This window comes from Geomonas sp. RF6, from assembly GCF_021044625.1.
Classification (GTDB): domain Bacteria; phylum Desulfobacterota; class Desulfuromonadia; order Geobacterales; family Geobacteraceae; genus RF6.
Genome location: NZ_CP087999.1, coordinates 265,001 through 380,343, shown reverse-complemented (window position 1 = coordinate 380,343; position 115,343 = coordinate 265,001). Strand labels below are relative to the sequence as shown.

The window sequence follows — 115,343 nt, the reverse complement described above, 5'->3', positions numbered from 1 at the left end:
CCGCAAAAACTTCACGATCTTCCCGCTCTCTTTGTGCTATAGTCACGGCGCCCGGCGTCACTGGCGGCGGTTCAGCGCGAAGTTCGGAGGTTTATTTTTGGCAACCGGAAAGAAATCAGGCAGGAAAGGGAAACCGTCAGGCGGAGGTCGCCCTCCGTATCTCGCCCTCGCTGTTGTTGTAGCAATCATCGTTGTCGCCATCCTCCTCCTGGAACGGACGAGGAGCACGCGCCCTGTCCAGGAGCCGCGACCACACCCCCCCGTCGCATCGACAGAAGCTCCGGCTCCGCCCCCTGCCGAGCCGGCCGCCCCGGCTGCCCCGGCCGTCGTGGCTCCTTCCAAGACTCCCATGCCCCGTCACGCCGCTCCGCTGAAGGGGCACGGCTCCCTTGCCATCATCGTGGACGACATGGGGGCCAATATGCAGGAAGCAATGGAGCTCCTCTCCATCGATCTTCCCATCACCTTCTCCGTCATCCCGAGTCTCGCCAAGGCTGCCGCCGTGGCCGAGGCGGCTCATGGCGCGGGAGAAGAGGTGATGGTGCACATGCCGATGGAGCCGCAGGGGTATCCGAAACAGCGCCTGGAGAAGATAGGGCTGCTGGTCTCCATGGATGAGGAGGAGATCGAGAGGCGGGTCAATGGCTACTTCGCCTTCGTCCCCCATGCGGTCGGCGCCAACAACCACATGGGGTCGCGTTTCACCGAGAGGCTGGACAAGATGGCGCCGGTACTAAAGGTGCTGAAGGAGCACGGCGTCTTTTTCGTCGACAGCCTCACCTCCCCCGCCTCGGTGGGGTACAAGACCGCGCGGGCCGCGGGGCTGAAGTGCGGGATGCGGCAGGTCTTTCTGGACAACGTGCAGGACGTGGGGGCGATCAGGAAGCAGCTCGCGCAGGCAGCCGCAGTGGCCACCAAGCGCGGCGCCGCCATTGCCATCTGCCATCCGCACCCGGCGACGATAAAGGCGCTGAAGGAGATGATGCCGGAACTGAAGGAAGGCGGAATACAGCTGGTGCATGCTTCGGATCTGGTGAGTTGAGAAGGAGAGAAGTGAGCTGCAGCGTGGAGGAATAAGGAAGAAAAGCCTTCGGCAGGCCCCTGAAAGGAACCTGCCGAAGGTTTGAAAGCATTTAATGGCTAGATCTGTGCCGCGATCTTCTTTCTAAGCTTCAGCATCTCGCGGTAGCTGTCCTCCACGAGGATGCCGGCGGGGTTCTCTCCGTTCACCGGGTGTACCATCAGGAAGGCTTCGCGCAGCTCGCCGTTGTAGCCGCCGAGCGTCCCCTGGACGAGGGTGGTGAAGCGGTCCTCTCCCCCCTGCTGCGCCAGCGGGTATTCCCGCTTCAGCAGGTGGCCGCCGGCGAGGGAGAAGCGGTGGAAGGTGACGCTCCTCTTCTCCGTATCCTCTTTCGGATCGAAGATAAAGACCGACTCCCGGGCCGCCTCGTCGATCATGACGCGGGTCGGGTCGTCCGCCGGGAGGTTCTGGTCGATGCGGTAGACGGCGGACATGAGGAAGCGCGCGAAGCAGTCGGCCTCCACGAAGCCGCTGACCGCGCCGTCGGATGACTCGCAGTAATGCGCGAGCTTCGCCCCTTCTTCCAGCGTCGCATTGCACAGGAGGCATTCCGATTTGAGCCCGGTGAGGCGGCCGAAGTACGCTTCCTTCTTCCGCGCGTCCTCTTCGCTTTGCCACCTGTCGAAGAGGAGCGCCCGCGGCTCCTTCGTTTGGTGGTATTCCTGCAGCGCGATCTGGCCGAGCTGGATGAACTGGCCGAAGACATCGGTGCCGCGCCCGTGGGTGAAGATCGGGTAGATCCTTCCGTCCGGGTTGGTGTTCAGGCTCTCGACCTTCGGACTCTTGGAGATGTAGGTATCGACGCAGCGGTAGCCGCGGTTGATGGCAAACGCCTTCAGAAGCGTCTTCTGATCCTTGAAAAGTCCGTCGAACTTGATCCTCTCGTCGATCAGGCAGGGGACGAGCGACAGGCTCTTCCGGTCCAGCCCCCTCCTGTCGAAGAGCTCGAAGATGTTCCGGCAGTTGTCCATGCTCGCCATGTCCTTGATCGGCACGAAGACGCGGTCGGCGGCGTAGAGCGCATTCTGCGTCAGCACGTCCAGGTCCGGGCGGGTGTCCACTATGAGGATGCCGGGGATCTCCGACGCGGCAAGTATGCGCGCCAGCATCATCGGCCCCTTTATCGACCCGCGCAGCTCGGGGAGCGTGTTGGAGGAGGGGATGTAGTTCACGCCGTACTGCCCGGTGTGCAGAAGCTGGTGGCCGGGTGTCTCCAGGAGGAGGTCGGCGACGCTGCCACGCAGCGGCTGCCCCTTGATGGAGAACATCTTGTCGATGGTGAAGTGGTTGTCGAATGAGAAGATGGAGACCGGCACATTCTCGTCGAGGGCCTTCAGGAAGATGGCGAGATTGGTGGCCAGAGTCGTCTTGCCCACCCCTCCTTTTTCGGAGGAGACAGTAATCACATAGGGGTATTTTTTCATGGCGCGGGATTCTAGCATCGAAGCTCGGCGGCGGTCAACCGGTTTGACACGCCGGGAGCCGTCGTGCTAGAAACGGCGACCGCTTTCCGTGCAGGAGATCTCCGCAGCGACGGAATGCCCTGAAATCGGGTGATTCGCAAGGATCATGACAGCGCCGGTAACGTCCCCTCCCCCCTTGGGGGGAGGGACAGGGTGGGGGGGAAGGTGCCGCCATTTTAGCGGCTCGCAGCGTCACCCACCCCCTGTCCCCCTCCCGTCGAGGGAGGGGGGACGAGCAAGATCATGTAGGCCGGAATAAGCCACAGCGTTTCCGGCGGTCCACTTTTCAGGTGGGAGAATAAAATAATGCGTCTCTACAACGAAAGACGGATCCTCACCGTAACCCAATTCACCGCCCTGGTGCGCGGGGTGCTCGAGGAGAATTTCGAACACGTCTGGGTGGAGGGGGAGATCTCCAACCTCTCCCAGCCGCAGTCGGGCTACCTGTACTTCACCCTGAAGGATGCCGGAGCTCAGCTGCGCACCGTCATGTTCCGCACCGCAGTGCGCAGCCTGAAATTCACCCCCCAAAACGGCATGCGCGTCCTCTGCCGGGGGCGCGTCACGGTGTACGAGGCGCGCGGCGACTACCAGCTCATCATCGAGTACATCGAGCCCCAGGGGCTGGGGGCGTTGCAGCTTGCTTTCATACAGCTGAAGGAGCGCCTGGCGAAGGAGGGGCTCTTCTCCGAGACGCGCAAGAAGCCGATCCCTGCTCTCCCCCAGAGGATTGGTGTGGTGACCTCTCCGACCGGGGCCGCCATCCGCGACATCCTTACCGTGCTGTCGCGCCGCTTCTCCAACGTGGAGCTTCTCATCGTCCCGGTGCGGGTGCAGGGGGACGGGGCGGCGCAGGAGATTGCGACCGCCATCGATGACCTGAACCGCCACGGAAAGATCGACGTCATGATCGTCGGGCGCGGGGGTGGATCGCTGGAGGACCTGTGGGCCTTCAACGAAGAGGTGGTGGCGCGTGCCATCGCCCGCAGCGCCATTCCGGTCATCTCCGCGGTGGGGCACGAGACCGACTTCAGCATCGCCGACTTCGTGGCCGACCTGCGTGCCGCGACCCCGTCCGCCGCGGCGGAAGTTGTGGTGCGCAGCAAGGCTGCCTTGACCGCCGAGGTCTCCTCCCTGTCGCACCGGATGATGATGGCGATGGAGCGCACGCTCGAGGGGCACCGGGGGCGGGTGCAGAGCCTCTCCCGGGCAGTGCAGGATCCCTCGCGCGTCCTCGGACGGCTCTCCCAACGCGTGGACGACCTGAGCGAGCGCATGGAGCGCCAGGTGAGGCATCGCCTCGGCCGTGAAAGCTCCCGGACCGAATCCCTTTCCTGTCGGCTCGAGGTACAGAATCCGGCGATGCAGCTAAAGAAGGTGCAGGCCCACGTGGAGAGCCTCACCTCCCGGGCGCAGTTCGCCATGGAGCGGCGGCTGATCACGGCCCGCGACTCCCTCAAGTTTGCCGGAGCCACCCTCCATGCGGTCTCCCCCCTCGCCACCCTGTCGCGCGGCTACTCCATTGCCCGAAAGCTCCCGCGCCTCGAGGTCGTGCGCGACAGCAGGCAGATCGCGCCTGGCGACAGGGTGGAACTGACCTTTGCAAAAGGAAGCGCCCTGTGCTCCGTGGAGGAGTCGGACGGGGCAGGCAAACCTTGACTGGCCACAGGCAATCTGTATAATGAGCTCATTTTTTGCCCGGGGTGCCCGATGGCGGTAGAAAAGTTTGAAAGTGCGCTGAAAAAGCTCGAGGACGTGGTAAAGAAGCTGGAAAGCGGGGAGCTCTCCCTCGATGAGTCGCTGAAGGCCTTCGAGGAAGGTGTGAAGCATTCCGCCTTCTGCAGCAAGAAGCTCGACGAAGCAGAGCGGCGTGTTGAGCTCCTCCTGAAGCAGAGGGACGGAAGCTTCCACAAAAAGCCGTTCGAAGAGGAAGAGCAGGAATTCTGAAGCATCGATCGCGGCGAAAGTCCCGTCACCCATATTGAAAGAGAGATGAAACCATGGATCTGAAGGATTATTTGAAGAAAAGGTGCCAGATGGTGGACGAAGCGCTGGAACATGTGCTTCCCCATGCGGACGAACTCCCGAAGTCACTGCACAGCTCCATGCGATACTCCGTCTTTGCCGGCGGAAAACGTGTGCGCCCGGTCCTCGTCCTCGCCGCCTGTGACGCGGTAGGGGGGGACACCGCACAGGCGATGCCCGCTGCCTGCGCGCTGGAGATGATCCATACCTACTCGCTCATCCACGACGACCTTCCCGCCATGGACGACGACGATTTCAGGCGCGGCAACCCCACCAACCACAAGGTGTACGGCGAGGCGACCGCCATTCTTGCCGGCGACGCGCTCCTCACCGAGGCCTTCATCCTTCTCTCCCGCCCTGACAAGGGGGCGGATCCTGCGGCGCGCCTGCGGGTGATCCACGAGATCGCGGTAGCCTCCGGTTCCCACGGCATGGTCGGTGGGCAGGTTGTGGACATGGAGAGCGAAGGGGGGGACGTCGAGATCGACCTCGCACTTCTTTCCTACATTCACACCCACAAGACCGGAGCGCTCATCCGGGCGTCCGTGCGTGCCGGCGCCATCCTCGGCGGAGCCAGCGACGACGCCCTGAAGGCCCTTACCCGCTACGGCGACGCCATCGGCCTCGCCTTCCAGATCGCCGATGACATCCTCGACATGGAAGGGACCACCGAGGAACTCGGCAAGGACGCAGGGAGCGACGAGGCCCGCGGCAAGGCCACCTACCCGCGCCTCGTGGGGCTCGACGCCTCCAAGCAGCGCGCTCGCGAGCTGGTCGACATCGCGCTCGAATCCCTCTCCGCCTTTGATGAGCGTGCGGAGCCGCTGCGCGCCATCGCCAGCTACATCGTGCAACGGAAATCGTAAATGCCCTCTCCCATACTTGATCGAATAACGGAGCCGCGCCAGTTGCGGGGGCTGTCCCTGAAGGAGCTGGAGCTCCTGGCGGCCGAGCTGCGCGAGAAGATCATCGCGACCTGCTCGGCAAACGGCGGCCATCTCGCGCCGAGCCTCGGCGTCGTCGAGCTCACCATCGCGCTGCACCGCGTCTTCGAGTCCCCGAAGGACAAGATCGTCTGGGACGTCGGTCACCAGGCGTACGCCCACAAGCTTCTCACCGGCAGGAGCGACTCCTTCGGGACGCTGCGCACCTTCGGGGGGATCAGCGGCTTTCCGAAACGCAGCGAGTCGGCGCACGACTCCTTCGACGTCGGGCACTCCTCCACCTCCATCTCCGCGGCCCTCGGCCTCTCCGTGGCGCGCGACCTGAAGGGGCGTCGCAACAAGGTGCTGGCGGTCATCGGGGACGGTTCGATGACCGGCGGTATGGCGTACGAGGCGCTGAATCATGCAGGGGACCTGAACAAGGACCTGGTGGTGATCCTGAACGACAACGAGATGTCCATCTCGGAAAACGTCGGCGCCCTCTCGAACCTCCTTTCCCGTACCATCACCAGCGACTTCGTGCACAAGATCAGGAAGGACGTCGGCGCCTTCCTCGAAAGTCTGCCCCGCGTCGGGAGCAGTGCGCTCCAGATCGCCAGAAAGGCGGAGGAGTCCCTCAAGGGGCTCTTCACCCCGAGCATGCTCTTCCAGGCCTTCGGGTTCGAGTACATAGGGCCTATCGACGGTCACAACATCCCGCTCCTTTTGGAGACCCTCGAGAACGTGAAGCGCTTCGACGACGCCGTTCTCATTCATGTGCTCACCAAGAAGGGGAAAGGGTACACCCCCGCAGAGTTCAACCCCGCACTCTTTCACGGCGTCGGCCCCTTCGACATCCCCACCGGCAAGGTGCTGAAGGGAAAGGGGGGAGGCGCCTCGTACACGGGCATCTTCGGTGAGGCGCTGAAAAAGGTCGCAGCCGAAAACGAAAAGATCGTCGCGGTGACAGCGGCGATGCCGGACGGCACCGGCCTCACCCCCTTCGGGAAGGAATACCCGGAGCGTTTCTTCGATGTGGGGATAGCCGAGCAGCATGCCGTGACGTTCGCAGCCGGACTCGCAGCGGACGGTTTCACCCCCGTTGTCGCACTCTACTCATCGTTCCTGCAGCGCGCCTACGACCAGCTCTGCCACGACGTGTGCCTGCAGGAGCTGCCTGTCGTGCTGGCGATCGACCGCGCCGGCGTCGTCGGAAACGACGGTCCGACCCATCACGGCGTCTTCGACCTGTCGTACCTGCGGCACCTCCCCGGCCTCACCGTCATGGCCCCGAAGGACGAGAACGAGCTCCAGCACATGCTCTTTACCGCGACGCAGCTGAAGGCCCCTGCGGCACTGCGCTACCCGCGCGGCAACGGGCTTGGCGTCCCCATCGACCAGATCCTCCATGAGATCCCGGTAGGGAAGGGGGAGTTGCTGCGCGACGGAGCTGACGGCGCCCTCATAGCGGTCGGCACCATGGTCGCCCCCGCCCTCCAGGCGGCGCAGGCGCTGGCGGCGGAAGGTATCGATGTTGCCGTCATGAACGCCCGCTTCGTGAAGCCCCTCGATCGCGAGCTGATCCTCTCCCTCGCAGCGCGCGGCCCCGTCTTCACCATCGAGGAGAACGTGGTGCAGGGGGGCTTCGGGACTGCGGTGCTGGAACTCCTGGAAGAGGAAGAGGTGTACGGGGTGCGGTTGACGCGCCTCGGCTTCCCCGACTCCTTTGTCGAGCAGGGGGAGCAGGGGGAACTGCGCGCCAACTACGGCCTCGACGCCGCAGGCATCGCCGACAGCGTGCGCAAGGTCCTTGGAGAGATGCAAGGGGCGCAGGTGGAGGCTGAAGAGGAGCTGGGGTAGCTGCCGAGGCTCCGGCGCGCTGGCACCTCGTGGCACATGTAGGCCGGAATAAGCGGTAGCGTTTCCGGCATTTACTCCTGAAGGGCTGCGTCTGTGGTGGACCGCCGGGAACGCTTGCGCTTATCCCGGCCTACATTGGCTCGAGCCGCCACAAGATCCGCTGACGCCACCTTTACCCTCCCGACACCTTCACCCGCTTCGAGGCCTGCTATGCGCACGACAGCTCTCCTTCTGGCGCTTCTCCTGCTTCTCTTCGCGACGTCCCTCCCCGGGGCGGTCGCTGCTGCTCCCCTTTCTTCCTCTTCCAGGCTGCAGGATCTCGTCAATCGCGGCGAATACGATCAGGCTCTCTCCGAGACCAGAAAAACCCACGAACTCTTCCCCTACAACGAGACCGCCCGCGCGAACCTCGCCGCCCTCTATGCGCTGATAGCGCAGCGCGAGATGAAGCAGAACCGCTACCGGGAGGCGTGCGGGTACCTGGAGGAGGCGCGCTCGCTGGAGCCCCAAAACCTCTCCTGGCTCCTCATGCGGGGCGTTGCCCTCTACCTTGCAAAAGATTATGATGCGGCCCGGTCGGAGCTGGAGCAGGCCCCGGAGAACGTGACCGCTCTCACCTACCTTGGGAAGATCAGCTACGATACCGGCGACCTCGCCACCGCCCTCGCGCGCTGGCAGAGCGCGCTCGCCCTGGAGCCGAAGAACGCGGCGATAAAGGAGCTCGCCGAGAAGGCGACGCGCGAGGCTGCGGTGGAGTCGCGCATGGACAAGGGGTACAGCTCCATGTTCGACATCACCTTCGACGCGGAACTGCCGCAGGCGCTCTCCGCCGAAGTCATGGACGCGCTCGAGAGCGCCTACGCAACGGTCGGCGCCGATTTCGAGCTCTTCCCGCAGTCACGCGTTCCGGTCATCCTCTACACCCGCAGCGACTATCGCAGTGTCACCGAAGGGCCGGACTGGTCCGGCGGCCTCTACGACGGGAAAATCAGGCTGCCGCTCGGGGGGACGAACCACCTCACGCCGCAGCTGCGCGCCGTCATCTTCCATGAGTACACCCACGTGCTGGTGCATGAGCTCACCCGCGGCCGCGCCCCCACCTGGCTAAACGAAGGGCTTGCGGAGGTGGAAGGGCGCCGGGAATTTGCGCCGCCGCTCCACGCACTGGCGGAGGCGCGCCGCAGCAACGCGCTCCTGGGGAAAGCATCGCTAAGCGCCCCCTTTACCTCTCTCTCCGGCAACAAGGTGCTCCTTGCCTACCAGCAGAGCTACTCGCTGGTGCAGTTCATGGTGGAACGCTACGGGTGGTACGCCGTGCGCCAGATCCTGAAGAGCCTCGGGGAGAGGGTGCCGGTGGAGAAGGCTGTGGCGCGGGGGCTCCAGGACTGGTCCCTCGATCTCCCCGGAGTGATGCAGGAGTGGCAGGCGGCTCTTTCGGAGTAGGATGGGAAGTTGTGAGGCCGGCGGGGACGTTCCGGCAGGTGACGTTGGTTACTGAATAATGCAATGTGCCGTACATGCAGCGCGGCATCACCAGGGGTGGCATGAAGTTCAACTTGAAGTTCAGGAACAATTTCGTAGTCAACATCGTCGTCGCCAGTGCGGCGATCATCGTCGTAACCCTCCTCTTTCTCGCCTACCTTCGCTCCGAGGCGATTCGCGACGCCAACCTCGCCCAGGAGGTCCGCATAAGGACCCTCATGGCCCTCCTCATGGAAAAAGGGGACGACTTCCACATCGAGGACGGCGTCCTCAAGGTCGGGAAGTACCCGCTGGACGGCAACACCGAGATGGTGGACCGCATCCAGGCGATCTTCGGGGGAACAGCCACGATCTTCAAGGGGGACATCAGGGTTGCCACCAGCGTGCTCCTCCCTGACGGCCGGCGCGCCGTCGGCACCCGCCTCACCGGCCCTGCATACGACGCCATCTTCAAGAAAGAGGGAGGGTACCGCGGCGAGACCCTGGTTCTCGGCGAGGAGTACTTCACCGCCTACGACCCGCTGCGCGACCGTTCCGGCCGCATCATCGGCGCCATATACGTCGGGGAGCGCAAGGACGAATTCTTCTCCCTCTACAATGGGATCAAGCTGAAGGTCGTCCTCACCGCGCTCGTGCTCATCCTCGGATTCTCCGGATTCTCCTTGCTCCTGGTGCGGGAGCGGAAGGGATGGGCCATCGCGGTCCAGTCCCGCGAAAAGAAGATGCTGGCCATCCTCAACAACATCCCGGACAGCGCCTGGCTAAAGGACGAGGAGAGCCGCTTCATCGCCGTGAACGAGCCGTTTGCGAAGGCGGTGGGGCTTCCCCACGAGGAGATCGTGGGGAAGACCGACTACGATCTCTGGCCGCTGGAGCGTGCCGAGGCGAACCTCGCCGAAGACCAGCAGGTACTGGCGACCGCCCGGAGAAAGGAGCTGGAAGAGCGCGTCACCGATCCCAGCGGTGAGGAGAGGTGGCTGGAGACGGTGAAGACGCCGATCTTCGACCGCAACGGCGAAGTGGCAGGGACCACCGGGATCTCGCGCGACATCACGGCGAGACGGCGCGCGGAGGAGGAGCTGCGCTTCACCCGCTTCACGGTCGACAGGGCCGCGGACGCCATCTGCTGGGTCGAGGAAGACGGCCAGATCAGCTACGCCAACTGCGCCGCCGGCCGCTATCTCGGCGCCTCGCGCAGCAACCTCCTCGCCATGTCCGTCTTTGAGGTGGTCCCGGAGTACACCAGGGAGTCGTGGGCGGACCAGTGGGAAGTGCTGCGCCGCACCGGCTCCATGACCTTCGAGACGAGCATCCGGGCGACCGGCGGCGCACTCATCCCGGTGGAGGTGAGCGCCAACTACCTCACCTACAACGACCGCGCCCGCAACTGCCTCATAATCCGGGACATCTCGGAGAGACGGCGTTTCGAGCAGAAAAACCGGGAGACCCTCTCCATCCTCAGCGCAACGCTCGAGTCGACCGCCGACGGTATCCTCGTCGTCGATCTCAACAAGCACGTGGTCATGCGCAACCGCAAGTTCGAGCAGATCTTCAACCTGACCCCCCAGATGCGTGCTTCCTCCGATTACCGCGCGTTTCTGAAGCACCTTCAGGGGCAGCTCAAGGACCCGGACCCCTTCATCGCGCAATTCGAGGAGGAGAGCGCGCATCCGGAGCGTGAAAGCTCGGCGGTCGCGGAGTTTCGCGACGGCAGGATCGTGGAGATCTTTTCCTCACCGCACCGGATCGAGGAGCGGGTGGTGGGCCAGGTGCTGAGCTTCAGGGACGTCACCCTGCAGCGCAAGATGGAGAACCGCCTGCGCTCGTCGCAAAAGGTGGAGGCGCTCGGCACCCTCACCGGCGGCATCGCCCACGACTTCAACAACATCATGACCGCCATTATCGGGTACGGCTCCATGGCGCTGGAAAATGTGGAGACGAGGTCGGAGGCGCGGGAGCATCTGGAGCTTCTCCTTTCCTCCGCGGAGCGCGCCTCCCAGCTCACCCAGGGGCTCCTGGCGTACAGCCGCAAGCAGAGCCTCGCCCCCGCCGTCTTCGATCTCAACGAGCTGGTGCTCGGCGTGGAGCGTTTCGTGCCGCAGATGACGCTGCCGGGGATCGAGCTTTCCGTGCAGCTCTCCCGCGAGACGCCGCACGTCCTCGCCGACCGCGCCCAGATCGAGCAGGTGCTCCTGAACCTGATTGCCAATGCACGCGACGCCATGGCCGGCCCGGGAAAGATAGTCATCGCCACCGGTACGGCACACCTCGACGACGCCTTTATCGCGGCGCAGGGGTACGGCAAGAGCGGCGAGTACGCCATCCTCTCCGTCTCGGACACCGGCTCCGGGATGGACGCTCGGACCCTGGAGCGCATCTTCGAGCCGTTCTTCACCACGAAGGAAGTCGGGAAGGGTACCGGTCTTGGGCTCTCCATCGCCTTCGGTACCGTAAAACAGCACGGCGGCTTCATCAACGCCTTCAGCGAGCGGGGGCAGGGGAGCACCTTCTGGATCTATCTCCCCCTCTCCGCCGAAAGGGTGGCGGCTGACAGCTGCGGGGAAGCGCCTGCGAAAGGGAAGGGGGAGACGATCCTTCTCATAGAGGACAACCGCGAGGTCAGGTCCCTCTTTCGCGAGGTGCTCGCCCGCAACGGGTACGAGGTGATTGAGGCGATCAACGGGGCGGACGGTGTGGCGAAGTTCCGGGAGCGGGGTGCCGATGTGCAGCTTCTGGTCATAGATGTGGTGATGCCGCTGAAAAACGGGAAGGAGGCATACCAGGAGATCTGCAAGATGCGCGGCGACGTGAAGGCGATCTTCACCAGTGGCTATACCGACGACCTCATCGACAGGAAAGGGCTGATGGAGCAGGGGCTGCGTTTCATCCCCAAGCCTGTTTCACCTGCCCGGCTCCTGGCGGAATTGCGCCAGATGCTCGATTGACCGGAAGAGGGGCGGACGCTATACTCTCGCGCTACTGGAACCGTTCCACGGCAACCGGTGCGGGAGCGCACCCCGGCCCGGGCCGTGTGGAGATAAGTAAAGCCGCAGCAGAGGAATCAGCAGGGAGTTCAGCTTGATATTCGGCACTGGTGTTGACATCGTTGAGATCGCTCGCTTCGAGCGCTTTGTGAAAGAAGGGAACGATCCGCTCTTCCAGCGGCTCTTTACCGCCGGCGAACTCGCCTACTGCTCCGGAAAGAAGCACTCGGCCCAGCACTACGCCCTGCGCTTCGCCGCCAAGGAGGCGTTTTTGAAGGCGCTGGGGACAGGGCTCAGGGCGGGGCTTTCCTGGCAGGACATGGAGGTCGTGCACGACTCCATGGGGAAGCCATCTCTTTCGTTGCGGGGACGGGCACTGGAACTCTTCCGGGAGGCGGGGGGCGTCTCCTGTTTCCTCTCACTCTCCCACGATGCCGGGTGCGCCGTGGCCATGGTGATACTGGAGCGCTAGATGAAGGTGGTGACGGGCGAGACGATGCAGGGGATCGACCGCAAGGCGATCCACGAGGTGGGGATCCCGGGCAGTACCCTCATGGAGGGCGCCGGCAGCGCCTGCGCCGACGCCATCATGCAGCACTACGGCCGCGGGAGCCGCAAGAGGGTGCTCATCGTCGCCGGGAAGGGGAACAACGGCGGCGACGGCTATGTGGTTGCGCGCCTCCTCCGGAAGGGGGGGTGGGAGGCGCAGGTCCTCGTTCTTGCCACCGCTGAAGCGATTACCGGCGATGCCGCGGCAAACCTCGCTCTCCTGGAAGGGCGCGACGTCATCTTTGCTCCCGAAGGCGCCGGTTCTTATCGGGGACTCTTCGACCGCGCCACACTCCTCGTCGATGCGCTCCTCGGAACCGGAGTCAAAAGCGAGGTAGCCGGCGTCTACGCCGAAGCGATCGCCATGATGAACGAGGCGAAGGTCCCGGTGGTCTCCGTGGACATACCTTCCGGGGTCGACGCCGCCACCGGAAGGATTCTCGGCACCGCGGTCCGCGCCGACCTTACCGTCACCTTCGCCCTGCCAAAGCTCGGAAACATCCTGCACCCCGGGGCTGAACTGTGCGGTGCGCTGCATGTCGCGGATATCGGGATTCCGGAAGAGCTTCTGGAAGAGGCGCCGGGGGTGGAACTGGTCGACTTCGACTCTGCCGCGCGTCTCGTGCGGCCGCGCACGCCGCTCGCCCACAAGGGGAGCTGCGGGCACGTCCTCATCATCGCCGGATCCACCGGAAAGACGGGAGCCGCGGCCATGGCGGCAAATGCCGCCGTGAGGACCGGCTCCGGCCTGGTCACGCTGGCGATCCCGGCCTCGCTGAATCCGGTTCTGGAGGCAAAGACGACGGAGGCGATGACGGTGCCGGTAGATGACCGCGGCCGCGGCTTTCTGCCGGCCGGTGCACTTCCCACTCTCCTCCGGTTTGCGGAGGGGAGGGATGCGGTGGCAGTCGGTCCCGGGATCGGAGCGGCACGTTCCACCTTCTACCTGGTGCATACCCTCGTCGAGGCTCTCCCCCTTCCGCTCGTTCTCGATGCCGACGCCCTCAATGCACTGGCCCTTGCCCCTGAGCTTCTTTTGAAGAGACGGGGGGCAGTCACGGTCCTTACCCCTCATCCGGGAGAGATGGCGCGCCTGATCCGCGGCACCATCGCAGACGTGGAGCGGGACCGCCTTGGCGTGGCCCGGGACTTTGCCGTCCGCTACGGCGTGCACCTCGTCCTTAAGGGGTCGGGGAGCGTCGTCGCCGCCCCCGACGGCTCCGTGTCGATAAACGGCAGCGGCAATGCGGGGATGGCCTCGGGGGGGATGGGTGATGTCCTCACCGGCCTCCTCGTTTCTTTGCTCGGCCAGGGATATCCCCCCTTCCAGGCTTGCCAGCTCGGGGTCTTCCTGCACGGCTATGCGGCAGACCTCATCGCGCGTGAGAGGGGGATGGCGGGGATGAAGGCGACGGAGGTGCAGGAGTCTCTCCCCGCGGCGCTCGGGCATCTGGCACAGGCGGGAGCGTTAAAGCTCTCGAAGTAGTATCATGAAGAAGGAGCTGCGCCTGTGCGGACATCCGGCGGGCGCGGCCTGACATTGCCGCGGCTTCGAGCCGCGGCATTAGAAACGGAGAGGACCTATGCTGAAAGCAAAGGATGTTATGACCAGGGACGTCGTCACCGTGACGCAGCAGACCTCGGTGCGGGAGCTGGCTGCTCTTCTCGACGAGCGCCGCATCGGCGCTGCCCCCGTCGTCGATGAAGCCGGCAATCTGATTGGCATCGTCTCGGAATCCGATCTGGTGGAGCAGGACAAGAGCCTGCACATTCCCACCGTGGTCTCCATTTTCGACTGGGTCATCTACCTCGAGAGCGGCAAGCGCTTCGAAAAGGAGCTGCAGAAGATGACCGGTGGGACTGTCGGCGACATCTTCACCCCCGAGGTGCATACCGTCGGCCCGGAGACCCCCCTTAGCCAGGTGGCCGATCTCATGACTGACGAGCGGGTGCATCTCGTTCCGGTCGTGGAGGGGGCTCAGCTCTTAGGCGTCATTGCACGCATCGACCTCATCAGGACGATGCGCTCGTGAGGGATGCGGTAACGATAGCGACGCGGGCACCTCTGGAGACGGAGCAACTCGGGCGGAGGGTCGGTCGCCTCCTCGCCCCCGGGGATTTCCTTGCCCTTACCGGCGAGCTGGGGGCGGGGAAGACCCGCTTTGCCAAGGGGGTCGCGGAGGGGCTCGGCGTTGCCGAGGACACTCCCGTCACCAGTCCCACCTATACCATCCTCAATATCTACGAAGGGCGCATTCCCCTTTATCACTTTGACCTGTACCGTTTGCGCGGCGCTGAGGAAGTGGAGGAGCTCGGCTTCGAGGAGTACTTCTACGGCAGGGGAGTGAGCCTCGTCGAGTGGGCGGAGCGTCTGGAGGGGGAGCTTCCGGCGGATCTTCTCACCGTGACCTGCCGCCATCTTGGCGACGAGGAGCGCGAATTCACCTTTGCTGCCTCGGGCGTTCGCTCAGGCTCCCTTCTGGCCGAACTTGAAGCAGCACTGCAGGAGATATAGCCGCTACCTCGTTTGCTGAGGCCTCCGTGTCCTTGTAGGCCGGAATAAGCGCAGCGTTTCCGGCAGCCGTTTCAACCTGAGACTGCTGTGTGCCGGGAACGCCTTCGGCTTATCCCGGCCTACATTTTAGTGCAAAGGGTGTCCCGCGCAGACTGTATTTAGGCGGGAATCACGCAAGCCCTTAAGGGTGCTATTCCTATCTCGTGTTTAAAGCCATGAAACTGCTGTTTACCCGGAACCCCTTCGGCCGACTAGTGACCTACATGTTATTGATGTGAATGAGATCTCGCGGTTGAAAAAAGTGCTTTACCCATTGGATTAATCTTGGTAATAACAGTGTTCCGCGCGCGGCGGCTTCGGCTGCCGTTCGATATTCAGGACAAGGAGGACGGACATGGCCTTAGTGGTCCAAAAATACGGCGGTACCTCGATGGGGTCCGTCGAGAGGATACGCAACGTCGCCAGGAGGGTCGCAAAGACCTATGACGCCGGAAACGATATGGTGGTAGTGGTTTCCGCCATGTCCGGCGAGACGAACAAGCTGGTGGCGCTGGCAAACGAGATGAGCGAGTTCCCGGACAGCCGCGAGTACGACGTGCTGGTGGCGGCGGGGGAACAGGTCTCCATCTCTCTCCTCGCCATGTGCCTGAAATCGATGGGTTACGACGCAAAATCGTACCTGGGGTTCCAGGTGCCGATCGTCACCGACAACTCCTACAGCAAGGCGCGCATCGAGGAGATCCCCGACACGAAGATGCGGCAGGACCTGGACAAGGGGACGATCCTCATCGTCGCCGGATTCCAGGGGGTCGACGACAGTGGCAACATCACCACCCTCGGGCGCGGCGGTTCCGATACCTCGGCGGTGGCGCTCGCTGCTGCGCTGAAGGCGGATGTATGCGAGATCTACACGGACGTGGACGGGGTCTACACCACCGACCCGAACATGGTGAAGGACGCCAGGAAGATCGAGCGTATCACCTACGAGGAGATGCTGGAGCTCGCCAGCGTCGGCGCGAAGGTGTTGCAGATCCGTTCCGTCGAATTCGCCATGAAATACAACGTGGACGTGCATGTGCGTTCGAGCTTCAACGACAATTTGGGAACCATGGTTACCAAGGAGGATAAAGATATGGAAGCAGTGCTCGTCTCGGGCATCGCCTATGCCAAGGATGAAGTAAAGATTGCGGTCATGCAGGTGCCGGACAAGCCCGGGATCGCGGCTCAGATTCTCACCCCCCTCTCCGAAGCGAACATTTCCGTGGACATGATCGTGCAGAACGTGAGCGAGGCGGGTTCCACCGACTTTACCTTCACGGTCACCAAGGGGGACTTCAAGAAGGCTCTCGCCATCACGAAGGAGACGGCGCAGGCGATCCAGGCGAAGGAAGTCCTCACCGACGAGAACGTCGCCAAGATCTCCATCGTCGGCCTCGGCATGAGGAGCCACGCAGGGGTGGCCTCCACCATGTTCAAGACCCTCGCCGCCGAGGGGATCAACATCCAGATGATCTCCACCTCCGAGATCAAGATCTCCGTCGTTATCGACGAAAAGTACACCGAGCTCGCCGTGCGCGTACTGCACGACGTCTTCGGGCTGGCGGGGAAAGAGTAACGTCCTTTCGCCCACCTCGTGGGAGCGTGCTGCTCCGGCCCAAGGGGTGAGGAAGGAAGTGCTGTAAAGACGCCGTTTAAAGGTGGGTAAGATGAGCCTTGTAAAACTGTACGATACGACGCTCCGCGACGGAACTCAGGCGGAGGACATCTCCTTTCTGGTGGAGGACAAGATTCGCATCGCCCACAAGCTGGACGACTGCGGTATCCACTACATCGAGGGGGGGTGGCCCGGGAGCAACCCGAAGGATGTGACCTTCTTCAAGGAGATCAAGAAGGAGCGGCTCTCCCAGGCGAAGATTGCCGCCTTCGGCTCGACGAGGCGGGCGAAGATCACTCCGGACAAGGACCAGAACATCCGCACCCTGGTGCAGTCCGAGGCGGACGTGGTGACGATCTTTGGCAAGACCTGGGATTTCCATGTCCACGAGGCGCTGCGCATCTCCCTGGAGGAGAACCTCGAGCTGATTTACGACTCCCTCGTCTATCTGAAGGAGCGGATGCCGGAGGTCTTCTACGACGCCGAGCACTTCTTCGACGGTTACAAGGCAAATCCCGCGTACGCCATCAAGACGCTGGAGGCTGCAGCGCAGGCGGGCGCCGACTGCATCGTTCTTTGCGACACCAACGGGGGGACCCTCCCCTTCGAGGTCGCCCGCATCGTTTCGGAAGTGCGCCAGATCATCACCACTCCTCTCGGGATCCACGCCCACAACGACAGCGAGTGCGCCGTGGCGAACAGTATCGTGGCGGTGGAAAACGGCATCGTACAGGTTCAGGGGACAGCCAACGGCTTCGGGGAGCGCTGCGGCAACGCCAATCTCTGCTCCATCATTCCGGCGCTAAAGGTGAAGATGGGGAGAGACTGTCTCTCGGATCAGAACATGCGACGCCTGCGGGAGCTTTCCCGCTACGTCTACGAGCTCGCCAACCTCGCCCCCAACAAGCACCAGCCGTATGTCGGGGACTCCGCCTTCGCCCACAAGGGGGGAGTCCACGTATCGGCGATCCAGCGCCACGCTGAGACGTACGAGCACATGCGCCCCAATCTGGTAGGGAACACCACCCGCGTCCTCGTCTCCGATCTCTCCGGGAGGGCGAACATCCTTGCCAAGGCGAGCGAGTTCTCCATCAACCTGGACAGCAAGGACCCGGTGACACTGGAGATCCTGGAGAATATCAAGGAAATGGAGAATCGCGGCTACCAGTTCGAGGGGGCTGAAGCGACCTTCGAGCTCCTGATGCGCCGCGCCCTCGGCACGCACCGCAAGTTCTTCTCCGTGATCGGCTTCCGCGTCATCGACGAGAAGAGACACGAGGATGACCAGCCGACCTCCGAGGCGACGATCATGGTGAAAGTCGGCGGGAAGGTGGAGCACACCGCAGCGGAGGGGACCGGCCCGGTGAACGCGCTGGACAACGCCCTCAGGAAGGCGCTGGAGAAGTTCTACCCGAAGCTCAAGGAGGTAAAGCTCCTGGACTACAAGGTCCGCGTCCTCCCGGCAGGGCAGGGGACCGCCTCGGCCATCCGGGTCCTCATCGAGTCCGGTGACAAGGAAAGCCGCTGGGGGACGGTCGGTGTCTCCGCAAACGTCATCGAGGCTTCCTACCAGGCGCTGATCGACTCCGTGGAGTACAAGCTGCACAAGGAAGAGGAGGGAGGGGGAATTCGCTGATGCCCCGCGCCGGACGCCTCACAGTCTGCGTCCTCGCCCTCGTCGTCTCGCTTCCTGTCTTCTTCAAAGGCCGCGCTACCCGGACCCCTTCCGGAGGCGCGGCCTTTTTGCGTGCGGATCCACACCATGTGCTGGTGCGGCTCGCCGGAGATTTCCCGCACCCCGGGGTGTATAATTATCCTGTGGGTGTGACGGTGACGACCGTCACCAAAATGACGCTTACTCCCCCCTTCCCGTCTACCGCGAACGGGGTAAATGGTGAAAAGGTACTAACAAGCGGTGATATTTTGACGCTTTCCCGTCCTGCTGCGCAAGTAGGTGTCCTATCGTTGGAAAAGATGGCGGCAGCGGAGCGGATCCTCTTCGGCATCCCCCTCGATCCCGACGATATGGCCGCTTCCGACTGGGAAGCCCTGCCTGGGATCGGCCCCGCCCTCGCGCACCGCATCGTGCAGGACCGTCACAAAAATGGCGCTTTTCGCTCTCTGGAGGGGGTATCGCGCGTTCCTGGCATCGGAGAGGGGACGCTGTCGAAGATCAGGAGGTATTTCTAACGAGAGCCAACTTCGCATGGTGTCAAGCTTTACACCTCGCTTTCCACCCCCTTTCCAAATCATTTTTGCTGAAGCATTCCTTATTGGCACGCAACATGTAAACACTCCCTAGCAGACACGATCAATTCCTATCAATGCGGAGGTTGCTATTATGAATTGCCCTAAATGCAAAGGGAGAATGTTCTCGGAAAAATATTACGACTTCGTGCGGTCTTTCGACGCCTGGAAGTGCACCTGCTGCGGCGAGGTGCTGGATCCGACGATCCTGGCGAACAGGGCGAGGAACAACAATAACCTCCTCGGCTGAGCCCTTCTGGTAAGAGCGGACCGTGCGGTAGGCGTTCCGACTATAGATGCAAAAAAAGGATTCCCTCAGTGGAATCCTTTTTTTGTGTCCGCAGAGAATTGCGGGAAGCTCTGCCTATTACTCCTCACCAGATCAAAAGACCTCTCTTTCGTTCAGGCACCCCGCGAAGCCTCCGGCACATTCGCCGGCATTACCAACTCACTATCATCGCTTCAAATCCGAAAATGCGAAGCCTGACCCCGGGTATAGCGCCCTGTCCCTGCACCATCCCCCTCCTTCCCTATCTGAGCCAGGACTTCCTGTCTCTTTCCTGCAATTTCGCAATGAGCTTCTTTTACTGCACATCTCGAGATGGGTGTCGGCTGCCGGAAATGCTGAGTCTGAGTTTATGAAGCTAATCTAGCAGCGGTTGCGGCGCCATCGAGAGCTTTTTCCTTTTTCAGTTGACAGGGGGAAGGGGGTGGGTTATAAGAGGATAAAAATGATCCGAAAGGTTCTTTATGATGGAGTTGACCCGAAAGGGAGAATACGCAATCCGCGGCATCATTTACCTGGCGCAGCAGCCCCCCGGCCAGGTTTCGCTGATAAGCGAGATCGCTGCCGCAGCCGAGGTGCCGCAGAGTTTTCTGGCGAAGATCTTCCAGAGCTTCGCAAAGATCGGGCTGGTGACCTCGTCGCGGGGGACCGGGGGCGGCTTCGTCCTCGCCCGCCCTGCATCGCAGATCACGCTGCGGGAGGTCGTGGAAGCGGTGGAGGGGCCGATTGTACCGAATCGCTGCCTCCTCGGCAACCCCTGTGATAGAAACGGGCCATGCCAGGTACATATGATCTGGAAAACGGTCCAGACCGAGGTCGTGCAGATCCTTGACGGGGTCACCATCGAGACTTTGGCTGCCGTCAGCACCGAATAGCTCAGAAACCCGCCCTTGCCGATACAAAGCGCTGCCCGAGAAGGGCAGCGCTGCGGAGGGGAGCGGGAAATTTTTTGATCTGATAAGGGATAAAAAAGATCCTTTTTAAGCTGTAAACTAACCGAAAGGGGGAGACCCCTGCAAGGAGGGAATCGATGGACGTGTTGACCCTGAGCCGACTGCAATTTGCCGTCACCAGTATGTTCCACTTCATATTCGTACCACTTACCCTGGGACTATCTGTCCTGCTCGCCTTCATGGAGACGCGCTACGTGCGAACCGGAGACGAGCAGTACCTGCGCATGGTGCGCTTCTGGGGGAAGCTTTTCCTGATCAATTTCGCCCTCGGCGTGGTGACCGGGATTACCCTTGAGTTCCAGTTCGGCATGAACTGGGCGCAGTATTCCCGCTATGTCGGCGACATATTTGGTGCCCCGCTGGCCATCGAGGCGACGGTCGCCTTCTTTCTCGAGTCCGTTTTTATCGGGGTGTGGGCCTTCGGCTGGAACAAGGTGTCGAAAAAGGTGCATCTCCTCTCGATCTGGCTGGTCGCCATCGGCACGAACCTCTCGGCCCTCTGGATCCTCCTCGCAAACGCCTGGATGCAGCACCCGGTCGGATACGTGCTGCGCAACGGCCGCGCCGAGATGGTCGATTTCCTGGCGCTCTTCACGAACCCCTTCGGGATCCTCAAGTACACCCACCAACTCGCCTCCGCCTACACCGTGGCCGGCTTCTTCGTCATGGGAATATCCGCCTGGCACCTGCTGCGCGGCTCCAACCGCTCCTTCTTCCGCGCTTCCTTCTCCCTTGCCGCCGGCTTCGCTCTCCTCTCCTCCGTCATGGTCGCGGTCATCGGCGATGCCCATGCCTTCGACGTGGCGAAGACGCAGCCGGCGAAATTCGCCGCCATGGAGTCGATCTGGCAGACGAGCTGTAACGTCCCGATGCACCTCTTCTCCTTCCCGGATGAGAAGAACGCCTGCAACCTCGTGGAGGCGCTCCCGGTGCCCGGCCTCCTGAGCCTCCTGGCACGCCACGACGCGGGAGGTGAGATCAAGGGGCTGAACTCCTTCCCCCCCGACCAGCGTCCCCCCGTCCTCCCGGTCTTCGCCAGTTTCCGCACCATGGTCGGGCTTGGCACCTACTTCATCCTCGCCTCGGCCCTTGCCTTCTTCCTCGTGCGCAGGGGGATGCTAGAGCGCTACCCGCTCTTTCTGAGGGTGATGGTGTACTCCATCCCCCTCCCGTACCTCGCCAACCAGCTCGGCTGGATCGTGTCCGAGGTCGGGCGCCAGCCGTGGATCGTCTACGGGATGATGAAAACCTCGGACGCCGTCTCCACCGCCATCACGGCGAGCCAGGTCGTCGGCTCTCTCATCGGCTTCACCCTCCTGTACGGGCTGCTGGGCTTTGTGGACATCTACCTGATCGCGAAGTTTGCCCGCAAGGGGCCTGAGGGGACAACCGTCCCGGTTGAGACCGCAGAGCCCGCAGCAGAACCGTTAACCGCCATCGGCGCAGCCGCGAAATAGGAGGGGTCGTATCATGGAATTGAACGTCATCTGGTTTGTACTGTGGGGAGTTCTGTGGGGAGCCTACTTCATGCTCGACGGCTTCGTCTTTGGCGCCGGGATGCTTCTGCCTGTTCTGGGAAAGAGTGACAGCGAGCGCCGGGTCGTCATAAATACCTTCGGCCCTGTGTGGGACGGCAACGAGGTGTGGCTGATCACCGCCGGGGGGGCGACTTTCGCTGCCTTCCCCGGGACCTACGCCGCCATGTTCAGCTACCTGTACACGCCGCTCCTTCTCCTTCTCTTCGGGCTCATCGTGCGCGGGGTGTCCTTCGAGTTTCGCAGCAAGGAAGAGGGGACCGTGTGGCGTCGGGTGTGGGACAGCGCCATCGTCCTCTCCAGCTTTGTTCCGGCCCTTCTCTTCGGAGTAGCCTTCGGGAACATATTTGCGGGGCTTCCGATGGACGCCGCCGGCTATCACGGCTCGCTGCTCGCCCTCCTCAATCCGTACGGGATCGTCTCCGGCCTCCTCTTTCTCCTTCTTTTCCTGGAGCACGGGGCGCTCTACGTGGCGGTGAAGACGGAAGGGGAGGTGAGCCGCCGCGCGCTCGCCGCCGCCCGCAAGGTTTGGATCCCCCTTGTACTCGTGGCGGTCACCTTCCTCGGTCACAGCTACTTCGCCACGAAGCTCTACGACAACTTCATCTCGACCCCGCTTCTTGCAGTGGTGCCGGTCATTGCGGTACTCTCTTTGCTAGGGGCTGGGATCCTCCTCATGCGGGAGGCGCCGCTCGCGGCGTTTGCCCTATCGTGCCTGACGATCCTCGGGGTCGTCTTCACCGGAGTGATCGGGCTCTTCCCGAACCTGATCCCCTCCAGCATCGATCCCGCGGCGAGCCTCACGATCTTCAACAGCGCATCCTCCCCCTACACGCTGCGGATCATGACGGGGGTCGCCTTCATCTTCGTCCCGATCGTCATCGTCTACAAGATCTGGGCATACCGGGTCTTCCGCGGCAAGGTACGAGGCGCCGATCTTCTGGATGGGAGCGAGGCGTACTGAGGATGGTTAGAGGGGCGCTTCCGCATCGGAAAGCGGGGAAGCGGAAGCGCCCGATGGCTCCGTAGCGGCACCCGAGAGGGGTGCCGGACCCGCCTGGAGCAGAGTCAATTCTATGTTGACAACTTCCCTTCCCCTTTGTTATTTTACCGCTTTAATGCGTTCCGCCTGTGGTTGTCCCGGACGTTCTGCCGGTTTCCCAGCGCTGACCAGGATGCCTGTCCGTCCACCGTTTCCCAGAAATCCTTCAATGGTCCCACCTTCCAAAAACCAGCAGAAGCATTGCGGCAGTGAGCCTGCCATATAAAGCGCATACAAAGAGAGGGTACATAATGCAGATCAAAGTAGAAACGCTCAGCAGCATCAAGAAGAAGATCAACTTTGAGATTCCGGCGGAGCGCGTTTCCGATGAGATCACCAAGGCTTACACCGAGATCCGCAAGCACGCGGCGATAAAGGGATTCCGCAAGGGGAAGGTCCCCATGGAGCTCATCGAGAAAACCTACAGCGAGAAGATGGCCGAGGACGTGCTGAAGACGCTGGTGAACGATACCTACTTCCAGGCAGTGAACGACGAGGGGATCTCCCCCGTCTCCTTCCCCCTCATCGAGAGCGATACCCTCACCCCGGGTCAGCCTTTCAAGTACAGCGCCACCGTCGAGGTGTACCCGGCCGTCGAGCTGAAGGAGTACCAGGGGCTCGAGGTGAAGAAGGAAAAACTCGTCGTCGACGAGGCGGTCATCGATGCGCGCCTGAAGGAGATGCAAAACAGCCTCGCGCAGCTCGTGCCGGCAGCGGAAGGGCACAAGGCAGCGACCGGCGATTTCGTCGTCTTCGACTTCAAGGGGTTCATGGACGGCGTACCGTTCGAGGGTGGCGAGGCGGAGGACTTTCAGCTGGAGCTCGGCTCCGGGCGCTTCATCCCGGGCTTTGAGGAGCAGATGGTAGGCCTTGCCGCCGGCGACACCGCGGACCTTACCGTGAACTTCCCGGAGAACTACGGCGCGAGCCACCTGGCCGGTAAGCCGGCGACCTTCTCCATCACGGTGAAGGAGATCAAGGTGAAGGAGCTCCCGGAGCTCAACGACGAGTTTGCCAAAGGGTTTGGCGAGGAGTTCGAGACCCTCGACCAGCTGAAGGAGCGCCTGAAGGAGGTCCACGAGACCCAGGAGCGCCAGCGCGTCGAGAACGAGCTGAAGGACCGCGTGGTGCAGTCCCTCATCGAGAAGAATGACCTCGAGGTCCCGGAGGCGATGGTGGATCGCCACGTCGCCAACATGCTGGAGAACACGAAGAAGCGTCTCGCCTCCCAGCACATGTCGCTGGAGCAGGTAGGGCTCACCGAGGAAAGCTACAAGTCCCAGTTCAGGGAAAGCGCCAGGACCCAGGTGAAGGGCTCCCTTCTCCTTGAGGCCGTGGCGGAAAAGGAGGGTGTGCAGGTAACCGAGGCGGACATCGAAGCGAAGGCGGAGGAGATCGCCGGGCACACGAAGAAGGAAGCCGCATACTTCAAGAACCTCTACCTTACCAACCCCCGCGCCAAGGAAAACCTCATCGCGCAGATGAGGGAGGAGAAGGCGCTGGAGCTCCTCCTCGAAAAGGCAAAGGTCGAGGAAGTAGCGAAGGAAGAAATCTAAAGGAGCATATACCATGCTTGTACCGATAGTAGTGGAGCAGACCGGCAGGGGCGAGAGATCGTACGACATCTACTCCCGTCTTTTGAAGGACAGGATCATCTTCCTGGGAGGCGCCATCGACGACAACGTCTCCAATCTGGTGATCGCGCAGCTCCTTTTCCTGGAGGCGGAAGATCCGGACAAGGACATCCACCTGTACATCAACTCCCCGGGCGGGGTGGTGACGGCAGGGATGGCGATCTACGACACCATGCGCTACATAAAGGCGCCCGTCTCCACCATCTGCATCGGACAGGCAGCCTCCATGGGCGCGTTCCTTCTCTCCGGGGGGGAGCGCGGCAAGCGCTTCGCCCTCTCCAACGCCCGTATCATGATCCACCAGCCGATCGGGGGGTTCCAGGGGCAGGCAACCGACATCCACATCCATGCGAAGGAGATCCTGCGCATGAAGGAGAGCCTGAACAAGCTCCTCGCGGAGCACACCGGGCAGAGCGTGCAGAAGGTGGAGACCGATACCGAGCGCGACTACTTCATGTCTCCTGATGAAGCGAAGACGTATGGTATCATTGATGCCATAGTCACGAGGAACTTCGTGACGGGAGGTGCCAGGTGAGCAGAAGAGATGATCGCTCCGACACCCTGATTTGTTCCTTTTGCGGGAAGAGTCAGGAGGAGGTAAAGAAGCTCATCGCCGGGCCGACGGTTTACATTTGCGACGAGTGCATCGAACTTTGCAACGACATCATCGCTGAAGAGTCGAAGCTCGAGGAAGCCGCGGGCCCCGATGTAAAGAAGCTCCCCAAACCCCAGGAGATCAAGGAAGTCCTGGACGAGTACGTAATCGGGCAGAACAGGGCGAAGAAGGTGCTCGCCGTTGCGGTATATAACCACTACAAGCGCGTCGAGGCTGTCGTGAAGCCCGGGGACGTGGAGATGCAGAAGTCGAACATCCTTCTCCTCGGCCCGACCGGCTCCGGAAAGACGCTCCTTGCCCAGACCCTGGCGCGCATCCTGAAAGTCCCCTTCGCCATGGCCGACGCCACCAACCTCACCGAGGCGGGGTACGTGGGGGAGGACGTGGAGAACATCATCCTCACCCTCCTGCAGGCGGCGGACTACGACGTCGAGAAGGCGCAGAAGGGGATCATCTACATAGACGAGATCGACAAGATCGCGCGCAAATCCGACTCCCCCTCCATCACCCGCGACGTCTCCGGCGAGGGTGTGCAGCAGGCCCTCCTGAAGATCATCGAGGGGACGATCGCGAGCGTCCCGCCGAAAGGGGGGAGGAAGCACCCGCAGCAGGAGTTTTTGAAGGTGGATACTACGAATATCCTCTTCATCTGCGGCGGCGCCTTCCCGGGGCTCGATAACATCATCCAGCAAAGAATAGGTATAAAGACTCTCGGCTTCGGTGCCGATGTGAAGAAGAAAGTGGAGAAGAAGGCGGGCGAGCTCCTCGCGGGGGTGACCCCGGAGGATCTCCTGAAGTTCGGCTTCATCCCCGAGTTCGTCGGGCGTCTCCCGATGCTCGCGTCGCTGACCGAGCTCGACGAGGAGGCGATGGTGCAGATCCTCAAGGAGCCGAAGAACGCACTGATCAAGCAGTACCAGAAGCTCTTCGAGATGGAGCACGTGAAGCTCAAGTTCACCGACGGCTCCCTCATCGCCATCGCCCGCGAGGCGCTGAAGAGAAAGACGGGGGCCCGCGGGCTTCGCTCCATCCTTGAGAACGCCATGCTGGACATCATGTACGAGGTACCTTCCCAGGCGATGGTGAAGGAAGTGGTGATCAGCGAAGAGGTGATCTACAACAAGGAAAAACCGATCGTCGTGTACGAGAGCGTGGCGGAATCCGCCTGAAAGCACAGGTAATAATGACCGAAGCGAAAACAACGAAGGCAAGAAGGAGGAGGGGGAATCCGGAAAGGTTCCCTCTCTTTCCGTTAAGAGACATCGTAATTTTCCCCCACATGGTGATCCCCCTCTTCGTAGGGCGCGAGAAGTCGGTGGCAGCGCTGGAGGCGGCGATGGCGGAGAGCGGAAAGCTCATCCTGCTGGCCACCCAGAAAAACGCCAAGACCGAGGATCCGTCCCCCGCCGACATCTACCCGGTCGGTTGCCTCTGCCAGATCATCCAGCTCCTGAAGCTCCCGGACGGGACCGTGAAGGTCCTCGTGGAAGGTAAGCGTCGCGGCGAGATCGTCTCCTTCACCGAGGAGAGCTCCTACTTCGAGGTGGAGGTGCACTCCCTTCAAGAGCCCGCAGGGAAGGGGAGCGAGACGGAGGCGCTGAAGCGCGGCGTGCTCGCTTCCTTCGAGAACTACGTAAGTCTCACCAATGCGGTCCCTGCGGAGGTCGTGCAGTCCGTCTCCGGGCTCTCCGACCCCTCCCGCCTCGCCGATACCATCGCACCGCACCTCAATCTGAAGGTCCTGGAAAAGCAGGAGCTTCTCGCTCTCGTTTCGCCCGCAAAGAGGATGGAACGGCTTCTGGCCCTCATGGAGGCGGAGATCGAGATCCTGCAGATCGAGAAGAAGATCCATGCCCGCGTCAAGAAGCAGATGGAGAAGACGCAGAAGGACTACTATCTCAACGAGCAGATCAGGGCGATCCAGAAAGAGCTCGGGGCGAAGGACGAGTCGAAGCAGGAGCTGCGAGCCCTCGAGCAGAAGGTCGCGAAGCTGAAGCTCTCGGAGGAGGCGCGGGAGAAGGCCCTCTCCGAGATAAAGAAACTGAAGTTCATGTCCCCCATGTCGGCGGAGGCCGCGGTGGTGCGAAACTACCTCGACTGGCTGCTGGCGCTCCCCTGGGGGGTGTGCACCGAGGAGAGCCACGACCTCGCCGCGGCGCAGGCCCGCCTCGACGCGGACCATTACGGGCTCGAGAAGGTGAAGGAGAGGGTGCTGGAGTACCTGTGCATCAACTCCCTCGCCGAGGGGCTGAAAGGGCCGATCCTTTGTCTCGTAGGGCCCCCGGGGGTGGGGAAGACCTCGCTTGCCCGTTCCGTCGCGGAGGCGACGGGGAGGACCTTCGTGAAGGTCTCTCTCGGAGGGGTGCGCGACGAGGCCGAGATCCGCGGCCACCGGCGCACCTACGTCGGCGCCATGCCCGGAAAGATCATCCAGTCGCTGAAGAAGTGCGGCAGCTCCAACCCCGTCTTCCTTCTCGACGAGATCGACAAGATGACCACCGATTTCCGTGGCGACCCCGCCTCGGCTCTCCTGGAGGTCCTCGACCCGGAGCAGAACACCTCCTTTAACGACCATTTCCTCGACCTGGATTACGACCTTTCGAAGGTCATGTTCATCACCACGGCGAACTCGGTGCACACGATCCCCCGTCCGCTCCTTGACCGCATGGAGCTCGTCCGTCTCGAGGGGTACACGGAACTCGAGAAGCTGGCGATCGCCCGGCAGTACCTGGTGCCGAAACAGCTGAAGCAAAACGGGATGGCGGGGAAGGGGATCTCCTTTTCGGAGCCGTCCCTTCTGGAGATCATCCGGCACTACACGAAGGAGGCGGGGGTGCGCTCCCTGGAGCGGGAGATCGGTGCCGTCTGCCGCAAGGTAGCCTTCGCCGCCGCGAAGGGTGGGAAGCTGAAGCGCAGCGTGACGCCGAAGCAGGTGCACGACCACCTCGGCGCTCCCCGCTACCGTTTCGGGACCGCGCAGGAGAAGGATTCTGTGGGGCTGGTGACCGGGCTCGCCTGGACCGAGGTGGGAGGGGAGCTCCTGAACATCGAGGTCGTGGCCGTGCCGGGGAAGGGGAAGCTCACCGTCACAGGGAAGCTCGGCGAGGTCATGCAGGAGTCGGCGCAGGCGGCACTCACCTACGTGCGCAGCCGCGCCGAGATCCTCGGATTTTCCCGCGACTTCTACCAGCAGCTCGATATCCACATCCACGTCCCGGAAGGGGCGATACCGAAGGATGGTCCCTCTGCAGGGATCGCCATGGCGTGCGCCCTCACCTCTGCACTCGCCAGAAGGCCGGTGCGGCGCGACATCGCCATGACAGGCGAGGTGACGCTGCGCGGCAGCGTACTTCCGATCGGAGGGCTGAAGGAGAAACTTCTCGCCGCCGCCCGCGGGGGGATCACCACCGTTCTCCTGCCGCCCGACAACGAGCGGGATCTGGCGGAGGTGCCGCAGGAGATCGTGGCGGGGCTCACGGTGCACCTTGTCGGGCACATGGACGAAGTCCTCTCCCTCGCGCTCCTTGCGGAGGTCCCTGTGCACACCCAGGGGGTGTACGGAGAGGGGGCGTCCCTTGCCGGAGATAATTCGCGGGCGACCCACTAAAAATGATTGACACCGTCGCGAGGCTTCTGCTATAAGATGGCTTCACTTTGCGATGCAGTGCTAGGAGGCGCTAGATGAACAAGTCTGAGCTGATAAACGCCATTGCCGAAGGCGCAGATATAACGAAGGCAGAAGCGGACAAGTGTCTCAAAGGCATCGTCGATGCACTCACCGAGTGCCTCGCCAAGGGGGACAAGCTTACCCTCGTCGGCTTCGGCACCTTCAGCGTCGCGGAGCGCGGCGCACGCACCGGGAAGAATCCGCAGACCGGTGAGAAGATTGATATTCCTGCCTCGGTCACCCCGAGGTTTAAGCCCGGTAACACCCTGAAGGCTCTCCTCAACGAGTAGTCTCCCGGAATAAACGCTACAAGGGGTTGTAGCTCAGTCGGTTAGAGTGCCAGCCTGTCACGCTGGAAGTCGCGGGTTCGAGCCCCGTCAACCCCGCCATTATTTCTTCAGGGCGAATAGCTCAGCTGGGAGAGCGCCAGCCTTACAAGCTGGATGTCGGGGGTTCGATCCCCTCTTCGCCCACCATTTTACGGAAGTACCAGGCGCCGACGCGCCGTTGCAGTACTAATAGCAGGGGGTTGTAGCTCAGTCGGTTAGAGTGCCAGCCTGTCACGCTGGAAGTCGCGGGTTCGAGCCCCGTCAACCCCGCCATTACAAGAAAGACCGTCCGAAAGGATGGTCTTTTTTTGTGCCCGCGCTCCCCCTTTGACTTGACTTGTTCCAGGCGAATCGTTTATGCTCCTCGCGTCCCGGGGGAGCGCGGCTCCCGCCGGGTGGTCATCCCCTTCGAAGCGCCGAAAGAGAGTACCGTATCCTGTGAAACCTGTCGTAGTAATCCCCACCTATAACGAGCGCGACAACCTCGAGCGGCTCGCCAGACAGATCCTGGCGCTGGACGAGCGCGTCCATCTTCTCATCGTAGACGACAACTCCCCCGACGGCACCGGAGAGCTCGCGGACGCCCTGGCGCGCGAGTCCGCGCGGGTGCGCGTCCTGCACCGCAGCGGGAAACTCGGGCTCGGCTCCGCCTACCGGGAGGGGTTCCGGGTGGCTCTCGACTGGGGGGCCGATGTCGTGGTGGAGATGGATGCTGACTTCTCCCACGACCCGGCGGTCCTCCCCCTCTTTTTCGAAAAGATGGCGGAGTACGACCTGGTGATCGGATCACGCTACCTGAACGGCGTCAGCGTGGTGAACTGGCCGCTGCGCCGCCTCATGCTGAGCTACTTCGCCTCCGTCTATACCCGGGCGATCACCGGGCTCTCCATCTCCGACTGCACGAGCGGCTTCAAGTGCTTCAGTCGGAAGGTCCTGGAGTCGATCGACCTCTCCCGGGTGCGCTCCGACGGCTACTCCTTCCAGATCGAGATGAACTACCGCTGCGTGGAGCGCGGCTTCAAGGTCGGGGAGGTGCCGATCATCTTCATCGACCGGCACGCCGGTACCTCGAAGATGTCGAAGCGGATCGTGCGCGAGGCGGTGCTCATGGTATGGAAGCTGAAGCTCGGGACGGTCTGCAGGAGACTGTGCCCGGCGGGGGGGGGCTGATGGGCGGAGTCTGGAAAATCGTCTGCATCGCAGGGGTATGGGGGTGGATCGCCGCCACCATCGGCCTCATTCTGAAGGGGTTCCCCGCGCGCGGGGTCTTCGCAGGGCGCGCGGCACTCCCCTGGGGGGTTGCCATGATCGTCTCCTTCGCCCTCTGGCTCCTCGGCATGGCCAACGCCTGAGGAGGGCGACCGAAGCACTCCCCCCACCCGCAGCGCCGCGACAGGCGCGAAATTCCTTCCCCTTTTGTATTTTCTTTCCCCACCTTTTGTGGTAATGATTAGAACTTATGTCTGTCTTCAACTGCAAAATAGGGAGCGCCGACGGCAAGATCATCGAACGCGAGTTCGATGCGGCGAATGCGACACTGCTCAGGCAGAGCCTGGAGGAGCAGGGGTTCGTCGTGTTCGAGGTGCGCCGCAAGCCCCTGCAGTTTCTCCTGGAGAGCGCGACGGTGCGCAAGAAGGTCAGCAACAAGGACCTCCTCATGTTCAACCAGGAGCTCCTGGTCCTCCTGAAGGCGGGGCTGCCGATCATCCAGGCGCTCGACACGATCCTTGAGAGCGGCGGAAAGGGGCGCCTGTACGAGGTCCTGGCCATCATCCGGGAGGACGTGAAGGGGGGGATGGCCTTCTCCAGCGCCTTCGAGCGCCACCCGAGGGTCTTTCCCCACCTGTACATCGCCTCCATCCAGGCGGGGGAGAGGACCGGCGACCTGCCGCAAACCCTCAGGCGCTACGTCGCCTTCCTGAAAAGGACAGAAGGGTTCAAGGGGAAGGTTATTTCCGCCCTCATCTACCCGGCGATCCTCGTCACCGTCGCCGTCCTCGCGGTGGGGATGCTCCTTGTGTACGTCGTGCCGACCTTCAGCCAGATCTACGCGGACTCGGGGAACGCGCTCCCCCTCCCGACGCAGATGCTGATAAACTTCACCGGCGTCCTCAGGCGCTATCTCCCGATCTTCATCGCCTGTGCCGTCGTCGGTTACATCTTCTTCAAGCGCTGGAGCCGCACGGAGGCGGGGCGCTTCGCCGTCGACCGCTTCAAGATCAGTACCCCCTTCCTGGGGACGATCTTTCTGCGCTATTCCGTTGCGGGGTTCACCCGCACCCTTGCGACCGTTCTCGGGAGCGGCATCCCGATCGTGGAGTCGTTGCGCATGTCGGTCGGCACCCTGAACAACCGGGTCCTGGAGCGAAACCTCCTGGAGGCCGTCGTGCGGGTCGAGGAGGGGAGCCGCCTCTCCGCCGCCATCGAGGGTGCGCGCATCATGCCGCCGCTGGCCCTGCGCATGCTTACAGTCGGCGAGACCACGGGGGCCCTGGAGCAGATGCTCTCCGACATATCGGATTACTTCGAGGAGGAGATCGACCGCAACCTCCACATCCTCACCACCGCCGTTGAGCCGGCCATCATGATCGTCATGGGGGGCGTCATCGGCGCCATCATCATCACCATGTATTTACCGATCTTCAAGATCGCCGGGAACGTGGGGTAGCAGATGCTTAAACCGTTTCGCAAAAGAAAACTCGGCGAAATCCTCATGGAGATGGAAGCGCTCACTCCGGACCAGCTCGCGTACGCACTGGACCGCCAGCGCGCCACCGGGGAGAGGCTGGGGGCGATCTGCCTGAGCGACGGGCTGATCAGCGACATCGTCCTCGCCCGCGCCCTCGCCGAGCAGTTCGGACTCGAGTTCGCCGACCTGAAGGGGTTCCGCCCGGACGAGGAGGTGTTCAACTCGGTCCCTCCCGATTCGATGTACCGCTTCCACTTCGTGCCGCTGGAACTGGACGGCGAGACGATGGTGGTGGCGATCCCCGATCCTACCGACGTCCTCACCCTGGACGAGATGTCCCTTCTCCTGGAGCGCCCCCTGCGCCTGAAGGTCGCCGCGGAAGGGGAGATCACCTACCACCTGAAGCGCGGGGAGGGGACGAGTCGCGTGCTGAAGGAAGTCTCCGAAGACTTCATGCTTCAGCTGGTGACGGAGACGGAGAAGGGGGAGGAGATCCTCTCGGTGGAGACGGTCTCCGCCGATACGAGCCCCATCATCAAGCTCGTGAACTCCACCGTGCTGGACGCCCTCACCAGGCGCGCCAGCGACATCCATATCGAGACCGCCTCGGAAGGGGTGATCATAAAGTACAGGATCGACGGCGTCCTCTACCAGGCGACCGATCCGATCGACAGCCACTTCCAGGGCCCCCTCATCTCCCGCCTGAAGGTCATGAGCGAGCTCGACATCTCCGAGCGCCGCATCCCGCAGGACGGCCGCTTCAAGGTCCGCATCAGCGGCAAGTCCATCGACTTCCGCGTCTCCATCATGCCGAGCGCCTTCGGCGAGGACGCGGTCATCCGTATCCTCGACAAGGAGAGTATCGCCACCGACCTGAAGGGTCTCACCCTGGAGACGCTCGGGATGGAGGCGGCGGAGGTGAAGCGCTTCCGCAAGATGATAAAGGAACCGTACGGCATGGTCCTCGTCACCGGCCCGACCGGCTCCGGAAAGACCACGACGCTGTACGGCGCGCTCACCGAGATCCACACCGGGCAGGAGAAGATCATCACCATCGAGGATCCGGTGGAGTACGTGCTCTCCGGCGTCACCCAGATCCCGGTGAACGAGAAGAAGGGGCTCACCTTCGCCCGCGGCCTGCGCTCCATCCTGCGCCACGACCCGGACAAGATCATGGTGGGGGAGATAAGGGACTCGGAGACCGCCCAGATCGCGGTGCAGTCCGCCCTTACCGGCCACCTCGTCTTCACCACGGTGCACGCGAACAACGTCTTCGACGTCATCGGGCGATTCACCCACATGGGGATAGACCCGTACAACTTCGTGGCCTCCCTTAACTGCGTCATGGCCCAGCGCCTGGTGCGCCGCATCTGCCCTGCCTGCAAGAGGGCGACCCGGGTTTCCGACGAGGCACTCCTGGAGAGCGCCATCGATCCGGAACGGACGCGCGGCGTGACGCTCTACGAGGCGGTCGGCTGCGACGAGTGCAACGGGAACGGGTACCGCGGGCGTTCCGCCATCGTGGAGCTCCTCGATCTGAACGACGAGATCAGGGAGCTCATCATCACCAAGGCCCCGATCGCGGCGCTAAAGAAGGCGGCGCGCGAGGCGGGGACGAGTTTCCTGCGGGAGAGCGCCGTGCGCAAGGTTCTCGCCGGGGAGACCACCATCAGGGAAATCAACCGAGTCACCTTCGTGGAGTAGGGGATAGCGATGCTTTTTGCCAAGAGAGGAGTGGGGCTGGAGCTTGCCCCGGACGGCCTGAAGCTTGCCCTTGCGGGGGGAAGCGCCCGTGCGCTGAAGGTGGAGGGGTACCAGACGGCTCCCTTCCCGGAAGGGACGCTGCGCCTCTCGCGCCGGGAGCCGAATGTGCTGAACCCGCAAGCCTTCGTCTCCGCCGTGCGGGAGGGGTACCTGAAGCTTCTGGCCAGGGGGAAGTCCGTCTCGGTCTCCCTCCCGGACGCGGTGGGGCGCGTCCTCCTGCTCGATCTGGAAGCGCGCTTCAAGAGCCGGGAGGAGGGGCTGGACATCATCCGCTGGAAGCTCAAGAAGAACTTCCCGATGGAGATAAGCTCCATGCACCTCGACTACCAGACGCTGCACCAGACGGAGTCCGGCGCGGTGTCGCTCCTTGTCTCCCTCATCAGCAGGGATATCATCACCCAGTACGAGGAACTTCTCCTTCTGGCCGGCGTGGAGCCGCGCTTCATCGATTTCACCTCGTTCAACCTGTACCGGCTCTTTGCGCACCGGCTGGAGATGGCGGAGAACCTCGCCTTCGTGACCTTCTACGGCGGGTCGCTGAGCATGCTCATCTTCTATGCCGGCGAGCTCTGTTTCTACCGCAACAAGGAACTCGCCAGCGATGCCGCCTCGCTGTACCGCGAGGTTAACAGCTCCTTCCTCGTGTACAAGGACAAGTTCCCGGGGCGCCCGGTGAACGACGTCTTCTGCATGGCAGGTCCCGCGGAGGCGGAGGCATTTCGCGTCCTCGTCTCCGAGGCGAGCGGGATCGAGCCGGTCCTTCTCGACGTGGAGCGCCTGACGAGCTCCGGCAGCGGCTTCTCCGCGGAGCGCGCGACGCTGCACACCCTGTGCGGTGCGCTCGGCGCGGCGGCAAGGAGCCTGTCATGAGAGTAAAGATAAACCTCGCCACCAGGCGCTACGTGAACACGAGGGGGGTGAACGGGGCGATTGCCGCGGCGATCCTCATTCTCCTTGCAGCCCTCCTTTTCCAGATCCAGGATGCCGCCTTCCGCGCCGGCGAGATAAAGCGGCTGAAGGGGGCGACCGAGGCCGCGGCGGCGAAATCGGGGCGGACACCGCAGGTAAGCGAGCAGCAGTATCGCGCCCTCACGACCCAGATCGATGCCGCGAACAAGATCCTGTCGCTCAAGTCGGTGCAGTGGATTCCCCTCCTGGACCAGCTGGAGGCGGTCGTCCCCGAGGGGGTCGCGCTGAGTTCGGTCGAGCCCGAGGTGAAGTCGAACACGGTGAAGGTCGGCGGGGTCAGCCGCTCCTTCTCGCAGTTGCGCACCCTCCTGGAGAATCTCGAGCGTTCCAGCTATTTTTCGGAGGTGTACCTCTTGACCCAACAGCAGACCAAGGTAGGGTTGACGCAGCGCGGGGTGACCTTCACCCTGACCGCGAAGGTGAAGCAGCCATGAACCCGGAGCTCCTACGTGAAATGGTGCGCGGCAGCCGCTACTTCCTGATCGCCCTCCTGGTGGTGGCGCTCCTGGACGCCGCCCTCTACGGCTACCGCACCCTCTCCCAGGAACCGGAGCTGGAGAAGATGCAGGCGGCCTACTTCTCCACCAGGGCCGCCGGGGGGGACCGCGCCTCCGACCGGACGGTAGCCTACCAGAGCTCGCAGCGCGATCTCGCCATATTCCAGGAGCGGCTGATCCCGAAGAGGGACTTCGCGCGCTTCCTGGAGGACCTCTTCGCCCTCGCGGAGAAGCGCTCCCTTCAGCTCAAGACCATCGGCTACCGGCCGGGAACGGACAAGGGGCCGATAGTCTCCTACGGGATCGCGCTCACCGTGACCGGGACGTACCCGGCGCTGAAGGGGCTGATCGGGGACCTCTCCCGCTACCCGCAGATGGTGACGCTCAATACCGTCTCCCTCAGAAGCACCAGCAATACCGAGAAGGTGGTGGACCTCCAGATCCAGATGACTGCTTTCCTGAAGACGGAGGGGGCATGAACCGCAAGAAGCAGATCCTGGCGATCCTCCTCGTCGTATTCGCCGGCGCCATCATCTACAGCGTCGTGCGCTTCCCGAAACAGCAACGAATCGGCAGCGTGCCCCCGCGCCCCGCCCCCCAGCCGGCACGCAGACCCGCTCCGGCCGCAGCACCGGCCCGCCCCGCCCCTGCGGGACGAGGGGAGCGCCTGCACCTGGAGGTCCTGAACCGCGAGGGGGGTAGTACCACGGTGCGCCGCGACCTCTTTGCCCCCATCTTCAGGGACGAGGTGAAGTCCGCGCCATTCAAGCCGCTGCCCCCTCCGCCGAAGCCGCTTCCCCTGCCGCCGAAGTCTCAGCTGCCGGAGCAGCCGCAGGCCCAGCCGCAGCAGGCGCCCCCTCCGGGGCCTCCTCCGCCCCCTCCCATGCCGAACTTCACCTTCCTCGGCTTCCTGAAGAAGGGTGGGGAGCAGCGGGTTTTCATCTCCAGTGAAAAGGAGATATACGTCGTTAAGAAGGGATCGATCATAGCGGGGAATTACGAGGTAACCAATCTCACTGACGACGCCATCACCATCGCCTCCCGCAGCGGGGCGGGTGAAGTCGTGATCCCGCTCGTGGAGCACCGGGGGCTGACCCCGCGAGGCGGGAGAAGGGCACCGTAAGGAGTAACTGTCATGCATCATATGAAATCGATTACCCTGGGGCTCCTGGCCGCGCTCGCGCTGTCCGGGTGCGCAGGAGGGAAGTCCGCTTTTAGCAAGGCGGAAAAGCTGGAAAAGGACGGGAATCTGGATGAGGCGGTGGTGAAGTACGCCGAGGTCGCCTCGCAGCATCCGGAGGTCGGCGAGTACCGTGTCCGGTTCCTGCACGCGAGCGAGAAGGCGGCCGAGGCGCACTTCAAGAAGGGTGAGGCGCTCTTCGCGGCGAAGAACTACGAGGGGGCGCTGCGCGAGTACCAGACCGCCGGCGCCATCGACCCCTCCTTCGGACAGGCGCGCCAGCAGGCGGACCGCGCCCTCAAGCTGAGGAACGCGCAGACGTACTTCAACGAAGGGGTGGAGTTCGAGAAGAACCGCAAGCCGCGCGAGGCGCTGAACTCCTACCGGCACGCCCTGGAGTTCGACCCGGCGGGGAAAGAGATCAAGGAGGCGCTCGAACGTCTCGTGCAGACGAAGCGCCCGAAGCTGGACGGTTTCGACCTGAACCTGAAGTCGACGAAGCCGATCACCCTGAAGTTCAAGGATGCGAAGCTCAAGGAGATCTTCTCCATCCTGACGCAGCTCTCGGGGATCAACTTCATCTTTGACGACACCGTAAAGGACGTAAACGTCTCCCTCTTCCTGGAGAACGCGACCTTCCAGCAGGCGATGGAGATCATCTGCGGGGTGAACAAGCTCGGGAAGAAGGTCCTGAACGAGAGCACCATCATCGTCTACCCGAAGACCCCGGACAAGAACAAGCAGTACGAGGAGCTGGTGGTCCAGACCTTCTACCTGAACAAGCTCGACGCAAAAAAGGCGGTGAACCTGATCCGCACCATGCTGACGGTGAAGAAGATCTACGTGAACGAGGAGATGAACGCGCTGGTGATCCGCGACACCCCGGACGTCATAGACGTGGCGCGCAGGATAATAGAGGCGAATGACGTCCCCGACGCCGAGGTGCTCCTCGAGGTTGAGGTGTTCGAGATCGCGAAGAAGAACGAGGAGGCTTTCGGTCTCGCCCTCTCCCGCTACGCCGTCTCCGCGGTCGCCACGAACCCGAACGGCCAGGTCATGGTGGACAGCCTGAGCTCGTCGTCGAGTTCCACCTCCAACGGGGGTACGTCCTCCACGGTCGGTCCGCAGAACCTGCTGAACTTCTTCTCCTACCAGGGGTACAACGGCTACCTGACCGTGCCGAACGCGACCTTCAACTTCGGGAAGACCCTTGCCAACGGGGAAACCCTTTCCAATCCGAAGATCCGGGTGAAGAACCGCGAGAAGGCGAAGTTCAACGTCGGCACCAGGGTCCCGATCACCACCACCTCCTCCCCGTCCGGCGGCGGGGTGAGCGTGAACGTGCAGTACGTCGACGTCGGCGTGAAGGTGAATGCCGAGCCGACGATCCAGCTCAACAACGAGGTTTCCATCAAGCTCGGGCTTGAGGTAAGCTCCATACTGCAGAGGGATACTGTCGGCACCGACCAGGCGACCACCGTCGTCACCATCGGCACGAGGAACCTGGACACGGTCCTCTCCCTGAAGGACGGGGAGACGAGCATCATCGGGGGGCTGATCCAGAACATCAAGAACGACAGCAAGGACAAGATATCCTTCCTGGGGGACATCCCGCTCATCGGGTCGCTCCTTACCAACACCAACAAGTCGAACGACAAGACCGAGCTCATGCTGGCGATCACCCCGCGCATCGTGCGCGCCGTGACCGTGCCGGAGGGTGACGTGGCCTCCTTCTGGTCCGGCCGCGAGGACGATCCCTCCTCCAACAAGCCGTACGCCTCCTTCGTCCAGGAACCTGAGCTCCCTGCCGCACCGGAGGCTGCTGAGACTGCGGCGGCGCCGGCGAAGCGGCCGGCGGCGAGGGGGGGCCAGGCGGCGCCGGCACCGGCAGCAGCAGCTGCGCCCCAGGGCGCTCCTGCAGCGGCTCCGGCACCCCCTGCTCCGGCACCCGGGCAGCCGGTCCAGCCGGTCCAGCCGGTCCAGGCGGCCCAGCAGCCAGCGATCCAGCAGCCGGCGATCCAGCAGCCTCCCGCCGCGCCGCCCGTCGCTCCGCAGCCGGCAGCTCCCGCTACTGCGCAGCCCGCCGTGGCGGCGCAGGCCCCGGCATCTGCACCGGGAGCCGCGGGGCAGGGAGCAGGGAAGATTTTCTTGAACCTGCAGGCTCCGGCGTCGGTGCGGGCAAAGGAGAACTTTACAGTGCAGGTCTCTGAGACCGGTGCGAAGAATCTGGCGAACGTAGTCTTCACCGTGGTATATGATCCGAAGCTCCTCGAAGTAGTAGAACAACGGGAGGGGACGCTTCTGAAGAGCGGCGGCGCCACCAACTTCCAGGCATACCCCGACAAGAAGAGGGGGGAAGTGTGGGTCTCGCTGTCGCGCGCCGGGGCGGGCCCCGGGGTCGAGGGTGCCGGGCAGATTGCCTCCTTCACCTTCAAGGCCCTTGCCAAGGGCGGAGCCAGCATCGGGCTGGCGAACGCCAATTTCACCACGCCGACAGGGGACCGCATAGAGGTCGTCCCTTTCAATTCGGTGGTCGAGGTGCAGTAGCCTCGCGGCCGGTATAGAGGACATGAGGAAACTGATAACGAATAACCGTGGTTTGAGCCTCATCGAGTTGGTGGTGACCTTGGTCATCCTTTCCATCCTCGCCTCGGTGATCATACCCTCCGCGCAGATGACGAACCGCAGGGGGAAGGAAATAGAGCTCCGGGCGAACCTCAGGCTTATCCGGACCGCGCTCGATGACTTCAAGAAGGACTACGACAGGGCGCAGCTAAGCGGCAGCACCCTGAAGGATTTCGGGGCCGGCGGGATCAAGAGCGGCTACCCCGAGACGCTTGAGGTGCTCGTCGAAGGGTACGACTTCGGCGGCGTCCTCCCCTACAAGAAGAAGTATCTGCGCAGGATCCCGCGCGACCCCTTCCACGTGGTGACGGACCCGAAGGAGGAGAAGTGGGGGATGCGCTCCTACACGGACAATCCCGATAGCACTCAGTGGGGAAAGGAGGACGTCTACGACGTCTATTCCCTGAGCGACGAGACCGCCATCGACGGAACCAAATACAAGGACTGGTGACGGCATGTTTAAGAGGTTGTGGAAAGCACAGCGGGGCTTCACCCTCATCGAGCTGATGATCGTGGTGACCATCATCGGTATCCTCGCGGCTATTGCCGCCCCGAGCTACCAGTGGGGGATCATCCGCGCCCGCGAGGCCGTACTGAGAGAGGACCTGTACTCGCTGCGCACGACCCTGGACCAGTACTTCGCCGACCAGGGGAAATATCCCGACTCCCTGGAGGAGCTGAAGGAAAAGAAGTACCTGCGCGAGATACCGAAGGACCCATTCACCAGGCAGAGCGACTGGAAGACCATAAGCCCGCAGGAAGCGGGCGCCCCCGAGGACGTGAAGGGGAGCGTCGGGGACGTGAAGAGCAACAGCGACCTCGTGGACAGAAACGGGACGCCGTACAAGGATTACTGACACGCAGCGCCCCCTTCCCTGCATGAACACTTTTGCCCCCCCCCCGGGGCTGCCATTTTCATTGACGAGGCTGTTCACGATGATTCAGCTGCACAACGTGTATCTCACCTACCAGTCGGAGACGGCTGCCCTGCACGATATCAACCTCAAGATCCCCAAAGGGGATTTTGTTTTTTTCACAGGCCCCTCCGGAGCGGGCAAGTCCTCCCTTCTGAAGCTCCTCTACGCCGCACTCCCCCCCACCAAAGGGCAGGTGCTGATCGACGGGCAGAATCTCGCCATGCTGCGCCGCTCCCAGGTGCCGCACCTGAGACGCTCCATCGGGGTCGTCTTCCAGGATTACAAGCTCCTGCCGCAGCGTACCGTGCTGGAGAACGTGGCGATCACCCTCGAGGTCCTCGGCTGGAGCAAGAGGGACATCGGGAAGAAGGTGTACCACGTCCTGAAGCAGATGGGGCTGGAGCAGAAGGTGAACGTCTCTCCCTTGCGCCTCTCCGGCGGCGAGCAGCAGCGGGTCGCGCTGGCTCGCGCCCTGGTGAACGATCCGAAACTCCTCATCGCAGATGAGCCGACCGGAAACCTGGACGACGAGAACAAGGAGCAGATCCTCTCCTTTTTCAAGGAGGCGAACAATCGCGGCACGACCGTCGTGGTGGCGACACACGATCGCCGCGTGATCGAGAATTCGCACCGCCGGGTGATCCGGCTGGAGAGCGGCCGGGTTACGGAGGGTGCAGATGTCGAAGGGTAAGAAACAGCCGCGCCCGGCGCTGGCGCAGGAAGGGGTTGTCGGGCGTTTCTCCTACTTCTTTACGCGGGCGCTCGCCAACCTGAAGCAGAACGTCTTTGTCAGCGTCGTCACCGTGGCGACCATCACCCTCGCGCTCCTCATCGCGGCCCTCTTTCTCCTCGTGTACGTGAACCTCGTCGGTGCGGCGACGAAGTGGAGCGACAAGGTGCAGATCGTCGCGTATTTCGATCAGGAGCCTGTGCCTCTGGCCGTCGCCGCCCTGAAGAGCAGGGTGAAGGCGATCCCCGGCACGGGAAAGGTGGTCTTCGTCAGCAAGGAGGAGGCGGAGCAGCGCTTCCGCAAGCAGCTGAAAGGGCAGGAAGCTCTTCTGGAGGGGGTGACCCCGGATGTGCTCCCGGCCTCCCTGGAGATCTCCCTCGACCGCGAGCACCGCGACACGGAGGGGGTGGAGCGGTACGTGGCGCAGCTAAAGAAGGTGGCGGGGATCGGCGAAGTGCAGTACGGAGAGGAGTGGGTGAAACGGTTCAACTCCTTCATGAACGTCATGCGGCTGGTCGGTGCGCTCCTCGGGAGCTTCCTCACCATTGCGGTCCTTTTCATCGTCTCCAACACCATAAAGCTCACCGTGTATGCCCGGAAGGAGGAGCTTGAGCTCCTGGGCCTCGTGGGGGCGACCCGCTTCTTCATCAAGGCGCCCTTCCTCATCGAAGGGGTGCTGCAGGGGGCGCTCGGGGCGGTCCTGTCACTGGTCCTTCTTTTCGCCGCCTACTTAGCCTTCCTGGACAATGCCGGCAACTTCCTCTCCTTCGGCTCGACCGCGGGGCTCGCCTTCCTACCGCCGACCTACATAGCGGGGGTGATAGGCGCCGGAACCGTTCTTGGCTTCATCGGCAGCATCACGTCTCTTCGACGGTTCATCCAGATCTGATGAAGCGCACAGTCATCGCACTACTTCTGGCAGTACCCCTTCTCGGCGCGCCACCGTGCAGTGCCGGGGTGAAGGAAGACCTGCAGGGAATCCGCAAGGAGCTCAACGAGAAGAACAAGCTTCTCGACAAGACGCGCAAGACGGAGACGAAGGTGTCGGGGGAACTGGAAAAGATCCAGCGCGCCCTGCACGAGAAGGAGACGAGCCTCAATCTCCTCGGGAAGCAACTCGGCGCTGTGGAGAGCGGCATCGACAAGACCCACGGCGAGATTGACCACGTCTCCTCCGATACGGAAAAGAAGAGGGCGCAGATCAACAAGAGGCTCGCCGCGCTGTACAAGTCCGGGGATGCCGGAAGCCTCAGGGTCTTCTTCTCCTCCGAATCGTTCCCGCAGATGACGGAAAACATGCGCTACATGCGCGGCGTGCTGGAAAACGACAAGAAGCTTTTCCAGCAATACAACGAGAACCTGGACCGGCTGCGCCAGCTGAAGTCCTCCCTAGAGAAGGACGCGGCAAAAAAAGAAAGCCTGAAGCGCACCATGGAGGCGCGCAAGCGGGAGGTCGAGCAGGAGAAGGCGCGCAAGGCGAGCTACCTCGTGAAGGTGCGCCAGGACAAGCAGAGCTACCTTGCTTCCATAAAGGAGCTGCAGGCGAACGCCCAGAGACTGCAGATCATGTTCCAGCGCATCGAGGCGAGGAACCGGAAACTCGCGCAAGAACGCAAGGTTGTGGAAGAACGCCACAGAAAGTCGCTTGAAGGAAAAAATAGAAAAGGGTATAGTGCTACAGCACCTGGCACCGCGCAGGGCAAGAAAGGCACCCCCGGCAGCGCACCCCGCGAAGATATCGTGGCATCTCCCGTTCCGGACAAGGGGCTGGGAGGGCAGAAGGGCAGGCTCTCTCTCCCGGTGAGCGGAAAGGTCACGGCGCAGTTCGGCAGACACAAGCACCCCGAGTTCAACTCTTTCACCGTCAGCAACGGCATTTCCATCGCCGCGAGCCCCGGCACGCCGATCCGCTCCATCTACGACGGTGAGGTGATCTACGCTGACTACTTCAAAGGGTATGGTAATATGGTCATCGTCGACCACGGCGGGGGGTTCTTTAGCCTGTACGCCCACGCCGCCTCCATCGCCAAGAGGGTGGGGGCAAAGGTGTCAAAAAACGACGTCGTGGCGAGTGTGGGGGACACCGACTCGGCACAGGGGTCGCAGCTGTACTTCGAGATACGCTACCAGGGAAAACCAGTTGATCCTTCACCGTGGTTCAGGTGATATCCATAGCGAGCAACACAGGGAGGCTTAATGTTAAAGGGGAGTAAGTACAGGAAGGGGACGTTCTTGGTAGTCGGCATTTCCCTGCTGACACTGGCGATCGCCTTCGGGGTGCAGCGCAGGTGCGCGGCCCAGGGTAATGACTACGAGTCGATCGAACTCTTCACCGACGTCCTTTCCATAGTAAAGAAGAGCTATGTGGAGGAGGTGGACACGAAGAAGCTCATATACGGTGCGATCAACGGGATGCTTTCCTCCCTCGACCCGCACAGCTCTTTCATGCCCCCCGAGACGTACAAGGAGATGAAGATCGACACGAAGGGGACCTTCGGCGGTCTCGGTATCGAGATCACCATCAAGGACGGCATCCTGACGGTCATCTCCCCGATCGAGGATACCCCCGCCTTCAAGGCAGGTATCAAGGCCGGGGACCAGATCCTGAAAATCGACGACAAGTACACGAAGGACCTCACCATCACCGAGGCGGTGAAGAGGATGCGCGGGGTGAAGGGGTCGAAGGTCACCATCACCATCATGCGCGAAGGGTTCGAGAAGACAAAAGACTTCGTCCTGGAGCGCGACATCATCCAGGTGAAGAGCGTGAAGTACAAGACGCTCGACGACGGCTTCGGCTACGTGAGGATCTCCCAGTTCCAGGAGAAAACCGACGACGACTTGGAGAAGGCGCTGCACACCCTGCACAACGAGAATTCGCCGCTGAAGGGTCTCGTGCTCGACCTGCGCAACGATCCGGGCGGGCTGCTGGACCAGGCGGTGCGGGTCTCCGAGCACTTCGTGCCTGAAGGGAAACTGATCGTGTACACCGAGGGGCGCGAGAAGGATTCCAAGATGCGCTTCATCTCCCGCAAGGGGGCGAAGGAAGGTGACTACCCGATCGTGGTGCTGATCAACAGCGGGTCGGCCTCCGCCTCCGAGATCGTCGCGGGCGCCCTGCAGGACCACAAGCGTGCGGTCGTCATGGGCACACAGAGCTTCGGGAAGGGGTCCGTGCAGACGATCATTCCCCTTACCGACAACTCCGGCTTGAGGCTCACCACCGCGCGGTACTTCACTCCGAGCGGCCGCTCCATCCAGGCGAGGGGGATTACCCCCGACATCCAGGCAGAGCGGATGGAGATGACGGCCTCCGCCGACAAGAAGGACGGGATGCACATCAGGGAGAAGGATCTCGACAACCACTTCGAGACGAAGGAGGAGAAGGCTCCCGAGGAGAAGAAGGTGAAGCCTGCTCCGTACAAGACTGACGAGCAGATCAAGAGCGACTCCCAGATCTTGAGGGCTCTCGACCTCCTCAAGGGGTGGGACATCCTGAAAGCGACAGGGAAGATCTAGCAGTACCGGCAGACGAGACGGAAGGGGAAAACCCCTTCCGTCTCTTTTTTAGTAGCGCTATATAAGTAGCTCTACATTGCTTGCCGCTAAGACGATCTTGGAGGAATTCATGCAGTTGGGATCAGTTGTCCGGGCGCTCCTTCTGGGCGCCCTCGTTCTTACTCCTGCCGCCGTATTCGCTGCAGGGAAGGTCTTTGTAGCCCCCGCCGGAGACGGGACCATCGCGCTGCAGGCCTCCGGTCTTGAAAACGTCGGCGGCATCCAGGTCGACGTCGTGTACGACACGAAGCTTCTGACTTCGCCGACGTGGACCCCCGGGAATCTCGGCGGGTATGCAATAGCCAATACCGGCACGAACCTCCCCCCCGGCACGGTCAGAGTGATAGTAGCCTCCCCGACACCGGTGGCGCGGCAGGGCGTGGTCGGTACACTCAGATTCACCCGTACCGGCGACAGTGTGGGTACCATTGATTTGAAAAACTCGACCGCCTTGGACAACGCATCGAAGCGTGTAGCTGTTGATTTCACCGGGTACACAGAGCCGTCCAACAACGACAACGGCAACGGGACCGGCAACGGGACCGGCAACGGCAGCGGCAGCGGGAACGGCAGCGGGAACGGCAGCGGGAACGGCAGCGGGAACGGCAGCGGGAACGGCAGCGGCAGCGGCAGCGGCAGCGGCAGCGGGAACAACGGTAGTAATAACAACGATAACGATTCAGGTACCGGCACGAACGGTACTATTTACGGCAGCGCTACTTCGGGGACTATAACCCTCCCCGGGGACGTATTTGCGAGCGAGGGTGGAGAACAGAAGAGGGTAACTGCGCAGGAGCAGGTGGTGGAGCAGCCAAATCAAGAGCAGTCAGCGGTGACGCAGGCTGAGGAAACGCCCGAGCAGCAGGCTGCGCAGCCGACGGCGGAAGCAAAGGGCGCCCCGCAGGAAAAGACTCGCACCGAGGCGTCGGCCACAGTCCTCGAGCGTTTCCGTCTGTACCAGGGGGAGCGCACGGTGCAGAAGCTGATCGCCCTCTTTGACAAGAGCGCGGTCGCAGGCATGACGCAGGAGCCAGCGATCTTTGTTGCGGACGGCGAGGGGACCCTTAGTGTGAAGGTTTCCGGTGTGACGGGAGACAGGGCTCCCAACTTTGCCTTCCAGGGCGCACGCTACGTCTCCATGAAGCAATCCGGAGAGGGCGTGTGGCAGGTGCAGGCAAGGCCGACGAAGGATGCCCTGATCGCAACCATCTCCATGTTTGCCGACGGTGAGCTGCACGAATATCCTCTGACCGTCGCACCGAAGGTGCGGGTCGATCTCGTAAAGCCCGGATCGGTGACCCAGGCCGACTTCGAGCTCTTCCTGAAGGAGCGCGGCACGGCAGAAGCTCCGAAATACGACCTCAATGGCGACGGCAAGCGTGACTATCAGGACGACTACATCTTCACGGCGAATTACCTCGCGGCTCAGAAGACGAAGACGGGCCAGGCGCCTAATGGGCCCGAGAAGACCGCGCCCGAGCCGAAAAAGGCGCCCGAGCCGAAAAAGGTGCCGGATCAGAAAAAGGCCCCTGAGCAGAAGCAGGCGGCGGCTGCAAAATAAAGAGAGGTAGATGCCGGGGTGACCTCACCTTGGCAAAGCCTCGCATCGACGGAAGCAACAATAAAGGGGGGGTACCTATGAGAGGGGCCCCCCTTCTTCGTGGAGTACAGAAAAAACTGCCGGCCCGAGTTGTTCGGCGGCCATGAGACCGTCCGCCGGCATCGCGCTGGAGCGTAGGCACCTCTCTGCGATGGCGGCGCAGCCGCCACAGATGCGGCGGCTGGCGCCGCCGGTACAGGCTGGAAGCCTGTGCTCCAGCGCGGGCTGCTCCTTTTCGTGGAAGTAGCGACTGTCAACTAGGGGGCAGCCTAACCCACCCATCAGCCGGACCGTGGAGACGACATCCTGCACCGCGCTGGAGCGTAGGCATCTTGCCTGCGATGGCGGCGCAGCCGCCACAGATGCGACGGCTGGCGCCGCCGGTACAGGCTGGAAGCCTGTGCTCCAGCGTGGGTTGCTCCTTTCCGTGGAAGTAGCGACTGTCATACTAGGGGCAGCCTAACCCACCCATCAGCCGAACCTTGGAGACGACATCCGGCACCGCGCTGGAGCGTAGGCATCTTGCCTGCGATGGCGGCGCAGCCGCCACAGACGGTGGCGGGGTGACGCCTGAGCGACCGCTGCTCTGTTCCTGCCCACACTCCGCCTCACCGAAGGAACCTTCTCCTCATCCCGCCGCACGGCGACGTCATTTTCATCGGTTGACAAAGTAGAAGTAACTGTATACTGTATGCAATAATAAAGTCATCGCGGCCCTTGCGCCATACGTGATAAGCTTTCGGATTTTAAAGACATGTAGAGGAGGAATGGCACCATGATTGATGCATATCTCAAGCACCAAGCGGAACGTAAATCGCTCGGTATTCCTGCGAGACCACTCGATCCGGAGCAGACTTTAGCGCTGTGCGAACTCCTTCAGTCGCCGCCGGCAGGGCAGGAAGAGATGCTTCTCCATCTTCTCAGGGAGAGAGTCGCGCCGGGGGTCGATCCTGCAGCAGAGGTCAAGGCGGCCTTCCTTGCCGATATCGTCTCCGGTGCCCGCAAGTCTCCGCTGCTGAGCAGAAATGACGCCGTCGATATCCTCGGCACGATGCTCGGCGGCTACAACGTCGCCCCGCTCGTGGCTGCAATGAAAGACCCCGAGCTCGCCGAGGCGGCTGCACAGGCGCTTTCCGGGATCACCCTCGTCTATGACGCCTTCGACGACGTTGCATCCCTCGCGAAGGACAATCCCTTTGCCAAAAGGGTCCTCGAGTCGTGGGCCGCGGCCGAATGGTTCACCTCCCGTCCCGGTCTGCCGGAGACGGTCACGGTGAAGGTCTACAAGGTGGAAGGGGAGATCAACACCGACGACTTCTCGCCGGCCAGCGACGCCTGGAGCCGTCCCGACATTCCGCTGCACGCGCTGGTGATGGGGAAGAGCCGCTTTCCCGACGGCGTAGAGACGATTGCCCGCTTTCGCAGCGAAGGGTACCAGGTCGCCTTCGTCGGTGACGTGGTGGGGACCGGTTCCTCCCGCAAATCGGCGTGCAACAGCGTACTGTGGCACATCGGCAAGGACATCTCTGCTGTCCCGAACAAGAGGCGCGACGGCATCATCATTGGCGGCGTCATCGCCCCGATCTTCTTCAATACCGCGCAGGACTCTGGGGCTCTTCCGATCAGGACGGATGTGACCGGGTTGAAGACCGGTGACATCGTCGTGATCGACACCGTTGCCGGAGAGATCCGCAGCGAGAGCGGAGAAGTCCTTTCCCGCTTCAGCATCGCACCGGCAACGCTCGGCGATGAGTTCCGCGCCGGCGGCCGCATCCCCCTGATCATTGGCCGCGCCCTCACGGAAAGGGCGCGGAAGGCGCTGGGGCTCCCCCCTTCCGACGTCTTCGTGCACTCCGTGAACCCGACCCCGAAGGCGGGGCAGGGGTACACCCTGGCGCAAAAGATGGTCGGCCGCGCCTGCGGCGTCGCAGGTGTCCTCCCCGGAACAGCCTGCGAGCCGGCGATGACCACTGTCGGCTCCCAGGACACGACCGGCCCCATGACCGCAGACGAGTTGAAGGAGCTTGCCTGCCTCAAGTTCCAGGCACCGATGGTGATGCAGTCCTTCTGCCACACCGCCGCCTACCCGAAGGCCGCGGACATAAAGATGCACAAGACCCTTCCCGAGTTCATCAGGGAGAGAGGAGGGGTTCCGCTGAAGCCGGGGGACGGCGTCATCCACTCCTGGCTCAACCGCCTGCTGGTCCCCGACACTGTAGGGACAGGGGGGGACTCCCATACCCGCTTCCCGATCGGCATCTCTTTCCCGGCGGGCTCCGGGCTGGTAGCCTTTGCCGGAGCACTCGGCTTCATGCCGCTCGACATGCCCGAATCGGTGCTCGTTCGCTTCAAGGGGAGCTTCAACCCCGGGATCACCCTGCGCGACGCGGTGAACGCGATCCCGTACTGGGCGATCAAGCAGGGGCTCCTTACGGTGCCGAAGAAGAACAAGATCAACGTTTTCAACGGCCGCATCCTGGAGATGGAGGGACTTCCCGATCTTTCGGTGGAGCAGGCATTTGAGCTCACCGACGCCGCCGCGGAGCGAAGCGCCGCAGCAGGGTGCATCAAGCTCTCCGAGGCATCTGTCGCCGCTTATCTTCGCTCCAACGTGGCGCTCATGCGCAAGATGATCGCAGACGGCTATCAGGATGCAAACACGCTGCAGCGGCGCATCGATGCGGTGGAGGAGTGGCTGAAGAACCCGCAGCTCCTTTCCGCCGACGCGAACGCCGAATACGCGGCGGTCATAGAAATCGACCTCTCCGAGATCACGGAGCCGATCCTCTGCTGCCCGAATGACCCGGACGACGTGAAGCCTCTCTCGGAGGTGGCGGGGACAGAGATCCAGGACGTCTTCCTCGGTTCCTGCATGACCAACATCGGCCACTTCCGCGCAGCGGGAGAGATCTGGAAAGGGAGCGCTTTTAATCCATCGGTCCGCACCTGGATCTGCCCGCCGACCCGCATGGATGACGAGCAGCTGAGGGCCGAAGCGTACTTCTCCGTCTATAGCACCGTAGGTGCCCGCATAGAGATGGCGGGGTGCTCGCTGTGCATGGGGAACCAGGCGCGGGTTCCGGATGGAGTCAATGTCTTCTCCACCTCCACGCGCAACTTCGACGACAGGATGGGGAAAGGGGCGAAGGTCTTTTTGGGCTCCGCAGAGCTCGGCGCCGTCACAGCGAAGCTAGGCAAACTCCCCACCCCGGCCGAGTACCTTGTCCAGTATCAGGAACGGATCGCTCCGAAGGAGAGCGAGGTATACCGCTACCTGCAGTTTGATGAGCTTGAGGAGTATCGGTAACAAGATGAGCAGTTGAAAGAAAAGGGCCCGCCGGTGACGACGGGCCCTTTTTCATTAGGTAGTGAAGCTTCCAGTAGTGCACACCTCGCATGCTCGTTCCCAAGGTCCACCTTGGGAACGCACTTGCGTGCAAAGCTCCAGCTTTGCATCTGCGTCAGCGGTACGGGTAACGGCGGCGTTGGGGAGGCTGGAGCCTCCCGGGCAAGTCCGTTCCCAAGCCGGAGCTTGGGAACGAGCAAAGGCCGGAGCTTAAGAACGAGCAAAGTCCGGAGCTTCGGAACGAGCAAAGGGGCAGATTTACCCTCTCCTACAGCTTGAACTTGCTCACCGTCCGGTGCATCTCTGTCGCGAGTACGGAGAGCCTGGAGGCTGTGTCCGCGCTCTCCTGCGAACCCCTGGCTGTTTCGTTCACCACTTCCGTCATATGCTGGATGCTGTTGGTGATGGAGCACGTCGTTGCGGTCTGCTCCTCTGCAGCTACCGCAATCTGATTAACCTGGCTGGTGAGAGACTCCACCTGGGCAAGCGTTTCCCGAAGCGCATCCTCCAGCCCTGCCGCCTCCTCGACTCCTCTGGCGCTCCCTTTCACCCCTTCCTCCATGGAGGCGATCGCCTGCTTCGTCTCCTGTTGAATGGTGCGGATCATCGTGCTTATCTCTTTCGTGGCGCCCGTCGTCCTCTCCGCGAGGGCACGCACCTCATCGGCAACTACCGCAAAGCCGCGCCCCTGGTCCCCTGCACGCGCGGCCTCGATGGCCGCATTGAGCGCCAAAAGGTTCGTCTGGTCTGCGATCTCCTCGATAGTCGCCACGATCGCCCCTATCTGCTCGGAGCGCTCCCCAAGAGAGGAAATTGCCTCGGCATGGCGCTTCGTCTCCTCGCCCCGCTTCCGTATCCCGTCCACTGTGCTCTTTACCATGCGGAACCCTTCCTCTGTCGTCTCGGCGGCGCGGGCGGCGTTGTCTGCAGCGTGGTGGCAGTTGCGCGCGATGTCTGCAGCGGTGCACGACATCTGCTCGCTGGCCGTCGCCACCGTCACGGTCTGGGACGCTACCTGTTCCGTCCCGAGGGAAATACCCTCCGCAGTGGACTTGAGCCCTGTAGCGTCGCTCGTTATGGTCCGGGAGGCGTCCGCGATCTGCACGATGATGCCGCGCACGCTTTCCAGGAAGAGGTTCAGCTTTTGCGCAAGCTGCCCGATCTCGTCCTTGCGCCCCCCTACCTCCAGCCGCTTCGTCAGGTCCCCCTCGCCGTCCGCCACCTCTGCAACGCGCAGGTACAGCTCACGAAGGGGCTTCAGAAGCCTGTTCACAAAGAGGACCAGCACGAGGAGTCCGGCGGCGAGGCAGGTGGCCCCGATCAGCGTGAGGGTTACCAGCTGCTTTCTCACCGGAGCGAGGACCTCGTCCTCATCGACGGTGGTGCAAAGATACCAGCCGGTAGAGGGAACGCGCGCATAGGTGAGAAACTTCTTCTTCCCCCCGGCCCGATACGTCATCGTGCCGGTTGCGGCAGCGGCGAAGTTCTTGTCGCTTTTGGCGAGGTCAGGGGAGAGATCCTTGATGTTCTTCTTTAGAGTGAGGCTCTGATCCGGATGCACCAGGATCTTCCCGCCGGCATCGGTCACGAATGCGTGCCCTGATTTACCGACCTTTACGCTCAAGACCTGTTCCACTACATGATCGAGGGTGACGTCGGCGCCAAAGATGCCGGCAAATTTTCCGTCTGCCCCGTTTATCGGTGCCATGAAGGTCATGATCAGCTTTCCGGTGGAGGCGGCGACGTACGGCTCCGTGAGACCCGTCTTCAGCTCCTTCTTCCCCTGCCTGTACCAGGGGCGCTCGCGCGGGTCATACCCGGCGGGGGGCGCCCAGTCGTCGGAGTAGACGACGCTGCCGTCCTCGTACCCGGGATGGATCTTCGTAAAGGAGCCGGCAGCGGCCAGCGTTTTTATGGTTCTTTTCAGCACCTCGGGGGACGGGGAGCGGGACAGGTCCTTTGCACCGGCCTCCACGACCTGGAGCTTGCGCTGGATCCAGTCGTTGAGGTTAGCTGCGTTGTCACTGGCGATAGAGATCTGGCTCGTCTGGATGACGCTGCTCAAGATGCTCTTTGAGCTGAAGAATGCCACTGAGACCAGGATAGTGACAGTAGCGGCAAAGATTGCCATAACGGTGAGGTTAACTTTTGCGGTCAGCTGCATTGTCCGTTCTCTCTTTCTGTGTATACGTAGTACTGCTGTTCTCAGCAGTACGTGATCGTATCGGTGTATTCAGAAGTAGCTTGAGAGTGGGATGCATTATTTACAGCCAATGGATGAGTGAGCGAAGTGATGGGTGAGCGAAATGGGGAAGGAGGGAGTGGGATGTGGAAGGGGCGCGGCATGCCGCGCCCCTTCACTGTCACTTCACAAGGTCGGAGAGTACCAGTACCGTCCAGTATGGGGAAACCATGAGGACTACGATTGAGACGATGTAGGAAGGGAAATAGTACAGGGAGCTTTTGAAAACGGTGCCGAGAGGGATGCCCGACATGCCGGAGACGACGTAGCAGCAGATTCCGATCGGGGGCATGATGGAGCCCATGGTGGTGACGATGGTGATGACCTGGCCGAACCACACCGGATCGTAACCTAGCTGCGTGACCAGCGGGTAGAATATCGGCAGCGACACCAGGAGAAAGGCCAGGGCGTCCATGATGCACCCGCCGATGATGTAGCAAAGAAGGATCACCCACAGCACCATCCAGCGCGGCAGCTGCAGTGCGCTTATCCATTCCGCCGTCTCGTACGGAAGGCGCGTGATGGTGAGGAACTTGGCGAAGATGACGGCCCCCGCCACGATCATGAAGACCATGCAGGAGATGCGTAGCGTATCGACGAAGGCGCCGGCGACCTTTTTCCAGGTGAGTTTCCTGCGCACCGTGCAGATGATCAGCGCGAGGAAGCAGCTGACGGCGGCGGCCTCGGTTGCGGTCACCACTCCGGTGAAGAGTGCGTACATGATGATCCCGAAGAGAAGGAGGATGTCCAGCGCCTCCGGCAGCGCGGCGAAGCGCTCGTTCCAGGTGCTCTTCGGGCCGGCGGGGCCCCAGTCGGGGTGGCGTCGGCAGATCCACACCACGGTGAGGAGGATAAGGGTGGTGAGGATCGCGCTCGGGATCACGTTGCCGAAGAAGAGTTTCCCGATCGACTGCCCTGTGTACAGCCCGTACACCACGAGGACGATGCTCGGAGGGATCAGCACCCCGAGCGTTGCGCCTGCAGCGACCGAACCGGCATTCAGGAGCGGGTGGTACTTGTACTCCTTCATGGCGGGGATGGCCACCGCACTCATGGTCGCGGCGGTGGCGGTGTTGGAGCCGCTGATGGCGGAGAATGCCGCGCTCGCCATGATGGTGGTCATGGCCAGTCCCCCGCGCTTGTGCCCGAACCAGCGGTACGAGGCGTAGTAGAGACTGTTGTTGTACCCGGCATAGTGCACGATCTCCCCCACGAGGATGAAGAGGGGAATGACGGTGAGGCCGTAGTTGGAAAAGATGTTCCACAGCTCCGAGCCGGTCATGGCGAAGGCTGCATCGAGCGAGGTGGCGGTGGCGATCCCGGCAAAGCCGACCAGCAGCATGGTAAAGGCTGCCGGAATGCGCAGCACGAAGAGGATGAAGAACATCGCGAGGATGCCGTAGACGCCGAGCATCGGACCGTTCATTGGTGCACCTCCGGGTGTTCCGGGTGCGCCAGCGACTTCAGGAAGTCCACGAAGAGGACGACGGCGAGGAGACCAAAGCCGACGGAGACGCCGTACACGAAGGGGTAGTAATCGATCTTCAGCGTCTCGGAGAGCTCTCCTCCGGTCCTGATCTTGTCACCCCATACCCACACCTGCCAGGAGATGACCGCGAAGAGGGCGCAGGTGACGGCGTAGTTCACCGCATCGAGGACGCGCTTTACCACCGGAGGGAACTTCTCGGAGAGGATGTCCACCACGATGTGGTCCTTGCGGCGCTGGGTGTGCGCAAGGGCGCCGGCGGTCACCAGCGCCCCCAGGAAGGAAACGAGCTCATACGTCCCGGCATACGGTGCGTGGAAAAATCGCATCGTCACGTTCCCGGTGGCGAGGAGCACCAGCACGAAGAGTGCCGCCCCCCCGACGGCCATAAATGACTTCGACAAAATCCCGATGAAACGGTCCATGTGCTTCTTTTACCCCTTACTTTCCAGAGTGACTAGGAGCCTGCTTGAGGAACCCATCCCTTGACGGTAGGGGGCAGGGGGGTGGTGAAGCTGCCATCTGCCTCTCTGGCGGCACCTTCCCCCCCACCCTGTCCCTCCCCCGCAAGGGGGGAGGGGACGTTCCCGCCGACTCTCTCCTTAAAATTCTGATGAACCTTCTTCTCGGTCGCCCAAGGAATCCGGGGACCTATTTCTTCTTCCCCGGCTTCCCTGCAGGCGCTTCGTACTTCTTCTTGAGAGCGAGGACGTCGGCGACGATCTGCTTGCCGTTCACCCCCTGCGCGCTCACCTTCCTGACATAGTCGTCCACCATCGGCTGCAGCAGCTGTGCGACCTTCTTCTGGTCCGCCGGGGGTAGGGTGAAAACCTGGTGATTGTAGTTCTTCTTCGCCGCTGCGAGCGCTTCCTGCACGTGGGTGTCGGCATAGCTGCCGGTCCAGGCAGCCTGCTCGCGGGAGAGGGAGTCGATCGCCTGCTTCACGTTTGCCGGCAGGGCGTCCCATTTTCCCTTGTTCATGACGACCGCGAACGATACGACGGGGAGATTGGCGATGGTGGCGTAGGGGGTGTAACTCGCGAACTTCAGGTCGAGAAGGATCTCGAGGGATGAGACCATCCCCTTCACAATCCCCTTCTGGATCGCTTCCGGCGTCTCGGACTGGGGCATGGCTATGGGCACCGCGCCAAGGCGTTTGGCGATCTCTGTGCCGGTTCCGGCGACGCGCAGTTCCATCCCCTTCAGGTCCGCCAGGGTACGAACCGGCTTGCTGGTCATGAAGTTCGTGGGGGGGCAGGTAAAGACGGTGATGATCTTTACCTTCTCGAACTCCTTCGGCTTGTACTTGTCGATGAGGTCGTACAGCACGAGGCTTGCTGTCTTCGCGCTGGTGAAGCCGTAGGGGAGATCGATGGCCTCCGAGACCGGGAAACGGCCGGGCTGGTAGCTCATGGCGAAGTTGCCGATGTCGGCGACGCCGGAGGTGACACCCTCCAGCATGTTCTTTGCGTTCAGGAGCGTCCCCCCCGGGAAGGTACGCACCTTCACCTGCCCTGCGGTCTTCTTCTCCACTTCCTTCGCCCAGCGCTCCATCTGGACGCACGGGAATGTGGCGGCGGGGGGGAAGTTTGCATAGGTGAGGGTGACGGTGGCCGCCGCGGCGCCCGTCGCACTCGAGAAAATGGCGGCGGCGAGCAGGAGCCCGACCTGTCTGAACATTTTCGTCGGCTTCATAAGATCCTCCTATAGTTGCAATGCATATAGATTTTGGCCTGTCGTTTATAATGAATTTTTCTGCCCGACACAAGCAGCGATTGGCGACATTCTTCGCTTTTTGACGGGACGGAACATATGGTAATACAAAGCAAAATCTTTGGCGTGGAGAGAGGGGGAATTGTTTCGCGGGAGGCTCTTATTCCTCATGAGAAGAGCCTGGGGCCGCCCGTTTCTCCGCTCCTCATGGCGTGGGGCATCCACCCCGGCAGGAGACCACGAACCATGCAGTGCCCGTCGTCTGAGGAAAAATTTAAGGAAACGTCGCCTTTCCCCGATAAGGGACCCACTGAAACGTTTTGTCGGCAACGAAAGGAGCAAGGAAAATGCTGCAGAACCTTAAGATACGCCACAAATTGATGCTGATTCTCCTCCCACCCGTCGCAGGACTGCTGGTCTTTTGCATGCGGGAGGTCGTCACCGACTACCGGCTCTACGAGGAGCTGCGCGGGACGCAGGCCCTTGCAAGGCTCGAAGTCCAGATCGGAGCGCTTTGTCACGAACTCCAGAAAGAGCGCGGCTACTCATCCGGGTATCTCAATGCAAGGGGAGAGAAATTCGGCAGCGAACTCCAGGCGCAGCGTGCGCGCGTGGACGCGGTCTCCGAGCAGGTGAGAATATACCTCTCGGAGCATCCTGCGGCCGCGGCTGCAGTAAAAGAGCCTCTCGCAGCAGCGGAAAGTGCCCTGACCCGCCTCAAAGAAACCCGCGCCGGCATCAGCGCCCTCGCCGTTGCCGGTCCGGACTCCTACGCCTTTTACACTGGCATCATCAGCTCCTATCTCGACGTCGCTGCCGCCGTGGCCACGAGCAGCGGAAAAGGCGAGGTCATGCGCGATGCCACCGCCTTCTATGCCTTCATAAAGGCGAAGGAGGAGACGGGGAAGGAGCGCGCTACGCTGAACGCGGTGCTCAGCGAGGGGAAGTTCGACTCAGAGCGGTTCCAGCGCTCCTTCTCGAACCTCGCGGGACAGCGCACCTACCTGGATATCTTCCGGAAGTACGGCAGTCCCGAGGTCCTTGCTCTGTACAAGGAGAAGGAGGCCTCCCCCGCTTTCGCAAAAGTCGAGGAGGTGCGAAACGCCGTGCTGGCGAAGGGAACCGCCGGGGGATTCGGTACCACTGCGGAAGAGTGGTTTTCCACCAGTACCGCAAAGATCGACAGCATGAAGGAGGTGGAAGACTTCCAGTCGCGCCACATCCTGCAGCTTGCGGAGCACATGGCGGCGAAGGCAAGGGGTGCTCTCCTTGTAGGTCTATGCCTTGCCGTTGTCCTCACCTGTGTCGCCCTCGGAAGCGGCTTTGCCGTCATGATGAGCATCACGACTCCGCTTCGCCGCTTGCTGCATGTCCTGCATGACATAGCGGAAGGGGAGGGGGACCTGACGCGTCGCCTCGATGTGGGGCGCAGGGATGAGCTGGGGGAGGTGAGTCTCTGGTTCAACCGCTTCGTCGACAGCGTCCACGGCATTGCCACCCAGGTCAGCGGCACCGCTGCCCGGGTATCCGCGTCGGTGCACGAGATGAACGCCACCGCCGAGCATATCTCGGCAAGCGTGGAACATGTCGCGGTGCAATCGTCGACACTTGCCACGGCAGGGGAGGAGATGTCGGCGACCTCCACCGATATTTCCCGCAACTGCCTCTCGGCAGCAGCAGCATCGAGCCGCGCCGGAGAAACCGCGCAGGGAGGGGCTATCGTCGTTCAGGAGACGCTGACGGGGATGGAAAAGATCGCGGCAACGGTGCAGGATTCGGCCCGCACCATCGCCAGCCTCGGGGAGCGTTCCGACCAGATCGGGGAAATCGTGGAGACGATCGAGGAGATAGCCGATCAGACGAACCTTCTGGCGCTTAATGCTGCAATAGAGGCGGCCCGGGCCGGGGAGCAGGGGCGCGGCTTCGCGGTGGTGGCAGACGAGGTGCGGGCGCTCGCGGAGCGTACCACACGGGCGACGAAGGAAATCGGCGCCATGATAAAGGCGATACAGGGAGAGACCGCCGGCGCGGTGGCCAGTATGGAAACCGGGATCGGAGAAGTCGCCTTGGGAATGGAGAGTTCCAGGAAGTCCGGGGCTGCTCTTCAGGACATCCTGGCGGTGATAGGCGAGGTGAACATGCAGGTGCATGAGATCGCCACCGCCGCCGAGGAGCAGAGCGCGGTCAGTGCTGAGATGTCCATGGGAATCCACCGGATAAACGAAGTCGTGTGCGAGACATCGGAAGGGGCCTCGCGCACCGCGCACGCCGCGGCGGAGCTGGAGGCGCTGGCCGCCGATCTGCAGCGTATGGTGGGGAGATTCAGGCTTGCGTGAGAGAAGGGCGGGAAGGCCACACGAGGCCTCGCGTTCCCCCCTTCGCGAAGGTTCTTCCGGGAATTCTGGGGAAGCCGTAGTATGTTCCAATGAACGGTCGCACGATGCCTCGCGTCCCCCCCTTTGCGAAGGGGGGACAGGGGGGATTTGACTTGGCCACGACCGGCCTGCAAAGAGCGCAACTGCTGTGGTCTCAAGCAATGCTTTGATTCCATTTTGCAAAAACTGGTGAGGCCTATGTCGTTGATCTTTGGACTGCCGCAGCACTGCGGTCCGACGACGAGATGTAGTGACAACGGCTGCGGCTCTGGAGGCATGTCGAAGATCAAATCCCCCCTGCCCCCCCTTCGCAAAGGGGGGAACGTTACGCCTTGTGCAGTGCTTCGTGGCAATGTACCCACGCTCCCCCGGAATTCTCGGATGAGCAAAAAGAGGGGCCCGACAGCTGACGCTGCGGGCCCTTTTCTTCTTGGAGACGTGAGATTTGAAGCGGGATCGGCCCCGCTGCGACTACATTATCGCCTTCAGCTCCTCGATAAGATTCCTCAGCAGGTCGTAGCCGTTCTGCCAGAAGCCTGCGTTGGAGAGGTCGATCCCGGCGGGAGCGAGGGTGTCGGCGGGAGTCTTCGAGCCGCCGTCGGCAAGGATGTCGCGGTAGATCGGGATGAACCTCTCCCGCTCCTTCAGGTACATCTGGTACAGCGAGAGAACCAGGAGCTCTGCGAAGGTGTAGCTGTAGCAGTAGAACCGCGCGTGGATGAAGTGGGAGATGTAGCTCCACCCCCACCGGTACGGCTCAATCATCTGCACCGCGTCGCCGTACAGCTTCGCATTCTCGTTCCACCAGAGATCGCACAGCTCCGGCGAGGTGAGAAGCCCTTCCGTTCTCTGCAGATGCATCCTCTCCTCAAAACGCGTCAGGACGTTCTGCCTGAAGGTCGTGGCGATGATGTCCTCGATCTTTGCGCACAGGAGCGATTTCTTGACCGACAGATCGGTCTCACCTGAAAGAAGGTGGCGGGTGAGAAGCATCTCGCCGAAGACCGACGCGGTCTCGGCAAGGGGGAGCGGCGGATGGTAGTTCAGCATCGTCTGGCGCTGTGCCAGGAGATAGTGGATGCCGTGCCCCACCTCGTGCGCGATGGTGGAAACGTCGCGCAGGTTCCCGGTGAAGTTCAGGAGGAGATAGGGGGGGAGCGACGGGGTCATCCCCATGCAGAAGGCGCCGCCGCTCTTCCCGGGGCGCGGGAAGATGTCGACACGCCTCTCCTGGAAAAAGCCGTCCGCCATCTGACGCAGCTCGTCGGAGAAGCCGCCGTAGGCATCCACCACCAGTTTGCGCGCCTCCTCCAGCGTGTAGCTCTTCCCGCTGTCGGGGAGGGGGGCGTAGACGTCGCTGTTTTTGAGCTTTTCCATCCCCAGAAGCCGCGCCTTGATGCGGAAGTATTCCTGTGCCAGCGGGTAGTTATTCTCCGAGACCTGCATGAGGGATTCGACGACCTCGTCGGGGATCTCGTTTCCGAGATTCGTCGGCTCCATCGGGTGGCTGTAGCCGCGCAGCTCCAGGTCCTGGGAGTGGTCGAGCGCCGCGTTGTTGAAGACCGCCGAAAAGACGATCTCCTGCTCCTCGTGGCGCTGCAGAAAAGTGCCGAAGGCGCGCTCACGCACGGAGGCGTCGGGGTGGTGCAGGAGGGAGAGCATCTCCTCGCCGGTCATCTCCCGCTCCTCGCCGTCCACTTCGAGCTTGTAGCGCATGGCGGCGCAGACCTCGTCGAAGAGGCGGGAAAAGGCGCCGCTGCCGGTGAGCCCTTTCTGCATCAGGAGGCTCTCCTCCCGCTCCGGGAGGGTGTGCTTGTGAAACTTCCTGAGTCCGAGGAGGAAGTGCCGGTAGGAGGCGAGCCCGCCGTCGGTCACGAGCGGCTGGAAGCGGTCCTCCTCCATCTGGATTATTTCCAGCCCGAAAAAGAGGAGCTCCCGCCCCATGAGGTTGCCGAATTCGGAGGCCTTCTGGGAGAGCCGCTTGTGCTCCTGGTTCTCGCTGTCCGCCGCGAAGAGAAGGTGGGCGTAGAGCTGGGGCTTTGCCAGCATTTCTTCCAGACCTTCGTATTCCTTCAGCGCCTTTAGCATCTCCCCCGGGGAGAGTTCTGCGACCTTGCCGCGGTAGCGGTCCCTGAAGGCGGTGACGACGCCGTGAGCGGAGTCGAAGGCTTCATTCAGTTCCGGCGATTGAGGTGACGGGTAGAGACGGGATGTGTCCCACTGGTGGGGGTCGTTCATGTCATGCATCTCCTTTTTGTATAAGACGGCGCCTCACTACCATTGCGCGATGCCGGCAATGGATAGTAAAGCACCCCTCCGGGGCTGTCAAGGAAGCCAGGGCCGTACTTTGATCTGGCACAGGGTCATTTCTTTTGGTATCACTTTCATCGACAGTAGCACTCTATGTCTTTACTACACCTCGTTGTGCCACGAAAGATTCTGCATTCCAGACTGCTTGTAACAGAACTGAAAAAATACGTTGTGCAAAGGGAGCCCTTGGCACCTCCTTCACCTTTTCCGCTGCCGGGGTTTTTGCGTTTTCCTTTGCGTCCTTCGCGTCTTTGCGGTTCAATGGCTCTACAATCTGTTCACCCAGCCGGAGGTGCGCGCCACCTCCACGGAGAGCACGCCATGCGAAGTACCGTTCCGCGACTGCTTAGGCAGTTCCTTATAATTTTATTACTGACTGTTGCTTCCAGCCAGTCCTGTCTGGGCGCAACCCTCTTTGACCACTCTCTTTCCCTTTTCCAAGCGAAGGCGCAGAAGGTTTCCCCGGCGGACTACACCTTCGTGGTGCTGGGGGACAGCAGGGACAACGAGCCCGTCTTCAGGAAGGCCCTCGCCGTCGCCGCCTCCTACGATCCTCTCTTCATCGTGCACGGCGGCGACTACTCCTCCCGAGGGGGGAGCGCCGAAACGGAAGATTTTCTGAGCCTGCTGCGCGAGACTGTTCCGGATCTCCCTGTCTTCGTGGTGCCGGGGAATCATGAGACGAGGAGCGTCTTCACCCAGAAGGTCGGCCCTTTGCGCTTCACTCTCGACAGCGAGCGGCTCGGGCTCACCTTCGTCGCGGTGGACAACTCCGACTATGTCCTGAGGAAAGGGGAGGTGGAGTATCTCCGCGCGGCGGTGAACGCGGCAAGGGGGTCAGCGTATGTCATGATGCACGTTCCGCCGAAGACGGAACGCTGGAACTGGCACACCTTCAGCGACGGAGCGGACGATCTGAAAAAAATACTGGCGCTCGGCAAGGTGCAGGCCGCCTTCTTCTCCCATGTGCACCTCTACGACCGTCACTCCTACGGCGGCGTCCCCTCCTACATCACGGGGGGCGGGGGGGCTCCCCTCGTCCTCTTCGGCTTCCCGGGAGACCCGGTCTTCCACATACTTGTGGTGCGGGTGCAGGGAGGGAAGGGGACGGTCACAAAGGTGGAGCTTCCCGATGCGGAGCAGACCGAGCCCCCTCCACGGAAACAGGCGAAATAATAAGAAATAGATGAAGCAGCTCCGTTGTCTGGGGAGGCCGTTATGATAAGATTCTTCTCATCTTATCGGGGGCCGGCAACCGGGTGTGGTCGGGGAGGGCGCATGGAAAAGCTGCTCATCGTGGAAGAATCGGAGAAGGTGCGCTGCCAGTTGAAGGGGGGGCTCGGGGGGGAATACCTCGTGGTGGAGAGCGCGAGCTACACGCAGGGGAAGGAGGAATTCTTCAGGCACACCCCGAAGCTCGTGGTGCTCGACCTCGAGATTCCGCAGAGCTGCGCCGGATCCCACGGCTTTCTCCTTCTGGAGGAGATGCTGACAAGGCACCCTTCGACGAAGGTGGTGCTCCTTACCGGCTACGGCCAGCGCGCCCCCGCCTACCGGGCGATCAGTTGCGGCGCCTACGATTACTGCCTGAAGCCGGTGCAGCTCGACGACCTGAGGGCGATACTGAGGCGGGCGATGCAGCTTCTCGTGGTGGAGGGTGAGAGGTCACGGCTGCAGAAGGTGCTCCTGCGCATGATGGCGGAGGCGCCCTGGTCGGGGGATCTGGAATCGATGAACGGCGACGGTCTCACCGGGAAGGACCCCCTGCCGCTCCTGACGCTGCGCGAGGCGCGCGACATGGTGGAGCGAGGCGCCATCATGGCTGCGGTGGACAACAGCCGCGGCAACCTGGTGAAGGCCTCGGAGATTCTGGGGGTATGCCGCCCCACACTGTACGACCTCATGAAAAAGCACGGGCTGCACAAGTCGACGAGGCACGTGTGGAGAGGGGAGCAGGACCCTGCCGCGCACGGCGCGGAGCGCCAGCTAGAGTCGGACGGTCATGCTCCCGTCGCGGGGGATGAGTTCGCTAAAGTAGCTTATGGTGGTGAAACGCTCTGAGGTCGCCACAGGCGCCGCCGAGCTGAAGCGCCCGACGTGGATCAGATACCTGATCCCGAAGAGCTCTGCAGTCCCGAGGTTCGTCTCGCTGTCTTCCCCAAGTACCGTTCTTTCCGGCACGAACGGAATCTTTTCCTGCAGCTTCCCCCAGAACGCGGGCTCCTCTTTCGGGAGCCCGACATCGTGTGCCGAGACAATTCCCGTGAAATAGGGGCCGATGCGCGTCTTCCTGAGCTTCAGGTCGAGGGTCTTGCTGTGCGCGTTGGTGACGAGGTAGATCCCCTTGCGGTGCTGGCTCAAAAAGAGGAGAAACTCGATGACGAAGGGGTGGACCGCGATCAGGTGGTCCACCTCTTCTTTCAGGAGTGGTATGTCGAGCCCGAGCTGGCGCGACCAGTAGTCGAGGTCGGTCCAGTTGAGGGTGTTTTCCTGCGAGCGGAAAAGGGCGTAGAGGAACTCCTTTGCGCGCGGCAGGGGGAGGTGCTTTGCCGCTGCGTAGCGCAGCGGCACATGCTCCAGCCAGAAATGGTCGTCGAAGTGCCGGTCGAGCAGCGTCCCGTCCATGTCCAGAAGGACGGTATCGACCTCGTCCCAGTTTATGGTCAGCGGGACGTGCTCGGCGACGGCACCGGTCATCAGACGCTCCCCGCCTTCTCCATGAGGAAGCGCTTCACACCCTCCTGGTCGGGGTCCATGACCTCGCAGCGGGTCGGCAGGCTCTCAAGAGCAGCGAGCTCCGGGGGCAGCGGCGGCGGGAACCCGATGCCGCGCTCCACCGCCTCACCGAACTTCGCGGGGTGGGCGGTGGCAAGGCACACGGCGGCGGAGCCGTCGGTGACCTGCGTCTGCGCCGCGCGCACCCCGACGGCTGTGTGCGGGTCGAGGAGGTAGCCGGTCTTCTTGTAGAACTCGGCGATGGTGTCGATTGTCTCCTGCTCACCGACCGAGGCGGTGGAGAATTCCTCCTGAACACGCGCCAGCTCCTCGTCGGTGAAGACGATGCGACCGTCCTTCTCCAGGGCGCAGAAGGCGTCGCGCACCCGCCCGCTCTCCTCGTCGTAGAGGAAGTAAAGGTAGCGCTCGAAGTTGGAGGCGAGCTGGATGTCCATGGAGGGGGAGACCGTCTGCACGACGGTGCCGAGGGAGTAGTCCCCCTCTTTCACGAAGCGGCTGAGGATATTGTTCTCGTTTGTGGCCAGGAGAAGCTTCTGCACCGGGAGCCCCATCCTCTTCGCCACGTACCCCGCGAAGATGTCCCCGAAGTTCCCGGTCGGCACCGCGAAGGTGACCTCCCTGTCCTGCGGCAGGCGCCCCCAGGCGTAGAAGTAGTAGACGACCTGGGCAAGGACACGGGCCCAGTTGATGGAGTTCACAGCACCGAGGGAGTACTCCTTCTTGAACTCCAGGTCGTTGAAGAGGGACTTCACGATCCCCTGGCAGTCGTCGAAGGTCCCCTTCACCGCGATGTTGTGCACGTTCGCGTCGAGCACCGTCGTCATCTGGCGCGCCTGGATCGGCGAGGTCTTCAGGTGCGGGTGCAGGATGAAGATATTGATGTTCTCCTTGCCGCGCACCCCGGCAATCGCCGCGCTCCCGGTGTCGCCGGAGGTGGCGCCGAGGATGTTCAGGCGCTCCCCGCGCTCCTTCAGGAGGTACTCGAAGAGGTTCCCCAGAAGCTGCAGTGCCACGTCCTTGAAGGCGAGGGTCGGGCCGTGGAAGAGCTCCAGGATGTACACCCCGTCCTTCTGCACAAGGGGGGTCGTCTCCGGGTGGCGGAAGGTGGCGTAGGAGCGCTCGATCAGCTCCCTCAGCACAGCCGGCGGGATGTCGTCGGCATAGAGCGAGATGATCTCGAAGGCGAGGTCGCAGTAGGAGAGGTTGCGCCATGCCGCGAGCGTCTTCTGGTCGATGGCGGGGATCTCTTCGGGGAGGATGAGCCCTCCGTCGGTGGCGAGCCCCATCATGACTGCGTCCTTGAAGCCGATCGGCTCGATCTTTCCCCTGGTGCTAAGGTATTTCATGTCTTCTCCTGGGAGTGGATTGGATTAGATTGATCTAAAGCTGAAAGAGGGGATGATGCCCGCTCCTTTTACACTGTGAACAGGTCGGGGGAAAGAGGTCCTTTCCATGGAGCTCCCTTCCCTGATATCATGACACTGGTACTTCTTCGACAAAATCACGTCCCGATCTGATCGCCGATGGATGCATTGCGAGGTCTACAGGGGGGGATGACGCCTGCAGCAAGGTGACGATGAAAAGAGTCAGAATAGGCCGAGTACCGGACAGGCACGAACCGTTCAGTCGCGGCGCAGCCGGAGCCCCATTTATAACAGTTAAAGGAAGAAAAGTGAAGCAATTGCGTGAGACTCGCTCCTTCTTTGTGAAGGGGAGCGGCGCACTACCTGCGCACCCCTTCACCACGCCTCCCACACATTGGCAATTGCAGGAATTCTCTAAAAAAAGCTCTTGCATCCACACTCTTTCCATGCTAAATATGGGTGACAAGTTAATGTTCACTCAAAAGTGAGCTCCTCAGGCTCACTTTTTTTTATGGGAATTGGCAAAAATGGCAAAAGTTGACGTTGCGACAAGGCTCGGTGAGATTGCCGAACGACTCCTCTCCTCGCTCGGTATGGAGATGGTGGACCTGGAGTACAAGCGCGAAGGAAGGGATATGGTCGCGCGCCTTTTCATCGACAAGGAAGGGGGGGTCAGCCTCGACGACTGCGCTGCGGTCAGCAGGGAGCTCTCCGATATCCTCGACGCCGAGGACTTCATTTCCGACAACTACACCCTCGAAGTCTCCTCCCCGGGGGTTTGCCGCCCGCTGAAAAAGGTGGCGGACTACGAGCGGTACGTCGGGCGGCTGGTGAAGGTAAAGACGTACGAGCTCCTTCCCGACGAAGACGGCAACAAGCGGAAGACCTTCCTCGGTGAACTGAAGGGGATCTCGGAAGGGGTAATAAGTATCGCGCTGAAGGAAGGGCAGCACGCCTCGATCCCGCTGGATAAGGTGGCTAAGGCCAATCTGGAATTTGAATTCTAGCGCATTACAACCATATATAATCAGCGAGTCGAAGGAGACAGTGACGTGGAAACGAGCTTTAACCTCAAGCACACCATAGATCAGATTGTCAAAGAGAAGGGGATAGATAAGGCCGTGGTCGTAGAGGCGCTGGAACAGGCGGTGCTTACTGCCGCCAACAAGAAGTTCCGCAACACCCGTGACCTTGAGGCCCACTACAACCCGGAGATAGGCGAGGTTGAGCTCTTCGAATTCGTGACCGTGGTGGATGAGGTGCAAGACTCGTACAGGGAGATCGAGCTCGACGAGGCGCGCGAGGAGGACCCGGAGGTGGAAGTGGGGGACTCCATCGGCATGAAGATGGACGCCAGCGGCTTCTCCCGCATCGCGGCGCAGACTGCGAAGCAGGTCATCATCCAGAGGGTGCGCGAGGCAGAGCGCGAGACGATCTACAACGAGTTCCAGGAGCGTATCTCGGAAATCGTGAACGGCGTCGTGCGCCGCTTCGAGAAGGGTGACCTCATCGTCGACCTCGGGCGCGCCGAGGCGCTTCTCCCGCACAAGGAGCAGGCCCCCCGCGAGGTGTACCGCCAGGGTGACCGCGTGAAGGCGATCATCACCGAGATCCGCATGACCACGAAGGGGCCCCAGATCATGCTCTCCCGCACCGCGCCGGGGATGCTCGCGAAGCTTTTCGAGGCGGAGGTGCCGGAGATCGCCGAGGGGATCGTGGAGATCAAGGGGGTCGTGCGCGAGCCGGGCGGGCGCGCGAAGATCGCCGTCTACTCCCACGATGCGGATGTGGACCCGGTCGGCGCCTGCGTCGGTATGCGCGGCAGCCGCGTGCAGAACGTGGTGAGCGAGCTCAGGGGTGAGAAGATCGACATCATCCCCTGGTCCGACGACATCGCCCGCTTTGCCTGCAACGCACTGGCACCTGCTGTCGTCTCCAAGGTGTATGTGGACGACGAGGACTACGCCATGGAGGTCATCGTGGCGGACGACCAGCTTTCCCTCGCCATCGGCAAGCGCGGCCAGAACGTGCGCCTGGCGGCGAAGCTCACCGGCTGGAAGATCGACATAAAGAGCGAGACGCGCATGGCAGAGGCCGAGCTGCAGCAGTTCGCCTCCTATGACGGCACCGCCGAAGAGGAAGGGGAGGCCGAAGAGGTCTCCGGCAACGTCGCCGAGCCCGCCGAGAGCGCGCCGGCCGCCGAGGCGGAAGAATAAGGGGCTCCATGCCGAAGGCCGATCCCCAGAGAAGCTGTCTTGCCTGCCGCACCGTGCAGGACAAGGGAGAGCTCCTGCGCTTCGTGCTCGCACCGGACGGCAGCGTGGTTTTCGACCTCCTGCAGAAGCTTCCCGGGCGAGGCGTGTACACCTGCATACGCTCGTCGTGCCTGCAAGCGGCCGCCCAGAAGAGGCAATTCTCCCGCGGCTTCAAGCAGGAGGTGCACGGTGCGCAGCCGGATGCGCTCCACTCCCAGGTAAAGGAGAGGCTGGAGCAGCGGGTCGCCTCCTACATCTCCCTCGCCAACAAGGGGGGGAAGGTCGTCTCGGGCTCGGACCAGGTGCTCGATCATCTGAAGAAAGGGGGAAGCGGCATCCTCTTTGTGGCCGAGGACACCTCCCCCGACATTGCGGAAAAGTTCAGGGGGATCGCCCGGGCGCACAACGTCCGGTGCGCGACGCTGTTTGACAAGGAGCGCCTCGGGGCGCTTATAGGTAAAGAGCTGAGAAGCGTTCTGGTCGTCCTGAACAGCGGCTTCATCGGGTCGATAGGGGTAGAGTTGGAGAAGTACAGGAACTTCCTTCAGGAGGAGCGTGAGTAGATGAGCAAAACCCGCGTATACGAGCTGGCACAGCAGCTGGGGATCGATAATAAGGAGGTTATGGCACGGCTGGCCGAAAGAGGCGTAACCGTCAAAAATCATATGGCTGTCATTGAAGATGCCGATGTCAAGGCGCTGTCCGCTCCTGCCCCCTCCGGCCACAAAGAGGCCGCCGCCCAGGAGGAAGTCCGGGTGAAGCCCACTCTGATCCGCCGTCGCAAGGTGGCGGAAGCTCCTGTCGAGGCGGCTGCCGCCGAGCCCGTCGAGGCTCCTGCGGTGGAAACTCCGGAACCCCCGGTCGCCGCAGCTCCGGCCGCTCCGGCCGAGCCCGAAAGGCCCGCCCCGCCGAAAGCGCCTTCCGCAAGGATTATAGAGCCCGCGCCGCGTGCCCGGATCATTGAGCGCCCTGCGCCGCCGGTCGAGGCGGTGAAGCCGGCGCCCCCCGCAGCGGAGCCGGAGAAGCCGGTCGAGCCGGTTGAGGCGGCGAAGCCCGCGCAGGCCGCGCCCGTCGCGGAAGAGGCTCCGGTACAGGCGAAGCCCGCAACTGTCGTTGTTCCCGAGCCGGTAGCGGCGGCGGAGCCGGTGCAGCCGGCCGAGCCGGTCCAGGCGCCGAAAGCGGCGGAGAGCGCCCCTGTGCAAGGCGCCGCCCCGCAAGGTGCCGTCCCCTCCGAGGGCGCCCCGGCGCAACCGGCCGCAGCCGCTGCGAAGCCGGGAGAGCCGGAGAAGGCAACCCCTACCCGCGCCCGCATCCTCGGCCGTGTGGAGATCCCGATCCCCGCACAGCGCACCCCCAGCGAGCGCCGCGAGTACCAGCGCCCGGCAGGGGAGCGCCCCCGCGGAGTGGAGCGTCCCGGCACCGAGCGTCCGGCACGCCCCGGCGCGGGACGTCCGGGAGAGAGGCCGGCACCGGGTCGCCCCGGCGAGCGCCCCGCTCCCCGTCCTGATCGCCCCGCTCCCCTTGCCCCGGTAGATCCGAACGCCCTGGCGGACGATCGCAGGAAGGGGGGGAGGAAGGCAGCTCCTCCCGCCACGGACTACAAGAACGGCAAGAAGGGTCCTGCCGCGAAGAAGAAGGATTTCGAGAAACCGGATCTCTTCGACAAGCGCGAGAGGGTCTTCGAGCCCGGGCCGCGCACCGGCAAGGGTAAGAGGAAGGTCGAGAAGGTGCAGATCGGGAAGAAGACCGAGATCACCGTACCGAAGGCCATCAAGAGGATCATCAAGATCGGCGAGTCGATCTCCGTCGGCGAGCTCGCCAAGAGGATGGGGATCAAGGCGACCGATCTCATCAGGGCTCTCATGAAGATGGGGGTCATGGCCACCATCAACCATCCGCTGGACTTCGACACCGCGACGATCCTCGCCACCGATTTCGGCTACGAGATCGAGAGCGTGGCGCTCGACGTGGACGAGATCCTCGAGGCGGCGCCGGACGCGCCGGAATCGCTGCAGAAGAGGCCGCCGGTCGTCACCATCATGGGTCACGTCGACCACGGCAAAACGAGCCTTCTGGACGCCATCCGCGAGGCGAACGTCATCGCCGGCGAGGCCGGCGGGATCACCCAGCACATCGGTGCCTACGACGTGGAGCTCGACGGGCGCAAGATCACCTTCCTCGACACCCCGGGTCACGAGGCGTTCACCGCGATGCGCGCCAGGGGGGCGAAGGTCACCGACATCGTCATCCTCGTGGTGGCGGCCGATGACGGCGTCATGCCCCAGACCCGCGAGGCGGTGAACCACTCCAAAGCCGCCGGCGTCCCGATCATCGTGGCGATCAACAAGATCGACAAGCCGGATGCCAACCCGGCGAAGGTGAAGCAGGAGCTCATGGAGTTTGGTCTTGTGAGCGAGGAGTGGGGTGGCGACACGATCTTCGTGGAAGTCTCCGCGAAGAAGAAGATGAACCTCCCCGCACTTCTGGAGATGGTCCTTCTGCAGGCGGACGTCCTGGAGCTGAAGGCGAACCCGGACAAGCCGGCACGCGGCACGATCGTGGAGGCGAAGCTCGACAAGGGTCGCGGCCCGGTGGCCACGGTGCTTGTCCAGGAAGGTACCCTGAAAAACGGCGACTACTACGTCGCCGGGGTGCACTACGGCAGGGTGCGCGCCATGCAGAACGACCGCGGGGAGAAGGTCCTTGCCGCGGGTCCCGCGATGCCGGTCGAGGTCATCGGCTTCACCGGGGTGCCGGACGCGGGTGACATCTTTGTCGCCATGGCGGACGAGAAGCAGGCGAAAGAGATCGCGAACCACCGCCAGATGAAGCTCAGGGAGGCGGAACTCGCCAAGCACAGCAAGCTCTCGCTGGAGCAGCTCTACGAGCAGATCCAGAAGGGGGAGGTGAAGGACCTGAACGTCATCGTGAAAGGGGACGTGCAGGGTTCCGTGGAGGCGGTTTCCGAATCGCTGCGCAAGCTCTCCACCGACGCGATCCGCCTGAACGTGATCCACGCCTCCGTCGGCGCGATCACCGAGACGGACGTGAACCTGGCCACCGCTTCCAACGCCATCATCCTCGGCTTCAACGTACGCCCCGAGGTGAAGGCCGCCTCGCTGGCGGAGAAGGAAGGGGTCGATCTCAGGCTCTACAACATCATCTACGACGCCGTGGACGACATCAAGAAGGCGATGGAGGGGCTCCTGGAGCCGACCTTCAGGGAGAAGTTCCTCGGCCGCGCCGAGGTCCGCGAGGTCTTCTCGGTGCCGAAGCACGGCAACGTCGCCGGGAGCTACGTCCTCGACGGGAAGATCGTCAGGAACGCACAGGCCCGCCTCGTCCGCGACAACAAGGTCGTGTACGAAGGGAAGCTCGCCAGCCTCAGGCGCTTCAAGGACGACGTCAAGGATGTCGCCACCGGGTACGAGTGCGGTATCTCGCTGGAAAACTACAACGACATCAAGACCGGCGACATCATCGAGGCGTTCGAGATGGAGAAGGTCGCCGGGAAGCTGTAACAGCGCCCCACCACGGGCGTGTCCCACCGCTTCTCCCCCCCTCCCTTCACGGGAGGGGGTACTGATATAGGAAGTCGATATGCACAAGCGTTCTGATAAAGTAGCCGAGGCGATCCACAAGATCGTCTCGGAGCTCCTGGTGAAGGGGCTGAAGGACCCGCGCATCGGGTTTGTCACCATCACCGGGGTAAAGGTCACCGACGACAATCACCAGGCCACGATCTACTTCACGGTCATGGAGAGCGACGAGGAGAAGAAGGGGACCGAAGCGGGGCTAAACAGCGCCCGCGGCTTCATCCGCAAGGAGGTCGGGCGCGTGCTGCAGATGCGCTTCACCCCCGAGATCCGCTTCCGCTACGACACCTCCCTGGAATACGGCTTCCACATCGACAAGATTCTCAAAGAGGTAGGCTCGCAGGATGAAGGCGATAATAGCTGATATCGTTGCAGCGATAGAGCGGCACCACTCCTTTCTGGTCACCACCCACGAGGGGCCGGACGGCGACGCCGTCGGCTCCGCCCTCGCGCTCGGCAACCACCTGGCGCGCCTGGGGAAGGACGTCACGGTCCACCTCATCGATCCCGTACCGGAGACGTACCAGTTTCTCCCGATGTCGGAGCAGGTGCTGCGGCACGTACCGGAGCGGCAGTACGACGTCTGCTTCGTCCTCGACGTCGGCGAGTTCCGCCGCGCCGGGAAGGAAATCGCCGCCTGCGGCACGATCGGGAGCTTCATAAACATAGACCACCACTTAAGCTGCGAAAATTTCGGCGCCATCAACCTGATCGACCCCGAGGCCTGCGCCACCGGCGCCCTCATCTACCGGGTCATCAGCGGCTCCGGACTCACCCCCGATTATCCGACCGCCCTTTGCATCTACACAGCGGTCATCTCCGACACCGGCAGCTTCCACTACTCGAACTCCAACCCGGAGGCGTTCGCCATCGCGGGTGCGATGGTAGGTCTCGGGGTACAGCCGTGGACCGTTACGGAGCCTCTCTTTGAGAGCTACCCGAAGGCCCGGCAGGACCTCCTGGCGCTCGCCCTCTCCGATCTCACCGTATCCCCTTCCGGGCGCTACGCCTCCATTACCGTCACGCTGGAGATGTACCGCAGGACCGGGGGGAGCGCCGAGCTCACCGACGGTTTTATCAACTACGCCCGGCAGATAAAGGGTGTGGAGGTGGCGCTCTTTTTCCGCGAGGTGAAGGACGGGGTCTTCAAGGTCGGCTTCAGGTCGAAGGGGAAGGTAAACGTGGCGGAGCTCTCCGCGCTCTTTGGGGGAGGGGGGCACCACAACGCCGCCGGATGCACGGTGGCGGGGACCCTTGCCGAGGTGAAGGGTGCGGTCTTCGAACGGCTGGAACAGAAACTTTGAGCATGGACGGATTTCTGGTAGTAGACAAGCCCCAGGGGGCGACCTCGCACGACATGGTTTCCCTCGTGCGCCGCGTCACCGGCATAAAGAAGGTGGGGCACACAGGGACCCTCGACCCTTTCGCCACCGGGGTACTCCCGGTCGCCATAGGGGACGGCACGAAGGCGATCCAGTTTCTGGACGAGTCGGTGAAGGTGTACCGGGCGCAGCTTAAGCTCGGGGTCTGCACCGATACCCAGGACCGCACCGGGAAGGTCCTGCGGGAGCGGGAGTGGGAGGGGGTGACCCCTGAAGAACTGGAGCGTGTGGCGCGCGCCTTCCTCGGGAAGATAATGCAGCTTCCCCCCATGTTCTCGGCGCTGAAGCGGGACGGAGTTCCCCTGTACAAGCTCGCGCGCCGCGGCGAGGAGGTGGAGCGGGAGGAGCGCCCGGTGGAGATCCACTCCATCACCTTCGACTGGATCGCTCTACCGGAGGCATCCTTTACCGTGAGCTGCTCGCGCGGCACCTACGTGCGCACCCTTGCCCACGACATCGGCGAGGCCCTCGGCTGCGGCGCCCACCTCGTGGAGCTGCGCCGCCTGAGGAGCGGGCTCTTTGCGGAGGAGGATGCGCTGAGCGCCGAGACGCTGAAGACGGGAGGGGCACCGGTTCTCGTCCCTGTGGAGCGGGCGCTCTCGCACCTGAAGGAAGTGGCGCTGAACGAGGGGGGTGCGCGCAAGGTGGCAAACGGCGTCGTCCCCGCCGCGGGAGATTTGGAGTCCCCCGCACCGGAGCTCGCACCGGGGGAGATGGTGCGGCTTTGCAGCGGCGAGCGCCTTGCGGCGGTGGCCCAGCACGATCCCCGGAAGGGGCTTCGGCTCGCCCGGGTGTTCAACTAGTAATCTTCTTTACACCCGCTGGGATTTGTGCTAAAAGACGTGGATTATAGAACTTTTCCGTGGCCCGAAAAGGCTGCGGGCAGTCATAACTAAAATAGAAGCGGAAGGAGGTGTAGCTAAATGTTGGTAACCGAAAAGAAACAGGAAATTATCTCTGCTCACAAGCTTCACGACACTGACACAGGGTCGCCGGAAGTGCAGATCGCCATTCTTTCAGAGCGGATCACATATCTGACTGAGCACTTCAAGGTGCACAAGAAGGATCATCATAGCCGTCGCGGTCTCCTGAAGATAGTCGGCCAGAGAAGGGGTCTTCTCGACTATCTGAAGAAGAAAGATGTTGAAAGGTACAGAGCCATCATCGAGAAGCTCGGCATAAGAAGGTAAGAGAAGGCAGTATACCTCTTATAGGGTATATTGCCTTTCCGCTTTTTTCTCACAAGAGGGCTTCGGCCCTTTTCTTTTGTTGGGGGCGTGGATAAAAAAGCCCTGCGTGTCGCACCCTCGACGCAGTGCTCTTTTCTCGGCGGCCCCAACACCAACCGTAGGTTAGTGCCAGGAGGCCAAAGAGTATGGAACACACCGTCACAGTAGAGTGCAGCGGCAAGACAATCACTATTGAAACAGGCAGGATGGCGAAGCAGGCAAGCGGCGCCGTCATGATCAAGAGCGGCGACACCATGGTGCTCGTCACCGCAGTCGCCACGAAGACCGCAAAGGAAGGGCAGGGCTTCTTCCCCCTGACCGTCAACTACCAGGAGAAGGCGTACGCCGGCGGGAGGATTCCCGGCTCCTTCTTCAAGCGCGAAGGGCGCCCCTCCGACAACGAAACCCTCACCAGCCGTCTCATCGACCGTCCGATCCGTCCTCTCTTCCCCGAGAACTTCCTGAACGACACACAGATCATGGCGACCGTCGTCTCCGCCGACAAGGACCACGATCCGGGGATCCTCGCCATGGTCGGCGCCTCCGCCGCCCTCATGGTCTCCGACGTCCCCTTTGCCGGGCCGATCGCCGGCGTGAAGGTCGGGCGCGTGGACGGCAACTTCATCGCCAACCCCACCGCCGAGGAGATGGAAAAGAGCGACATGGAAATCGTGGTCGCCGCCTCCAAAGACGCCGTCATCATGGTGGAAGGTGAGGCGAACGAGGTCTCCGAGAGCGACATGCTGGAGGCTATCTTCTTCGGCCACGCTGCGATCCAGCCGATCCTCGCCGCCCAGGAAGAGCTCGCCGCGAAAGTCGGCGCCGTGAAGCGCGAAGTACCGCCGCCGGCGGTGAACGCCGAGCTGCAGGAGAGGGTGAAGGCCCTCGCCTACGCCGGGATGAAGGAAGCGGTGCGCATCAAGACGAAGGTCGAGCGCCACAACGCCATCGACGCCATCCGCGACGAGACGGTCGCCGCCCTCTCTGCCGAGTTCGAGGGGAGCGAGAAAGAGATCGCCACCTTCATCGAGGACATGGAATACGACCTGGTCCGCGAGCACATCATCGTCGACGGCGAGAGGATCGACGGGCGCGACACGAAGACGATCAGGAACATCTCCAGCGTGTGCGGGCTCCTGCCGCGCGCCCACGGCTCCGCGCTCTTCACCCGCGGCGAGACGCAGTCCCTCGTGGCGGCGACGCTCGGTACCTCCGTCGACGAGCAGCGCATCGACTCCCTCTACGGCGACACGAGGAAGCGCTTCATGCTGCACTACAACTTCCCGCCGTACTCGGTAGGTGAGACGAGCTTCCGCCTCGCCCCGGGGCGCCGCGAGATCGGCCACGGCATGCTCGCCGAGCGCGCGCTGCAGAAGGTCCTCCCGAAGCACGACGACTTCCCCTACACCATCAGGATCGTCTCCGACATCCTGGAGTCGAACGGCTCCTCCTCAATGGCGACCGTGTGCGGCGGCGCACTCTCCATGATGGACGCCGGCATCCCCATCAAGGCACCGGTCGCCGGTATCGCCATGGGTCTCATCAAGCAGGGTGACTCCTTCGCCATCCTCTCCGACATCCTCGGCGACGAGGACCACCTGGGCGACATGGACTTCAAGGTCGCCGGTACCTCCGCAGGGGTTACCGCTCTCCAGATGGACATAAAGATCGGCGGCGTCACCCGCGAGATCATGCAGGCGGCACTGAACCAGGCGAAGGAAGGGAGGCTGCACATCCTCGGCGAGATGGCGAAAGCACTCACCGGCCCGCGCCAGGAGCTCTCCCCGTTCGCGCCGCGCATCACCACGATCTGGGTCAAGACCGACAAGATCCGCGACGTCATCGGCAGCGGCGGCAAGAACATCAGGAGCGTCACCGAAGCGACCGGCGTTTCCATCGACATCGACGATACCGGCAAGATCAATATCGCCTCCACCAACAAGGAAGCGTGCGACCTCGCCATCAAGATGATCAGGAACCTCACCGCCGAGGCAGAGGAAGGGAAGCTGTACATGGGGACCGTGAAGAAGGTCATGGAATTCGGCGCCTTCGTGGAAATCTTCCCCGGTACCGACGGCCTCGTCCACGTCTCCGAGCTCGACACCGAGCGCGTGAAGAACGTCACCGACGTGCTGCGCGAAGGGGACAAGGTGCTGGTGAAGTGCATCGGCATCGACAAGCAGGGGAAAATCAAGCTTTCCCGCAAGGAAGCGCTCGGCGCAACCTTTACCGAGTAACCCTCAATCCCCGCAGCTAGCGGTCGTACAGCCCGTAGGGTATACTCAACAGCATGGTCAACAAGTCAATCCTCGATAACGGTATCCGCGTCATCACCGAGCGGATACCGTACGCCAGCTCCGTCTCCATCGGGATATGGGTGGCGAACGGATCCCGCCACGAAGACCGCTCCGTGAACGGCGTGGCGCACTTTATCGAGCACCTCCTCTTCAAGGGGACCGAGCGCCGCTCCTCCCTCGACATTGCCCGCGAAATAGACTCGGTTGGTGGAGTGCTCAACGCCTTCACCAGCCGGGAATATGTCTGCTACTACGCCAAAATCCTCGACAAGTTCCTCCCCCGCGCCGTAGATCTTTTGACCGACATCTTCCTCAATTCCACCTTCGATGCGGAGGAGATAGAGAAGGAGCGCCGCGTCGTGCTGCAGGAAATCAGCATGATGGAGGACACCCCCGACGACCTGATCCACGACCTCTTCCACCAGCAGTTCTGGGAGGGGCACCCGCTGGGAATGTCGATCCTCGGCGACGTGGAGAGCGTGTCCGGGCTCTCGCGCGAGGCGATACTGGAGTACAAGGAAAAGATGTACCGCGGCGAGGACATCATCGTCTGCGCCGCGGGGAACGTGGAGCACGAAGAGCTCGTCTCCATGGTCGCCGAGCAGCTCCTCTCCGTCCCGGGCGGGCACGGCCGGAAGCCGTCCGCGCTCCCGGTGTACGAGCGGAAGGTGGAGCTCGTGGAGAAGGACCTGGAGCAGGTCCACGTCTGCCTCGGTCTGAAGGGGGTGACCCAGAGCGAGCCGGGTCGCTTCGACGCCTTCATCATGAACGCCATCCTCGGTGGCAGCATGAGCTCCCGCCTCTTCCAGGAGGTGCGGGAAAAAAGCGGGCTCGCCTACTCCGTCTATTCGTACATCGCCTCCCACGCCGATGCCGGCTCCCTCGTCGTGTACGCCGGTCTCTCACCGGAAAAGGTCGACGAGCTGATGGAGATCACCCTGCGCGAGCTGCGCCGCTTCAAGAACGAGCCGGTCTCCGACTCGCAGCTGAACGCCGCCCGGGAACAGCTGAAGGGGAACCTCCTCCTCTCCCTCGAGTCGAGCGACAACAGGATGTCCCGCCTCGCCAAGAACGAGATCTATTTCGGGGCGCCCCAGCCCCTCTCCCAGATCATGGAAGGTTTCGACCGCGTGACCGCGGAATCGATCCTTGCTCTCAGTGCCGACATCGTCGACAACTCCACCCTCTCCCTCATCATGCTCGGGCGTGTCGGCTCCTCGACGATCCAACCCGAAGCAGTCCTCATTTGACATGAGCGGCATCTCTGTGAAGATCAAGAGGGTGCGGCCGGGCGACCGTAATCCTCTCCCTTCCTACATGACTGCGCATGCGGCCGGCGTCGATCTGTACGCCGAGCTCGAAGGCGACCTGGAGCTGGAGCCGGGAGCGCGCGCCCTGGTGCCGACGGGGATCGCGCTGGAGATTCCTGAAGGGTACGAGGCGCAGGTGAGGCCCCGCAGCGGGCTCGCTCTGAAGCACGGGATCGCGCTGGTGAACTCGCCCGGCACCATCGACGCCGACTACCGCGGCGAGATCTGCGTCATCATGATAAACCACGGGAGTGACACCTTCACCGTGCGAAGCGGCGAGCGGATCGCCCAGATGGTCTTTTCCCGCTTCGAAAGGGCGGAGTTCTACGAGGTGGAGGAACTCGGCGAGAGCACCCGGGGGGAGGGCGGCTTCGGCCATACCGGGAGGTAGCACGACTTCCCCGCATGTCCGCATGTCCATGTAGGCCGGGATAAGCCGAAGGCGTTCCCGGCAGCGCCGGACCGCGGCAGAGACCCCATCCCCACCCTGTCCCTCCCCTTGAAAGGGAGGGGACGCCGGAAGATGGTTTCCCGCCGACTCCACCAACGTACATAGTTCCACATTCCATACAGCCGCAGTTCCAGGGAAGGGGGAAAGATGAAAGATCCACGCGTCAGAGAGCTTGCAGAGGTCCTGGTAAACTACTCCACCGGGGTCGTCCCGGGGGACGTCGTCCTTATTTCCGCAGCAGGATTCGAGGCGATGCCGCTGGTGAAGGAGATCTACGCGCTCTGCATCGCCAAGGGGGCGAAGTACGTGGAGTACGAATTCAGCGTCCCCGACATCAACCGCTACTTCATAAACGGCGCCTCCCCTGAGCAGGTCTCCTACTTCCCGCAGCACAAGCTCGATTTCATGAAGCAGGTCACCGTGTACATCGGTCTCAGCGCTGCAGACAACTCCATGGTCATGGCCCAGGCGAAGCAGGAGAACATGATCGCCTGGTCGAAGACCACCCGCCCCATCGTAGACCAGCGTGTTAAGCACACCCGCTGGGTCATCACCCGCTATCCGACCCACTCCTCCGCGCAGGAGGCGCGCATGAGCCTCGACGAGTACGAGGACTACCTCTTTTCCGCCTGCTGCATCGACTGGGAAAAGGAATCGGAGAAGCAGGACCTCCTGAAGGGGCTCATGGACCAGGCGGATCGTGTGCGCATCAAGTCGAGCGACACCGACCTCTCCTTCAGCATGAAGGGGCTCCCCGGCATCAAGTGCGACGGGCGCCTCAACATCCCGGACGGCGAGGTGTATTCCGCGCCGGTGAAGGACTCGGTGGAAGGGTACATCACCTACAACTGCCCGACGATCTACCAGGGGAAGGAGTTCAACAACATCCGCCTCGAGTTCGAGAAGGGGCGCATCGTGAAGGCGACCGCGCCGGGGATGGATGAGGCGCTGAACAAGATCCTCGACACCGACGAAGGTGCCCGCTACGTCGGGGAATTCGCCATCGGGGTCAACCCGAAGATCCGCACGCCGATGCGCAACATACTCTTTGACGAGAAGATCTTCGGCTCCATTCACTTTACCCCCGGCCAGTGCTACGATGAGTGCAGCAACGGCAACACCTCCGCGGTTCACTGGGACATGGTGAAGGTCCTCACCGGAGACGGCGAGCTGTGGTTTGACGACGTGCTGATCCAGAAAGACGGGCTCTTCGTGCATGAGGCGCTTGTGGCGCTCAATCCCGGTGACTAGTCATGTTCCTCGAGATCAATTCCCACAATCCGCAACCGAGACTGATCCACAAGGTGGTAGAGAACCTGAAGAAAGGTGGTGTCGTCGCCTATCCGACGGATACAACCTACGGGATCGGCTGCAGCATCTTCAACAAGAAGGGGCTGGAGCGGATCTACCTGATAAAGCAGCGCGACAGGAAGAAGCCCTTTTCCTTCATCTGCGCCGACCTCTCCGATATCACCCGCTACGCCAAGGTCAGCAACTACGCCTACAAGGTGCTTAAGCGGCTCCTGCCCGGCCCGTACACCTTCGTGCTGGACGCGACCACCCTCGTCCCCGCCCTTCTCCTCACCAAGCAGAGGACCGTCGGCATCCGCATCCCCGACAACGAAATCTGCCTCTCCATCGTAAAGGAGCTCGGTCATCCGATCGTTACCACCAGTGCGAACCTCTCAGGGGAGGATCCGATCGGCGACCCCTGGCAGGTGGAGCAACAGATGGGAAAATTGATCGACATCGTCATCGACGGCGGCGATCTCTCCGCCGATGTCAGCTCCGTCGTGAGCCTCATCGGCGACACCCCTGTCGTCCTCAGAAAGGGCGTGGGGGACGTGAGCTGGTGCGAGTAGGACGCGAGGAGGCGCAGCGTGTGTAGGCGGACCGTGCGCAAGGGGCTCGTCCTCATGGTGGCGGGCATCATCTCCGTGACGCTGGCGACCTTTTTTCACCACCAGCTTTCCACCCTTTTCTTCCTTTCCGGCGGCCGCAGCGCCGGGCTTACCTTCTACGGATTCGCCCTCGGAGCGGCCAGCGGCGCCACCGGAGTACTGGTGACTACCGCAGGGCTTCTGCGTCGCAACGTGAACGACCGCAGCGTGCGCCTCCTGCCGGTTGTGCTGCTGCTCGTCGCCTCCATCGCTTTTTTCTGCTTTCTTTCCTACCTTTCCTTCACAGGCGCTCTCACCACCGACCCCAACCCCGGCGAAAGCATCACCATATAGGGCGCGTTCCTCCTTCCGGCTACGTTTCCCGCGGCTTCCTCAGGAAAAAGAGGAGCGGGATGATCGCCAGAAACGACATCCCGATGATCCAGAAAATATAGCTGTAGGAGAGCATGGCGGCTTCCCTCCGCACCAGCCTGTATATGATCTCCTGCGCCACCTTCCGCGCCGTCGCCAGATCCGCACCGCGCGACATGGCAGCCTGCTGCAGGGCGGCGAGCTTCGACTGCAGCAGCGGGTTGTACGGGTTCACCTGCGCCGAAAGGTTTGCCTGGTTGAACTGCGACAGGCGGGTCAGGAGCGTCGCGGAGACCGCAATCCCGACGCTACCCCCTATGTTGCGCAAGAGGTTGTAGATCCCGGTGGCATTCCCCATCTCCACCCGCGGGATGTTCGCGAGCGTCATGCGGGCGAGGGGGGGGAATATCATGCCGAGCGCGGCACCAAGGAGTACACGCGGCCACATGAAGTCGGCAAACGAGGCCTGCAGCGTGAAGCCGCGCATGAGATACAGGGACCAGGCCCCCAGCAGGAGCCCGCAAAGGACGATCTTCCTGCCGTCCCCCCTTTTCAGATACGCCCCTACCATCGGCATCACGATAACGGAAGCGCAACCGCCCGGCGCCATGACGAGCCCCGCCATCGTTGCGGAGTACCCCATGAGGGTCTGCAGGAAGAGGGGGAGCATGACCACGGAGCCGTAGAGGCAAAAGCCCACCATGAACATGATGCAGTTCCCCGAGGCAAACGCGCCGTCCTTGAAGAGCCTGAGGTTCACCACCGGGTGCGGGTGCTGCAGCTCGGCGTACACCAGCATGATGAGGGAGACGGCAGCAACGATGGAACAGGAGGTGATGAAGGAGGAACTGAACCAGTCCTCCTGCTGTCCCTTGTCCAGCACGATCTGCAGAGCGCCGATCCCCAGGGTGAGGAGGGCGAGGCCCCAGTAGTCGATCTGCGACCGCTGCTTTTTCAGGTAGGGAGGGTCGAAGACGAAGGCGTTCACCATGATTATCGCCACGATCCCCACCGGGATGTTCACGTAAAAGATCCAGCGCCAGGTGATGTTGTCGGTGATCCAGCCGCCGAGGGTCGGGCCGACGACGGGGCCGAACATGGCGCCGATCCCGAAGATCGCCATCGCCATTCCCCCCTCGTTTGGCGGGAACGACTCCATCATGATCGCCTGGCTCATCGGTATGAGCGCTCCCCCCGCGGCGCCCTGGAGGATGCGGAAGAAGACCATGCAGCCGAGGTTCGGAGCTGCGCCGCACAAGAGGGAGGCGACCGTAAAGGTGACGATGCAGGCCATGAGGAAGTGCTTCCTGCCGAAGACCCGCGCCAGCCACCCGGTCATCGGCATCACGATGGCGTTGCTGATGAGGTAGGAGGTAAGGACCCAGGTTATCTCCTCCGTCCCTGCGTTGAGGCTCCCCTGCATGTGGGGGAGCGCCACGTTCGCGATGGAGGTGTCGACGATCTCCATGAAAGCGGGGATCATGACGGTGAGGGTGATGAGCCACTTGTTGACCTGGCGGGAGGAGTCAGTCATTGCCGGCTGCTCCTTTTCCGGAGGCGAGCCCGTGGAATGCGTGACAGGAGAATGTGACGATGTGCTCCGCTATTTTCTGCAGGTCGGTCGGCTCCGATCCGGTACCGGCGGACATCCTGCTTATCACAGACCTGCTGAAGAGATAGAAGAGACACTGGCTCATGACGCTCCGCGCGCTGGAGACCACAAGTTCCGGGTCCGCGTCACCGCCGAGCAGAAGCCCGACTATCTCCACAAGCTCGCCGAAGAGGGAGCGAATCCCTTCCTCCACGATCATGTCGAGCGCGCTCGTCGGCTCCACCATCTCGCGCATGAGGAGCGTCCCCCAGCACAGGCTCATCTCGTCGGTACAGGTGCGCAAAAGGAAAGAGCGCACGTAGGCGTACAGCCGGTCGCGCGGCGAGGCGTCGGGAGCGAGACCGTACCGGACCGGATACTTCTCGTGAACTCGCCGCCGGGCGTAGCGCAGCACCTCGCGGTACAACTCCTCCTTGCTGCCGAAGTGATAGTTGATGGCGGCCACGTTGACCTTCGCGCGGCTGCAGATGGTGCGGATCGTTGCCGCGGCAAAGCCGGACTCCGCAAAGACGACGGCGGCTGCGTCGAGAATGCGGGTGCGGGTTGCTGCGATCTCAGTATCGACTGCCCCTCTCATTTCATCTCTCCCGCGTTCGGTTTCGGGGCGAGCTTCTTCACCCCGACGGGGCAGGCGGCGAGGCAGTTGAAACAGAAGTACTGGTATCCCATCGATGCGGCGTGGTACATGCTGAAATATTCGGGACTTTGCAGCATCCCCTTCTGCTCTTCAGGGGAGGCATCTCCAAACCTGGACCAGAATCCGACGCTCGCTCGCATCCCGTGCGGCTGGCTCTTGCCGAGGCATTTCACCACGTCGGTCTTCCCTTCCTCCTCGAGTGCTCCGGCCGGGCACCCGCGCACGCACAGGCCACAGGAGGTGCAGGGGTTCTTCTCCTGTGGCGGATCCGACGGGATATCCAGCGCGGTCAATACAGCGGCGAAGAGGACGCGGGTCCCGAAGCGCGGGTGCACCACGAGATTGTGGCGGCCGAAGGTTCCGAGACCGGCGGCGACCGCCGCATGCCGCAGCGACACCTCAGCCACGGCCATCTTTTCGCGGCGGCTGAAATCCATCGGGTAGGAGATCGGGACGGTCATGGCTGGAGCCCCGAGGTGGTTCTCCACGAAGCGGGCGATTCGGTAACAGGCGGAACGGGAGAATTCCATAAGATCGAGCCGCGCCCCCATCGCCATCTGCGGACTCGGGCTCTGGCAGGAGGAGAGCTCGGGAAAGGCAAGCACGACTATGGAGCGCACCCCCGGAAAGAGCGACTCCAGTTCTGGAGAGCGGGGGCTCCGGTAATCTTCAGACGACGCGAAGCCGACCTCTTCGATCCCGAGACTCTGTGCAAAAGTGCGGATCCTCTCTTTCATAGGCACCTCCTACTGTGTCGTTCAAACAAGCGTTTCAATCGCTTGTATCACAGCGCCGCACCATTGGCAAGAATTCGCAGTTTTATGCCGGAATAAGCGATAGCGTTTCCGGCATTCGCTGGTGCGCGGCTGGGGATGTGGTGGACTGCCGGGAACGCCTGCGGCTTATCCCGGCCTACATGGACGTGGGAGGCCCAACCCCATCCGCACCCTGTCCCTTGTAAAGCAATGGGATGCGAGGGGGCGTGTGAGGCACGCTGAGACTCGTAGGCCGGAATAAGCGATAGCGTTTCCGGCATTCGCTGGTGCGCGGCTCGGTATGTTGTGGACCTCCGGGAACGCCTGCGGCTTATCCCGGCCTACATGGACGTGGGAGGGCCAACCCCATCCCCGCCATCGTCCCATGTAAAGTAGTGGGATGGGAGGGGGGCGTGTGAGGGACGCTGAGACTCGTAGGCCGGAATAAGCGATAGCGTTTCCGGCATTCGCTGGTGCGCGGCTCGGTATGTGATGGACCGCCGGGAACGCCTGCGGCTTATCCCGGCCTACATGGACGCCCCACGCCCAACCCCATCCCCGCCATGTCCCTTGTAAAGCAATGGGATGGGAGGGGAGCGTGTGAGGGACGCTGAGACTTGTAGGCTGGAATAAGCGATAGCGTTTCCGGCATTCGCTGGTGCGCGGCTCGGTATGTTGTGGACCGCCGGGAACGCCTGCGGCTTATCCCGGCCTACATGGACCACATTGACCACACGGACACCCGTCGCGCCGTTTGGCCTTTCTCTGGCAAAGGTGCCGGTGGCGTGATATATTGGCCGCAGTCAAAATGTCTTTAATCCGGAGGAAACATGTACCGTCTCACCATTCACACATCTTTCGCAGCAGCTCACAACCTGATTCATTACCAGGGAGACTGTGAGAACCTGCATGGTCACAACTGGAAGGTCGAAGTTTCTGTCACGACGACGGAGCTCGATAAGGCAGGTCTCGGCATCGACTTCAAGATTCTGAAGCGGGAGACCAACACCCTTCTGAAGACCCTGGACCATAAATACCTGAACGAGCTTCCCCCCTTCCTCGAAGATTCCCCCTCTTCCGAGAACATCGCGCGCTACCTCTACGGTGAGCTCACGAAGATCTTCGCTGAGCAGAAGGTGAAGGTGGAGATGGTGACCGTATGGGAGTCCGATTTCGCCGCTGCGAGCTACTATGAGTAACGGCATGGCGCAAGCCCCTGTGACGGAGTGCTTTTCTTCGATACAAGGGGAAGGAATTCTGGTGGGACTGCGCCAGATCTTTCTCAGGCTCGCGGGATGCAACCTCGACTGCTCCTACTGCGATACGGCGGGAGTCCATGAAGTGCCGGAGCTCTGCCAGCTGGAAATGACCCCCGGCCGCCGGGATTTCGTCACCCTTACCAACCCGGTGCAGGGGGAACAGGTGATCTCCCACATCAGGCGCTGGGCGGAGGCGTGGCCCGCAATCCACCACTCCATAAGCGTGACCGGCGGTGAGCCGCTGCTCCATGGAAAAGCGCTCCTGGAATGGCTTCCCGAACTGCACGAGATCCTGCCGGTCCATCTGGAGACAAACGGCACCCTCCCGGAGGCGCTCGCCCCGCTCATCGACTATGTCGACTATGTAGCGATGGACTTCAAGCTGCCGTCCGCTTCCGGGGTGAACCCCGTGTGGGAGAAGCACGAGGCTTTTCTGGCGCTGGCGGCCCGGAAGCAGGCGTATGTCAAGCTGGTGGTGGACGACTCCACACAGAACTGGGAGATCGAGCGCAGCTGCAGCATGATAGCCGCCGTGGACCGCAACATCCCCCTCATTTTGCAGCCGGTCACGCGAGCCGACGGCACCGTCTCGCTCTCTCCCCTGCGCACGCTGGAACTGCAGGAATTCGCCGATGCGAAGCTGAGAGAGGTACGGGTCATCCCGCAGACGCATAAGTTCATGGGGCAGCTGTGAAGGGGTAGCGGTCAGCGGGAAGGGCAGAGATATCGACGGGAGGCGGCTATTTTGGCCGCCTCTTTGTCGTTGTAACTTTCTCTTTCATTAGTGGGGCGAGTCGGTCTATAGTGGTCGAGGCGCTCGCGCGCCCAAGGGCGGACTGTTGCCAGCACCTTCTTTGCGACGTTTGCCCAATTCGCAATCCGAGGTTACTACATGTCACATCTGCACCGCTTCTCCCGCACGGAGCTTCTTATCGGCTCCGCCGGGCTCGATAAGTTAAAGAACTCAACCGTTGCCGTTTTCGGCCTTGGCGGGGTCGGCGGCTACGCTGCCGAGGCCCTCTGCCGCGCCGGTGTCGGACGGCTCGTCATCGTGGACTTCGACGACATCTGCCTTACCAACGTGAACCGCCAGATCCACGCCATGGACGGCACCGTCGGTAAACCGAAAGCGGACGTCATGGCCCAGCGCCTGCGCCTCATCAGCCCGGACGCCGAAATCGTCCCCTACCAGGACTTCTACTCCGCCGATAACAGCGACTTTCTCCTTGCCGACCATTACGACTACGTCGTCGACGCCATCGACCACATCACCAGTAAGCTGCACCTCATTCGCCGCTGCAAGGAGCGTGGCATACGGATCGTTTCCAGCATGGGTGCCGCAGCGAAGCTCGACCCGACCCAGATCAAGGTGGGGGACATCTCCGAGACGCAGAAGTGCCGCATGGCGCGCTCGGTGCGCAAGCTCCTGAAAAAGCAGGGAGTGGAAAACGGCGTAAAGGTCGTGTACTCCACCGAGGAATACCAGGCGCAGGAGACCCAAGCCGGCGGGTGCAAGGGAAACTGCATCTGTCCCAACAAGGACGATCAGCGTTTCTCCTGCGAACACAGGCGCGTAATCCTCGGGAGCATGTCCTACATCCCTTCCATCTTCGGCCTCACCATGGCGGGTGTGGTCGTCAATGATATACTTGCCCCCGCGGCGTGAGACACTGCCTGTAATTCAATCTACTGACCCACAAGGAGGCCACCGATGCACACCCAGACCCTCGCAGGGAAAACCGCCATCGTAACCGGGGCAAGCTCCGGAATCGGATACGCCACCGCACTCGCCCTCGCAAAGGCCGGCGCTGCGGTGGTGGTACAAGCGCGGCGGCAGGAGCGACTGGACGAGTTGGTTCGCTTGATCGAGTCGCAGGGGGGGAAGGCTCTCGCGGTTGCGGGGGATGCCAGCCGCGAGGAGGACATCGACAACCTCCTGGAGCAGGCGACTTCCTGGACGCGGGGAGGATCGAAATACGACATCGTGGTGGTCAATGCGGGGCGCGGTCTCGCCGGAGGAATCCTGCACAGCGATGAATCGCAGTGGCAGGAGGTGTATGATGTCAATGTCCTCGGGGCAGGGCGTCTTTTGCGGCGCGCCGGGCACTACCTGGTGCAGCGCAAGGGGGGGGACATCGTGGTTGTAGGCTCCAGCGTCGGCCGAAACATCTCCCCCTTCAGTGGATTCTACGGCTCAAGCAAGTTTGCGGTCGGCGCCATGGCCGAAGCACTGAGACGTGAAGTGTGCACCGCGGGGGTGCGAGTCTCCGTGATCATGCCGGGAATTGTGGTAAGCGAGTTCCAGGGCGTCGCCGGCTACAACGCCGAGAACTTCGGAAAAACCGTGGAGCAGTTCGGAAAGCTCCTGCAGCCGCAGGACATCGCCGAGGGGATCCAGTTTCTTGTCTCCCTCCCCCCTCATGTAAATATCAACGAAATGATGATCCGCCCGACCGGGCAGCCCTACCCGTAACCGCCAGCCGCTTCCCGGCTCCCCTCCCGTCAAGGGAGGGGGCACGCTCGCGCGGATTCCCCTCCAAAGACACTTGCGGATTATTTCAGAGAGGCGATAGGGACGTCCCCTCCCCCCTTGCGGGGGAGGGACAGGGTGGGGGGGGAAGGTGCGCGCCATTCCGGCAGATGGCAGCTTCACCCACCCCCTGCCCCCCTCCCGTCAAGGGAGGGGGAACGTTTTGCGGCGCCTGTTCCGCATGCGCCGGGCATGCTCTTCGTTTCAAGTCACCCTTAAAATGCGTTCAGGACGGCGCCTGGAGCACTTTGCTATACTAGGCGCTGGACCAATTTTCGAGGCACCAATGCACCTTCCGAAACGAGACGAGATATGCGCAGTCCTTGAGAGCCTCTCGGGCGAGCGGCTTCAGGGAAAAGGGGAGGCGGTCCGGCTCTGCCTCATGGCTCTTCTGACCGGAGGGCACATGCTCCTCGAGGACATACCGGGGCTTGGGAAGACGACGATGGCTCTCGCCTTTGCCGGTTCCCTCGGCCTTTCCTTCGGGAGGGTCCAGTGCACCAGCGACCTTCTCCCCTCCGACATCACCGGTCTCTCCATATACGACCGGACCGAGGGGCGCTTTATCTTCATCAAGGGGCCGATCTTCAACAACATCGTTCTCATCGACGAGATAAACCGCGCCATGCCGAAGACGCAGAGCGCGCTCCTCGAGGCGATGGAGGAGCGGCGGGTGACGGTGGAAGGTGTTACCTACACCCTCCCTGATCCCTTCTTCGTCCTGGCGACCCAGAACCCGGTGGAACAGGTCGGTACCTTTCCCCTCCCCGAGTCGCAGATGGACCGCTTCATCATGAAAAGCGGCATCGGCTACCCGCCGGAGGAGATGGAGAAGATCATCATCAGGCAAGGGAGCATCAGGGACGAGCTCATGCACATCCAGCCGATGGTGAGCAGGGACGACCTCCTCGAGGCGATCGCTGCGGTGCGCCACTCCGTGTATGTGGGGGAGAAGGTCACCGACTACGTCTATTCCATTGTCAGGAAGTCCCGCACCCACCCGCTCATCCTCACCGGCATCTCCACCCGTGGCGCGATAGGGCTCGTTGACGCGGCAAAGGCTGCGGCATACCTCGACGGCAGGTCTTTTGTCGCCCCGGAGGACGTCCGCACTGTCGCCACCACCGTCTGCTCGCACCGCATCCTTGTGCGGCCGGAGCAGGAGGGGGTGAACAAGGAGGAGCTATTAAACGGCATCCTGAAAGAGATTCCGCTCCCCCTCACATAGAGCTCACCAAGGGAGGGGGGCTTTTCGTGGCCACCACCCTCGGTCTCGGCGTCGCTGCGGTCAATACCGGGAACAATCTCCTCTTCCTCATAGTCTCGGCCATGCTCGGCTTCATGGCGGTATCGGGCCTCATGGGGTGGCTGAACATCCGCAACCTCGAGGTGCGGCTGCAGGTGCCGGATGAGGTCTATGCCGGGGTGCAGACGCTCGTCTCGGTGCTCATCATCAACCGGCGCCGCTTCCTCCCGTCGTTTCTCATCCGGATAGCCCTTTGCGGGACGGAGGCACTCTGCACGGTCGTGGAAAGGGGAGGGGCGCAGAAGGTGAGCTTTCTGCACGCCTTCCCGGAGCGCGGCCTGCACACGATCACTTGTGCGGTGGTCGGCTCCTCCTTCCCGGTCCACTTCTTCGTGCGCCGCCGCCAGGTGCCGGTGCAGTCGAGCGTCACCGTCTTTCCCGCCCCGCGCTCCTTCCCGGTGGCCACCCCCGTCGCCCCTCCCGATGCCGGTTCCGATCTCACCCCCCTTTCCCCCGGGTATGACGGCGAACTGGTGAAGATCTCCGACTACCGCGGCGGCGAGTCGCTGAAGCTGATCCACTGGCGCCTCTCGGCAAAGCACGAGGTCTTCAAGGTGAAGGAGCTTTCCGCCACCGCCGATGAGCCGGTGATCATCGAGCCGGAACTCCTGCCGGGGCGAAACATGGAGGATCGCCTGAGCCACGGCGCCTACCTTATCAACCGTCTCCTGAAGGTGGGGCGGCCGGTGGGGCTGAAGGTGGGGGAAAAGCGTGTGGCGGCAGGAAACACGCGGCAGCACAGGTTGCAACTTTTGGGGGAACTGGCCCTGTATGGTAAGAATTAGGACGATAATCGCCATCTTTTCGCTTGGAAGCGCCGTCATCGGCTACCTTCCCCTCATGCCGTACCTCGACATGGTGGCGAAGTACTTCTTTCCGCTGGCGCTGGCCGGCGGGATCTGTCTCGACCGGAGAGGGGTATCCCGAAGCGGGTGGTTCCTCACCGGGCTCTCCATCCTCTTCTTCCTCTACTACGGAGCGCGCTTTTCCCTCTCCGACCTCGTGCAGGTGACGGCGAACCTCCTGGTGGCTCTCCTTGCGGTGCGCCTCCTCTCCGAGAAGAGCGGCAGGAACTACCTGCAGATTTTCGCCCTCTCCCTCTTTTGCCTCGCCGCGTCGTCCCTTTACAACCTCACCGGGATTTTCCTCGCCTATCTCCTGCTCCTCCTCGTGCTCCTCGCGGTCTCGCTGGTGCTTCTTGCCTTCCACGTCCACGACCCGGAGATGACTCTGGACCGCCGCGCCCTGAGAAAGGTGCTGGGGACGTCGCTTCTTTTGCCTGCCGCGACCGTCCCGATCATGCTCCTTCTCTTCGTGGTGCTCCCCCGCACCCAGTACCCGATCTGGAACGTGGACCAGGGGGGGAGGGGAACTGTGGGATTCACGGAGAAGGTGACGCCGGGAAAGACCTCGAGCATCACTGCGGTGCAGACCCCCGCCTTTCGGGTAGTGTGCCAGAAGCTCCCCGAGGATCGCCTGTACTGGCGCGGCATCGTCCTGAACGGCTTCCAGGGTGACAGCTGGGTACGCGAGGGGGATCCGGAGGAGGTACCGATTCCGGTAAAGGGGGGGCTCTCGGTGGAGCAGACCTTCTACCCGGAACCTTCCAATTCCCCCTACCTCCTGGCGCTGAACCACCCCTTGTCGCTAAGCGGCGTGCGCCGGGCCGCTGCCTCGGATCTCGTCTTCACGACTTCCGCGCCAAGATCCTCCCGGATCAGCTACCAGGCCGTCTCCACCCCCTCGGACCGCATCCGCCTGAGAGGGGGGATAGACCGGGAGCTCTACCTGGAGCTTCCCGCCCACCTCCCGCCGCGCCTGCAGAAGGCAGCGAGGGAGAGTGCCGCAGGCGCCCCCCCCGAAGAGATCGTCTCCCGCATGGAGCGCTTCTTCCGCGCCCAGCGCCTCTCCTATTCCACAAAGGAGCTTCCGACCGGGACCGATCCCCTGGACCAGTTCCTCTTCGTGAAGAAGAAGGGGAACTGCGAGTACTACGCTTCCTCCGCCGCACTCTTTCTGAGGCTCGCGGGGGTCCCGGCCCGGCTGGTCGGCGGATACCGCGGCGGGGTGTACAGCGACAACGGCGGGTATTACCTCGTGACGGAGGACATGGCGCACGTCTGGGTGGAGGCATACCTCGAGGGGAAAGGGTGGCTCACCATCGACCCGAGCGGCTGGTCTCTGAACTTCGGGGGGAACGTCCCCCGCGTCGGCCAGATGCGGCTCCTCGTCGATACCCTCGGGTTTTACTGGAACAAGGCGGTGGTAACCTACAACCTGGAAAAACAGATAAACCTCTTCCGCGGCGCAGGGGAGCGGCTGAGCAGCTTCTCCGCTCCGAAGGTCTCGGTGGGGCAGCTTCTCCCCGTGGTGCTCGCTCCGCTGGGCCTCTTCGTCCTGTACCGTCTCCTGAAAGAGCTGGCGAAATCGCCGTCGCAGCGGCTCTACAGGCGCTTCGTGCGAGCGGTGCGGCGACGATACCCGGAGCTCCCCACGGCCAACCGCGGCATCTTCGAGCTTGCCCGCAGTTGCGCTGACCCCTCGGTCCGGGAATTTGCCACCGTGTACGGGAGCGCACTGTACGGCGATCGCTCGCTCACAACGGACGAAGTCGCCCGTCTGAAGCGGCTCCTGCGGGCCCTGCGGGAGGGGGGAGGACGGTGACTTCGCCCCCGGGGATGCATCCTTGACATCGTCCTCTCTTTGTTTTACTTTGTTCGGCGGTATTTCTAAGTGATATGTAGGGGAAAATCTTGGCATCCAAGAAAGACAAATTACTGGAGAACGCCCAGCGTTTCGTGCTGAAGGGGCAGATCGACAAGGCGATCAAGGAGTACCAGCAGATCGTCGCCCTCGACCCGCGCGAAATACGCTTCAGGCAGCGGCTCGCCGAGCTCCTGGTGCGGGACAACCGCAAGGAGGAGGCGATCGCCGAATACGAGGACATCGGGAAGCACTATGCCGAGAACTCGTATTTCCTGAAGGCTATCGCGGTCTACAAGCAGATCCAGCGCCTGGACTCCAGCAATCCTGCCATTTCCCATACGCTCGCGATCCTGAACCAGAAGCAGGGGCTCGCCGGGAACGCGCTCGCCGAATACAACAGCACTGTTCGCCTCCTGGAACAGCAGGGGGATCTGCCGAAGGCGGTGGCGGTCGTGCAGGAGATGCTGGCGCTGGATGCCGACAACGTCGCGACGCAGCTGAAGCACGCGGAGCTTCTGTACGCCACCGGCCAGAAGGACCCCTCCTACGCCGCCTTTGCCGCTCTCTTCAAGCGTCTGGTGCACAGTGACGACGAGGCGGCCGCCGTGAAGGTTTCCTCCCGCATAGCGGAACTCTTCCCCGGAAAGGACGAGCACGAACTGGAGCTTCTTTCCCTGCGAGTGCAGAAGGGAGACCTGGACGGCGCCCTTGCCGCCTTGAGGCAGGCTCTCCGGCACAACGAGGGGAACCAGCGCGCCTGGCAGCTCCTTTGCGAGGTGCTGCGGCGCAAGGGGGAGAAAGGGGAGGTGCGCTCCGCCCTTGATCGGATGGCGCAGCTATTCCCGAACGACCTCGGTATCGCGCGGGATTCCATCCGTTCATGCCTCGAGGCCGGTGCATACGAAAGGGGAATTCAGCTTCTGTCGCAACATGCGGAGCGCTTCCTTGCAGAGGGGAAGGGGCGCGAGCTGGAAGCGCTTTACCTTGCACTCCCGGCAGCGCTGCGAGGCGAGCCGCAGGTGGAGGAAGGACTTCGGCGGGTGTACGAGGCCTCGGGCGATTGGGAGAAACTGAACGCCCTCAGGGCACCGGTTCTGCAGAATGCCGCGACCTCCCCTGCTGCGACTGTGGCAACGCCGGCAGCCGCGCCTCCCCCTGCAGTGGAGCACTCTTCCGCCTGGGAGGAAGAGATAGACCTCGATTTCGAAGAGCACATCGAGGAGAGCGATGCGGAGCCGGGGGACTCTCTCCCTGCCGCGCACGGATCGATGGAGCTCGAATGGCCGGAAGAGTCGGAACCATTCCTGACGCAGGAGCCGGATCTGACGCAGGAGTTCCATGCGGAGCCGGCAGATCTGCCGTGGGGAGAGGTAGCCACCGAAGAGGCGGCGGAAGCCGCACCGGAGAAAGGTGGAGCGGACGAAGACGCGCTCGACTTCTTCGCCGGCCACGGAGCGGGAGAAGCACCGGAATTCGAGCTTTCCCTGGAGGATCCGGCAGCGGAGGGGGAAAAGTCGCTCGAGCTGGAGCTCCCGGATGACGCTCTCGCCTCTTTCCTGGAGCCGGCGGAGGACGAGCCGCGCGCTGATGCGGCGCCCGTGGCGGAGGAGCCGGTGGAGAGGGTCACCTGGGACGATATCTTCCCCGGTTGCATCGAAGCTGAGGACAACGTCGACCTGGAGGATGCCGAATCCCACTATGACCTCGGCATCGCCTACATGGAGATGGGGCGCCCCGATGCGGCCCTGCAGGAGTTCGCAACCGCTGCGGCGAATCCGCGGCGCCGCGTCGACTGCCTGATACTGCAGGGGATGTCGCACCGCAGCAAGGGGGATGATGAAAAGGCGGAAGACCTCCTGAAGAAGGGGCTCCTGGTCCGGGACCTCTCCCCGCAAGAGCAGATGACACTGCGCTACGAACTCGCCTCCCTCTACGAGGGGCGCGGGGCAACTCTTCCCGCCATAGCTCTGTACCGGGAGATAAAGGCGGCCGATCCGACCTTCCGGGACGTGGCGCAGAAGCTCTCCCTCCTCGTCGGGGAAGAGCCTCACGATATCATCGACCTCGAGCTCGAAGAGGTTCTCTAGATGGCTCCCTATCCCGCCATCAGGTTGAGGGGGGGGACCAGCTTGATCGGTGCCAGGAACAATTCATCGCTGTAAAAGACAGGAAGGGGCGGGAAGGGGCCGGCTGCCTTCAGTGCCGTCAGAACTGCCCTGTCGTACATCGGGTTCCCGGAGCTCTCGATGAGCTCGATGGAGACGATGTCGCCGTTTCGGGCGATGATAAGGCTCACCATTATCGACCTGATCCCCTTCTTGTCCCCCCCCTGATCGAGCCACCACCGCTCGTTTATGTGCTGCAGCAACTCCAGGTAGTACTCCTTCACGTCCCCCCGCAGAGTCTCGCCGTTTCCGATACTGCTGAAATACCCCTTGCTCATGCCGAGCCCCAGAGTTGTCTTTTCGACCTGCTCCCGCGCGGAAGGTTGTGCCGCCACGGCGGGGGGCGTTTCCTGTTGCGCCGCAGGCTGCGGGGGCTCAGGCGCTTTTTCCGGAGGGGGCACCTCGCTCTTTGCGGGCTCCACCCTCTTCTCGACAGGGGGGGCCGGCTTTGCCGGCGCCGGGGCGGCCGATTCCGAGGGGAGCTGCACGTCTTTCAGGTCGATGTAGGAGATGGGAGGGGTGGAGCGGGCGCCTTGGGGGGTGCCGAAGAGAATGGCGCTAATCACGAGGTGAATGCCGAAGGAGATGGCGATTCCGGTCGCGAGGTGCGACTGGGCGCTCTTTTGCGGTACTGCCGGGTCCAACACGTCCATTTTCGAAGCCCGCCTTCTAGAAAAGTGCCGCTATGTATAGCAAATTGTGCAGCCCCATGGCAAGGCTCAAGCGGCATAACGAAAAGGGGACAGCAAAAAAGGGGACAGGCTACTTTTCCACTGAAAAAGTTGCCTGTCCCCTTTTTGCCTTGCCGCTATAGAGCGGGTCAGGGGGCGGCGAAAGTCATGGAGAGCTCGTCGGAAGACCCTTTTTTCGACGCCGCAGGCAAAGTAGCCTGTCCCCAAGCGCCCTGGGCGTCGACCACCGCGATTGCCGCCATGTTGATGATGTTGGCGACGTCGTCGGAAGGCTGCAGCACGTGCACCGGACGGTTCATCCCCATGAGAATCGGGCCGATGGCGGCTCCGCCGCCGAGCTGGTGCAGCAGCTTGTAGCAGATGTTCCCGGAGTTGAGGTCGGGGAAGATGAGGATATTGGCGGGAGCGGTGAGTGTGCTGAAAGGGAACTTCGCCAGGAGCTCCGACACCACCGCGGTGTCCGCCTGCATCTCGCCGTCCACCTCGAGCCCCGGCGCCTGCTCCTTCACGATTTCCACGGCCCTTTTCACCTTCTGCGCCTGGGCGCTCTTCACCGAGCCGAAGTTGGAGAAGGAGAGGATCGCCACCCGGGGGTGCAGGTCGAGGAGTCTCACCTTCTCCGCTGCAAGGATCGCCGTCTCCGCCAGCTCCTCCGCAGTCGGCTCGATATCGACGGTGGTGTCGGCGAGAAAGAAGATCCCCTTGTTGAAGATCATCATGTGCATCCCGTGCACGCTCTTCAGATGATCCTGCTTGCCGATGATCTGCAGCGCCGGCCGGATGGTGCCGGGGTAGTTGGCGTCGACGCCGGAGAGGAGCGTGTCGGCGTCTCCCAGGTGCACCATCATGGAGCCGAAGTGGTTGCGCGAATTTCTGCTCATGAGCCGGTGCGCCTCGGGGAGGGTGATCCCCTTGCGCTGCCGCAGCCGGTACAGCTCCTGCGCGTACTTTTCGGTGAGCTCCGAGTCTTCCGGGTCGATGATGGTGACCGGGTGGTGCTCCATGCCGAGCTCCACGATCTTTGCGGTGACACGCTCCCTCTTTCCGATGAGGATCGGGTGGGCGATCTCCTCCTCGATGAGAACGTGCACCGCCCGCAGTATCTTCTCGCTTTCCCCTTCGGGGAAGACGACCTTCTTCGGGTCCGACTTCGCCTTGTTGATGATGAGGCGCATCGTCTCCTTCGCCTTCCCCTGCAGCGCCTCCAGCGTCTCGCGGTAGCGGTCGAGGTCCTCGATCATGAGACGCGCCACGCCGGAGTCCATCGCCGCCTTCGCGACCGCCGGGGCAACGCATAGAAGGGCCCGCGGGTCGAACGGCTTGGGGATGATGTAGTTGCGCCCGAAGACGAACTTCTGGTTGCCGTAGGCCCGGCAGACGGAGTCCGGGCACTCCTCCCGCGCCAGCTCGGCGAGGGCAAAGACCGCCGCCTTTTTCATCTCCTCGTTTATGGTGCTGGCCCGCACGTCGAGGGCCCCGCGGAAGATGAAGGGGAAGCCGAGCACGTTGTTCACCTGGTTCGGGTAGTCGCTTCTGCCGGTCGCCATGATGACGTCGCCGCGGACAGCGTTTGCCTCCTCGGGGGTGATCTCCGGGTCGGGGTTCGCCATCGCCATGATGATCGGGTCCTTCGCCATGCTGCGGACCATCTCGGGGGTGACGGCGCCCTTCGCCGAAACGCCGATGAAAACGTCCGCCCCTTCCATGGCCTCACCGAGGGTGCGCAGCGGCGTGTCGTTTGCGAGCCGCTCCTTGTACTCGTTCATCCCCTCGGTGCGCCCCTTGTAGATCACCCCCTTGGTGTCGCACATGATGAGGTTTTCCGAACGGGCGCCGAGCGTTATGGCGAGGTTTGCGCAGGCGACGCCGGCGGCCCCCGCCCCGTTCACCACGATCCGCACCTCCTCTATCTTCTTGCCGATCAGGAGGAGGGCGTTTATGAGGGCGGCGGAACTGATGATCGCTGTGCCGTGCTGGTCGTCGTGGAAGACGGGAATCTTCAGCGTCTTTTTCAGCTCCTCCTCGATGTAGAAGCACTCCGGCGCCTTTATGTCCTCCAGGTTGATCCCGCCGAAGGTCGGCTCCAGAATCCGGCACACCTTGATGATGTCGTCCGGGTCCTGGGAGTCGAGCTCGAGGTCGAAGACGTCGAGGTCTGCAAAGCGCTTGAAGAGGACCCCCTTCCCCTCCATGACCGGCTTTCCCGCCAGTGCGCCGATGTTCCCGAGCCCGAGGACGGCGCTGCCGTTGGTGACGACCGCCACCAGGTTCCCTTTTGCGGTGTAGCGGTAGGCATCCTCCGGGTCCTTCTCTATGGCGAGACACGGCTCGGCGACGCCGGGGGTGTAGGCTAGGGAGAGGTCGCGGGAGGTGAGGCACGGCTTCGAAGAGATGACCTCGATCTTCCCTTTGCGTCCGCTGGAATGGTACTCGAGTGCGTCAGTCTTTCTGTTCATGGTCCCCTCCTTGTCAAAAGCACGCCCACAAGTGTTACGCTTCAGCGCTCCCGGTGCAAGTAGTATACTGTATACATAATGCGTGTGCGGCGAGTCAAGCTAATCGTCCCCGCAGGTTGTAAAAAGGGGGGTTTTGGACCATAATTCCGTTCGGACCTGAAGGTTTTTGCGGTGGCGGAGGGGGCATGGAACGGATCTGGGCGCCGTGGCGCATAGAATATATCAACGAGAAGGGGGCGGCGGGGTGCATCTTTTGCCGCGAGGGGGACGACAGGGAGCTCCTGGTGCTAAAGCGCACCGAGCGCACCATCGTACAGTTGAACCGCTACCCGTACGCCAACGGGCATCTCATGGTGGTGCCGCGCCGGCACACCGCTGATCTCGACGCGCTGGATGACGCCGAGATGCTGGAGATATTCCGTGACGTGCGCCTCTGTCGGGCGGCCCTTCAGAAAACCATGGCCCCCGATGGATTCAACATAGGGATGAACCTCGGACGTGCTGGGGGAGCCGGGGTCGAGGACCACCTCCACCTGCACGTGGTGCCGCGCTGGCACGGAGATACGAACTGCATGACGGTGGTCGCGGAGACGCGGGTGCTGCCGGAGGCGCTCCTGGCGACGTACGACCGGCTGCTCCCGCACTTCGACGTGGAGGCGATGTGATGGAAAAGGTCTGTCTCGGAGTAGACGTCGGCGGCACGAACCTGCGCTGCGCGGTCGTCAGTGACAAGGGAGAGGTTTTCATGCGGGTGCGCTTCCCCACCGAGATCGATAACGGGCGCGCCTACTTTCTCGATACGCTGCACCAGGCGCTGGCGGGGCTCGTCCTCGAGGCGGAGGCGCTCGGAAAGACGGTCGTCGCCGTCGGCCTCGGCGTGCCGGGGCTTATCTCCAACAGCGGTCTCGTGCACAACTCCGTCAATCTCCAGCCGTTGGTGGGGCTGAACATAACCGAGGCGGTGTCGCAGCGACTGGGGCTGCCGGTGGTATCTCTCAACGACGCAAACGCGAGCGCATTAGGTGAGCAGCGGTACGGGGCAGGGCGACATTACCGCTCCGTCCTCGTCCTTACCCTCGGCACCGGTGTCGGGAGCGGCCTCATTCTGGACGGCAGGCTCTGGACCGGCGCCGACGGGATAGCGGCAGAATTCGGGCATGCGACGGTGGAGCCTTTGGGGCGCAGGTGCCGCTGCGGCAACGTCGGCTGCCTCGAGCAATACGCCTCAGCGACGGCGATCGCCAACACCGCAACGGAGATGCGGCGTTTCGGAACGGACGTGGTGATGACCGCAGATGCCGTGGGAATCCTTGCCGCCAACGGCAATCCCCACGCCATTGCCGTTTTCAACGAGGCCGGCCGCTACCTCGGGATCGCCGCCGCCACGGTGGCGAATCTCCTGAACCTGGAGGCGCTCATCCTCACCGGCGGCGTGGCGGAAAGTTTCGACCTCCTGGTGGAGCCGATGCGTCGCGAGATGGTGGCGCGCGCCTTCGAGATTCCGGGTGCCCGGATGAATATCATCAAGGGGGAACTCGGCGACGATTCGGGGATTCTCGGGGCAACGGCGATCGCCTTCGATCTCCTCGCCGGCAGGTGAGGCAGTTCCGCCACTGCCGAGCGCCGCTATCGCACCACTGGCGCGGCTTCGGGGACAGACGATGCTATCCTTATTAAGGGATGTATGCTAGAGTACGGCAATGAGAGTACGCCATTTCAAAAACTGGAGGAGTATATGGGTTTGAGAAGGGGGTTTGTTGCATGCTTGCTGGTCGGCGCCCTGGTGCTCGGCATCTCGGTGATGTCGTGGGGGGCTGACAGTAATACTCCTGAGGCATCGCTGCGTTCCGCGTTCCCGCAGGTGCAGTTCGATAAGATCATCTCGAGCGAGATCCCCGGCATCTACGAAGTGTATGCCGGCCCCAATATCTTCTACTACTACCCCGCGAAGGACATCATCATCTCCGGGGAGATGTTCGGCAAGGACCTGAAGAGCATCACCGCCGAGCACAGGAATGCGGTTGCCGCTCAGCTTGTGAAGACGCTGCCGCTTGAGAAGGCTGTGAAGATCGGGGACGGGAAGAAGAAGGTAGTCGAGTTCACCGATCCGGACTGCCCGTACTGCCGGAAAGCGGCGGAATTTTTCACCAAGAGGACCGACGTGACACGGTACGTTTTCTTTGCACCTCTGGCGCATCCCGCAGCGATCAACAAGATCCAGTACATTCTTGGCGCCCCCAACAAGGCTGAGGCGTACGACGCGATGATGGTCGGGCAGGAGATTCCAGCCAACGCGAAGCCTGCATCGGAGGCTGTGAAGGCGCTGGCGCAGGAGCACCTGTCCCTGGCGAAAAAGGTGGGCGTGCAGGGCACTCCGACCTTCTTCATAAACGGCCAGCAGATCGTCGGTGCGGATACGAAAAAGATCGAGCAACTGCTAGGACCGCCGGCTCCGGCGAAGTAGGCGGGGCAGGGCGCGCAAAGCAGAGCCTTTACCAAAAGGGCCGGATGGAGAACATTTCTCCTCCGGCCCTTTTTTTAGTTCTCCAATGTACAAGCGGAGCGTTTCCGGCGATACGGTGCAGCATCCTTTCGGCTGGCGCCGAACGCCGGGAACGCCTGCGACTCATCCCGGCCTACGCCGCCATCAGTCGTGCCTTGTTGATAATGTAGGCCGGAATAAGCGGAGCGTTTCCGGCAACACGGTGCAGCATCCATTCGGCTGGCGCCGAACGCCGGGAACGCCTGCGGCTTATCCCGGCCTACGACGTCATCAGTCGTGCCTTGTCGATAATGTAGGCCGGAATAAGCGGAGCGTTTCCGGCAACACGGTGCAGCATCCATCAGGCTGGCACCGAACGCCGGGAACGCCTGCGGCTTATCCCGGCCTACGACGTCATCAGTCATGCCTTGTCGATAATGTAGGCCGGAATAAGCGGAGCGTTTCCGGCAACACGGTGCAGCATCCATTCGGCTGGCGTCGAACGCCGGGAACGCCTGCGGCTTATCCCGGCCTACGATGTCATCACCCGTGCCCTTGTCGATAATGTAGGCCGGAATAAGCGGAGCGTTTCCGGCAACACGGTGCAGCATCCATTCGGCTGGCGCCGAACGCCGGGGACGCCTGCGGCTTATCCCGGCCTACGACGTCATCAGTCGTGCCTTGTCGATAATGTAGGCCGGAATAAGCGGAGCGTTTCCGGCAACACGGTGCAGCACCATTCGGCTGGCGCCGAACGCCGGGAACGCCTGCGGCTTATCCCGGCCTACAACCTCCCCGTCCTACCGCTCTCCTTCGCATTCCACGACTGGAGCCGGGGAGGGCGCGACGATGATCCTTCCGTACTGTCCGTCGAATCCCGGCTCTATCTGCACATCTCCGGCACGCATCCGCGCGATGCACGAGGCGAGGGGAGGGGAGATCGCTTCGATCGCCTGCACCGGAGCCTTCAAGAGGATGTGAAATTCGTTCCCCAGCTGTTCCAGGAGCCGGAAATAGAGCGTCTGCGCCTTCTTTGACCCGCACCCCACCTGCAGCGAAGTGGCAACGAGGTCCAGAAGGGGGATCACCGAGTGGAAAGGTGGCGCTCCCGGCGGGCGCACCCCCGGCTCCCGGTCGGCGAGAAGCTCCAGCCGGTGCAGCACTCCCACCGTCACCTTCCTGCCGCAACTCGGGCAGCGGTAGCCGCGCGAGATCGTTTCCTTCGGCGAGAGCCGCACATTGCAGGGCCGATGGCCGTCCCCGTGGTACTTCCCCTGCTCGGGGAAAAACTCTATCGTGGCGGCGACCCCGCTGCCGCTGGTGATGGCGTCGAAGATGCCGCGGTAGGAAATCTCCGTGTTGAAGACCGTCGCCTCCCGGCCGAGGGTACGCGGGGAGTGAGCGTCGGAATTGGAGATGAGGGTGATGCCGTCCAGCGCCGAGAGCCGCCAGTTCATGGCGGGATCGGAGGAGAGTCCGGTCTCGATGGCGCGGACGTGCGGGGCGAGGTCGCCAAAACACTCGGCGAGGGTGCTGAATCCGGTGGCGGCGCCAAAGACGGAGAAATGGGGGGTCCAGGCGTGGGCCGGGACCAGCATGGCGGCAGGGGAGGCGTCGAGCACCATCTGCAGGAGATCCCTCGCGTCGAGCTTGAGGATCGGCCGGCCATCGGAACTCAACTTGCCGACGCCGGAAAGGGAGGCGTTCAGCCTGTGCGCGCTCTCGAAGTCGGGGAGGAAAACGAGGCAGTGCACCTTGCGTGTTTTCGTTTCGTTCGGCTTGCGGTAAATGCAGCTGATTTCGCCGGAAAGGAGGAAGGAGACGTCACCGCGGCAACTCTCCGGCACCTCCAATGCCGCCGGGTTCGCCCGCAGGGTCAGGAGGCCATCCGGGCCGGTCTCTAGTTTTTCCTCCAGTTCCTCGAGCCATAGTGGGTGCGTGCAGTCTCCCGTACCGAGGACCCGGATCCCTTTCAGCTGCCCCCAGCGCCAGAGCGATTCGGGGGTAAGGTCCCTGCTGGTGGCGATGGAGTAGCGGGAGTGAATGTGAAGATCTGCGATAAATTCCATCATCGGAAGGTAGCACGCGCGGTGCGAAAACGGCAAGGGGAGGCTTGCGCGCAAGAAGCCTCCCCTTTTTCATTTCTGCACTACCGACCGTCGTTCTAGAAGCTCTCGAACTCGGAATCTATAGCGACACCGTCCCCCAGATCGAGACTGACGCCGGGGTGCGCGCCCTTTCCGTTGAAGCATGCCGTCTGCGGTTCCCTATGCGCCTTTGCCTGGCGCTGGTGCTTTTCGCCATACCCTCTTTTCCCCCTGGCAGGGGGAGCCGCGGGACGTGCGCGCCTTGCGCTGATGGAGTTGTCCAGCTTGAAGAAGCTTACGGCCGACTGCAGCTGCTCCGCCTGGCTCGCCAACTCCTCTGCGGTGGAGGAGACTTCTTCCGCTGCGGAAGCATTTTGCTGGATTACGACGTCCAGCTGGATCATCGCCTTGTTGATCTGGGAAGCACCGGCATCCTGCTCCCGGCAGGCGGCGGCGATTTCCTGTACCAGATCCGCTGTCTTCTTTATGTCCGGGACCATCCGGTCCAGCATCGTCCCGGCGCGCTCGGCGACTTCAACGCTGGTGACGGAGAGCTCGGAGATCTCGGCGGCCGCGTGCTGGCTCCTCTCAGCGAGTTTCCGCACCTCGCTCGCCACCACGGCGAATCCCTTGCCGTGCTCTCCGGCACGGGCCGCCTCGATCGCTGCATTCAGCGCGAGGAGGTTCGTCTGTCGCGCGATCTCCTCGATGATGGTTATCTTCGTGGCGATCTCCTTCATCGCCTGGACCGTTTGCGCGACCGCCTCGCCCCCCTCATGTGCGTCTGTCGCGGACTTGACGGAGATCTTCTCCGTCTGGATCGCGTTGTCGGCATTCTGGCGGATGTTGGAGGACATCTGCTCCATCGAAGAGGATGCCTCCTCTGCTGCGGCTGCCTGCTCGGTGGCCCCCTGCGACAAGGTGTCCGCGCTGGAGGAGAGCTCCTCGCTCCCGGCGGCGACGTTTTCGGCCGCAGTCGATACGTCCGAGACGATCTCCTTCAGCCTGCGCACCATCGTATTCATCGCCTCCGCCAGCTGCCCGACTTCGTCCTTCCTGCATAGCTCCAGCTGACCGGTGAGGTCACCCTCGGAAATCGCCTCGGAGAACTCCACACCTTTTCGCAGCGGCACGCTGATCGCCTTTGCGAGGTAGAGGGCAAGGGCGAGGGCCAGGAAAACGCCGACGGTGACGAAGATGAAGGTGAGGCGCATCGCCGTCTGCGCTGTGGCGGCGTCACCCTCATTTTTCCGCTTCGCGTCGGAGGTCTTCATGTCCGCCAGTTTCTGGATGTCGTCATCCACATTCTGGACTGCCTGTGCGCTCGTCGGCTGCTTCATGAAGGCGAGGGCTTCCTCCTGCTTCCCCGCGAGGGATAGTTCCGCGACCCTTGTGCAGATGGTGTCGAACCGGTCGAGCGCCGCTTCAGTGGCGGCTATCTGGGTCTTTATCTCTGCGGCTTTCGAGCCCTGCTCCACCTTTTTGAGCCCCTCGGAGACCTTCGCATCCAGTTCCTTCAGATCCGCAACCTGCTTGTTACGCTCCTCCGGTGTCTTCGCGAGAATGATCCCCCTGAGCGCCACCCTCTGGCGCTGGAATTTGGTGGAGACGTCTATGAGGTGGGAAAGGGGCACGGTGTTGAGCTCGTACATCGCGGTGCCCGTTTCCCTCAGCATCTGCAGCCTGGTGATAGAGATGTACCCTATTACGATTGAAAAGAGTGCCACCAGCAAGAAAGCCGTGATGAGCTTTGTGCCCACCTTCAGGTCGTGGAACCATTGCATTTGGATTCTCCTTCTACGGGTGTTTGGGGATGGCACGCTCGACACGCTTCATCTCCCTCTATCGGGGAGTGTTACGCGCACCTTTAGTTCGGGTAAAATTTTAATTGTCTAATGGGGGGGGAAGGGTTTTATACACAAGGTGTCGCTGCCTTAACTGCGCGAAAGGAGAGAAGATGTGAGACTGAAGGTATTTTCCGACCCGCCGGTCCTAATGAAGACGGGTGAGACTCCAGCTGACCGGCTGCGCCGCTGTCTCCACCTTCAGGGGACGGATGGGGAGCGCTATGTCGAGGGGAGAGGGGTCCCGGCTTCGGTAGCCAGCTCCGCCGGGGTGCTCTTCGATCCGGATCTTGCGGGACGGCCGGCTGTCGTTTCCCTTCTTTGCGATTGCGACGGGACGATGCTGGCTCTGCACGGTCGCTATCTCCATGCCAGCTCGAGGCAGGAGAAGATGTGCACGTTCGGGGGAGCCGGAGGAGCCTTCTGCATCGGCGGGTGGCGGCGCGACCGTATCATACTGGTGGAGGGGCTTTTCGATGCGCTGTCGCTGGCGGTGTGCGGCTATCCATCCGTCGCCACCGTAGGGCGATGGGCGCCGTGGCTCCCTGAAGCGTGCGCAGGGCGCGAGGTGTGGATCGCTTTTGATGCCGGGAGGGCGGGAGATGCCAGCGCCTCCTTTTTCCAGACGCGTCTTCACAAGTCGCAGTCGCGCCGCCTGCGCCCGCCGACTCGCTGCCAGGACTGGAACTCCGCCCTGGTAAAGCTGGGGCGCGAGCGGGTCGCACAATGGGTCGGAGGGAAGGGGCGGGGAGGTGAGGGAATGACCGAAGTCTATGTAAGCACCGACGTCGAGGTCGACGGTCCGATTCCGGGGCCGCATTCGATGCTCAGTTTCGGGTGTGCGGCCTACCTGCGGGACCGCACCCTGCTGGGGACCTTCTCTGCCAACCTGGAGCCGCTCCCGGGCGCCAGCGGTCACCCCGCCACCATGGCCTGGTGGGAGGAGCATCCGGAGGCGTGGCTGGCGTGCCACCAGGACAGACGCCCGCCGGGGGAGGTGATGGCGCATTTCGTGCGGTGGCTGGAGAAACTGCCGGGGAAGCCGGTCTTTGTGGGGTACCCGGCTGCCTTCGATTTCATGTTCGTCTACTGGTACCTGATGCGCTTTGTGGGGGAGAGTCCCTTCAGCTTCTCGGCTCTGGACATCAAGACGATGGCGATGGTTCTCCTCAAGAAGGAGTACCGCAAGAGCACAAAAGGAAACTTTCCGAAGCGCTGGGTCCCCGAGTTGCGCCACACCCACCAGGCGCTGGACGACGCTCTCGAGCAGGGTGAGATATTTTGCAACATGATGGCGGAAATCAGAGGGACGGGGTGAGAGAAGCCTCGTCTCCGGCGGGAAGTTGAAACAGTACCGTCTGCCTTAAAATCTGCACGTCTCCCGTGCGGCCGGGTTGAGGCTGGGCCGTCGATTTCCACAGTTCCTGCCGGAAACGCTGCGCTTATTCCGGCCTACATCGACATTGTCCTTCCGTTCCGTTTGGCACTCCCCGACCGTCCCACTTCCCCCTTCACAGTTATTCATTATCTCTTGACGGCGTCTTCCTTTTACGGTACAAACGAAAACAACTTTCATTATCGCCATCGGCGCGGCTCATGACACGTGGACGATGCTGTGCCGGGAACGGTGGCGATGGCGGCTGGAAGCGGGTTTGGCTCCGAATGGTATACTTTTATCTAAACAGATGTCATTCCTGCCGCCTGTTGTCTTGCCGGGCGCTCCGTTAGAGCGCGCGGTTTCATTAGAGGAGGTCGTGGCATGGAAAGCATCGAGTGGAGTAGCGCAACGAAGGTTAACGACTTTGCAGGAACACGTCATCTGCCGCGTGGGCGAGGGTGGCAGGAGTATGCGGAGCGCTTTCCGGAGGATACCGACTGCCTTGCTTCTTTCCTGGCGCTGGAATGCGCGGAGGTCCTGCAACGGGCGAAGCCCGCGAACCTTCTGAACCTTTCCAACCGGCCCCGCTTGTGCGGCAAGAACCTCTACAGGCTGTGGAAAGAGCATGGTGAGACCATGGTGCGCGGGACGGGGCTCTCGGTTCGGGTACTCGCCGACCGGGGCAGCTCGATCCTCCTTCTCCTTTACCGTCACGACGCACTGCATGAGCTCCTGTCGCGCAACAGCGTGAAGGTCATCCTTTCACGCGCAGGGTACAGCGAGACGGGGGAGTTGGAAAGAATCCTGGACGAACTGCAGACGAGGGTGCAGGGGACGACCTTCCCGCACGAGATCGGGGTCTTTCTGGGGTATCCGTTGAAGGACGTGGTGGGGTTCATTGGCTGGCCCGGACTCGCCTTCACCTGCCAGGGACCGTGGAAGATCTTTGGCGACCCGAAAGAGAGCCTGAAGCTTGCGGCGCGGCATCGGCTCTGCCGATGCAAGATTTCACTCCTGCTCGACTCCGGCTGCGATCCCCGCGAATGCCTGAAGGGGGTGTCGTGGCTGCAGCGTGCAGCCCACCATTCTGCCGCGCCGAATTGACACTTTTCCCGTCCCCATCCTGTCCTTTCCCCTGAAGGGGAAGGGACGTAGCAGAAAGATCCGCCGTTAACGAACCAACCCAAAGCCCCGCGTTGTGCGGGGCCTTTCGCTAGATCTGGAACACTCCCACCTTGCTGTGCAGGTTGTTTGCTTCCTCGTTGATGACCCTGACGATATTGTCGAGGTCGCCGGCGAGGGAGGACTGCTCCTCCGCCTTCTGATTCAGGATATTTATTGCCGTCACGATGATTTCCGATGCCTTCTGCTGCCCGGAGGTGTTCTGCGCGATGACGTGGGCGAGTTGGAAGATGTCCTCGATGAGGGCGGCTATGCGCTGCGTCTCGTTGGACTGCGCGACGATCTTTTCGCGTACGGAGTGGGTGTGATTGCGCATGTCCTCGGTGGAGCGAAGAATTATCCCCGTCGATTCCTTCTGCTCCGCGGCGGAGCGATTGATCTGCGCGACCATGAAATTCATCTTCTGGAGTGATTCCGATACCACCCCTATTCCTGTCGTCTGCTCAGCGGCGGAGCGTGCCATCTTCACCGACTGCTCCAGCGACATCTCCGCCTTCGATATGATTTCATTCAGCGCCGCCTCCGCCTCCAGCGTGAGGTGCATCCCCTCGCCGACCACGACCGAGCTCCTCTTCGCCGCGTCTACGGCCGCAAGAGTCTCCTCCTGCACCTGTTTCACCATATGGGTGATCTCTTGGGTGGAATTCGCCGTCTGCAGCGCAAGATCCTTTATCTCTTCGGCGACGACCGCGAATCCCTTGCCGTGAACCCCGGCCTGCGCGGCGAGGATGCTCGCGTTCAGAGCGAGGAGCTTCGTCTTTTCCGCCACGTCCCTTATGATGTTGACGATCCTGTTGATCTCCCGTGACATGGTGCCGAGCCGCCCCATAACCTCCGCGGTCTCGGTTACCTCCCCCTGGATCTTCTCCATGCGCTCCTTCGTCTTGTTCACCGCGGAGAGCCCGTGAAGCGCAGCGTGATCCTTGACGGTCCGCGCCATCTTCGCCTGCTCCTGGGAGGAGGCGTTTATCTCCTTCGCCACGGCGTTTATCTCCAGAGTAGAGGCTGCCACCTCGTCCGCCTTCACGGAGAGCGCTTCCACGTTCGAAGCGACCGCGGTGAAAGAGAAGGCGATCTGGTTGATGGCGGCAAGCGTGCTGTCGGCGGAGCTGTCGAGCTTTTCGGTGAGATCCCTCACCCCATCGAGGGCGGAGGAGATCTCCCGGGACGATGAGGAGGCGATGGAGAGTGTGTGCTGCAACTTTCCGGTATCCTCGGCGATGGCCCGGATCGACGCGTCGAGCTGCTCCGTGGAGGACCGGGTGTACTCGATGGCGGCGGACTGGGCCTGGGCCGCGGTATGGACGCTGTGGGATGAGTCCTGCACCCTGTCCGCTGAGGAGAGGATCCCTCCGGCAGCGGAGGTAACCTCCCGCACCGTCTCCTGCAACTGGTCCATGAATCTGTTGAAGCCCTGCGCCAGATCCCCTATCTCGTCCTGCGAATCGACCTCGATCCTCCTGGTAAGATCACCTTTTCCGTCCGCGATCTCCTTCAGCATCCCTGCGACGGTGTCGAAGGAGCGGGTGACGGACCTGCGCAGCGATATTCCGGCGCTGCAAAGTATTGCTATTACCACCACGATGGCGCCGATCGTTGCGCTTCTGCCGATGAGGCTCAAACGCGCAGCCTCCCGCCGCGCCTCCTCAAAGGAGAGACGGATCGCGCGGTTCATCCCCTCCACCTCAGCGCTGAGCGGTGCGCCGTATTTATAATCCATGACCTCCATGGTCGCTGCGGAAGAGGCGTCCCTGTGATCTCTGTGCAGGATCTCTTCGCTCAGGCGCTTGATGTTGGTGAAGTGCCCGCGGACATCCTCCAGGTCCTTGGACTCCTGCTGCGTCAGGAACGGTTTCCCCTTCAAGTCGTCGATCTTCTTTTCCACCGATGCGCTGAGTACTGAAAAGTCATCGCGGAACTTCGGCTTCCCCGTGATGAGATAGTCATTTGCCGGCATGAGGGAGCGTTCCACCTGGAGGTTTAGCTCCGAAAGCAAAATGAGCTTTTCCGCCTGCGTCTCCAGGTTGGCGATCCTGCCGTTCATCCGTCCCTGCACCCATAGCCCGCACGCTCCGACGGCAACGACGAGGGCTGTGACGACGATCGTCCCTAGGGAGATCTTTTTCCGTATGGAAAGGTACATGATTCCTCTTTAGCGTTGGAAATTGAGTCTTGTGCCGCGCAACCACGCGAAGCGACTCCACTCGTATCGGAAGGGGAGGGGCTTTTCTTTATCTCAAAGTAGCCGCTTTCCCCGCCGGTGACCGGACGAGGGGCGCGTGTGGCCAAAAGAAAAACGCCCCCGGTTCAGTCGGGGGCGTCTTATAGTTACTTCTTCGTGCAGTCTCCGCAGCACCCTGAGCCGGGGCAGTGACCCTTCTTTTTCCAGAGTGAGTGGTACAGAAGGTAGCCGGCTCCTGAAAGGATGACGGCGGCTATGATCATGTCCGAGATTCCCATTTTCAACCTCCCAGCCCGAGGAGTTTCCCCCCCTGGTAGATAACCAGCGCCATCCCCCATGCCAGCACCATCTGGTAGGCAAAAGCGATGCCGTACCATTTCCAGGTGCCGAATTCCTGCACCATCGCTACCGACGCGATGACGCACGGCATGTACAGGAGGACAAAGGTGATGAAGGCGTAAGCCGACAGCGGGTCGAAGTGCTTCTTGAGCTCGTTTCTCAGCGTATAACGCTCTGCGGCCTGCTCGGCGTCTTCCACGGCCGAGAGGGTACTGATCCCGAAGGTGGAGGTGACGTTGGCGACTGCGTCATGACCTGCCTCCACAAGGGACGTCCCTATTTCCTTCAGGTCTTCCGTAAAGGTCGGTACCTCTTTCTTCTCCTCGGCGCCTTTTTGCAGGTAGACCTCGCCCATGGTGCCGACAACGATCTCCTTCGCGATCAGTCCTGCCAGAAGGGACGAGGAGGCTTCCCAGGTGCCGAAGCCGAGGGGCGCGAGGATCGGTGCGCTGACCTGCCCGATCTGGCCCAAGTACGAATCCTTCTTGCTCTGCACCCCCCAGGGGAGATTGAGGAGGAACCACACGATGATGGAGACCGCGAGGATGTAGGTGCCCGCTTTGATCAGGAAGTGCTTTCCCTTCTCCCAGGTGTGGATCATCAGGCTCCGGAAGGAGGGCATCCGGTAGGGGGGGAGTTCCATGATGAACATGGGAGCTTCTCCCTTGAAGAGGGTCCTCTTGAAGATGAAGCCCATGACGATGGCAAGGGCGATCCCCATGACGTACATGGACCAGAGCACGGTGCCGCCGTGCCGGGGGAAGAAGGCGCCGATGAAGACCACGTACACCGGAAGCCTCGCACCGCACGACATGAGCGGGATGAGAAGGCCGGTGAGCGCCTTGTCGCGCGGGTTTTCCAGTGTCCTCGTCGCGTAGATCGCCGGGACGTTGCAGCCGAAGCCGAGGAGCATCGGGATGAACGACTTCCCGTGCAGGCCGATGGAGTGCATCGCCCTGTCCATAACGAAAGCGGCGCGGGCCATGTAGCCGCTCCCCTCCAGGAAGGTGATGAAGAACATCATGGCGAAGATCATCGGGACGAAGCCGAGCACGTTCCCGGTTCCCGCGATGACGCCGTCGTTCAGGAGCGATACGGTCCAGTCGGGAGCGTGGATCAGGCCGGCAAGGGAGGTAGTCCAGCGGGCCAGGGGGCCGGAGATGGTGTCCGCCACAAAGTCGGCGAACGGCTTCGACAGGTCGAAGGTGAGCTTGAACATGAGCCACATGGCGGCAAAAAAGATGGGTATGCCGAGGAAGCGGTCGAGGACCACGCGGTCGATCTTTTCGGTGAGCTCGGCCTTGCGCAGTTCCGGCTTTTGCAGCACCTCGCGGGTGAGCCCGGAGGCGAGGGAGTAGCGGACATCGGCCATGAGAGACTCGATGTCGTCGCCGTGCGCGCTCCTTAGGTGGCGCAGCGCATCGTCCATGACCTCGAGGGAGGGGAGGTTTACCGTCTGCTGCACATGGCTGTCCCCCTCCATGAGCTTCAGTAGGAGCCAGCGGGGCGGGTACTTCTCCAGGAGCGCCGGGTGATTGGCAGCCAGCACATTGCCGAGGAGCTTTGCGGCCTTCTCCACATCCTCACCGTAGTTCAGCACCCGGGGGGTGCGGCGCGCCGGTGCGTCGGCGGTTGCCAGGACGCTCTTCAGGAGTTCGTCCAGGCCGCTTCTTTTGGTGGCGGAGGTGGGGACGACGGTGACACCAAGCGTCTCCTCGATGCCGCGGATGTCGATGCGGTACCCCTTCGACTCCGCCTCGTCGTAGATGTTCAGCGCCATGACCACGGGGATCCCGAGCTCCAGGATCTGCACGGTCAGGTAGAGGTTACGCTCGAGGTTCGTGGCATCGACGACGTTGACGATGAGGTCCGGCCGCTCGTTCACCAGATAGTCCCGAGCGATGATCTCTTCCTGGGTGTACGGCGACAGGGAGTAAGTGCCGGGGAGATCGACGAGACGAATCTTGCGCCCGGCGAACTCGAAGCTCGCCTCCTTCTTCTCCACCGTTACCCCTGCCCAGTTCCCGACCTGGAGGCGGCTCCCGGCGATGGCGTTTATGAGGGTCGACTTGCCGCAGTTCGGATTCCCTGCCACCGCGATCGTTATCTGGCGCTTCTCCACGGCGTGAAGGTTCCCTTTTCTCTCCGGCTGCTCAGCAGCCCCTTCCTCTTTCTTCAGTATGTCAGTGGTCATTTCACCATCTCCACAGCGATCCCTTCAGCCTCTTTCTTCCTGAGCGAGAGGCGGTACCCCTTGATGCTCACCTCGATCGGGTCACCCAGAGGCGCCACCTTGATGACGCTCACCTCTTCCCCCACGAGAACCCCCATATCCATAAGCCTCCGCTTCAGGGGCCCAATCGCTCCGATGGCGGTGATCTTTCCCTTCTCCCCCGGCTTTATCTTTGCGAGATTGCTCACTGTCTTACCTCCTTGACGAAAATCTTCATGGCGAGGCTCCGATCGACGGCGATCCTCGCTTCGTCCACCCGCAGGAGGACCGCACCGCCGCCGCCGTTGTTGAGCATCTCCACCCGCTTGCCGACCCTGAGGCCCATGTCCTCGATCCGGCAGTCGCACTTCTCACGCGATTCGCAGCAACCGGCGGGAGCGGCGCCCGCCTGCACCTTCACTGCGGCAATCTCTCCGGTTTCGCCGGCGCTTAACAATCCCAGGGGCATCATGCGGTCTCTCCTTCTGTGATGATGAATGTCTTTTTCAATACGCTGCCGCGTTTATATCTTGTTCGGCCAGCCCCCCAGGAAAGAGCTTGAGATGGAAGGGCGGCCGTCGCTGAATGGTCCTGTTCCAGGTTCACCCCGGAACAGGATCGTTGTCTGTCGTTGGGAGGGTTACCCCTTGCGGGCTTTAGCTTTCGGCTTGCTCTTGGAGATGTCGAACTGCAGCATCAGGTAGGTGTAGTCGATGTCGTCACCGCTGCCGGTGGCGTTCCGGAAGAAGTTGCCGGTGAAGAAGCGGTCGTAGCCGAGAATGAAGGAAAGAGCATCGCTTACGTTGTAGGTGACGGTGAAGTCGGTCTCCAGGCCGAGGTTCTTGCTGAAACCCTCCTCGACCTTGTTGGCGCGGAAGTAGCGCCCGGTGGCGGAGAAGTTGAGGTCCTTGGTGAGGTCGATACCCCAGCCGAGCGTGTAGATCTGTACCCCGCTGGCGTGGTGGTCGCCGACGTCGATGCCGGAGAGATCGCCGATGACGTTCATGTCGCCGGTGAGGGAGCTGTCGGTATTCTGGTTTACGAACTCGCGCCTGCCGGAGACGCCGTTCGCTGCCTCGCTGCTGCCGGAGCCGTAGGCGAAGCTGCCAAAGAACTTGTTGTTGTAGCCGCCGATGTTCCCCTCGCTGGAGAGGTCGACGTGGCCGCCGTACGCCTCGATGCGGTCGTTGGCTTCCCGTACGCTGTTGAAGGTCTTCCCGGACTGGTATACCGGTTCGACTTCCAGTGCCACGTTCCCTACCCTGGCGGTGCCCCTGAGTCCCCAGGTGGCGCGGTATTCGCCGCCATGGTGATCGTCGGACCCGGAGTCGCGGAAGGCGTAGGCTTCCAGCGTGTTGTTTTCGGAGAAGGCCCAGGTGGCGTAGGCGCCGGCGAGGTTTCCTTCGATGCCGTTGGAAAAGGGGGTGGCGTAGCTTCCTGCGAGGACGTCGACGGTAAGAGGCTCGACCGGCTTCACCCGAAGGAGGACGGAGTCGAAGGAGAGGCCGTCGTAGAACGCTTCCGGACCGAGGATGAAGGCGCTGCCGTACTCGAATTCCTGGCGCCCTCCCTTGAGGGTCACCACATCACTTCCCGGAATCCGCGCCTGCACGAACCCCTGGTATAGGGAGAACTTGTTGTATTCCTGGTGGCTCCCGCCGCGGTAGCCGTACCCCTGCCCTTCGGCGTGGATGTCCAGCCAGTCGGTCGGATGCCAGTAGAGGTACGGTTTCACCCTGTACAGGAAGCGCCCCTCCCCGTGGTCGGGGGTGTAGCTGAAGTCCGGGAGGTGGAAGTTGCGCACACCCTCGCCGCGCAGGAAGCCGTTCACCCCCGCCTTGTACAGAAATTCCGGCGTCTCGGGCTTCGCCAGCATCTTCTCGATCGCCTCGCGGCGGACCTCGTACCCCTCATACTGGGCGAGCTCCCCCTGGAGTGCCTGGTGCAGGGCGGCGAGCTGTTCCAGATCATGCGCCGGGACCGCCTCGGGCCCTTCCTTCTCGCACTTCTCCAGCACCTTGTCCATGAGGGAGAGGAGTTGAGAGGCGAGCTCCTTCTTCTCCAGAACCTCCTTCTGGGGGAGGGAGGCCGGCGCGCCGTATTTGGCGGAAAGCTCCGTCAGTTCTTTGCACGCCCAATGCTCTTTGGACACCTGCGCCGGAATTTCGCTGCTGTCCCCCTGGGCGAAGGCTGCACCGCTGAGAAAAGCGGCGAGGATGAGGGATAACGCCATGGTCCGAAACTTCTGCATCTTTTCAACCCTCCTGGTCCATCAATGCTGTTGCTGAACGACCTTTCGCTGTCCGGTGCGTCCGATGAAATTGAAAATGTTTTTCGCTTGTACGGAAAATGAAAACCATTGTCAAGAAAATTCTTTTCCTGTTCCCTTCGCGGCACATATGGAGCGCCCTGGAGGCGCCATTGTAAGGAGGGGAAGTCGTGTCATTATTCGGCAAAAGTGATTTCATCTTGAGGCTCTTTTGACGAGCCGCGAAGACTCGTGCAACAGGCGGCACGATGCAGTGGCCGGCGCCGGGCCGGATGGTAAAAAGTCTGGACAGGGGGGGGCGGAGCCAGTAGTATCCTTGTCATGAAAAAATCGGCTGCCTACTTCATGATCCTCTTCGTTCTCTCCATTCTCACCTTCGGTACCTGGCAGCTGTTCGCCGGCAACCTGGAGGCCGCCTTCTCGTCCTTCCCCTTTCTCCTGATTGCCTTCGTCTTTCTCAAGGGAATCCGGTAACAGCAACCCCGCAGGTGACAGTTCCGGGGAATTCCTGCCTTTTCTGTCGACGCTCCACCATTGGCTTCAATTCAGCGCACTTGCTTCCGTTGACGTGAGGGACGTTAGTGGCGCCGCGCTGGAGCACAGGCTTCCCAGCCTGTACCGCGGCGCCAGCCGCGCGGTCTGTGGCGGCTGCGCCGCCATCGCAGGCAAGATGCCTACGCTCCAGCGTGCGGGCACCTGGATTCTTTGTAGCGCCTTCCCCGGAATTCCCAGAAGAACCTTCAAAAAAAAGCCCGCTTCCGCGGGCTTTTTCGTTGGCACGATCAAAAGGCCCAGTATGGCCCTGTCCCGAGTGTCGAGCTGCGTCCTTCGTATCCGATAAAGACATCGCGCCCCAGGAAGAAGGGGAGCCCGAAGTCGATCTCGGAGCCGGGACTCGGGCCGCCGATGTCGTTGAAGACGTTGTTCCCCGTGTTGATGAGGGACTGGAAATTGCCGATCTGGAAGCTCAACGGGGCGCTGACCGATCCTGTGGCCGCCCTGTTGGTGACGTTGATGGTGGTGGTGTCAGGCGGGCAATACCACGCGTCGAACGGCGAGGCGCACACCGGCAGCAGGTTGGCGCTGGCGGGGATGAAGATGCCGTTGGAGCCGGTATCGAGGAAGCTGTTGTAGGTCGTGCCGTTCAAGGTGGTGAAGAAGGTCGGGAAGTTCCCCGTGGTGGCCACGGAGAAGGTCGTCACCGTGCCCGGGGTGTTGTTGGGGCGAGTACCTATGCCGAGGAGGACTCTCCCGTTGACAAGGGGGGCGCCGGTCGTCGGCACCGCGGGAAGCTGGATCAGGACCCCGTTGTTGTCCTGCGGGAGCGCAGAAACCGGGTTCTGTACCTGCGCCGCCAGGGGAACGCTGGTTCCGGTGCAGTTGCTGTCGCTGCAGGCGAAGTAGACGCGGTTTGCATTGCTGCTGACGCAGCCGGGCCCGCAGTCCTGCGCGAAGACACCGACGCCGAGGATGCCGTGGAATCCGGCAGCCGCGGGGGAAGCATCGGGTGTGCCGCACACGCTGCCCGGTCCGGTGATCGCCTGGGGGAAGAAGGAGGTGTCGAGCACCTGGATCGGAACCTGCACTGCGGGCTCACCACCCAGAATGACATTGGCAATCTTCACCGGTCCCCAACTGGTCGTTCCGTCAGCAAAGTGGATGCATTCGCCGAGGGTCGCCGGGCCGACTGGGACCTGGGTCAGCGGCACCGTTATGGCGCTGCTGAAGATGCGCAGGCCGTAGCTGCCGGTGTCGAGGAGGATGTCGTTGATCGTCTGGCAGTTCGTGGTGCTCCCCGGCTCGCAAATCGTCACGCTCACCGCGGGCTTGTTGATGTACCCCGAGGAGGTGGCGGGGTCGGCAAGCGCGCCGTTCACGGTGACGGTCAGCTCGTTCGACCCTGTAGGGGGCGGAGGCGGATTGTTGTTGTTATTGTCGCCACCGCCGCCACCGCCGCAGCCTGCCAGAAGCACGACGAGGAAAAGGGCTGTACGCAGTTTATTGGATCTCATCGATGGTCACCCCAGAAGGCAGTAGTGCGGGGACATACGCCCGCCCCTGCAGGGCCCGCATGTGGCCCCATTTTTGAACGACGATCCGGTCCGTGTTTACCTGCATCCGCTTGCGCCCCGGCACCCGCGGGGTCTTCCCCGCCGCGTCCTGGTACTCCGGCGCGAACTTCCCGAGCAGGGTGGTGAGATCGGGGGGCACGAGCCCCTTCCAGGCGACGGCGAAGACGACCCCGGAAGCGTTGACGAACTCACGAACCGTCGTTGAGGGAGAGACGACTTCCTGGACGGTGTAATTCTTCTGGATGGTGGTGGCGCGCTGCACTGCACCGAGCGCCTTCCGGTCCGCTGCGACAGACGTTGCCGGTTCACCGAGGGTGGCCGTCGCCTGCTGGGGGAGCCCCAGCACACTCGCTGCAAGGGCCACTGTGGTAACAAGTGAGGGAAGCCTTCGTGTCATGGTGTCGATCCTTTGCGGAGTGTCGTTAGATAGCCATGGGAGGTTGTGCTTAAATAGTGGCCAGCAGATACCGGGAGTGGAGTTGGTGCCTTCATTATATCCTCTTTATTTTTGGCCGCCACTGTACCGGGAAAGGCCGCCGTGTCACCAGGTCCTGGGGGGGAACCGCGTTTTCCCTGCTGATGCCTTGATTTCGGTGCCGGCTTTGTTATAACTCCTCTGCATTGCAGAAAGATTTTCCTCTCCTGAGTATAATGCAGCATGTCGCCTGTCATAGCCACCCTACCTATGCGTTGAATGAGCGCATTTGTACTGTATCGGCAGCTGGCATCAGACCTTTAAGAGTAAAATATCTGCTTCACCCACTGTTATCTCTCTTTATTGCAGGAGCTGAAATGAAAAGAGTGGACGATCCATCCGGAATGGTACCGAGTGAGCGCGACGCCTGCGCTATTATCTGTTATGTGAATAAATCCGGCCGCCCGAGCCATGGGAACGTGCAGCACACCATAGATGCGCTGATAAAGATGGGGCACCGCGCGGGGGAGATTAATGGCGAGGGCGACGGCTGCGGCATCCTCGTCGATATCCCGCGCCTCATCTGGCGGGAGATCCTCGCCGGTGAAGGATACGCGGCGGAACTTGCCGACTCCTCCGGGTTCGCCCTCGGCCACTTCCTCCTGGAGCGTCCGGCACTTGCCGTGCGTCCCGACCTGCAGGACCTCATCCTGGAGCGGATGGCTCAAGCAGGCTTTTCCGTCCTTGCCCAGCGTCCCGCTCCAGTCCGCAGCGAGGTCCTTGCCAGCGCCGCGAGGAGGAGCGAGCCGCTCTTTTGGCAGGTCGCCCTCCTGTGCGGCGAGCCGGAGCGCGCGGACCAGATGCTCTTTTCCCTGCAACTCGATATCGAAAAGGAGTTCCAGGTCCACGTCGTCTCCCTCTCCACACGGGTTGCCGCCTACAAGGTCCACGGCGCGCCGGAGATTCTGCCGCGCTATTACCCGGAGCTCAAAAGGCGGGAGTTCCAGTCCGCCGTCACCATCGGCCACAGCCGCTACTCCACCAATACCCTTCCGACCGTCCTGCGCGCCCAGCCCTTCTCCCTCCTCGGGCACAACGGCGAGATAAACACCATCGCGCGTGTGCGGGAAGAGGCGCGCATGCTGGGGATCGTGCTCCCTCAAGGGGGGAGCGACTCGCAGGACCTGAACCGCACCCTGGAGGGGCTGATCTGCAGCCGCGAATTCACCCTTTTCGAGGCGATGGAGATGGTCTTCCCGCCGATCTTCAGCGTGATGGACCGGATGCCGGAGGAGCTTTCCTCCATGTACCGCTGGTTTCGCCGCTTCCTCGCTGCCAGCGCCCAGGGGCCCGCCGCCATCATCGCCCGTCACCGCGACGAGTGCGTCTTCAGCGTCGACGCCATGGGGCTGCGCCCGTTGTGGGTCGGTGAGACGGACCGGGAGATATTCGCCTCCTCCGAGCTCGGCGTCGTTCCCCACGAGGAGATAGTGGGGGACCCGAAGCCGCTGGCGCCGGGGGAGAAAGTAGGGGTCCTCCTCAATCCCGCTGGAGAGCCGCGGCTCCTTCAGCATCACGACCTGCGGCGCGAGGTCTTCGAGCGCTTCGCGGGAAGGACGAAGCTGTCGCAGCAGAAGAAGGTGCTGAAGGAGTGGAACTCTCTTTTGGAGGATCCTCCGTCCTCCCCGCCGGCGGCGTGGGGGAAGAGCGCGAAGCTGCAGGAAGAGAATATCCTCTCCGCCTTTGCCTGGAGCCCCAATGATCTCCAGAACCTGCGGGAGATGGCGGCAAGCGGAGAGGATCCGATCGCTTCCCTCGGCTATGACGGTCCTCTGGCGCCACTCTCCCTGTCGCGCCAGAACCTCTCCGACTACTTCAAGGAACAGGTTGCGGTGGTCACGAACCCCGCGGTGGATCGGGAGCGTGAAAACGAGCACTTCTCCACCCGCGTCTACCTCGGCAGTCGCCCCGCCCTGCAGGGGGGGACGCAGCCGGCATTGGAGCTTTCCGTTCCCCTTCTTCTGGGTGGGGCGCGGCTGAAATCGGTCGCGGGGGAGGGGATCGCGACCCCCGGTGTCGTCACCCTAGAGGGGGTTCTCGGCTATTTCGGGAAGCGCAGCGCGACCCTCTCCTGCACCCTCGGGCGCGGGGAGACGGTGACGCAGGCGCTGGAGAGGCTCGCCGCCGAGGCGCTTCTCGCGGTGGGGCGGGGGACCACCCTTCTTCTTCTCGACGATGCCGCCGCGTTTACCAGGAATGCCGATTTCCTCGATCCTTTCCTCGCCGTCGCCGTCCTGCACAAGGAGCTGAAATTTGCCACCACCCCGGACGGCGAGAGTGTGCGCCGCCGCGTCTCTCTCCTGCTGCGCTCCGGAGCGCTCAGGAACCTGCACGACCTTGTCTTCGCCTTCGGGATGGGGGCCGACGCCCTCTGTCCCTATCTGATGTGGGAGCAGGCGGCGGCCGTGGAAAAAGGGGTAACGAAGCTCTCCGGCGTCCTCTCCAAGGGGCTGGAGAAGGTCATGTCCACCATGGGAACGCACGAGATCGGGGGGTACGGCAAATATTTCGCCTCCATCGGGCTTAGCAGCGAGGTCGTGGAATTCTTCGAGACCCCCAATTTCTGCGGCTCGGAAGAAGGCGGACTCACCCTCGAGCGGCTGGAGCTCGACAACCGCTCCAGGACAGTCGTCGCCACGAGTCGCGAAAAGCAGCCGTTGCCGGAGCAGTTCAGGCTCTACCCCCGCATCTGGCGCATGGTCGGGCAGGTGGCGAAGATGGAGGAGAACTACGCCGATCTCTCAAAGCTCGTTCAAAAGCTGGAGGAGGAGCATCCGACCGCCATCCGGCACCTGGTCGACTTCCGCTACCAGGAGGAGCTTTCCGTCGATCCGGAAGAGGTGGACACGACGGTGGGAGGGCACGATCTGCCGATCATCTTTTGCGCCATGAGTTTCGGGTCGCAGGGGGAGACCCCCTTCCGCATCTATGCAGAGGCGGCGAAGAGGCTGAATATCGTCTGCATGAACGGCGAGGGGGGGGAGA

At 62.3% G+C, this 115,343-nt stretch carries 95 protein-coding genes and 3 tRNA genes (1 of these 98 cut by a window edge); 75 read left to right on the top strand and 23 right to left on the bottom strand.

The window, feature by feature from the left end; translation table 11 throughout:
- The first annotated feature begins 97 nt into the window (after window positions 1-97).
- Window positions 98-1,042 (top strand): divergent polysaccharide deacetylase family protein, encoded by a 945-nt coding sequence (locus LPW11_RS01640; protein ID WP_230996380.1) that lies wholly within the window; start codon window positions 98-100, stop codon window positions 1,040-1,042.
- Window positions 1,043-1,140: 98 nt separating this feature from the next.
- On the opposite strand, the gene LPW11_RS01635 is transcribed toward LPW11_RS01640, so the two are convergent.
- Window positions 1,141-2,505, bottom strand: coding sequence for a ParA family protein (locus tag LPW11_RS01635; RefSeq protein WP_230998233.1), 1,365 nt, complete (start codon window positions 2,503-2,505; stop codon window positions 1,141-1,143).
- A gap of 345 nt (window positions 2,506-2,850) precedes the next feature.
- Here LPW11_RS01635 and xseA point away from each other — a divergent pair, with 345 nt between their 5' ends.
- From xseA to acnB, 42 genes are all read left to right on the top strand, one after another.
- Window positions 2,851-4,203, top strand: a complete 1,353-nt coding sequence (xseA, locus tag LPW11_RS01630) for an exodeoxyribonuclease VII large subunit (protein WP_230996379.1) — start codon at window positions 2,851-2,853, stop codon at window positions 4,201-4,203.
- 51 nt (window positions 4,204-4,254) lie between these two features.
- Window positions 4,255-4,491 (top strand): exodeoxyribonuclease VII small subunit, encoded by a 237-nt coding sequence (locus LPW11_RS01625; protein WP_230996378.1) that lies wholly within the window; start codon window positions 4,255-4,257, stop codon window positions 4,489-4,491.
- A gap of 53 nt (window positions 4,492-4,544) precedes the next feature.
- The gene (locus LPW11_RS01620; RefSeq protein WP_230996377.1) at window positions 4,545-5,435 is read left to right on the top strand and encodes a polyprenyl synthetase family protein; all 891 of its coding nucleotides are present in this window, start codon (window positions 4,545-4,547) and stop codon (window positions 5,433-5,435) included.
- Window positions 5,436-7,352: a 1-deoxy-D-xylulose-5-phosphate synthase gene (gene dxs, locus LPW11_RS01615; RefSeq protein ID WP_230996376.1), complete on the top strand. Its 1,917-nt coding sequence runs from the start codon at window positions 5,436-5,438 to the stop codon at window positions 7,350-7,352.
- A gap of 210 nt (window positions 7,353-7,562) precedes the next feature.
- Entirely contained in the window at window positions 7,563-8,795 is a 1,233-nt protein-coding gene (locus LPW11_RS01610; protein WP_230996375.1) for a peptidase MA family metallohydrolase, read from the top strand.
- Window positions 8,796-8,896: 101 nt separating this feature from the next.
- The gene (locus LPW11_RS01605) at window positions 8,897-11,779 is read left to right on the top strand and encodes a PAS domain S-box protein (RefSeq protein ID WP_230996374.1); all 2,883 of its coding nucleotides are present in this window, start codon (window positions 8,897-8,899) and stop codon (window positions 11,777-11,779) included.
- Window positions 11,780-11,912: 133 nt separating this feature from the next.
- Window positions 11,913-12,290, top strand: coding sequence for a holo-[acyl-carrier-protein] synthase (locus LPW11_RS01600; RefSeq protein WP_230996373.1), 378 nt, complete (start codon window positions 11,913-11,915; stop codon window positions 12,288-12,290).
- Window positions 12,291-13,853 (top strand): NAD(P)H-hydrate dehydratase, encoded by a 1,563-nt coding sequence (locus tag LPW11_RS01595; protein ID WP_230996372.1) that lies wholly within the window; start codon window positions 12,291-12,293, stop codon window positions 13,851-13,853. It begins immediately after the preceding gene.
- A gap of 97 nt (window positions 13,854-13,950) precedes the next feature.
- Window positions 13,951-14,400, top strand: a complete 450-nt coding sequence (locus LPW11_RS01590) for a CBS domain-containing protein (RefSeq protein WP_230996371.1) — start codon at window positions 13,951-13,953, stop codon at window positions 14,398-14,400.
- Entirely contained in the window at window positions 14,397-14,882 is a 486-nt protein-coding gene (gene tsaE, locus LPW11_RS01585; protein ID WP_230996370.1) for a tRNA (adenosine(37)-N6)-threonylcarbamoyltransferase complex ATPase subunit type 1 TsaE, read from the top strand. The genes LPW11_RS01590 and tsaE overlap by 4 nt, the downstream gene beginning before the upstream one ends.
- Window positions 14,883-15,276: 394 nt before the next feature.
- The gene (locus LPW11_RS01580) at window positions 15,277-16,497 is read left to right on the top strand and encodes an aspartate kinase (RefSeq protein WP_230996369.1); all 1,221 of its coding nucleotides are present in this window, start codon (window positions 15,277-15,279) and stop codon (window positions 16,495-16,497) included.
- Window positions 16,498-16,588: 91 nt separating this feature from the next.
- Window positions 16,589-18,172: a citramalate synthase gene (cimA, locus tag LPW11_RS01575; protein WP_230996368.1), complete on the top strand. Its 1,584-nt coding sequence runs from the start codon at window positions 16,589-16,591 to the stop codon at window positions 18,170-18,172.
- Between the two features lie 338 nt (window positions 18,173-18,510).
- A complete protein-coding gene (locus LPW11_RS01570; RefSeq protein ID WP_230998232.1) occupies window positions 18,511-18,726 on the top strand; it encodes a ComEA family DNA-binding protein in 216 nt (71 codons plus the stop codon).
- A 178-nt stretch (window positions 18,727-18,904) separates the two neighbouring features.
- Window positions 18,905-19,033 (top strand): hypothetical protein, encoded by a 129-nt coding sequence (locus LPW11_RS22350; RefSeq protein ID WP_269145431.1) that lies wholly within the window; start codon window positions 18,905-18,907, stop codon window positions 19,031-19,033.
- Window positions 19,034-19,533: 500 nt separating this feature from the next.
- Entirely contained in the window at window positions 19,534-19,944 is a 411-nt protein-coding gene (locus LPW11_RS01565; RefSeq protein WP_230996367.1) for an RrF2 family transcriptional regulator, read from the top strand.
- Between the two features lie 155 nt (window positions 19,945-20,099).
- Entirely contained in the window at window positions 20,100-21,479 is a 1,380-nt protein-coding gene (locus LPW11_RS01560) for a cytochrome ubiquinol oxidase subunit I (RefSeq protein WP_230996366.1), read from the top strand.
- A gap of 13 nt (window positions 21,480-21,492) precedes the next feature.
- Entirely contained in the window at window positions 21,493-22,521 is a 1,029-nt protein-coding gene (gene cydB, locus LPW11_RS01555; RefSeq protein ID WP_230996365.1) for a cytochrome d ubiquinol oxidase subunit II, read from the top strand.
- Window positions 22,522-22,850: 329 nt separating this feature from the next.
- Entirely contained in the window at window positions 22,851-24,155 is a 1,305-nt protein-coding gene (gene tig, locus LPW11_RS01550; RefSeq protein ID WP_230996364.1) for a trigger factor, read from the top strand.
- Between the two features lie 13 nt (window positions 24,156-24,168).
- Entirely contained in the window at window positions 24,169-24,768 is a 600-nt protein-coding gene (clpP, locus tag LPW11_RS01545; RefSeq protein WP_230996363.1) for an ATP-dependent Clp endopeptidase proteolytic subunit ClpP, read from the top strand.
- Complete coding sequence (clpX, locus tag LPW11_RS01540) at window positions 24,765-26,018, top strand: ATP-dependent Clp protease ATP-binding subunit ClpX (protein WP_230996362.1); 1,254 nt, start codon at window positions 24,765-24,767, stop codon at window positions 26,016-26,018. The genes clpP and clpX overlap by 4 nt, the downstream gene beginning before the upstream one ends.
- Before the next feature lie 14 nt (window positions 26,019-26,032).
- On the top strand, window positions 26,033-28,456 hold the full coding sequence (lon, locus tag LPW11_RS01535; protein ID WP_230996361.1) for an endopeptidase La: 2,424 nt from the start codon (window positions 26,033-26,035) through the stop codon (window positions 28,454-28,456).
- A gap of 74 nt (window positions 28,457-28,530) precedes the next feature.
- Window positions 28,531-28,806 carry an HU family DNA-binding protein gene (locus LPW11_RS01530; protein WP_230996360.1) on the top strand — a complete coding sequence of 92 codons (276 nt, stop codon included), beginning with the start codon at window positions 28,531-28,533 and terminating at the stop codon, window positions 28,804-28,806.
- Window positions 28,807-28,828: 22 nt separating this feature from the next.
- Window positions 28,829-28,905 (top strand) — tRNA-Asp (locus LPW11_RS01525).
- A gap of 11 nt (window positions 28,906-28,916) precedes the next feature.
- Window positions 28,917-28,992 (top strand) — tRNA-Val (locus tag LPW11_RS01520).
- A 49-nt stretch (window positions 28,993-29,041) separates the two neighbouring features.
- Window positions 29,042-29,118 (top strand) — tRNA-Asp (locus LPW11_RS01515).
- A gap of 165 nt (window positions 29,119-29,283) precedes the next feature.
- The gene (locus LPW11_RS01510; protein ID WP_230996359.1) at window positions 29,284-30,015 is read left to right on the top strand and encodes a polyprenol monophosphomannose synthase; all 732 of its coding nucleotides are present in this window, start codon (window positions 29,284-29,286) and stop codon (window positions 30,013-30,015) included.
- Complete coding sequence (locus LPW11_RS01505; RefSeq protein ID WP_230996358.1) at window positions 30,015-30,197, top strand: hypothetical protein; 183 nt, start codon at window positions 30,015-30,017, stop codon at window positions 30,195-30,197. Before LPW11_RS01510 ends, LPW11_RS01505 begins: the two co-directional genes overlap by 1 nt.
- 107 nt (window positions 30,198-30,304) lie before the next feature.
- The gene (locus LPW11_RS01500; RefSeq protein WP_230996357.1) at window positions 30,305-31,513 is read left to right on the top strand and encodes a type II secretion system F family protein; all 1,209 of its coding nucleotides are present in this window, start codon (window positions 30,305-30,307) and stop codon (window positions 31,511-31,513) included.
- A gap of 3 nt (window positions 31,514-31,516) precedes the next feature.
- On the top strand, window positions 31,517-33,238 hold the full coding sequence (locus tag LPW11_RS01495) for a GspE/PulE family protein (protein ID WP_230996356.1): 1,722 nt from the start codon (window positions 31,517-31,519) through the stop codon (window positions 33,236-33,238).
- 9 nt (window positions 33,239-33,247) lie between these two features.
- The gene (pilM, locus tag LPW11_RS01490) at window positions 33,248-34,168 is read left to right on the top strand and encodes a type IV pilus biogenesis protein PilM (protein WP_230996355.1); all 921 of its coding nucleotides are present in this window, start codon (window positions 33,248-33,250) and stop codon (window positions 34,166-34,168) included.
- A complete protein-coding gene (locus tag LPW11_RS01485; RefSeq protein WP_230996354.1) occupies window positions 34,165-34,701 on the top strand; it encodes a PilN domain-containing protein in 537 nt (178 codons plus the stop codon). The genes pilM and LPW11_RS01485 overlap by 4 nt, the downstream gene beginning before the upstream one ends.
- Window positions 34,698-35,243 (top strand): type 4a pilus biogenesis protein PilO, encoded by a 546-nt coding sequence (gene pilO, locus LPW11_RS01480; RefSeq protein ID WP_230996353.1) that lies wholly within the window; start codon window positions 34,698-34,700, stop codon window positions 35,241-35,243. Before LPW11_RS01485 ends, pilO begins: the two co-directional genes overlap by 4 nt.
- The gene (locus LPW11_RS01475) at window positions 35,240-35,887 is read left to right on the top strand and encodes a type II secretion system protein PulP (RefSeq protein WP_230996352.1); all 648 of its coding nucleotides are present in this window, start codon (window positions 35,240-35,242) and stop codon (window positions 35,885-35,887) included. The genes pilO and LPW11_RS01475 overlap by 4 nt, the downstream gene beginning before the upstream one ends.
- A gap of 12 nt (window positions 35,888-35,899) precedes the next feature.
- Entirely contained in the window at window positions 35,900-38,491 is a 2,592-nt protein-coding gene (locus LPW11_RS01470; RefSeq protein ID WP_230996351.1) for a tetratricopeptide repeat protein, read from the top strand.
- Window positions 38,492-38,513: 22 nt separating this feature from the next.
- Window positions 38,514-39,020 carry a type II secretion system protein gene (locus LPW11_RS01465; RefSeq protein WP_230996350.1) on the top strand — a complete coding sequence of 169 codons (507 nt, stop codon included), beginning with the start codon at window positions 38,514-38,516 and terminating at the stop codon, window positions 39,018-39,020.
- Between the two features lie 4 nt (window positions 39,021-39,024).
- Window positions 39,025-39,426, top strand: coding sequence for a type IV pilin protein (locus LPW11_RS01460; protein ID WP_230996349.1), 402 nt, complete (start codon window positions 39,025-39,027; stop codon window positions 39,424-39,426).
- Window positions 39,427-39,505: 79 nt separating this feature from the next.
- Entirely contained in the window at window positions 39,506-40,177 is a 672-nt protein-coding gene (gene ftsE, locus LPW11_RS01455) for a cell division ATP-binding protein FtsE (RefSeq protein ID WP_230996348.1), read from the top strand.
- Window positions 40,164-41,105, top strand: coding sequence for a permease-like cell division protein FtsX (gene ftsX, locus LPW11_RS01450; RefSeq protein ID WP_230996347.1), 942 nt, complete (start codon window positions 40,164-40,166; stop codon window positions 41,103-41,105). The genes ftsE and ftsX overlap by 14 nt, the downstream gene beginning before the upstream one ends.
- A complete protein-coding gene (locus LPW11_RS01445; protein WP_230996346.1) occupies window positions 41,105-42,382 on the top strand; it encodes a murein hydrolase activator EnvC family protein in 1,278 nt (425 codons plus the stop codon). The genes ftsX and LPW11_RS01445 overlap by 1 nt, the downstream gene beginning before the upstream one ends.
- A gap of 30 nt (window positions 42,383-42,412) precedes the next feature.
- Window positions 42,413-43,735, top strand: coding sequence for a S41 family peptidase (locus tag LPW11_RS01440; protein WP_230996345.1), 1,323 nt, complete (start codon window positions 42,413-42,415; stop codon window positions 43,733-43,735).
- A 109-nt stretch (window positions 43,736-43,844) separates the two neighbouring features.
- On the top strand, window positions 43,845-45,335 hold the full coding sequence (locus LPW11_RS01435) for a cohesin domain-containing protein (protein ID WP_230996344.1): 1,491 nt from the start codon (window positions 43,845-43,847) through the stop codon (window positions 45,333-45,335).
- A gap of 814 nt (window positions 45,336-46,149) precedes the next feature.
- Window positions 46,150-48,681 (top strand): bifunctional aconitate hydratase 2/2-methylisocitrate dehydratase, encoded by a 2,532-nt coding sequence (gene acnB, locus LPW11_RS01430; RefSeq protein WP_230996343.1) that lies wholly within the window; start codon window positions 46,150-46,152, stop codon window positions 48,679-48,681.
- Between the two features lie 307 nt (window positions 48,682-48,988).
- Here acnB and LPW11_RS01425 read toward each other — a convergent pair whose 3' ends face one another.
- From LPW11_RS01425 to LPW11_RS01410, 4 genes are all read right to left on the bottom strand, one after another.
- On the bottom strand, window positions 48,989-50,884 hold the full coding sequence (locus LPW11_RS01425; RefSeq protein WP_230996342.1) for a methyl-accepting chemotaxis protein: 1,896 nt from the start codon (window positions 50,882-50,884) through the stop codon (window positions 48,989-48,991).
- Between the two features lie 199 nt (window positions 50,885-51,083).
- The gene (locus tag LPW11_RS01420) at window positions 51,084-52,388 is read right to left on the bottom strand and encodes a TRAP transporter large permease (protein WP_230996341.1); all 1,305 of its coding nucleotides are present in this window, start codon (window positions 52,386-52,388) and stop codon (window positions 51,084-51,086) included.
- Complete coding sequence (locus LPW11_RS01415) at window positions 52,385-52,873, bottom strand: TRAP transporter small permease (protein WP_230996340.1); 489 nt, start codon at window positions 52,871-52,873, stop codon at window positions 52,385-52,387. The genes LPW11_RS01420 and LPW11_RS01415 overlap by 4 nt, the downstream gene beginning before the upstream one ends.
- A 226-nt stretch (window positions 52,874-53,099) precedes the next feature.
- Entirely contained in the window at window positions 53,100-54,143 is a 1,044-nt protein-coding gene (locus LPW11_RS01410) for a TRAP transporter substrate-binding protein (protein WP_230996339.1), read from the bottom strand.
- 365 nt (window positions 54,144-54,508) lie between these two features.
- On the opposite strand from LPW11_RS01410, the gene LPW11_RS01405 reads away from it, so the two are divergent.
- Window positions 54,509-56,497 (top strand): methyl-accepting chemotaxis protein, encoded by a 1,989-nt coding sequence (locus tag LPW11_RS01405; protein WP_230996338.1) that lies wholly within the window; start codon window positions 54,509-54,511, stop codon window positions 56,495-56,497.
- A 510-nt stretch (window positions 56,498-57,007) separates the two neighbouring features.
- Here the strand turns inward: LPW11_RS01405 and LPW11_RS01400 are convergent.
- Complete coding sequence (locus LPW11_RS01400; protein WP_230996337.1) at window positions 57,008-58,774, bottom strand: M3 family oligoendopeptidase; 1,767 nt, start codon at window positions 58,772-58,774, stop codon at window positions 57,008-57,010.
- 393 nt (window positions 58,775-59,167) lie between these two features.
- On the opposite strand from LPW11_RS01400, the gene LPW11_RS01395 reads away from it, so the two are divergent.
- The gene (locus tag LPW11_RS01395; RefSeq protein ID WP_230996336.1) at window positions 59,168-60,022 is read left to right on the top strand and encodes a metallophosphoesterase family protein; all 855 of its coding nucleotides are present in this window, start codon (window positions 59,168-59,170) and stop codon (window positions 60,020-60,022) included.
- Between the two features lie 102 nt (window positions 60,023-60,124).
- Window positions 60,125-60,907, top strand: coding sequence for a response regulator (locus LPW11_RS01390; RefSeq protein ID WP_230996335.1), 783 nt, complete (start codon window positions 60,125-60,127; stop codon window positions 60,905-60,907).
- Here LPW11_RS01390 and LPW11_RS01385 read toward each other — a convergent pair.
- Both LPW11_RS01385 and thrC read right to left on the bottom strand, forming a co-directional pair.
- Entirely contained in the window at window positions 60,833-61,543 is a 711-nt protein-coding gene (locus LPW11_RS01385) for an HAD-IA family hydrolase (protein ID WP_230996334.1), read from the bottom strand. The genes LPW11_RS01390 and LPW11_RS01385 overlap by 75 nt on opposite strands.
- Entirely contained in the window at window positions 61,543-62,928 is a 1,386-nt protein-coding gene (gene thrC, locus LPW11_RS01380; RefSeq protein WP_230996333.1) for a threonine synthase, read from the bottom strand. The genes LPW11_RS01385 and thrC overlap by 1 nt, the downstream gene beginning before the upstream one ends.
- Before the next feature lie 545 nt (window positions 62,929-63,473).
- Between thrC and rimP the strand changes: the two genes are divergently transcribed.
- From rimP to LPW11_RS01310, 14 genes are all read left to right on the top strand, one after another.
- Entirely contained in the window at window positions 63,474-63,953 is a 480-nt protein-coding gene (gene rimP / locus LPW11_RS01375; protein ID WP_230996332.1) for a ribosome maturation factor RimP, read from the top strand.
- 45 nt (window positions 63,954-63,998) lie between these two features.
- On the top strand, window positions 63,999-65,162 hold the full coding sequence (nusA, locus tag LPW11_RS01370) for a transcription termination factor NusA (RefSeq protein WP_230996331.1): 1,164 nt from the start codon (window positions 63,999-64,001) through the stop codon (window positions 65,160-65,162).
- Window positions 65,163-65,170: 8 nt separating this feature from the next.
- The gene (locus LPW11_RS01365; protein ID WP_230996330.1) at window positions 65,171-65,764 is read left to right on the top strand and encodes a DUF448 domain-containing protein; all 594 of its coding nucleotides are present in this window, start codon (window positions 65,171-65,173) and stop codon (window positions 65,762-65,764) included.
- Window positions 65,765-68,722 (top strand): translation initiation factor IF-2, encoded by a 2,958-nt coding sequence (gene infB / locus LPW11_RS01360; RefSeq protein WP_230996329.1) that lies wholly within the window; start codon window positions 65,765-65,767, stop codon window positions 68,720-68,722. It abuts the gene before it with no gap.
- A gap of 79 nt (window positions 68,723-68,801) precedes the next feature.
- Entirely contained in the window at window positions 68,802-69,161 is a 360-nt protein-coding gene (locus LPW11_RS01355) for a ribosome-binding factor A (RefSeq protein WP_230996328.1), read from the top strand.
- On the top strand, window positions 69,142-70,101 hold the full coding sequence (locus LPW11_RS01350; RefSeq protein ID WP_230996327.1) for a DHH family phosphoesterase: 960 nt from the start codon (window positions 69,142-69,144) through the stop codon (window positions 70,099-70,101). The genes LPW11_RS01355 and LPW11_RS01350 overlap by 20 nt, the downstream gene beginning before the upstream one ends.
- A gap of 2 nt (window positions 70,102-70,103) precedes the next feature.
- Entirely contained in the window at window positions 70,104-70,982 is an 879-nt protein-coding gene (gene truB / locus LPW11_RS01345; RefSeq protein WP_230996326.1) for a tRNA pseudouridine(55) synthase TruB, read from the top strand.
- Between the two features lie 120 nt (window positions 70,983-71,102).
- On the top strand, window positions 71,103-71,369 hold the full coding sequence (gene rpsO / locus LPW11_RS01340; protein ID WP_230996325.1) for a 30S ribosomal protein S15: 267 nt from the start codon (window positions 71,103-71,105) through the stop codon (window positions 71,367-71,369).
- Between the two features lie 185 nt (window positions 71,370-71,554).
- Entirely contained in the window at window positions 71,555-73,645 is a 2,091-nt protein-coding gene (gene pnp / locus LPW11_RS01335) for a polyribonucleotide nucleotidyltransferase (protein ID WP_230996324.1), read from the top strand.
- A 53-nt stretch (window positions 73,646-73,698) separates the two neighbouring features.
- A complete protein-coding gene (locus LPW11_RS01330; protein ID WP_230996323.1) occupies window positions 73,699-74,955 on the top strand; it encodes a M16 family metallopeptidase in 1,257 nt (418 codons plus the stop codon).
- A gap of 1 nt (window position 74,956) precedes the next feature.
- Window positions 74,957-75,406, top strand: a complete 450-nt coding sequence (gene dut, locus LPW11_RS01325; RefSeq protein WP_230996322.1) for a dUTP diphosphatase — start codon at window positions 74,957-74,959, stop codon at window positions 75,404-75,406.
- 207 nt (window positions 75,407-75,613) lie between these two features.
- Window positions 75,614-76,717, top strand: a complete 1,104-nt coding sequence (locus LPW11_RS01320) for an aminopeptidase (protein WP_230996321.1) — start codon at window positions 75,614-75,616, stop codon at window positions 76,715-76,717.
- Window positions 76,718-76,719: 2 nt separating this feature from the next.
- Window positions 76,720-77,328 carry an L-threonylcarbamoyladenylate synthase gene (locus tag LPW11_RS01315; RefSeq protein ID WP_230996320.1) on the top strand — a complete coding sequence of 203 codons (609 nt, stop codon included), beginning with the start codon at window positions 76,720-76,722 and terminating at the stop codon, window positions 77,326-77,328.
- Between the two features lie 18 nt (window positions 77,329-77,346).
- Entirely contained in the window at window positions 77,347-77,700 is a 354-nt protein-coding gene (locus LPW11_RS01310; RefSeq protein WP_230996319.1) for a hypothetical protein, read from the top strand.
- Window positions 77,701-77,719: 19 nt separating this feature from the next.
- On the opposite strand, the gene LPW11_RS01305 is transcribed toward LPW11_RS01310, so the two are convergent.
- From LPW11_RS01305 to LPW11_RS01295, 3 genes are read right to left on the bottom strand one after another with little or no spacing between them, the layout of a single operon-like run.
- Window positions 77,720-79,252, bottom strand: a complete 1,533-nt coding sequence (locus LPW11_RS01305) for a DHA2 family efflux MFS transporter permease subunit (RefSeq protein ID WP_230996318.1) — start codon at window positions 79,250-79,252, stop codon at window positions 77,720-77,722.
- Window positions 79,245-79,907 (bottom strand): CerR family C-terminal domain-containing protein, encoded by a 663-nt coding sequence (locus LPW11_RS01300; RefSeq protein WP_230996317.1) that lies wholly within the window; start codon window positions 79,905-79,907, stop codon window positions 79,245-79,247. Before LPW11_RS01300 ends, LPW11_RS01305 begins: the two co-directional genes overlap by 8 nt.
- Window positions 79,904-80,704 (bottom strand): hypothetical protein, encoded by an 801-nt coding sequence (locus LPW11_RS01295; RefSeq protein ID WP_230996316.1) that lies wholly within the window; start codon window positions 80,702-80,704, stop codon window positions 79,904-79,906. Before LPW11_RS01295 ends, LPW11_RS01300 begins: the two co-directional genes overlap by 4 nt.
- An 848-nt stretch (window positions 80,705-81,552) precedes the next feature.
- Between LPW11_RS01295 and queD the strand changes: the two genes are divergently transcribed.
- The 8 genes from queD (at window position 81,553) to LPW11_RS01255 (ending at window position 90,610) form a co-directional block, all read left to right on the top strand.
- Window positions 81,553-81,921: a 6-carboxytetrahydropterin synthase QueD gene (queD, locus tag LPW11_RS01290; protein ID WP_230996315.1), complete on the top strand. Its 369-nt coding sequence runs from the start codon at window positions 81,553-81,555 to the stop codon at window positions 81,919-81,921.
- 4 nt (window positions 81,922-81,925) lie between these two features.
- Window positions 81,926-82,675 carry a 7-carboxy-7-deazaguanine synthase QueE gene (locus LPW11_RS01285; RefSeq protein WP_230996314.1) on the top strand — a complete coding sequence of 250 codons (750 nt, stop codon included), beginning with the start codon at window positions 81,926-81,928 and terminating at the stop codon, window positions 82,673-82,675.
- A gap of 198 nt (window positions 82,676-82,873) precedes the next feature.
- Window positions 82,874-83,647, top strand: coding sequence for a tRNA threonylcarbamoyladenosine dehydratase (locus tag LPW11_RS01280; RefSeq protein WP_230996313.1), 774 nt, complete (start codon window positions 82,874-82,876; stop codon window positions 83,645-83,647).
- Window positions 83,648-83,692: 45 nt separating this feature from the next.
- Window positions 83,693-84,454 (top strand): SDR family oxidoreductase, encoded by a 762-nt coding sequence (locus LPW11_RS01275; RefSeq protein ID WP_230996312.1) that lies wholly within the window; start codon window positions 83,693-83,695, stop codon window positions 84,452-84,454.
- A 343-nt stretch (window positions 84,455-84,797) separates the two neighbouring features.
- Entirely contained in the window at window positions 84,798-85,739 is a 942-nt protein-coding gene (locus LPW11_RS01270) for an AAA family ATPase (RefSeq protein WP_230996311.1), read from the top strand.
- Between the two features lie 26 nt (window positions 85,740-85,765).
- Window positions 85,766-86,602: a DUF58 domain-containing protein gene (locus LPW11_RS01265; RefSeq protein WP_230996310.1), complete on the top strand. Its 837-nt coding sequence runs from the start codon at window positions 85,766-85,768 to the stop codon at window positions 86,600-86,602.
- On the top strand, window positions 86,589-88,481 hold the full coding sequence (locus tag LPW11_RS01260) for a transglutaminase family protein (protein ID WP_230996309.1): 1,893 nt from the start codon (window positions 86,589-86,591) through the stop codon (window positions 88,479-88,481). Before LPW11_RS01265 ends, LPW11_RS01260 begins: the two co-directional genes overlap by 14 nt.
- A gap of 89 nt (window positions 88,482-88,570) precedes the next feature.
- On the top strand, window positions 88,571-90,610 hold the full coding sequence (locus LPW11_RS01255; protein WP_230996308.1) for a tetratricopeptide repeat protein: 2,040 nt from the start codon (window positions 88,571-88,573) through the stop codon (window positions 90,608-90,610).
- An 8-nt stretch (window positions 90,611-90,618) separates the two neighbouring features.
- Here the strand turns inward: LPW11_RS01255 and LPW11_RS01250 are convergent, their stop codons facing one another.
- Window positions 90,619-91,341, bottom strand: a complete 723-nt coding sequence (locus LPW11_RS01250) for an energy transducer TonB (protein WP_230996307.1) — start codon at window positions 91,339-91,341, stop codon at window positions 90,619-90,621.
- Window positions 91,342-91,508: 167 nt separating this feature from the next.
- Window positions 91,509-93,836 carry an NADP-dependent malic enzyme gene (locus LPW11_RS01245; RefSeq protein ID WP_230996306.1) on the bottom strand — a complete coding sequence of 776 codons (2,328 nt, stop codon included), beginning with the start codon at window positions 93,834-93,836 and terminating at the stop codon, window positions 91,509-91,511.
- Window positions 93,837-94,021: 185 nt separating this feature from the next.
- Here LPW11_RS01245 and LPW11_RS01240 point away from each other — a divergent pair, with 185 nt between their 5' ends.
- From LPW11_RS01240 to LPW11_RS01230, 3 genes are all read left to right on the top strand, one after another.
- Complete coding sequence (locus LPW11_RS01240) at window positions 94,022-94,501, top strand: HIT family protein (protein ID WP_230996305.1); 480 nt, start codon at window positions 94,022-94,024, stop codon at window positions 94,499-94,501.
- On the top strand, window positions 94,501-95,436 hold the full coding sequence (locus LPW11_RS01235) for an ROK family protein (protein WP_230996304.1): 936 nt from the start codon (window positions 94,501-94,503) through the stop codon (window positions 95,434-95,436). The genes LPW11_RS01240 and LPW11_RS01235 overlap by 1 nt, the downstream gene beginning before the upstream one ends.
- 135 nt (window positions 95,437-95,571) lie before the next feature.
- The gene (locus LPW11_RS01230; RefSeq protein ID WP_230996303.1) at window positions 95,572-96,300 is read left to right on the top strand and encodes a DsbC family protein; all 729 of its coding nucleotides are present in this window, start codon (window positions 95,572-95,574) and stop codon (window positions 96,298-96,300) included.
- An 818-nt stretch (window positions 96,301-97,118) separates the two neighbouring features.
- On the opposite strand, the gene LPW11_RS01225 is transcribed toward LPW11_RS01230, so the two are convergent.
- Together LPW11_RS01225 and LPW11_RS01220 are read right to left on the bottom strand one after the other, a co-directional pair.
- The gene (locus LPW11_RS01225) at window positions 97,119-98,390 is read right to left on the bottom strand and encodes an endonuclease Q family protein (RefSeq protein WP_230996302.1); all 1,272 of its coding nucleotides are present in this window, start codon (window positions 98,388-98,390) and stop codon (window positions 97,119-97,121) included.
- Between the two features lie 92 nt (window positions 98,391-98,482).
- Window positions 98,483-100,189, bottom strand: a complete 1,707-nt coding sequence (locus LPW11_RS01220; protein WP_230996301.1) for a methyl-accepting chemotaxis protein — start codon at window positions 100,187-100,189, stop codon at window positions 98,483-98,485.
- A 175-nt stretch (window positions 100,190-100,364) separates the two neighbouring features.
- On the opposite strand from LPW11_RS01220, the gene LPW11_RS01215 reads away from it, so the two are divergent.
- Together LPW11_RS01215 and LPW11_RS01210 are read left to right on the top strand one after the other, a co-directional pair.
- Window positions 100,365-101,567 carry a toprim domain-containing protein gene (locus tag LPW11_RS01215; protein WP_230996300.1) on the top strand — a complete coding sequence of 401 codons (1,203 nt, stop codon included), beginning with the start codon at window positions 100,365-100,367 and terminating at the stop codon, window positions 101,565-101,567.
- A 441-nt stretch (window positions 101,568-102,008) separates the two neighbouring features.
- The gene (locus LPW11_RS01210) at window positions 102,009-102,731 is read left to right on the top strand and encodes a DUF3793 family protein (RefSeq protein ID WP_230996299.1); all 723 of its coding nucleotides are present in this window, start codon (window positions 102,009-102,011) and stop codon (window positions 102,729-102,731) included.
- Window positions 102,732-102,840: 109 nt separating this feature from the next.
- On the opposite strand, the gene LPW11_RS01205 is transcribed toward LPW11_RS01210, so the two are convergent.
- The 6 genes from LPW11_RS01205 to LPW11_RS01180 all read right to left on the bottom strand — a co-directional run bounded on the left by LPW11_RS01205 (window position 102,841) and on the right by LPW11_RS01180 (window position 109,793).
- A complete protein-coding gene (locus LPW11_RS01205) occupies window positions 102,841-104,952 on the bottom strand; it encodes a methyl-accepting chemotaxis protein (protein ID WP_230996298.1) in 2,112 nt (703 codons plus the stop codon).
- Between the two features lie 185 nt (window positions 104,953-105,137).
- Window positions 105,138-105,269 carry a FeoB-associated Cys-rich membrane protein gene (locus LPW11_RS01200; RefSeq protein ID WP_230996297.1) on the bottom strand — a complete coding sequence of 44 codons (132 nt, stop codon included), beginning with the start codon at window positions 105,267-105,269 and terminating at the stop codon, window positions 105,138-105,140.
- 2 nt (window positions 105,270-105,271) lie between these two features.
- Window positions 105,272-107,524: a ferrous iron transport protein B gene (feoB, locus tag LPW11_RS01195; protein ID WP_230996296.1), complete on the bottom strand. Its 2,253-nt coding sequence runs from the start codon at window positions 107,522-107,524 to the stop codon at window positions 105,272-105,274.
- A complete protein-coding gene (locus tag LPW11_RS01190; RefSeq protein WP_230996295.1) occupies window positions 107,521-107,751 on the bottom strand; it encodes a FeoA family protein in 231 nt (76 codons plus the stop codon). The genes feoB and LPW11_RS01190 overlap by 4 nt, the downstream gene beginning before the upstream one ends.
- Entirely contained in the window at window positions 107,748-108,011 is a 264-nt protein-coding gene (locus tag LPW11_RS01185) for a FeoA family protein (protein WP_230996294.1), read from the bottom strand. Before LPW11_RS01185 ends, LPW11_RS01190 begins: the two co-directional genes overlap by 4 nt.
- A gap of 171 nt (window positions 108,012-108,182) precedes the next feature.
- Window positions 108,183-109,793: an alginate export family protein gene (locus LPW11_RS01180; protein WP_230996293.1), complete on the bottom strand. Its 1,611-nt coding sequence runs from the start codon at window positions 109,791-109,793 to the stop codon at window positions 108,183-108,185.
- Window positions 109,794-110,132: 339 nt separating this feature from the next.
- Here LPW11_RS01180 and LPW11_RS01175 point away from each other — a divergent pair, with 339 nt between their 5' ends.
- Window positions 110,133-110,285 (top strand): hypothetical protein, encoded by a 153-nt coding sequence (locus LPW11_RS01175; RefSeq protein ID WP_230996292.1) that lies wholly within the window; start codon window positions 110,133-110,135, stop codon window positions 110,283-110,285.
- Window positions 110,286-110,593: 308 nt separating this feature from the next.
- On the opposite strand, the gene LPW11_RS01170 is transcribed toward LPW11_RS01175, so the two are convergent.
- Together LPW11_RS01170 and LPW11_RS01165 are read right to left on the bottom strand one after the other, a co-directional pair.
- On the bottom strand, window positions 110,594-111,823 hold the full coding sequence (locus tag LPW11_RS01170) for a DUF3443 family protein (protein ID WP_230996291.1): 1,230 nt from the start codon (window positions 111,821-111,823) through the stop codon (window positions 110,594-110,596).
- Window positions 111,810-112,280, bottom strand: a complete 471-nt coding sequence (locus LPW11_RS01165; RefSeq protein WP_230996290.1) for a DUF2844 domain-containing protein — start codon at window positions 112,278-112,280, stop codon at window positions 111,810-111,812. The genes LPW11_RS01170 and LPW11_RS01165 overlap by 14 nt, the downstream gene beginning before the upstream one ends.
- 395 nt (window positions 112,281-112,675) lie before the next feature.
- On the opposite strand from LPW11_RS01165, the gene LPW11_RS01160 reads away from it, so the two are divergent.
- Window positions 112,676-115,343, top strand: partial view of a glutamate synthase-related protein gene (locus LPW11_RS01160; RefSeq protein ID WP_230996289.1) — the 5' portion only. It continues 1,850 nt past the right edge of the window; only the first 2,668 of its 4,518 coding nucleotides appear in the window; it begins with the start codon at window positions 112,676-112,678; the stop codon falls past the right edge of the window.

Coding starts and splice junctions, on each gene's coding strand:
- LPW11_RS01460 (WP_230996349.1), top strand. CDS start 39,025: ATGTTTAAGAGGTTGTGGAAAGCACAGCGGGGCTTCACCCTCATCGAG.
- cydB (WP_230996365.1), top strand. CDS start 21,493: ATGGAATTGAACGTCATCTGGTTTGTACTGTGGGGAGTTCTGTGGGGA.
- LPW11_RS01420 (WP_230996341.1), bottom strand. CDS start 52,388: ATGAACGGTCCGATGCTCGGCGTCTACGGCATCCTCGCGATGTTCTTC.
- LPW11_RS01595 (WP_230996372.1), top strand. CDS start 12,291: ATGAAGGTGGTGACGGGCGAGACGATGCAGGGGATCGACCGCAAGGCG.
- clpP (WP_230996363.1), top strand. CDS start 24,169: ATGCTTGTACCGATAGTAGTGGAGCAGACCGGCAGGGGCGAGAGATCG.
- LPW11_RS01285 (WP_230996314.1), top strand. CDS start 81,926: ATGGCGCAAGCCCCTGTGACGGAGTGCTTTTCTTCGATACAAGGGGAA.
- queD (WP_230996315.1), top strand. CDS start 81,553: ATGTACCGTCTCACCATTCACACATCTTTCGCAGCAGCTCACAACCTG.
- rimP (WP_230996332.1), top strand. CDS start 63,474: ATGGCAAAAGTTGACGTTGCGACAAGGCTCGGTGAGATTGCCGAACGA.
- LPW11_RS01235 (WP_230996304.1), top strand. CDS start 94,501: ATGGAAAAGGTCTGTCTCGGAGTAGACGTCGGCGGCACGAACCTGCGC.
- feoB (WP_230996296.1), bottom strand. CDS start 107,524: ATGACCACTGACATACTGAAGAAAGAGGAAGGGGCTGCTGAGCAGCCG.
- acnB (WP_230996343.1), top strand. CDS start 46,150: ATGATTGATGCATATCTCAAGCACCAAGCGGAACGTAAATCGCTCGGT.
- LPW11_RS01410 (WP_230996339.1), bottom strand. CDS start 54,143: ATGAAGCCGACGAAAATGTTCAGACAGGTCGGGCTCCTGCTCGCCGCC.
- LPW11_RS01240 (WP_230996305.1), top strand. CDS start 94,022: ATGGAACGGATCTGGGCGCCGTGGCGCATAGAATATATCAACGAGAAG.
- LPW11_RS01570 (WP_230998232.1), top strand. CDS start 18,511: ATGGCGGCAGCGGAGCGGATCCTCTTCGGCATCCCCCTCGATCCCGAC.
- xseA (WP_230996379.1), top strand. CDS start 2,851: ATGCGTCTCTACAACGAAAGACGGATCCTCACCGTAACCCAATTCACC.
- LPW11_RS01485 (WP_230996354.1), top strand. CDS start 34,165: ATGAGAGTAAAGATAAACCTCGCCACCAGGCGCTACGTGAACACGAGG.
- LPW11_RS01350 (WP_230996327.1), top strand. CDS start 69,142: ATGAAGGCGATAATAGCTGATATCGTTGCAGCGATAGAGCGGCACCAC.
- LPW11_RS01530 (WP_230996360.1), top strand. CDS start 28,531: ATGAACAAGTCTGAGCTGATAAACGCCATTGCCGAAGGCGCAGATATA.
- tig (WP_230996364.1), top strand. CDS start 22,851: ATGCAGATCAAAGTAGAAACGCTCAGCAGCATCAAGAAGAAGATCAAC.
- LPW11_RS01280 (WP_230996313.1), top strand. CDS start 82,874: ATGTCACATCTGCACCGCTTCTCCCGCACGGAGCTTCTTATCGGCTCC.
- LPW11_RS01445 (WP_230996346.1), top strand. CDS start 41,105: ATGAAGCGCACAGTCATCGCACTACTTCTGGCAGTACCCCTTCTCGGC.
- thrC (WP_230996333.1), bottom strand. CDS start 62,928: ATGAAATACCTTAGCACCAGGGGAAAGATCGAGCCGATCGGCTTCAAG.
- ftsX (WP_230996347.1), top strand. CDS start 40,164: ATGTCGAAGGGTAAGAAACAGCCGCGCCCGGCGCTGGCGCAGGAAGGG.
- LPW11_RS01275 (WP_230996312.1), top strand. CDS start 83,693: ATGCACACCCAGACCCTCGCAGGGAAAACCGCCATCGTAACCGGGGCA.
- LPW11_RS01390 (WP_230996335.1), top strand. CDS start 60,125: ATGGAAAAGCTGCTCATCGTGGAAGAATCGGAGAAGGTGCGCTGCCAG.
- LPW11_RS01205 (WP_230996298.1), bottom strand. CDS start 104,952: ATGTACCTTTCCATACGGAAAAAGATCTCCCTAGGGACGATCGTCGTC.
- ftsE (WP_230996348.1), top strand. CDS start 39,506: ATGATTCAGCTGCACAACGTGTATCTCACCTACCAGTCGGAGACGGCT.
- LPW11_RS01580 (WP_230996369.1), top strand. CDS start 15,277: ATGGCCTTAGTGGTCCAAAAATACGGCGGTACCTCGATGGGGTCCGTC.
- LPW11_RS01435 (WP_230996344.1), top strand. CDS start 43,845: ATGCAGTTGGGATCAGTTGTCCGGGCGCTCCTTCTGGGCGCCCTCGTT.
- cimA (WP_230996368.1), top strand. CDS start 16,589: ATGAGCCTTGTAAAACTGTACGATACGACGCTCCGCGACGGAACTCAG.
- LPW11_RS01465 (WP_230996350.1), top strand. CDS start 38,514: ATGAGGAAACTGATAACGAATAACCGTGGTTTGAGCCTCATCGAGTTG.
- dxs (WP_230996376.1), top strand. CDS start 5,436: ATGCCCTCTCCCATACTTGATCGAATAACGGAGCCGCGCCAGTTGCGG.
- LPW11_RS01185 (WP_230996294.1), bottom strand. CDS start 108,011: ATGCCCCTGGGATTGTTAAGCGCCGGCGAAACCGGAGAGATTGCCGCA.
- LPW11_RS01590 (WP_230996371.1), top strand. CDS start 13,951: ATGCTGAAAGCAAAGGATGTTATGACCAGGGACGTCGTCACCGTGACG.
- LPW11_RS01365 (WP_230996330.1), top strand. CDS start 65,171: ATGCCGAAGGCCGATCCCCAGAGAAGCTGTCTTGCCTGCCGCACCGTG.
- LPW11_RS01315 (WP_230996320.1), top strand. CDS start 76,720: ATGTTCCTCGAGATCAATTCCCACAATCCGCAACCGAGACTGATCCAC.
- truB (WP_230996326.1), top strand. CDS start 70,104: ATGGACGGATTTCTGGTAGTAGACAAGCCCCAGGGGGCGACCTCGCAC.
- LPW11_RS01270 (WP_230996311.1), top strand. CDS start 84,798: ATGCACCTTCCGAAACGAGACGAGATATGCGCAGTCCTTGAGAGCCTC.
- LPW11_RS01395 (WP_230996336.1), top strand. CDS start 59,168: ATGCGAAGTACCGTTCCGCGACTGCTTAGGCAGTTCCTTATAATTTTA.
- pilM (WP_230996355.1), top strand. CDS start 33,248: ATGCTTTTTGCCAAGAGAGGAGTGGGGCTGGAGCTTGCCCCGGACGGC.
- LPW11_RS01225 (WP_230996302.1), bottom strand. CDS start 98,390: ATGATGGAATTTATCGCAGATCTTCACATTCACTCCCGCTACTCCATC.
- LPW11_RS01200 (WP_230996297.1), bottom strand. CDS start 105,269: ATGGGAATCTCGGACATGATCATAGCCGCCGTCATCCTTTCAGGAGCC.
- LPW11_RS01230 (WP_230996303.1), top strand. CDS start 95,572: ATGGGTTTGAGAAGGGGGTTTGTTGCATGCTTGCTGGTCGGCGCCCTG.
- LPW11_RS01610 (WP_230996375.1), top strand. CDS start 7,563: ATGCGCACGACAGCTCTCCTTCTGGCGCTTCTCCTGCTTCTCTTCGCG.
- LPW11_RS01500 (WP_230996357.1), top strand. CDS start 30,305: ATGTCTGTCTTCAACTGCAAAATAGGGAGCGCCGACGGCAAGATCATC.
- LPW11_RS01175 (WP_230996292.1), top strand. CDS start 110,133: ATGAAAAAATCGGCTGCCTACTTCATGATCCTCTTCGTTCTCTCCATT.
- LPW11_RS01220 (WP_230996301.1), bottom strand. CDS start 100,189: ATGCAATGGTTCCACGACCTGAAGGTGGGCACAAAGCTCATCACGGCT.
- LPW11_RS01300 (WP_230996317.1), bottom strand. CDS start 79,907: ATGAGAGGGGCAGTCGATACTGAGATCGCAGCAACCCGCACCCGCATT.
- LPW11_RS01560 (WP_230996366.1), top strand. CDS start 20,100: ATGGACGTGTTGACCCTGAGCCGACTGCAATTTGCCGTCACCAGTATG.
- pilO (WP_230996353.1), top strand. CDS start 34,698: ATGAACCCGGAGCTCCTACGTGAAATGGTGCGCGGCAGCCGCTACTTC.
- LPW11_RS01495 (WP_230996356.1), top strand. CDS start 31,517: ATGCTTAAACCGTTTCGCAAAAGAAAACTCGGCGAAATCCTCATGGAG.
- LPW11_RS01470 (WP_230996351.1), top strand. CDS start 35,900: ATGCATCATATGAAATCGATTACCCTGGGGCTCCTGGCCGCGCTCGCG.
- LPW11_RS01440 (WP_230996345.1), top strand. CDS start 42,413: ATGTTAAAGGGGAGTAAGTACAGGAAGGGGACGTTCTTGGTAGTCGGC.
- LPW11_RS01260 (WP_230996309.1), top strand. CDS start 86,589: ATGGTAAGAATTAGGACGATAATCGCCATCTTTTCGCTTGGAAGCGCC.
- LPW11_RS22350 (WP_269145431.1), top strand. CDS start 18,905: ATGTTCTCGGAAAAATATTACGACTTCGTGCGGTCTTTCGACGCCTGG.
- LPW11_RS01385 (WP_230996334.1), bottom strand. CDS start 61,543: ATGACCGGTGCCGTCGCCGAGCACGTCCCGCTGACCATAAACTGGGAC.
- LPW11_RS01620 (WP_230996377.1), top strand. CDS start 4,545: ATGGATCTGAAGGATTATTTGAAGAAAAGGTGCCAGATGGTGGACGAA.
- LPW11_RS01415 (WP_230996340.1), bottom strand. CDS start 52,873: ATGGACCGTTTCATCGGGATTTTGTCGAAGTCATTTATGGCCGTCGGG.
- LPW11_RS01250 (WP_230996307.1), bottom strand. CDS start 91,341: ATGGACGTGTTGGACCCGGCAGTACCGCAAAAGAGCGCCCAGTCGCAC.
- infB (WP_230996329.1), top strand. CDS start 65,765: ATGAGCAAAACCCGCGTATACGAGCTGGCACAGCAGCTGGGGATCGAT.
- LPW11_RS01605 (WP_230996374.1), top strand. CDS start 8,897: ATGAAGTTCAACTTGAAGTTCAGGAACAATTTCGTAGTCAACATCGTC.
- LPW11_RS01635 (WP_230998233.1), bottom strand. CDS start 2,505: ATGAAAAAATACCCCTATGTGATTACTGTCTCCTCCGAAAAAGGAGGG.
- LPW11_RS01505 (WP_230996358.1), top strand. CDS start 30,015: ATGGGCGGAGTCTGGAAAATCGTCTGCATCGCAGGGGTATGGGGGTGG.
- LPW11_RS01320 (WP_230996321.1), top strand. CDS start 75,614: ATGAAAGATCCACGCGTCAGAGAGCTTGCAGAGGTCCTGGTAAACTAC.
- lon (WP_230996361.1), top strand. CDS start 26,033: ATGACCGAAGCGAAAACAACGAAGGCAAGAAGGAGGAGGGGGAATCCG.
- LPW11_RS01565 (WP_230996367.1), top strand. CDS start 19,534: ATGATGGAGTTGACCCGAAAGGGAGAATACGCAATCCGCGGCATCATT.
- LPW11_RS01305 (WP_230996318.1), bottom strand. CDS start 79,252: ATGACTGACTCCTCCCGCCAGGTCAACAAGTGGCTCATCACCCTCACC.
- dut (WP_230996322.1), top strand. CDS start 74,957: ATGAGCGGCATCTCTGTGAAGATCAAGAGGGTGCGGCCGGGCGACCGT.
- LPW11_RS01180 (WP_230996293.1), bottom strand. CDS start 109,793: ATGCAGAAGTTTCGGACCATGGCGTTATCCCTCATCCTCGCCGCTTTT.
- LPW11_RS01295 (WP_230996316.1), bottom strand. CDS start 80,704: ATGAAAGAGAGGATCCGCACTTTTGCACAGAGTCTCGGGATCGAAGAG.
- LPW11_RS01425 (WP_230996342.1), bottom strand. CDS start 50,884: ATGCAGCTGACCGCAAAAGTTAACCTCACCGTTATGGCAATCTTTGCC.
- LPW11_RS01245 (WP_230996306.1), bottom strand. CDS start 93,836: ATGAACAGAAAGACTGACGCACTCGAGTACCATTCCAGCGGACGCAAA.
- rpsO (WP_230996325.1), top strand. CDS start 71,103: ATGTTGGTAACCGAAAAGAAACAGGAAATTATCTCTGCTCACAAGCTT.
- pnp (WP_230996324.1), top strand. CDS start 71,555: ATGGAACACACCGTCACAGTAGAGTGCAGCGGCAAGACAATCACTATT.
- LPW11_RS01400 (WP_230996337.1), bottom strand. CDS start 58,774: ATGAACGACCCCCACCAGTGGGACACATCCCGTCTCTACCCGTCACCT.
- LPW11_RS01475 (WP_230996352.1), top strand. CDS start 35,240: ATGAACCGCAAGAAGCAGATCCTGGCGATCCTCCTCGTCGTATTCGCC.
- LPW11_RS01210 (WP_230996299.1), top strand. CDS start 102,009: ATGGAAAGCATCGAGTGGAGTAGCGCAACGAAGGTTAACGACTTTGCA.
- LPW11_RS01355 (WP_230996328.1), top strand. CDS start 68,802: ATGCACAAGCGTTCTGATAAAGTAGCCGAGGCGATCCACAAGATCGTC.
- LPW11_RS01405 (WP_230996338.1), top strand. CDS start 54,509: ATGCTGCAGAACCTTAAGATACGCCACAAATTGATGCTGATTCTCCTC.
- LPW11_RS01170 (WP_230996291.1), bottom strand. CDS start 111,823: ATGAGATCCAATAAACTGCGTACAGCCCTTTTCCTCGTCGTGCTTCTG.
- LPW11_RS01165 (WP_230996290.1), bottom strand. CDS start 112,280: ATGACACGAAGGCTTCCCTCACTTGTTACCACAGTGGCCCTTGCAGCG.
- LPW11_RS01625 (WP_230996378.1), top strand. CDS start 4,255: ATGGCGGTAGAAAAGTTTGAAAGTGCGCTGAAAAAGCTCGAGGACGTG.
- LPW11_RS01330 (WP_230996323.1), top strand. CDS start 73,699: ATGGTCAACAAGTCAATCCTCGATAACGGTATCCGCGTCATCACCGAG.